Genomic DNA, 112,120 nt, shown 5'->3' with positions numbered 1-112,120 from the left:
TACGAGGTGACCGGGCTGCAGTTCCTCCGGTTCAACACGGTCAACCAGCTCGCCTGCGACCGGCTGGACCGGGCCGAGACGATGCTGCTGATCCCCGACCTCCTGGGGTACTGGCTGACCGGCGAGCGCTGGGCCGAGCGCACCAATGCCTCGACGACCGGGCTGTACGACGTCACCAAGCGGGACTGGGCCTGGGACCTGATCGGCCGCCTCGGGCTGCCAAGCCGGATTTTTCCCGAAATTTCGGATGGTGGCGTCGCGACGCTGCGGTCCGACGTGGCCGCCGAGATTGGCTACACCACCTCCCTGGCCCAGGTGGGCTCGCACGACACCGCCTCGGCCGTGGTCGGCGTGCCCGCCACCGGCGACCGCTTCGCCTACATCTCCTGCGGCACCTGGTCCCTGGTCGGAGTCGAGCTGCCCGCCCCCGTGCTCACGGAGGAGAGCCGCCTGGCCAACTTCACCAACGAGGCCGGCATCGACGGCACCACCCGCTACCTGCGCAACGTCATGGGCCTGTGGATCCTGCAGGAGTGCCTGCGCGTGTGGGACAACCCCGCGCTGGAGCCGTTGCTCGCCGCCGCCGCCGAGGCCAGGACCGACGCCGTCATCGATCCCGACGATCCATCGTTCCTGCCGCCGGGTGACATGCCCGCCCGGATCGCGGACTACTGCGCGCGTACCGGGCAGACGGCTCCGGAGGATCGGGCGCAGGCCGTACGATGCATCCTGCAGAGCCTCGCCCTCGCCTACCAGCGGGCCGTCGCCGACGCCGTCCGCCTGAGCGGGCGGCCGGTCGAGGTCGTCCACCTGGTGGGCGGCGGATCGCGTAACGCGTTGCTGTGCCAGCTCACCGCCGACGCGACCGGCCTGCCGGTCGTCGCGGGCCCCGTGGAGGCGGCCGCCCTGGGCAACGCGCTGGTCCAGGCGCGGGCCCGCGGCGTGGTCGGTGACCTGGCCGACATGCGGGATCTGGTACGACGAAGCGAGAGCCTGCGCACCTACGAGCCACGGGGGCAATGATGACGACGGTGAGCATCAAGGACGTCGCGGCCCGGGCCGGGGTGTCGCCCGGCACGGTGTCCAACGTGCTCAACCGTCCGGAGAAAGTGGCCGACTCCACCCGGATCCGCGTCGAATCGACGATCAGGGAGCTCGGCTTCGTCAGGCACGGCTCCGCGTCGACCCTGCGGGCCGGCCACAGCCGCACCGTCGGGCTGTCCGTGATCGACATCGGCAACCCGTTCTTCACCGACGTGGCCGCCGGGGTGGAGGACGTGGCGAGCGACCGCGGCTACGCCGTCATCCTCGGCAACTCCTCGGGCAGCCGGATGAAGGAGGAGCGCAACCTGCTGGTGTTCGCCGAACAGCGGGTGCGCGGGGTGCTCATCACCCCGTCGGACGAGGACCCGGCCCGGCTCGAGCAGCTACGGGGGCGCGGCATCTGCGTGGTGCTCGTCGACCATCCGGCCGAGCGCTCCGACCAGTGCGCGGTCGCCGTGAACGACGTGACCGGCGGCTCGATGGCCGTCGCGCACCTGCTGGAGGGCGGCGCGGGCAGCCTCGGCTACGTCACCGGACCCGCCGTGATCAGACAGTGCCAGGACCGCAGGCGCGGCGCCGAGCAGGCGATGGCCGCGGGCGGCCGCGACCCGCGCGAGCTGCTCGAGGTCGCGATGCCCGCCATGACGGCGAAGGCGGGCCAGCAGGCGGCCGAGAAGCTGCTCGCCGAGGGGACGCTGCCGGACGCGCTGTTCTGCGCCAACGACCTGCTCGCGCTCGGCATGCTGCGCGGCCTGCTCCAGGCGGGCGTACGGGTGCCCGACGACGTGTCGCTGATCGGGTACGACGACATCGACTTCGCCTCGGCCTCCACGGTGTCGCTGACCTCGATCCGGCAGCCCACGTACCAGCTCGGCCGGGTGGCCACCGAGCTGCTGCTCGACGAGTGCGACAACCCGGCGACGCACGCGCACCAGCAGATCATGTTCCAACCGGATCTCGTCGTGCGGGAGTCCACGCGGTAGGTTGTGGCGCAAACCGACAAACGGGGTTGATCATGCCAAATGGTGCCCGTCATGCGCTCGGGGTGGTCGCGGGACTGCTCCTCCCTCCGTTGATCGCCGTCGGGCTGTTCTACGGCGTCGATCAGGTCAGTCGTAACTACCAGCAGTTCATCGTCTCCTGGGTCGGGCTCGGGGTGCTTCTCGGCTCGGGGGTTCTGCTCGCGTTCCTGCTCGGCTCGCGGCTGTCGCCTGTCGCCTCGCTGGTGGGCGGGCTGAAGTTCACCGCGTTCGGCATCTTGCCGTTTCTGGAGATAAGCGGACTTCGTCTGATCCCTGATCGCATGTTCGGCGACGAACTGTGGTCCGGGTTCCTGACGATGGCCTACACCGGGCTGCTGCTGATGTTCGGCGTGCTGCTGCTGGTGAGCTCGGCCTTCCCGTCCCGCTGGCGGTCGGCACCGCGCGCCGTCCCGGCCGGGCCCGCGTACGGGGTGATCCCGCCGTACCAGGGCTCGGAAGACTCGACTCGGCCATTCCACCGCGATTGACCGTCGCGCGGTCGTGGCCTGGCAGAATGCCGCCATGCGCGACTCCAGGATCGTCGATTTCCTCGCTCAGCTCGCCGCCCACGTACCCGCGCCGGGAGGCGGGGCCACCGCGGCGCTGCACGCGGCACAGGCCGCCGCGCTGCTCGGCATGGTCGCCCGCTACACCACCGGGGAGAAGTACACCGAACACGCCGAGGCCATCGTCACGATGATCGCCGAGACCGACACGATGCGCGCCCGGGCGCTGCGGCTGCTGGAGGAGGACGCGGTGGCCTTCACCGCGGTGACGGACGCCTACCGCCTGCCGAAGGGCCCGGAACGCAGCGCGGCGATCGGCGCGGCCCTCGTCGGCGCGGCCGAACCACCCGCCAGGGTCGTCGAAACGGCCACGCGCCTGGTCGAGCTCTGCGAGCTGCTGCTGCCGATCGGCAACCCCAACGTGATCACGGACGTGGCGGCGGCCGCCGACGCGGCACGCGCCGCGCTCACGACCGCACGGGTGAACGTCGAGATCAACCTGAGCGGCATCAAGGACGAGAAGGCCCGCGACGCGCTCCGCGCCCGCCTCGCCGACGTGGACGCCACCGTCGCCCGAGCGGACCGGGTGACGGCCACCGTCCGCGAACGCCTCACCGCGTGACCCCCAACCGCCACCCAGCCGCGCACCACCCACCACGCACCACCCCACCGCGCGCCACCTCGACCCGAACCCCCGAGTGCGCGGCCTTGGACACGCGCCGTCCCCGATGCGCGCCACTGAGCGGGGGGATGGTCACGGGGCCGCTGGGGCGTACGAGAGGATCGACGGGTGAAGACGCTGACGGGTAAGGAACTGGCCGCCGCCATCAGGGCGGAGACGGCGGCGCGGGTGACGGCCGGGCCGCAGCCGAAGCTGGCCGTCGTGGTCGCGACGGCCGACGAGGCGAGCCTCTGGTACGTACGGTCGATCGCCAAGGCCGCCTCAGGCGTGGGCATCGCCTGCGACCTCGCCGACCTGGGCCCCGGCGCCACGGCCACCGGCATCCGTGAGAGGCTCGAACGGCTCAGCGCCGACCCGGGCGTACACGGCGTCATGCTGCAGACCCCGCTCCCGCCGGGCGCGTCGGCGCAGGAGCTGGCCGCCGCCATCGACCCGGCCAAGGACGTGGACGGTGCCAACCCGCTGTCCCTGGGCCGCCTGGCCGCCGGGCTGCCGGCGTTCGCCCCGGCCACCGCGGCCGCCGTGCTGGCGCTGCTCGATCACTACGGAGTCGAACTGGCGGGCCGCCGGGCCGTGGTCGTCGGCCGTTCGACCGTGGTCGGCAAGCCTCTGGCGCACCTCCTGCTCGACCGGAACGCGACAGTGACCGTCTGCCATTCGCGAACCCGCGACCTGGCGGCCGTCACATCCACGGCCGAGGTGCTGGTCGCGGCCGTCGGGCGGGCCGGGCTGATCGGGGCCGAGCACGTGGCGCCCGGCGCGGTCGTCATCGACGTCGGCACCAACCCCACCGAGGACGGCGGCCTGGCCGGCGACGTGGACTTCACCGCGGTCGCGGACCGGGCCGGGGCGCTGACGCCGGTGCCGGGCGGCGTCGGCCCGGTGACGACCGCACTCCTGCTACGCCACACCGCCCAGGCAGCGGACCTGTTGTGAGCGGGTGGACGACCGAAACGCCGACGCCAGAAGGTGACGTGCCCGACGGCCGGAACCGCGCCCTGGAGAACGTCGACGCATGACGTACCAGACGACCCCAAAGGATGTCCGACGCGTGACGTACCAGACGACCGAGATAGCGACGCTGGAGGGTGTCGATGCGTGACGTGCTGATCGTGCAGAACAGCAGGAGCGGCGGCCCCGGCCGCTTGGGCGGCTGGCTGGAGGAGGCCGGGCTGCGGCTGGACGTCGTACCCGCCTACGACGGCGCCCCGCTACCCACCCGATTGTCGCACGATGCCATGATCATGCTGGGCGGCGGCTTCCTGCCGAGCGACGACGACCGGGCGCCGTGGCTGGCCACGGCCAGGAGCCTGGTCGCGCAGGCGCTGGAGGCGGGCGTGCCGCTGTTCGGCATCTGCCTGGGTGGTCAGATGCTCGCCGAGGTCGCGGGCGGCGAGGTGACCCCTGACGCGGGCGCTCCGGAGAACGGCAGCCTCCCCGTGACGCTGCGGCCCGAGGCCACCGACGACGCGCTCTTCAACGGCCTGCCTGAGGTGGTGCCCGCCATCGAGCACCATGTCGACGCGATCACCGCCCTGCCGCCGGGGGCCGTCTGGCTGGCGCAGACCACGGACTGCCCGTATCAGGCGTTCCGCGTCGGGGAGCAGGCTTGGGGGGTGCAGTTCCATCCTGAGGTGCTGCCGGCGCGTATCCGCGAGTGGCGGGTCGACGGTTTCGACCCGGACGAGGTCTATGCCCAGGCGGTGGCCGACGAGCCGGTGTCAACGCCGATCTGGCGCGAGGTGGCCACCCGCTTCGCCAAGCTCGTTTGACCTCCTCCCCTCGTGAACCGCAGGCGGGGGGTTCCACGCTCAAGGAGCTTTGATGACGAGTCGCTACCCCGCCGGGCTCACGGCGCTGGTGGTACCGATCCCGGAAGCCGAGCCGGTCGTGGGCCGTTGGCGGGCCACGCTCGACCCGTCCGCCGCGTATGGGGTGCCGGCGCATGTGACGGTTATGTACCCGTTCCTGCCGCTCGACGCGGTCGACCGGGAGGCGCTGGCCGGCCTCTTCGCCGGGCATGCGCCTTTCGAGGTGGTGTTCGCCAGGTGTGGGCGGCTGCCAGAGTTGCTGTATCTGGAGCCGGTGCCCAGTGAGCCATTCGTCCGGCTCACGCACGCGGTGACCGGGCGCTGGCCCGAGGCCCGGCCGTACGGAGGCAAGTACGAAACGGTAATGCCACACCTTTCGATCGGGTACGAGAGCGACGGCGCCGCCCTCGACGAGGCCGAAACGGCGATCGAACGAGGGCTGCCGGTCAGAGCACGGGTGGCGGCAGTCCAACTGGTGGCGTACGACGGCACGGTCTGGCAGGTGGCCGAGGATTTCCCGTTGACGGCGCCGGGCTCGCCTCGCTAGGCACACATCAGGCCACCGACACCGCACAGGCACGTCAGCTCACGTACGGCCTCGCGCTCCCTGACCGTCAGCTCACCTACGGACTCATAATCCGTGGGTCGTGGGTTCAAGTCCCACCCGCCCTACTCGACGAACTCACCGGGCTGCACCTCTGAGCAGCGCCCCCCAGACCCGCTCCGCCTCGCCCGCCATCGTCCACGCCGTCTCGTGGATCACGCCATCGGTGGAACGCCGGACGAACGCCAGCCCACCCGCGACGCAGAACTCGTACCAGAGCACGCAACGACTACACGTGTACCGGCGCACCCGAACCCACCCGCACCGAGCGGCCGGGCTCATCCATGCGAGCTGCTCGTGATCCCTCCGGAGAGGGGCCACGTGGAGGCCGTGATACTCCTCCAGCGGGTCCTGTGCCCCGCTCATCGCCGACCCTCCGTACGAGGCAGCGCGAACCAGGTCGCCTTGCCCGCCAGTCCAGGGCACGTGGCGAACCCCTGCGGGATGCAGCCGTACAGCCCGGCCGACAGCTCCGCCACGATCAGCAGCCCCCGGCCGTTCTCGGCTTGAGTGTCCGTACTCCGCAGCATCGGGCGGACGGCTCCTGCGTCGACCACCATGCAGACCACTTCGACCGGATCGACCCGTACCACCAGCTCGTACGGTGCGTCACCGTACAGAACCGCGTTGGTGACCAGCTCGCTGACCATCAGAACGGCGTCGTCAACCAGATCCCACCGCAGACCGAGCAGCAGAAGCGCGCGCCGGACGAGGTCACGGGCATCACCCACCGCCCGAGCGTCATCACGAAGCCGCCAGGCCATGCCCCGCCCAAGAGAGCTTGACCGATCCGCCACCACAGCGGCCGGCACCGATCGCGCGACTCCCGGCGCGATCTCGCCGAACAGGGGATCTTTTCCGTACATTTTGATCCTTTCTAGGGAATGTCGATTTTCTCCCGCTCTAGGTATGTCAATAAGCTTCCGCCCCTAGCGTTTCGCTGTCCATTTCCTGTCATGGCCAGAGGCCGAGCAGGAACTTTTGACTTTCAGTCTGCCCAGGTGAAGACTTATCTTGTAGAAGAAATCAGCACACAATCGAGTCCCAAAAAAGTCCTTCGGCTGGGGTCTCGTTGTCATGTTTCGTCAAGCACCCGTCAAGATGCTGAGGGGACAGGTGAGGGATAGTCGTGGGTAACGACCTTGATCCGCGTCTAACACCAGTTCAGCGCTTCGGAAAGGAGCTGGCGCGGACCCGCAGAGAGCACGATTTGACACAGGTTGCGCTCGGCAAGCGCTTGGGGTGCTCGTCATCGCTTGTGGCGCATGTTGAGAAGGGGGACCGGACGCCCAAGCCCGACTTCGCCGCAGGATGCGATCAGATTTTCGCGACAGGCGACCGCTTCGTCCGCCTGCGTCGCAGCATCACATCTCCGTCCGGGCCAGACTGGTACCTCCGGTGGACAGACGAGATCGAGCCCTCGGCACGCGTTCTCAGAAGCTGGGATCCTCTCCTGTTCCCTGGCTTGCTCCAGGCCGAGAGCTACGCCAGAGCCGTTTTTCGAGGCGGGCTCGCGGGGACCTCAGACAAAAGCGTTGAGGATGGTGTCAGCGCTCGCATGCACCGCCAGCTCATCCTCGACACCGAAACACCGCCCACGCTGTGGGTCCTCTTTGATGAGATGGTGCTTCGTCGCCCTGTCGGGGGTCCGCAAGTCATGGCCGCGCAACTGGAGTATCTCCTTGCCGTTGCCGACCGCCCCTACATGACGGTGCAAGTCGTCCCCTTCGACACCCCATGTACCGCTGGCCTGCTGTCCAGCTTCATCATCGCTGAGCTACTGGACGGCCCCACGGCTGTATCGGTGGACTCCGCAGGTAGAGGCGAGGTGTCGGCTGAACACGACTTCGTTACGCTGATCTGGGATAGATATGACAAACTACGAGCAGAGGCGTACCGTCCCGGACAGTCTCTAGAGATGATCGAGGAAGCCCGAGACCAATGGAAGCTCAAGACCTAATCCATGCGGACCTCCTCCGGGCGGCATGGAAGAAGAGTTCCCTCAGCGGCGACAACGGCGGAAACTGTGTCGAGGTCGCCAGCAATATCCCCGGAATCGTCGCCGTGCGTGACAGCAAGAGCCCGAACGGCCCTGCGCTCGTCTTCACCCCGGGCGAGTGGCGAGCCTTCCTCGGCGGTATCAAGCTCGGCGAGTTCGACGCATAGTCTGATTGCCCTCGGGCAACGAGACTCTGCCATCCCCTTTAGGGGTATGAGCCGTTTCCATATTGCATTCGCAGGCGCCTGACCACTTCCGTCGGTCAGGCGCTTTTGCGTCATCGACCAGGCGTCAAAGGCAGGGGTCGACACACGGACGATCAAGCTGGCAGAGCCGTATCCAGGTAAGTGATGTCGCTGGTGGCCACATACAGGCGCCAGCTCAGCACACCATGGCGCGTCACGACGGTGACGCAGACCAGCGGCGATGAGCCAGGCGACGAGGTCGGCGAAGTAGCCGTCTCCCGAGCCGATGACGACCCGTTCGAAGCGCAGGTCAATACGATCGCCGATCGCCGTCTCCGTCAGCACGCTGTCGGCGCCGTCCGGACCCGAGCGGGTGAGGATCTGAGCTCCACGGAACCCGCGGCCGACCTCGATCAGCGAGCGCGGATTGACCCCAACGACGAACTGGTCCACGGGGCCGACCGGCACCCGCTGCTGCTATTCGGTCGGGCGTGCTCGCAGAGAGGGCGATGTCGCTGGTCAGAGAGTCGCGCTATGGCGATGCGGCAGGCGTACTCGCCGAAGTCGCCGTCCCGGCAAGCCGCTTCCCCGAGGACGACGCGCGGCTCTTGGAGGTGCGTCGCCAGATAGGCGAGCTGGAAGTCGGCGTCGGCGATGTGGACAAGGCTCGCGTCACACTCACGGACTTGCGGAATGACCTCACCAGGCTCTACGGCCTAGACCACGGGGCGACGATCCGCGTGTCCGAGTTGCTGGCAAGTCTTTCCTGATGGCGTTCGCCGTTTGCCTGGATCGCGCTCATGCCCACGGCGGATGCCGGCTCGTGGGCACCGACCCGCTACGCCACCAGGAACAGCACGACCCATTCACCGACGAAGCGCCGGCCGAGGCCCGCCTGAGGATCTTCGGGTTCTCGACTCAGAATGGTGGCAGAATGTGACCATGCCACCACCCCGAGCGAGATACTTCAATACAACCGGTCCCTGCGATCCGCAGCTCCACTACATGCTGCCCCCCACACCACGGCTTCCCGAGGCGCGGGCGCTGATCGAGATGGACCGCTACTTCGTGCTGCACGCGCCCCGGCAGACCGGGAAGACGACCACGCTGCGCACCCTGGCCTCCGAACTCACCGCCGAGGATGACATCGCTGCCCTGTCGTTCTCCTGCGAGCGTGCCAAGTCGGCCGGCGACGACTACGCCGCTGCGGAGTCGCTTCTGCTGGATTCCCTCCGTCAAGCCGCCGCGCGATCGGGATGGCCGGAGGAACTGCTGCCACCGGATCCCTGGCCCCAGGTCACGCCGGGCAGCCGGTTCAATGAAGCGCTGAGCGAGTGGTGCCGCCGCTGCCCGCGCCGGGTGGTGCTGTTCCTCGACGAGATCGACGCCCTACAGGGCAACAGCATGGTCAGCATCCTCAGCCAGCTCCGCGACGGCCACAACGCGCGGCCAGAAGGCCAGCCGTTCCCCACCTCCATCGTGCTGTGCGGATTGCGCGACCTGCGCGACTACAAGGTTGCCTCGGGCGGCGACCCCGGCCGGTCCAACCCGGCCAGCCCGTTCAACATCATCCGCAAGTCGCTGCGCCTGGGCGACTTCACCGCCGACCAGATCGCCGAACTCTACGACCAGCACACCCAGGCGACCGGCCAGGGGTTCACCAAGGACGCGGTGGAGCGGGTCTTCGAGCTGACCCAGGGACAGCCCTGGCTGGTCAACGCCCTCGCCAACGAGGTCGTGGTCGAAATGGAGGTGCGCGGCACCATCAACACCGCGCAGGTGGAAGACGCCAAGGAGCGGCTGATCCGGGCACGCGCCACCCACCTGGACGCCCTGGTAGCCCGCCTGCACGAACCCCGGGTCAAGCGAGTGATCGAACCGATCGTGGCCGGCACGTCTCCAGGCCTGGACACCGCCTTCGACGAGGCCGCCTCCTACGTCCACGACCTGGGCCTCATTCGCGAAACCAGGGACCTGGAGATCGCCAACCCCATATATCGGGAAGTCCTGCTTCGAGTGCTGGGCGATCGCACGGAACGGTTCGTACGCGCCGATCCGCACAGCTTCGTACTGCCCGACGGCCGTTTCGACCTGCCGCGACTGCTGCAGGAGTTCGTCATGTTCTGGCGCGAGCACGGCGAGGTGCTCATCCAGCAGGAGGGCTACCACGAGGCCGCCTGCCAGATCATCCTCATGGCCTTCCTGCACCGGCTGGTCAACGGCGGAGGCCAGCTCGACCGCGAGTACGCCGCCGGCACCAAACGCCTGGACGTCCTGGTCCGCTGGCCCTACACCGGCCCCGAAGGCGAACGGCTCACGCAGCGCGAAGCCATGGAGCTGAAGGTCTGGCGAGCAAGCGAGAACGACCCGATGCCCGACGGCCTCGCGCAACTCGACCGGTACCTGGACCGCCTCACCCTCACCACCGGCGCACTGGTGATCTTCGACCGGCGACCCGAAGCACCGCCATGGAAGGAACGAGGCGCTTTCGAGCAGGCGACCACCCCGTCCGGCCGCCAGGTCACCGTCCTGCGTGCGTGAGGGGTGTCCTGGCTCGGTGAATGTGCTGTCATGCAGCCTGTAGGGCGTCAATACCCCGTCAAACCACAGATCAGAGCCATCGTGGCTGCATTTTGCCGCGGAACAAGACGATCCGGACAACGGCCCCCGCACAAGGGAAGGTGGCTTATCCGATTTGTTTGAGTCCCGGAATATGCGCACTCCGGCCTTTCAAAGAAAGAACCGGGAAATAGACCGGCGCGCCGCCAGAGGCAAGGATAGGGTCGGCTCATCGAATAAGGCAAGATCATGGTCAGCGACATTCCGTGATCACAGCCGAACGGAACGTGTTTAATTCTGGGAATGCGCCCTTCCGCTCCACGTCACGGTATTTCCGAATGCAATTCTGATGACGGAAGAAGGGCGCCGGGCCTCGCCATTCGGCTCAGGCCCGGCGCACGTCGGCTCAGGCGGGCACTCTGGTGCAGACGGTGTTGTTGACTTTGAACTCGGCCGGTATGGCGTTCGTCCCGGTGGCGGTCGCCGAGAAGCCGAAGCTCTGGCTGGAGCCGGGGCCGATGTAACGGTTGAAGGTGTCGTCGCGGGCGGTCACCTGGGTGCCGGTCTGGACCACCACGGCGTTCCAGGCGGTCGTGATCTGCTGGTTGCCCGACCAGGCCCAGGTCACGGTCCAGCCGTCGATGGGGGTCGTGCCGGTGTTCCTGATGGTCACGCTGCCGTTGAAGGCGCCGTCCCAGGCGCCGGTGGCATAGGCGACCTCGCAGGACGTGCCCATCTTGAGCCCGCCGCGCAGGAAGGTCGCGAAGTTGGCCCAGGTGGGATTCAGCGTGCCGGTGCCGACGCTCTCGCCGCAGTCGGTGGTGGTGCGGACGGTCTGCAGGCCGTAGTGGGCGGAGTCCATGACCTGGACCATCATGTGGTCCGCGGCGGGCACCGAGACGAACGTGGCGTCACCGCACTGAGCCTTGATCCTGTCGTAGAGCAGGACGCTCTGCCCGTGCGGCACCAGGAAGTCGGCCTGGCCGTGCAGGAACATCAGCGGCGGGTCGTTGGCGTCGACGTACGCCATCGGATTGGCCTGGGCCACCGTGGCCGGGCACGTCTGGATCGGGCAGCCGACCAGGAGGGATTCCGGGGAGGCGGGAGAGTTGTGGTCCAGCCCGCCGGTCGGCAGGTTCTGCGCGTTCATCTGCAGGAAGTCGGTCGGGCTGTAGAAGGCGATCCCCGCCTGCACGGCGCTGGAGACGCCGGTCGTGCCGACGGTGCCCTCCAGCGCCGCCACGCCGCCGGACAGGGTAGCCATCTCCGTCAGCCAGCCGCCCGAGGATTCGCCCATGATCGCAAATCGATTGGGGTCGAGGTTGTAGGTGGCGGCGTTCGCGCGCAGCCAGCGGATGGCCGCCTTGATGTCGTGCACCTGTGCCGGGAAGACGGCTTGGGAGCTGGACCGGACGCTGACGCCGGCCACGGCGAAGCCCAGCGGGTTGAAGATGGCCGCGATCGCGTCCGCGCCGACCTTGCCGTTGTCACCCGTCCACGCCGAGCCCTTGTGCCAGATCAGCAGCGGCCGGGGCGTGATGCCGGTGGACGGCTGGTAGAGGTCCAGGAGATGCCCCCTGCTACCGGCCGGTTGTGCGGGCGCGTAAGCGATGTCGGTGATCGCCGTCATGGCGTGGGCCGGCGGCGCGAAGGATGCCGGCACACCGACGGCGGCCAGCACGGTCATCACCACGCCGACGAGCATGGCCGTGCGGGTTCGAGCTTGCATGGTGCGACTCCGGTCAGTCGGATGATCGCCGCTTCCCCAGTGGCCGTCCGTGGTCTCCTGCGACGCCGGGGCAGCCGCGATCAGCACGCCGACCGTGGCGCCTGCGAGAACGAACGTCCCGCTCGAGTGCCGTGGCTCACATCGATATGGACGGGGAGACGATATGGCACCTAAGTAACGATGGTCAAAGTTTTCGCCGCATCGCGCTAACCGACCAGGAAAAGAAGCATAAAACGTACTTTATAGGCAGATAGAGCGACGACAGGCTCAGATCATCCATGGCATGCACAGGCAGCCAGAAAAAGCGACCCCAAGAAGTGACGGCGGTCTTACTGACGGTAAACGTCGGTGAAACCTGCACAGCTCCGCGATAACGCCGATGGAAGTTTCAGCTCCTTCCGCGACCGATTCGTCCCTGACAATTTTCGTGGCAGGTTTTGAGTGCTAGTGTCCAGCTTCATGATCTCCCCAGCCCCAGGAGGATGAATGCGAAAGGTACGCGCTGTTCTCGTCTCGGCCGTCATGGTCCTCGGAGTGTCGCTGACGAGTGGCGCCGCCCCGGCGCATGCCGACGGCGCCGCCAGACTGTCCGGTGTCTTCACAGACCTTTCGGAGTGCGAGCGGATCGGAACCAAGGGCATCACCCAGAACTGGTGGGACGACTATTCATGCGTATGGGAGCCCCGGTACGGCTACTACTTCCTCTACGCGTGACCCGGTGAAACGCACGCACCCCCGGCCGTCAGGATCGAACCGGGGGCGCGTGCGCTCGCCACCGAGGCTTCGGTTCCTTGACCGCCATGACGGCGGCCAGGGAGATCACGCAGAGCACCATGATGGAGGCGCCGACGGACAGAGCGGATCCCGTGCTCTGCACCAGAGCCTGGGCGATCGTGGGGGCGAAAGCCCCGCCCAGGATGTCGTCGCGGGTCTCCATCAGCAGGAAGAGCGGGATCATCCAGTTCTTGCTGTTGTGGCGCAACAGGTCGCGCAGCGGCGCGGAAGAGGTCCTGGTGCGCTGCTGCGGTTCCGTGAACACCGCTCGTGTTTCGCACTTGTGGGTGATCATGTTTCGGCGGCGGCCCAGGCTGCGATGACGGCATGGGTTTCTTCGGGTGCGGCCTGGTAGGGGGCTTGGGGCCGAAAACGTTCGGCGATGATGACACGGCGGAGCTTGATCGCCATGTCTTCGAAGGACGGTTCGGTCTTGGTGGCGTACCAGCGGGATCGTGCCCGTCGTTCGGCGGTGTCGGCAGGGCCGTGTCCGTGGGTGGTGGTGATCAGATTCTCGCGCTCCCCGGCACGTCAGCTCACGTACGAGTCGTACCCGAGTTTGATCGCGACCGCCACCCCGCACCCCGCGGCCAGATACCGCAGGCTCTGGCCGGGCAACCGGCGGGCGATCTTCGGCCCCAGCCACCCGCCCAGCAGGAACCCGGTCGCCAGCGGCAGCGCCGCCCCCCAGTCCACCGGCCCGAACAGCGCGAACCCCAGCGCGGCCACCGCGTTCGCCAGCCCGGACAGCACGTTCTTCATCGCGTTCAGCTTGGCGGGCGGCTGGTCGAGGAAGCCCGACAGCACCGCGAACATCAGGATCCCGCCCGCCGCCCCGAAATACCCGATATAGATCGACACGACGAACAGCGCCACCCGGAACAACACCCCGTGCTCACCCCCCGGCCTGACGGCCGGCCGCCGGATCAGCAGCAGCGAGGCCCCGGCGATCAACCACGGTGCGATCAGCTCGAACGTCCGCGCCGGAGTCACCAGCAGCAGCAACGCGCCCGCCGCCCCGCCCAGCGCGGTCACCCAGCCGAGCCGCAGCACCCGGCCGCCCTGCCCCTCCAGTTCGGGCCGCGACCCGACCGCCGCGCCCACGCCGGTGAACATCAGCGCGACCGTGTTGGTGACGTTCGCGGTCAACGGCGGCAGGCCGAACGCGAGCAGCGCCGGGTAGGAGACGATCGACGCCAGGCTCACCACCGTACTGACCACCCCGGCGACCACCCCCGCCACGAGCAGGCCGAGTACCTCACCGGTGATCACCTGGCCATGCTAGGCCGTGTCCGTTTTGTCCCCGACGCCGGGTATCCGGGCCGGTCAGGACTCCGTGCCGCCAAGCCCGAGCAGATCGACCGATCGCCTGCGCATCTCCACCTTGCGGATCTTCCCGGTGACGGTCATCGGGAAGGCGTCCGTCACGTGCACGTACCGCGGGATCTTGAAGTGTGACAGCCGCCCCGCGCAGAACTCCCTGACCGCCTCGGCCGTCAGCGGCTCAGTGTCCTCCCGCATGATGACCCAGGCCATCAGCTCCTCGCCGTACTTCTCGTCGGGCACCCCGATCACCTGTACGTCCGCGATGTCCGGGTGGCGGTACAGGAACTCCTCGATCTCGCGCGGGTAGACGTTCTCCCCGCCGCGGATGACCATGTCCTTGATCCGCCCGACCACGTTGACGTAGCCCTCGTCGTCCATGGTGGCCAGGTCGCCGGTGTGCATCCAGCGGGCGACGTCGATGGCCTCGGCGGTCTTGCCCGGCTCGTCCCAGTAGCCGAGCATGACCGAATACCCGCGTGTACACAGCTCACCGGGCTCGCCGCGCGGCACGGTCAGCCCGGTCTCCGGGTGCACGATCTTCACCTCGACGTGCGGCAGCACCCGGCCGACGGTCTCGGTCCTGCGGGCCAGGTCGTCGTCGGACCTGGTCATCGTGGACACCGGGGACGTCTCGGTCATGCCGTAGCAGATGGCGACCTCGCGCATGTTCATCTCGCTGACGACGCGTTTCATCACCTCGACCGGGCAGGGTGACCCGGCCATGATGCCGGTTCTGAGTGTGCTCAGGTCGTATCCCTTCGCCACCCCCAGCTCGGCGATGAACATGGTCGGCACGCCGTACAGCGAGGTGCATCTTTCGTCCTGTACGGCCCGCAGCGTCGCCTCCGGCTCGAAGCTCGGCGCGGGGATCACCACGCAGGCCCCGTGCGAGGTGGCGCCGAGGTTGCCCATGACCATGCCGAAGCAGTGGTAGAAGGGCACCGGCAGGCAGACCCGGTCGGCCTCGGTGTAGTGGATCAGCTCGCCGACGAAGTAGCCGTTGTTGAGGATGTTGTGGTGCGACAGGGTCGCGCCCTTGGGGAAGCCGGTGGTGCCGGAGGTGTACTGGATGTTGATCGGGTCGTCGAAGGCCAGCTCCGACATGCGGGCCCGCAGCCGGTCCTCCTCGACGGTCTCGGTCAGGAGCGCGTCCCAGCCCGGGTCGTCCAGGTAGACGGCGTTCGCGTACCCGATCTCCTCGACCATCGCGCGATAGTCGCTGGTCTTGTGCGTCTGGGCGCTGATCAGCAGCCGCATGCCCGACTGCTTGACCACGTACTCCAGTTCGTGGCTCCGATAGGCCGGGTTGACGTTGACCAGGATCGCGCCGATCTTCGCCGTGGCGTACTGCACGAGCACCCACTCGGCGCGGTTGGGCGCCCAGATGCCCACCCGGTCGCCCTTCGCGATGCCCCTGGTCAGCAGGGCGAGCGCGAGACGGTTCACGTCGGCGTCGAGCTGGGCGTAGGTCCATCGGCGTCCGCTGGGAACGTCGACCAGGGCCTCCCGGTCGCCGAAGGCCGCGACGGTCCGTTCGAGGTTCTCGCCGATGGTCTCGCCCAGGAGGGGGGTCGGCGCGGTGGCACTCGAGTACGACTGCATGTCCACAGTGTCGGCCGCGTCCTGCCGTACGCACCAGACCCGTGTTCGGGCGACGATCCCCGACCCTGCCCGACACGGCATAGGTTGGGCCGCGTGCGTGTAAACCAGCTTCACCCCTGGCCGACGAGTGCCGAGGAGGCAGAGGCCATCCAGGAGCGCCTCCGGCTTCACGTCGAGCTGACCGGCCCGACCGAGTTCACGTTGGTTGCGGGCCTTGACGTGCATTACCACGGCGACGACGACGTAGCCGCCGCCGTGGTGGTGCTCTCCACAACCGCACCCACAGGCAGCGCCACGGACGGTCGCGCAGCGGGCGTCGCGGGTGGTCTCGTGGTGGTCGAGCAGGTGGTGGTGCGCGGCAAAGCGCGATTCCCTTACGTGCCGGGGCTCTTCGCCTTCCGCGAGTTGCCCGCGCTGGTGGAGGCGCTGGAGCGGCTCACCGTCACCCCTGACCTGCTGGTCTGCGACGGATACGGTCTGGCGCACCCGCGCGGGTTCGGCCTGGCGTGCCACCTGGGCGTACTGACCGGACTGCCCGCGATCGGCGTGGGCAAGACCCACTTCGTCGGCACCCACGACGCCCCGGCCCCCGCTCGCGGCGCGTGGACGCCGATCGACCTGAACGGCTCGACCGTGGGCCGGGCGCTGCGTACGCAGCAGGACGTCAAGCCGGTGTACGTGTCGCAGGGGCACCGCATCACCCTCGACACGGCCTGCGCCGAGGTCCTGCGGCTCTCGCCCTACCACCGCCTGCCGGAGCCCATCCGCAAGGCCGACCACCTGGCCAGACACGGCGACCTGTGACCGGCGACCCAGCTCCCCCGCGCCTGCTCAGCGGTGCACTGTTACGGACGTGGCCGAGCCGCGTCCTACTCCGCGTCGGCGGAGGGACATCGTAAGTCCGGCCGTCCCCGCAGTCGCAAGGCGCGGAGTGTCGGCGTGATCATGTAAGTTCCTGGCATGCATGACGACAGCAGTGAAAACGGCGACGACGGCTTGGACGCGTCAGACTCGGAAACCGCATTCTTGCGGGAGCAGATCGAACTTGCGGTTTTAGGTGGTTTTGATGACGAATGGGATATAGAGGACTGGCTGGCGGACGAAACGTCCGACGCAGATCTGTTGGATGAGCTGAAGGCGTACGCGGAAGAGTTGTTCCGGCAGCAGCAGACACGTGAGAACACCTGGCGCACCCCCACCGTGAACGACGCCATCGACCAGGCTTTCGAGCAGTTGAACGAACACGGCATAGTCGCGTTGCAGAACGCGGGCCACACGATGTCCGACGGCTGGAGCGACGCGCACGAGGCCGCCTCGGAGTTGCCGGATAAACCACGCGGCGCGGTCTTCTATCACGGCCAGGACCTCGAGTCCGGGATTCAAGGCGAAGGGCTGATGCTGGCGTTCGGCGCCTTTGAGAACGACGAGAAGAAGAGCGAAGCGGCGAGCACCGCCATAGCACGAGAAGTGTGTGACACTCTCGTCGCTCACGGGGTGCGGGTGAAGTGGGACGGCTCCGTTCACTCGCGTATCGAAATCACGCCGTTCTCGTGGCGAAAGCGCCGCTGGACCTCCGCCCCTTGATTCCAACCCGCCGCCGGAACGGCAGGTTCGTGGTGAAGGTCAGCGGCGCCAAGCCCAGACCAGCAGCCATACGCTGAGCCCGAAGACCAGCATCCCGAGCGGCACGTGCACGGTCAGCACGCCCGACCCGCCCATGGCGGACTGCACGAACCCGAGCAGCAGTACCGCCAGCCCGACCAGCGCGGGCCACCCCGCGCCGCGTCCAGGCCGCCAGACGAGCACGGCCGCGACGAGCTGCGCCAGCCCCAGCACGTGTACGGCCGCCGCCCCCATCCCGTGCGACCCCGCCGCCGCCCCGCTGAGCAACTGGCCGGCCGTCACGGCCTGGAAGAGCATCGACAGCGTGTTCAGTGCGGCGAGGATCTTGAAGGCGGTCAGATATCCGCTCCCCTTGGCGACCTGGGTGACCATTCGACTCTCCTTCGACCTTGTGAGGTCTCAAGGATCTTGCCGCCGCGGCAGCGCGACATCCCCCGCCCGTCGTCATCCTCTCTACGCCAGGAGTCGTACGCCACGGCAGCCCGCCGTCAAACTGTGCTCCTAGATGGATTTCACCCATGAACGGGCCAGCTTCTCAGGCATCGCGAGTTCGTCCTGAACAAGCTGGATCGCGTACGCCTCACGCCCACGCACCTTGAGCTGGCGGACACGGCCGGTGAGTTCCGTGGCCCGCACCGCGTCCGTGTACTTAAGCACGCGGCGCTGCCGGAGGCCCCTGACCGCGACAACGACAAATGAGATCCAAAACGCGACGAAGAGCAATGCGAAGACGAATAACGGCACAACGGAGAGGTCAGGCATGACGTGATCTTAGATGGCGGCTGGTGAACCTGAGCGATTCGGCTCAGGCCGTCCCACCAGCCGCCGGTCCGCTCACTTACCGGTTCAGGTGGAGCAGGTTCAGCACCTGCGCAGGCCGTACCTGCTGGGGTCGGCGTCGAAGGCGCTCGGTGTGTGCACCACGGAGGCCGGCACGTACCCGAAGGCGCCGAACCTGTCGCCGACGGTTCCGTACCAGGTGGTGTTGCCCCCCGGATGGAGCTCACCCTGTGTCCAGCAGGTGAACCAGCTATACGTGGTGTCGAGGAAGTCCACGGCGTCAACGGGCCGGGGCTCGTGGAACAGAGGGGCTCCGCCTTCGTTGGTGCAGTGCAGCCTGCCGTCGTGCGGATCGACTCCGCAGGCTTCGGCGGAGGCGGTGGACGGGGCGAGCCCGAGCAGCGCGAATGCCGCGGTGGCGATGGTCATGGCGATGACCTGACGCTTGTTCATCGGTATATCTCCTTCGGTGAAATCCGGAATTTCGAGAACACGTCACGGGCCGATGAGGTTGTAGTCGGCCAAGGTGCACTCGCGCAGGCCCGGCGCGGGGTCGTGGGCGGTGGCCACATGAACGGCGGGCAGGAAGCCCCAGCCGCGGTAGGGCGATATCGCCTTGTCACCCGCGGCGAGGTACCAGATGCTGTTGCCGCCCGCGTGCGGGCCACCCTCGACCCAGCACTGGAACCAGCTGAAGCCGCTCGTCAGTACGCCGGTCTCCGCGGTCTGGTAGGAGGCGTCGTAGGACAGGGTGATGTTCGGTGTGTTGCCGCACCAGAGCCTGCCGTCGCTCCGGACCCCGCACTCCTCGGCCGCCGCCAGGGCTGGGGCGGCGACGGCCCCGGCCCCCGGGAGGGCACCGAACACGGCCGCGGTCAGGAGGGTGGTGGCCGCGACATTGCGGATCATCATGGTGGTGGTCTGCCTTTCTGCTCCGTCAGGTGCGGCGGGTTCGCCGCGTTGAGAGCCAGCGAACTCGCACGGCCGAGGTGTCCAACAGGACCTCGGACGGACTCGGACGGAATCGAGCCACCCGGCGGCCAGGCTCGGACGGCCGATCACCGCCGCCGCCATCCCTCGGACACGCAGGGTAATCACTCGTACACTTTTCGACAGGAACTGGTGAACGGTCCGGACAGGGGGCGAGGGTTGGCGGCGATGAGCGACCATCCGGAAGGTGGCGAGGCTCCCCAGAGCGTCAGGCAGGCGCCCCGATCCGGGTTGGATTCGGTGACCTGCCACGAGGATCTGGTGAGGTTGCTGGCCGAGCAGTTCGCGCGGGCCGATACGTCACTGCGGGAGCTGCAACTGCGGGCGGACAAGGCGGGCGGCACCCGGCTGCCACGGGCGACCTGTGCGGACATGCTGGCCGGTCGGCGCTTCCCCAAGAAGGCGTTGATGGTGGTCTTCCTGCGGGCGTGCCGGGTGCCCGAACATCAGCTTCCGGCGTGGGAAAGGGCATGGGAGCGGGTACGGGTCGCCCGGATGCCCGCCGGGACGGAGCCGGATCGCAGCCCCGGCGGCGCGGCGCCCGCCACCCGGACAGAAGGGCCGGGCGAGGCAGAGCAGACCCCTGTCCCCCGCCGAAGCTGGCGCCCAGCCGCCGTGTCGGCGGCGTTGGCCGCGCTGGCGGCCGCGGGGGCGCTGAGCGTCATCATCGATCAGCGGGGATCGTCGCAACGCATCGCGTCCGACGGTTCCGGCAGCCCGGTGAGTCCCGGCCGCATCGTCAGCGACGATGGCCGGGCGTTCAGCGCCGGCGGGTCGAGCCGGTTCACCGCGACCGTCGATCCCGCCAACAGCGGAGTGCGGCTGATCCGCCGCCTGGACGCGGGCGTCGCCCGGCAGTACGCCACCATCACCGTGAACGGGGATCCGGCCGGGGCATGGCGGCAATTGCCCGGCGACAGCACCTACAAATGGAGGGAGCAGGCCGTCGAAATCCCGCCAACCCTGACCGCGGGCCGCCGCTCTCTCACCATCGTCAACACGTTCGTGTCCTCCTCCCTGGGCTTCAACGAGTTCCTCTACATCATCGAACAGAAGATCAACGGAGCCTGGTCGATCGCCGACACGGTCGACATCGGCCCTGACCACACCGCCAGCGAGGCCGCGCACGACTACCACATCGTGGGGCAGGGCTGGGCCGATACCCAGACGTTCACCTATCCACCGCGTGAGGAGGACTGGAGGGGCGAGTGAGCTCACACGCGGCGCGTCAGCCCGCGCCGAAGCACACGAACGTGGACAACGACTCCCCCACCGACGCCGACTCCGACGCGGCGGCCAGCGCGGCCGCCGGTGACAGGCCGAGCGCGAGCTGCCGGTGGTAGGCCGCCATGACCGCTATGGCCGTCTCGTCAGGCACCTTGGCCACGCTGGAGACGACGGTGGGCGTGCCCATGTAGAGCAGGGCGGCGGTGAAACCGAGCAGTTCGTCGCCGGGCCGTACCACCAGCCGTCCGATGTCGCAGGCGGACAGGACGACGTGCCGCGGCGCCGTACGCAGGCGTTGAACGTCGTGGGCCATCAGCGGTCCGTCGCTCAGTACGAGGCGGGAGAACAGGACGTTCTCCCGCTCGTGGTGCCCATGGGCGGCCAGATGGGCGATGGACGCGCCGTCGAGCGCCTCCAGGGTGGCCGCGACCGTCGCCGCCGAGCCGGTGAGCTGCCGCGCCTTGGGGTAGAGGGCGGCGATCTGTTCGATCTCGGGTTCCACTGACGTGAGGTTGGGGCCCGCGACCAGGAGCGGCGGTTCGCCGTCGGCGACGCCGGCCAGGCGGGCCCGCTGGGCGGCGGCCCAGACCTGGGCGGAGGGTGCCGCCACCACGGGCTTGCCGACGAGGCCTGGCAGCGTGCCCCAGGGGATCGCCGACAGGGCCATGGTCGGGACGACGACGATCCCGTGTGCCCCGGCGAGCGCCGGCAGTAGCGGCGTGAGCAGCCCGTCGGCGATGGTGGCGAGCTGCCGTCGCAGGGACGCGTCGATCACCGCCGCCAGGTTCGGCCGGAGGTTGCGCCCGGCGCGGGCGTTGAGGTCGCCGGTCAGCCGCTGTACGGCCTCGGCCAGCGGCGCGTACGCCCCGAGCTCCAGGAGACGACACCTCCCGGCGCCCAGGACGAGGGCCAGCAGCCTGCCCCGGACGTTCAGCAGGCTCACCAGCGCGAGACCGGCGGCGGCCAGCTCGGCCTCGACCACGCCGGTCGAGGCGGGGGCCAGGCTCTCGCGTGCCCCGGGAAGCTGCCAGCCGCGTTCCCTGATGAGGCGTTCCAGCTCCAGGCAGCGCCTGCGGATCTCCGGGTCGCGGCGCGCCGCCGCCTCCCCCGCGTGCAGTTGCTGGGCGAGGTGGCGCAGCTCGGCCAGCGCCTCGGCCGTCGGCTCGTCGTGCTGGGGGCGGATCGGCGGGAAGCGGAACGCCTGCGCCCGGCACCGCTCCGACCACTCGAACACCAGCCGCGCCGAGCCGTTCGCCAGCGCCGCCGCCAGGCCCGCGGCCGCGAGGTCGGACCCCAGCGCGGTGACGCCGGTCTGCATGTCCAGGCTGCCCAGCCGGCCGCGATGCGCGTGAATCAGCGCCAGCCCCGAACGGACCCGCCGCAGCGCCTGGCCGCGCAGCCCCCGCGCACTGGCGAGCTCGGCCTCGGCCAGCCGCCGCATCAACCGCACCTCCAGCGGCGCGACGCGAGAGCCGGCGCCGAGCCGCACTTCAATCGGCGCGGCGCTGGAATCGGAGCCCAGCCGCACTTCTAGCGGCGCGCCGTGGGAGCCTGGCGGCGCCACGAGCGGCGCCGCTCGGCCCCAGAGCGCCTCCGCCTCGGCGAGGCTCCCGGCGGCGACCAGCGCCCTGGTCGCCAGCAGCGCCGCCGTCTCGCTCTCGTCCCGCAGGCCGAGCTCGGCACACCTGGCCGCCAGATCCCCAGCCTTGCGCGCGACAGCCCCTGGTCTGGCGCCCTGATCCCGGGCCGGGCCGGCGAACTCCGCGCGCAGTCGCATCAGCTCCGCTCGCAGCGCCCAGGCCGGGCTGCGTCTGCGGCGGAAGCGGTCCTCGGCCCGCCGCGCCCAGGCGCGCGCCTCCGCGAACCGCCCGGCGTGCAGCGCCGCCTGGGCGCGGGCCAGCTCCGCCTCGGCGTAGTCCTGCATCAGCCGCTGTTTGCGGAACCCGTCGAGCGCCCCGTCGAGCGTACGGCCGGCTTCGTCGGCGAGACCGGCGGCCAGCAGCGCCCTGGCCTGGTCCAGCGCGAGTACGGGCAGGAACCCCGGGTTGACCCGGCGGTAGGCGCGTTCCACCTCGCCGAACACCGCCAGAGCCGTCGGGATGTCGCCCAGCAGCAGGTCGCAGTAGCCGTCGTTGTGCCGCGCCTTGGCCTCGATGACCTCGTGGCCGTGGGCCCTGGCGAGCTCGGCGCTGCGGCGCGCGTCCGCGCGGGCCAGGCCGGCCTTGCCCGTCATGAGGTGGATGACCGACCGGTTGAGCAGCACTCTGGCCAGCTCCACGCTGCGGGCGAGCCGCGGCACGGCGAGGTCGAGCAGTTCGAGCGCCTCGGCGGTACGGCCGGTACGCAGGTACATCAGCCCCCGCTGCCCCTGCACGATCGCCAGCTCGGCGGGCGGCGCCCATCGTTGCGCCTCGCCGAGCAGCTCCGTGCCGCGGGCGGAGTGGCCCTGTTCGGCCTCGGCGTGGGCGAGGCTGGTCAGGAGGCGGGTGAGCAGCGCCGCCCGCTCCGGATCCCCGGCCTCAGGGGGCGCGCCTGCCTCCCAGCGCAGCAGCGCCAGGCCCTGCCGCAGCCGCCGCGCGGCGAGCCCCGGGTGGCCGTCGTCGGTCGCGGCGACGGCCAGCCCGTGCAGGCGGGCCGCCCGCTCGTAGATCTCCGAGCCTTCTGCGGTGACCTTGCTCACGGAGGGATTCACCAGCGCTCACGGGTGCTCAAAGGACGATGGAGGGCGTCACCGCCAGTATCGCGGCCTCCCCCGTAACGTCCAGTGCCGGCCGTACGACGAGCTGGGCCAGGCCCCGGATCACCTCGTCCACGACGAACCTGCCCTGCTCGTCCGCCCTGACCACGACCGGCCCCTCGGCGGTGCGCAGCTCGACCAGGTGGTCACCGGGCGGGGCCAGCCAGCCGTCCAGGCGTACCAGGCGCTGGGTCTGGACGCTGACGCTGATCATGATCGTGAGGGCGTCGCCTTCGAAGGTGATCGTCCGGCTCTCCTCACCGCCGCGGACGCCCGCCCGCAGCCCGAGTTCCTCGCTCAGCCGCAGGATCTCCGCGTCGGCCGATTCGAGGTCCAGGGCGAACTGGACCCGCTCCACCAGCGTCTCGGGCACGGGGTCGAGCACCGAGAACATCCTCCTGATCTCGTCGAGGATGAACTCGTCAGTGGGGTCAAGGTCATCCGGAGGGATCATGAAACGCTCCAGCCACGGTCCTCGGCGAGCAGTCGGCGCAGCTTCGCCAGGCAGCGGCCGCGCGTGGGGCCGACGCTGCCCTTCGCCATGCCCAGCGTGAGGGCCACGGCCTCGTAGTTCGGGCGGCGGACGAACGCGACGAGCCGCAGCAGATCGCGGCAGGAGTCCGACAGCCGCGCCATGGCGTTCCAGAGCGCCTGGTGCCGCTCGTTCCGCAGGACGAGCTCCTCCGGCAGGATGTCGGAATCCGGTACGTCGTCGAACGCCGTGGGGCTCACCGGCTGGGCGTCGCGCTGCGTCGCCTGGACCCGCCACGCCTCGCGGGTCGCGGTCGTGACCAGCCATTCGATCAGGGCGCGGGGAGCGGTGATCGACTTCAGGTGGCGCAGGAGCCTCAGCCAGGTCGTCTGGATGACGTCCTCGGCGGCCTCCCGGTCCAGTCCCTGGCGCCTGACCACCTGCCACAGCAGCGGTGTGAGGTCGGCGGCGATGAGGTTCAGCGCTTCGCGCCGGCCGTCCTTGGCCTCCTGGAGCAGGCCCGCCAGCCGTTCCCGCCGATCGGCGGGAACGGGCTCCGGTCTCAGGTCGGCGGCCATCACACCGGCGTGATCGTCGGGAGGTCGCCGTTCTTCAGCCTGGCGACCACGGCGTGCGCGCGTTTGAGCGCCACCTGCCGGTCGGTGTTCGCCAGGTCGACGGCCTGGTGGTCCTGGATCAACAGCTGCATGATCGTGGCTCCGAGTACGGGCGCCGCGAACGACGAACCGCTCCACGTGGCGAACTGGCTCTGGTGGTTGTCGCCGTCGTAGGAGGCCCGGCCGGTCAGTTCGAGCGAGGCGGTCCTGGCGCCCTTGACACCGGGCGGGAAGGTGCTGACGAGCACCGCGCCCGAGACGTGCCACCGGATGGCCTCGTGCTCGTTGCTGAAGATCGCGATGGTCCCGTCGGGGTTCGCGGCGCCCACTCCCAGCATCGGCGCGAGCTCGGGGTCGTCCTGGCCGTCGAGGGCGCCCGCGGCGGGCCAGAACGCACGGCTCGACGCGTAGTTGCCCGCGGAGGCGACCACGATGACGCCGCGCCGCCGGAGCTGGGTGAGCTTGGCCAGCAGCGGCGGCGTGTGGAGCGGGTCGTCGGCCGTCTCGTGCGTGTATCCGAGCGACAGGGACACCACGTCGTAGAAGCCGCCCTGCGCGATCTCGTCCAGCAGGTGGTCCAGGGCGGCGTGCAGCGCCTCCTCCGGCACCACGCCGTCTGCCTGCATGATCCTGATCATGAGCACCCGCGAGTCGGGGGCGACCTGGCACACCAGTCCCGCCTCCATCAGGCCGTGCCCGGTGTGCGTGTTCAGCGTGCCGAGCAGGGGGTTGGGCGGGTCGGCGTTCTCCTTGTAGCCGACGAGTTCGGCGCCCGGGTTCGGCCGGCTCGCCTCGACGGCGAGCTGGATGCGCTGCTGTGCCGCGTCACTGACGGACAGGAACGCGTCGGGGTCCGTCACCGGCCGGAACCAGCCGTGCCGCTGCTTCGGCAGGCCGGTGTCGGGGATGACCATCACGGGGCGCCGGCCGCCGATGTTCGCGGCGGGTCTGCGTGCCGGTGGGCCGCCCACGACGTTCACCGGGGTTCTGGCGTATCCGGCCATGGGGGTGGCGTAGGCGCCGCCGGTCGTTCCGTGGCCGCTCGTGGCGGGCTCGCCGCCGATGTCCAGGGCCGCGCCGACGCCGACGAACGCGGACCCGACGAGCAGGTGGTCCAGCGCGATCCTGGACAGGAGCTTCTTGACGGGCGCCTGTCCGGGGGCGTCGGAGAAGCCCGGCAGCGCGCGGCGCAGCGTCCGCAGCGCCCGCCACGCGTCGATCACCACATCCGTCTCGCCGGCGGCCACCTTGAGCACGGCGGGATGCCAGCTCGGCGCCTCGCCACCGCGACCCTGCTCAAGCTCCTGCTCAGGCTCACCACCGCGACCCTGCTCAGGCTCGCCCGCGGGACGGTGATCGTCCCGCAGGCCGGAGACCTCGATCGTGAGATGGATCTGCGCGAGGGTGCCGGTGATCCAGGCCAACCCCGCGTCGGAGTTCAGCACCTGGACGGGGACCAGCAGCACGTCCGAGCGGTAGACGGTCGGGTCGGGACGGCTTTCCCCGGCGTCGAGCTCGACCGTGGCCGGGTCCAGGACCTTGGCTCCGTAGCGGTCCAGCAGCGGCTGGGGGAAGAGCAGGTCGCGCGACGGCAGCCCGTTCCCGTCACCCGCGGCGTACGGTTCGCTCTGGTAGTCGATGGTCAGCATCCGGTGGCCTCCGTCTCTTTCCCGTATGGAGAAAGAGTCACGCCCTACTGCGGTGATACACGCGAGGCATAACAAGCGGGTCACAAGCGCCAAGCGGGCGCGTGGTCAGGCGTAGAGGCGCTCCAGGACCGCGGCCACCCCGTGGTCGTCGTTCGACAGGGTGCGCCGCTCGACGGCCGCCATCACCATGTGGTGGGCGTTCGCCATGGCGTACCCCGCCCCGGCGAAGACGAGCACCGCGAGGTCGTTGGGCATGTCGCCGAACGCCACCACCTCGGCCGGATCCACGCCCCGCTCCTGGCACAGCCCGGCCAGCGTGCCCGCCTTCGTCACCCCGGGAGCGCTGATCTCCAGCAGCCCGGTGCCGCCCGAGTGCGTCACCTCGGCCTCGCCGTCCACGGCCGCCACCGCGGCGGCGAACATCTCGTCGACCGCGTGCGTCGCCGACCAGGCCAGCAGCTTGACGATCGGCTCGTCCTCGTCGCAGGCGACGAGGACCTCCCGCGTGTACGGCAGGTCCGGCAGGACGCGCCTGGTGTAGCCGGGCTCGACCAGGATCTGCCGGCCCGTCTCCACCGCGAAGGCCACACCGGGCAGAACCTCGCGGAGCGTCTCGGTCAGCTTCCTGGCGGCGGCTGGGTCGAGCGCGTACGTGCTGGTGATCTCGCGGGTGCCCAGGTCGTAGACGATCGCCCCGTTGCTGCAGACCGCGGTGCCGGTGACGTCGGCCATCGCGGCGATCGGGTCCACGCCGCGTGGCGGTCTGGCGGTGACGAACACGATGTCGGCACCGGCCTCGCGGGCGCGGCGCAGGGCGCGGCGGGTACGCGAGGACACGGTGCCGGTGGAGTCGAGGAGGGTGCCGTCCAGGTCTGTTGCCACGATACGAGGTGCGATCACGCCACCATTAAATCGGGCACTCAGATCCGCATCTCGGACGGCATCGATGTGGTCGCGTTGAGCAGTTCCACGCCGAGCAGCTCTCCCGACTCTCCGTAGTCGAGCACGACGTCTTCCAGTACGGTCTGCCGTACCGCCTCTCCTGGCACTATTTCGTGCTTCATGGCGATGTAGGCGACGTCGTGCTCCTTCTCCCACCGGACGTACACCGTGTGCGGGCGCCGGTCGGCGGGCTCCTCGTCCCAGCTCAGCCACCCCTCCTTGGCCTCGTGCGAGCCGCCGAGCGCGGCCCGGACCATGGCCATGGCGAGTTCGAGCGCCTGGAAAGAGTCGACGCCGGTGACCTTGCGATCGTGCTCCCACCCGGCGAGCCCGTCGATCCGGTAAGGGCACGACCACTCCCCCGTCGGCTCCTCGATCGGCAGCCCGATCGTGACGACGACCTCGCGTAGCGGCTCGGTGCGCAGCGTCAGCGTGCGGTGGGCGATCTCGTACATGTCTGCTGATCTACCCCGGAGGCGGACTCTGGAAGACTGGCGGCGGGAAGAGGCGACCCATATCGCCATGGTCGAAAAGCTTCCTGCCTTCGACCGGCGCGAATAGTCTGCGTACGTCGCGAGGGGAGTCCAGTGGTGAATGAGTCGTTCGGGATCCGGTTGCTGTCCAGGCTCGACAAGTACGGCCCGCTCTGTGTCGGCATCGACCCCAGTCCAGCGCTGCTCGCCGCGTGGGGGCTCGACGACTCCCCGGCCGGGCTGGAGCGGTTCAGCCGTACCGTGGTGGACGCGGTGGGCGACGTGGCGGCGGTGGTCAAGCCGCAGTCGGCGTTCTACGAGCGCTGGGGCAGCCGGGGCATCGCCGTGCTGGAGAGCGTCATCGCCGACCTGCGCGAGGCGGGCACGCTGGTGATCCTCGACGTCAAGCGGGGCGACATCGGCAGCACGATGGCCGCCTACGCCGAGGCCTACCTCGACCGGGGCAGCCCGCTCGCGGTCGACGCCGTGACGCTCAGCCCATACCTCGGCTTCGGTTCGCTGGAGGGTGCGATCACGTCGGCGATCGCCAACGACGCCGGCGTCTTCGTCCTGGCGCGCACCTCCAATCCGGAGGCCGTCGCGCTGCAGACGGCGGTCGCGGGCGAGATCTTCGCGGGCGCCGCGGCGGCGAACGCGGGGCGCACCCCGCTGGGCCCGGTCGGCGTCGTCATCGGCGCCAACCTCTCCGCGCTCGACCATCCGCTGGAGCACCTCAACGGCCCCATCCTGGCCCCGGGCCTGGGCGCGCAGGGCGCCGCTCCCGCCGACCTGGCCCGGCTGTTCGCTCCCGTACGGCAGGCGGTCGTCCCCTCGGTGTCGCGGGCCGTGCTCGCCGACCCCGAGCGGATCCGCGAGCTGGTGCTGCGCTATCGCGACGACTGCGCCCACCACCTGTCCTCCTGACGGGGCGAGCATCCTCTACCAGGGGTCCTGAGGCGGCCTCACCTGGAGCGAAACCCGGTTGGCGTGGTCGCCCGCCGCACCGAAGGCCGCCGTCTCCGCACCGACCTCACCGCGCCAGCCGCAGCCGCACGCCGCCCTGTAGTCCGTCCCGGAAGTCTCCACCCAGGCCAGGTGCCCCGCGCCACGATCCGTCCTGAGGGCCGCGGCGATGCCGATGCCGAATGCGACGGCACTGCTCCAGATCAGGAATATGGCAGCCGAGCTCCGCAACTCCACGACGCCCGCAACTTCGTAGGGGTTCTCACTCGGCGCCAGGCATACAAAGGCGGCAATTCCGACGCCAAGGAAAAGGACGGCCCCTCCCCACATGCGGGTCCGGCGCACGCAGAGCAACACCGTCGGCCCGATCGCGAGGACGGTTCCGATCCCCACGCCCGTCCAGAACCTTGCTCCATACCAGGCCAGCTCGGGCAAGTAGTACGCGGGAGGAATTCCGATGAACGTGGCGGCGAGCGGAAAAGCCGCATGTGGGTGGCGATCCAGAAAGTCATGGAGATCCATGGCTCAGTGACCTCCCCCGCCGGAGAACCGCCTCGTACTCGGAGAACGAAAGAAGCCTCGGCAGGGTGCCCGGACTAGGGACATCCCTAGGTACCGTCCTGACGCGGCCCGTGTTCCGGCGTACTGATCATTGAGGGTCTGACGCGGTGACCTCAGCCCTGCCCGCCCCGGGCTGATCAGAACAGCCGGAGTCGAGGAGCCTTCATGCCCGCTTTGCCGTACGCCGACGATCTCGCCGAAGACCTCGCCTCGATGGCCGGGGAGGTGCCGGACAAGGTCAGCGTGCTGGGGCTCGCCGCGCCCGAGCCGAGCATGGTCCAGCGCCGCCTGGAGGACCTCGTCCTGGCCGTCGCCGGCCTGCGCGACGACGGCCAGGAACGCCTGGAGGTGGTGACCCACCAGGACCGGACCACCGTGTGGCTGCCGGGCCGGCTGCGGGCCGTGGGGTTCCACGCGTCTGGCTCGATGACCGTCCATCTCGACCAGCCGGCCTTCGAGGACGTCTTCGAGAACGACCCCGGCGACGCGGAGCTGACCGGCATGCTCCGGGCCGCCGCGGACCGGATCGGGCTGCCGTCGCTCGTCCCGGCCGAGGACGGGCTGCTGTTCGAGCGCCTGTGGCGCATCAAGGCGGGCGGGGACCACTGGCCGGGGACGAGGACCGAGCCCGGCCTGTGCCGGGCGCTCGGCGCGTTCCGCCACTACGTACGTGATCTTCCGGTGTACGGCAGGGCGTCGGCCACGGTGGAGCTGGGCGCGAGCGGCGGGGTGGCGTCGCTGGGCGTGTCGACCCGCCGCTTCGCCGACGACGGGCGCGGCCCGGTGGTCGCGGAGCCGCGGGTGCGGACGCCGATCCAGGCCGCGCGGGACGTCGTGGCCCGGCTGGCGGAGTCCTTCGCCGGGATGGAGGCCTGGCTGACGCCGCAGTGGTTCCGTTTCGGCTACCTGAGCCTCGGGCGCCGGCGACCGCAGGCGCTGCTCACGCCGTTCTACATCGCGAGCATCAGGGTCCGGAGCGACAGGGAGGTCTCCGCGCACGTGACCGCGGTGCCGGGCTGCGATGGGCGGTTCGCCCCCACGCTGACCCTGGTCCCCAAGCCGCGCCGCGTCGCTTAGGGGACCGAATCCGCTCGTACCACCAGGTCGACGGCGGCTCGGTTGGCGGCGGCGAGTAGCGCGCGGACGGACGCGGTCAGGACAGAGGTGTCGCGGCCCGCTCCCCACCGGATCGTCTCGCCCATGCGCGCCTCGACGTAGGCGACGGCCTGGCTGTCCTGGCCCGGCCCGGTGGCGTGCTGCGCGTAGTGCAGGATGTCGATGCCGCCCAGCGCCCCGGCCAGCGCCGACAGCGGGCCGTTGCCGGTCCCCCGCAGCTCGCCACCGCCGTCACGCCGGGTGCCGGCGAACTCGTGGACCCCCGGCCCGCCCTCCGCGGTGCTCCAGTCCGCCAGCGCGTACGGCCCGTCGTCCGCCGGATCCAGGTAGGCGTCCTGGAAGAGCCGCCACAGCTCCTCGGCCGTCATCTCCGCGCCGCTGCCGTCCGTGGCCCGCTGGACCACCGCCGAGAAGTCGATCTGCAGCCGTCGCGGCAGGTCCAGCCCCTGGTGGGTGTTGAGCAGGTAGGCGATGCCGCCCTTGCCCGACTGGCTGTTGACGCGGATCACCGCCTGGTAGTCGCGGCCCACGTCCGCGGGGTCGATCGGCAGGTACGGCACCTCCCAGGGCGCCTGCTCCACGGGCACGCCCAGCTCGGCGGCCCGTTTGGCGTGGTGGGCCAGGCCCTTGCCGATGGCGTCCTGGTGCGTGCCGGAGAAGGCGGTGTAGACCAGGTCACCGGCGTACGGGTGGCGGTCGGGCACGGGCAGCCGGTTGCAGTGCTCGACCGTACGGCGGATCGCGTCGATGTCGGAGAGGTCCAGCATCGGGTCCACGCCCTGCGAGTGCAGGTTGAGCGCGAGCGTGACCAGGTCGACGTTGCCGGTGCGCTCGCCGTTGCCGAACAGGCAGCCCTCGACCCGCTGCGCCCCGGCCAGCAGCGCCAGCTCCGCGCAGGCGACGCCGGTGCCGCGGTCGTTGTGCGGGTGCACCGAGAGGATCACCGAGTCGCGGCGGGCCAGGTGGCGGTGCATGTACTCGATCTGGTCGGCGTAGACGTTCGGGGTGGCGGTCTCGACCGTGGCGGGCAGGTTGTGGATCACCGGGCGGTCCGGGCTGGCGTCCCACAGGGCCGTCAGGTCGTCGCACACCTCCAGCACGTAGTCGGGCTCGGTGAGGTTGAACACCTCGGGCGAGAACTCGTACCTGATCGGCGGCCCGGGACGGGCGTCGGCCAGCCGGGCGACGTGCCCGGCCGCGTCCCTGATGAGGGCGCGCAACGATTCCCGGTCCTGGCCGAGCACCACGTCACGCCAGGTGGGGGCGGTCGCCGTGTACAGGTGGACGACGACCCGCGTCAGCCCCTCGACGGACGCGAAGGTCCGCTCGATCAGGTCGCGCCTGGCGGCCGTGAACACGACGACCGTCACGTCCTCCGGCACCGCGCCAGGCCGGGCCAGGTCGCGAACGAAGTCGAAGTCCGTCTGGCTGGCCGACGGATAGCCGACCTCGATCTCCTTGAAGCCCATGGCCACCAGCAGCTCGAACATCCGCCGCTTGCGCGCCGGGTCCATCGGCTCGGCCAGCGCCTGGTTGCCGTCGCGCAGGTCCACGGGCACCCACAGCGGGGCCCGCTCGATGCGCCGCGCGGGCCAGCCGCGCTCGGTCAGCGGCACCTCGACGCGCCGGTGGGCGGGCTGGTAGCGGTGGTACGGCATGGCGCTGGGGCGTTGCCTGTTCCAGTCGTGCACGGGGTTTCCTTCCCGGTCGTTCTACGGGGTTCGACCGGCGTCGCGGAGCCACCGCGGCGGGGTGCCGGTCGATTCAGGCCCCGCCGCGGCAGCCGAGAAGGAGACCGCGTGATGTCATGCCGGGTACACTAACCACAACACAGGTCCTCAGACAACCTGAGAGGTTGATCCGATGCCGCTCGGCATGCTCCGCCCCACTCCCCTGGTCGAACAGGCCACCGAGCACCTGCGCGAGCAGATCACCGGCGGGCACTGGCCGATCGGCACCCGGATCCCCGGCGAGAACGCCCTGGCCAAGACCCTCGGCGTGGGCCGTTCCACCGTCCGCGAGGCGCTGCGCGCGCTGGCGGGCGCCGGGCTGGTGCAGGCCCGTCAGGGCAGCGGCGTGTTCGTCATCGCCACCGAACCGGCCGAGGACTGGTCCACCCGGCTCCGGCGGGCCGCGATCACGGACGTGTACGAGGTGCGCATGATGGTCGAGACCCAGGCCGCCCGCCTGGCCGCGACCCGCCGTACCGACGAGGACCTCGTCTCACTGGAGGCGGCCCTGCGGGCACGGCGGGCGGCGGCCGGGGGCGACGACGGGGGTTTCGTGGACGCGGACATCGCGCTGCACGCGGCGGTGGTGGCGGCGGCGCGCAATCCGGTGCTCGACGACCTGTTCGCCGAGTTCGCCCCTAGGCTGCGCGGACGACTGGTGGACGTGGTGGAACTGCTGGGCCTGCGGCACGCCGACCCCAACCCGGGCGACGACGCGCACGCGGGGCTGGTGGACGCCATCAGGCGGGGGGACGGGGAGGCGGCGAGCCGCATCCTGCAGACGGAGCTGGAACAGACGCTGGCCCTGCTCCATCGCGACGTGGCCTGAAGGGTCACGTCCTGGCGGCGGGGCCCGGTGTGCCCGGACCCCGCCGCCGTCGTACGACCGCTCAGCCGGTGAAGATCGCGCTGTGCACGTCCACCGGGTTGGCGGCATCTCCGGTGGAGACGCCGTACACGGCCGTGAAGGCGTTGCCGACCGAGACGAGGCCGGTGTAGTCACCGAGCAGGCGTCCCACGCTCGTCAACGGGACCTTCCGCGCGTCGAACGGCCCCTCGATGTGCTGCTCGCGCCACGCGCTCGCCTTCGCGCAGTTGCTCGAGCAGGTCACGGCCCACATGTCGGTGGGCAGGGTGGCCGGGTCGGTCGTGTTGTTGCGGAAGTCGTAGTACGTGACCGCCACGGTGCCCGTCTTGGACGCGGCTACGGCCGGTACGGCGGCCGAACCGGTGGGCGTCTTGTCCAGGCGGATCGGGGTGGACCACGTCTGCCCGCCGTCCGCCGAACGCGAGTAGGCCACGTGGAATGTGCCGTCGGCCTCCTGGCTCTGCCATGTCGCGTTGACCACCTGGGTGCCCGGCTGGGCGGCCAGCAGCGGCAGGGAGGCGTTGCGCACCGGGTCACCCGAGTTGTCCGGGTCCGGGATGCGGGGGCCCACCGCGAGCGGGGCCGGGACGTTCAGCGTCGGCGCCGACCAGGTCGCGCCGCCGTCGGTCGAGCGGATGACCTGGGTCGCACCCTCGGTGTCCGTCTCGTGGTGCATGCCGATCAGCAGCGTCCCGTCCGGGAGCGGCACCAGCTGGGTGCCGATGACGCCGCTGTTGTTGGGCACGTCGTACACCTTGCTCGTGGTCCAGGTGCGCCCGTCGTCGGTCGACTTCGCCAGGTAGATCGGCTGCACCCAGCCCGCGTCCGTGCTGTCGATGCGGTCCCACACGGCGTAGACCACGCCCGGGTGGTACGGGTCCGCGGTCACCGTCGGGCGGTCGTTGAAGAACTGCGGGTTGTCGTCCCGCTGCAGGGTGGACGGCGCGTCCCAGGTCCGGCCGCCGTCGCCGGAGCGGGCCACCAGGATGGCGGTCACGTCACCGGCGCGGGACATCGACAGCGACGCGGCCACCGCGGCACCCGATGGCGTGACAGTGACCCAGTTGTCCGTCGTGACGGCGTAGTCTCCGCCGTTGGCACTCGTGCCGCCGTTGCACTGGGAGAAGGCGGGCAGGTTCGTGGACTGCTGCCAGGTCAGGCCGTAGTCGTCCGACGTGGCGGTGACGGCGCCGTTGCTGCCGTAGCGGTTCCAGCGATCCTGCTGGTACACCGTGACGAGGTGTTGCGGACGGTTCGGGTCCCGCGCCAGCATGGGCAGGACTTCGGTGTTGGAGTTCAGGGTGTAGCCGTCGGCCGGGGGAAGTCCACAGCCTGCGGCCAGCGGGCTGATGCCCGAGACCGGCCGTACGACGGCGGGCCCGGCGGTCGCGGAGTCGTCCGCGGCGGCGGGCAGCGCGACGGTGCCGGTCAGCAGGATGGCCGCTGCTGGTAACAGAGCCCTGAAGCGTCGGATCACGAGCATTCCTCATCTTCGTTGTGTTGATGAAGACGTCACCGGCCTACCGGGGTTTCCCCGGCGTCCGGCGAACGACGAGGGAAGATTACCGGCGCAAGATCAGTTTCGTCTGCCGAATGATCACTGTGAATGATGACAAAGCCGCAAGCCGCGTCTGACAGGCGACCCGCCTGGTCATCCGCCTGGCGTACCGGGTGGTCCGGCAGAAAGCGTTTCCGGAGCGGCGAGCGCCAGACCGGCGGCGCCGAGCGCGTGCTGGGCGTCGCTCCAAGGACGGACGATCACTTGGACGCGGTAGGCCGCGGTGACCTGACTGGTCCGCATCACGGCGGAGAACCCGGGCTCCAGACCCGGCCAGAGAACGTGGTTCTCGCCGATGACCGCGATGGTGGGCGTGCCGAGCAGGTTGACGACGCCGGCGACCGCCCGCCCGAGTATGGCGCCGACCTTGGCGAGCACTCCGGCCAGCGACCGGTCACCCGAGACCCATCGTGAGCGGAGCTCCTCGATCGTGGTGGACGCCTCGGCGAGGCCCTCGCGACGGGCGGCGCGCAGGATCCCGTCGTCGCCGGTGAACGTCTCCAGGCAGCCCCGGGCGCCACAGGCGCAGCGCGGGCCGGTGGCGGCGACCGGCGTGTGGCCGAACTCGCCGGACAGCCCGCTCGGACCGCGGTGCACCCGCCGCCGCAGGACCGCCCCGACCCCCACCCCGTCGCCGAGGCCGAGGACCAGGAAGTCGTCCTGCTCACGTCCCGTCAGGTACAGGAGTTCGGCGGTGGTGCTGGCCGTGAGGTCGTTGTCGACGAGCACCGGGATCGGCAGCTCGGCGCGCAGCCGTTCACCGAGGGGAAGGTTGCTCCACCCAAAGCGTGGACAGAACCGGATATAACCCGCATCGACGGAGGCCGGCACGGCCACGCCCGCGGCCTTGAGCCTGGGGCCCACGGCAGGGTCGGCCAGCCGCTGGCTGATGACCCTGAGTAGCTGAGGGATCGGGTCTGCGTGACAGTCGAAGGGCGATACATCGGATGTGAGCAGCCCTCCATCCAGCCCCGCCACGACGGTGACGAGGTGGTCGGTGGCCACCCGTACGCCGATGGTCGCGGCGGCCTCCGGCACCACCTGAAGGGGGATGCGCGGCCGGCCGACCACCCCGGCCTGCGGGGCGAGAATCCGTAGATAACCGCTGGCCAACAGGCGTCTCGTGTGTTCGTGCACGGTCGCGTCGCCGAGCTTGAGCCGGGCCGCGATCTGGCGGCGGTCCAGGGCGCCGGCAGTGCCGAGAAGGGCCAGGATCTCCACGCGAGTCAGATCGCCGCGACCAGCCGTTCGGCGAGAAGTCATCGGATATTTCCTCTCACGAGCTCATTGACATTACGGATTGCTACGCCCTAGTTTCGAAACAATTAACTCGGCCCCGAGCTTATTGAGTGGAGCTGCGATGGGCAGGCAGATGCATGGCGGTCGGAGATCACTGGCGATCGCAACAGCGGTGGTCATCGCGGGGGGATTAACGGCCGGTTGTGGGGGCGACGGCCAGGACTCGGCAGGAGGCACCAAGGCGAGCAACGGCGCGGTGGCGCTCACCTGGTCGATGTGGGCGTCCGGAACTGAGGACCGAAATGCCTGGCAGAAGGTGGCCGACCAGGTCACCCAGAAGTACCCGAACATCAAGATCACCCTCGAGACGGCGCCGTTCGCCGACTACTTCAGCAAACTCGGCACCCGCCTGGCCGGCGGCAGCGCGGCGTGCATCGTGTCCATGCAGAGCCTGCGCACGGGCGGCTACGTCAGCGGCATGCGTCCTTTGGACGACCTGATCAAGAAGAGCGGCCTGGACATCGCCGACTTCGACTCCTCGATCATGGCCGGGCTGGCCTCGGGCGGCAAGCAGTACGCGCTGCCGTACGACGTCGGCTCGCTGATCCTCACCTACAACAAGGACATGTTCAAGGCGGCCGGCGTGCCGGACCCGAAGGTCGGCTGGAGCGTGGCGGACTTCGAGTCGGCGGCCAAGAAGCTGACCACCGGCGGCAAGTACGGCTTCGTGGCCTACCCCTCGGCCCTGGGGATGTTCTCGATGATCCTGTCCAAGACGGGCGCGGAGCCGATGGACGCGTCCGGCAAGCTCACCCTCACCACCGAGCAGATGAAGACCGGCTTCCAGTGGTACGCGGACCTGGTCGCCAAGCAGGGGGTAGCGCCCAAGGTGCCCGGTGTGGACAACAACTTCACCGAGACCCAGTTCCTCAACGGCAACGTGGCGATGTCGGTGAACGGCCCCTGGTCCGTTCTGGAGCTCAAGGCGAAGGCCAAGTTCGGCGTGGGCCTGGCCACCATCCCCGCCGGTCCGAACGGGACCAAGAGCTACTCGGCCGGGTCCGGCTTCGGTATCTCCCAGTCCTGCCCCTACCCTGACGAGGCGTTCAAGGCGGTCAGCACGATGACCAGCGCCGAGGTGCTCGGGCAGCTCGGCTCGGTCGGGCGCGCCTATCCGGCGCGCAAGTCCGTACAGAACAAGTGGTACGAGAACGCCTTCGAGGGCTCCAAGCCGGTCCTCGACGCCGCCAACGCCTCCGCGAAGCCGTTCCGGACGACCAGCAACTGGGACCCGGTGGAGAAGCTGCTGGCCCAGTACGGCATCCAGGCCTTCAACGGGCAGGCCACGGCGGCGGACGTACTCGGCCAGGTGCAACAGCAGGCACCGGCGTAGGGAGCGACGTGCACCACGACGCCAAACCCCCGCGCCTGCGCCGTGATGGGCGGGCCGCGGCCCTGTTCGCCGGGCCCAGCCTCATCGGGTTGACGGTGTTCACCCTCTTCCCGATCGTGTTGTCCTTGGTGATGGCGTTCTTCCAGTGGCCCGCGGTGGGCGAGCGCACCTTCACCGGGCTGGAGAACTTCGCGACGCTGTTCACCGATCCCGTCTTCCGGCGGGCGCTGTTAAATACGCTGCTGTTCGTGGTGCTCTACCTGCCGCTCAACCTCATCGTCTCGGTGGGGTTGGCGGTGTGGATGGGCCCGCGCATCAAGGGCCGCAAGGCGCTGCGCGTGGTGTTCTTCCTGCCCGTGGTCACGCCGATGGTGGCCAACGCGGTCGTCTGGCGGATGATCTACCAGCCGGACGGGCTCATCGACGGCACGCTGTACGCCGCCACCGGCACGCACGCGCCGAACTTCCTCGGTGAGCAGGGCTGGGCCATGTTCGCCGTCGTCGCGATGAGCGTGTGGCAGGGGTTCGGCTACAACATGCTGGTCTTCTCGGCCGCGCTGGACGCCATCCCCCGGCACCTGCTGGAGGCGGCGCAGATCGACGGGGCGGGACCATGGCGGCAGTTCTTCCGCATCATGCTGCCGATGATCTCCCCGGCGTTGTTCTTCGCCACGACCATGACGCTCATCACGTCGTTCCAGATCTTCACCCAGCCGTTCCTGATGACCGGCGGCGGGCCCGGCAACGACACCGAGACCCTCATGATGTTCGTCTTCGACAAGGGATTCTCGATCTATCAGTTCGGACTCGCGTCCGCCGGGGCCTGGATCGTGTTCGTGCTGATCCTGGGCGTGACCGCGGTGCAGTTCGCCGGCCAGCGCAAGTGGGTGAACTACGATGTCTGATCACGCCGTCCGCCGCGTCAGGCTGGTCATCTCGCACATCGCGCTCTACCTGGTGGCCGCCGCGTTCCTGTCGCCGCTGGTGTACATGCTGGCCACCTCGTTCAAGCTGCCCGACGAGGTGTTCGGGTCGCCGCCGAGCCTGTTCGGGTCGGCGTTCCGGTGGCAGAACTACACCGAGGCGTTCGAGTACCTGCCGTTCGGGCGGTTCGTGCTCAACGGGTTCGCCGTCGCCGTCTGCGGCACCCTCGTGGTGCTGGTGGCCTCGGCCACCTCGGCGTACGCCTTCGCACGGCTGCGCTGGCGCGGTCGCGACGGCGTCTTCCTGGTCTTCCTGGCCACGCTGATGATCCCCCAGGAAGTGCTGGTCGTGCCGATGTTCATGCTGATGAAATGGTTCGGCTGGGTGGACTCCTACCAGGCGCTGATCTTCCCCTGGGCGTTCACCGCCTTCGGGACGTTCATGCTGCGCCAGTTCTTCCTGACCATCCCCGAAGAGATGTCCGAGAGCGCCCGCATCGACGGCGCGGGAGCGGTGCGCGTCTTCACCAGCATCATGCTGCCGCTGATCAGGCCCGCGCTCGCGGTACTGGCGGTCTTCACGTTCATCAACTTCTGGAACAGCTTCATGTGGCCGCTGATCATCATCAACTCGGTGGACGAGAAGGCCACGGTCCCGCTGGGCCTGAAGATGTTCTTCGGCCAGCAGGGCACTCAGTGGAACCTCATCATGGCCGCCTCGGTGATCTCCATGGCGCCCACCGCGGGACTGCTCATCCTCCTGCAGAAACATCTCGTACGCGGGATCGCGACCAGCGGTTTCGGCGGCCGGTGAAAACTCATGAAAGGAATGTCTTGGACCACGCCTGGTTCGCCGAATCCCGGTTCGGCATGTTCGTGCACTGGGGTCTGTACGCTCTGCCCGCCCGCCACGAGTGGGTGAAGAACCGCGAGCGGCTGACCGATGAGGACTACCAGCGCTACTTCGACCACTTCGACCCCGACCTGTACGACCCGGTGCGGTGGGCGCGGCTGGCCAAGGAGGCCGGTATGCGCTACATCGTCCTCACCACCAAGCACCACGAAGGCTTCTGCCTGTGGGACTCGGCGCACACCGACTACAAGGTGACCCGCACCCCCTACGGCAAGGACCTGATCGCACCGTTCGTGGAGGCCGTACGCGCCGAAGGGCTGAAGGTCGGCTTCTACCACTCGCTGATCGACTGGCATCACCCCGAGTTCCCCGTCGACTCCCGCCACCCGCAGCGCGACGACGAGGCGTACAAGGCCGCCACCGCGGGCCGCGACGTCTCCAAGTACGCCGACTACCTGCACGCCCAGGTACGCGAACTCCTCACCGATTACGGCCAGATCGACTACCTGTTCTTCGACTTCTCCTACCGGAACAGGCCGGGCGAGTGGGGCGGCAAGGGCGCCGACGACTGGCGCTCTCCCGAACTGCTGGAGATGGTGCGAGAGCTCCAGCCAGGGATCATCGTCAACGACCGGCTCGACATCCCCGGCGACTTCGTCACCCCCGAGCAGTACCAGCCCGCCGGCCCGATGACCGTCGACGGCCGCGAGGTGCCCTGGGAGGCCTGCCAGACCCTCAACGGCAGCTGGGGATACGACCGGGACAATCTCGACTACAAATCCCCTGACCTGCTCGTCCGCATGCTGATCGACAGCGTCGCCAAGGGCGGCAACCTGCTGCTCAACGTGGGCCCTGACGGACGCGGCCAGATCGACCCCCGCGCCCGCCAGACCCTCGGCGACATCGGCGACTGGATGCGGCTGAACTCCCGCTCCGTCTACGGCGCCGGTCCCAGCGGTTTCACCGCGCCTCCCGACTGCCGCTACACCCAGCGGGGTGATCGGCTCTATCTGCACCTGTTCGCCTGGCCGTTCCGCCACCTGCACCTGCCGGGGCTGGCCGGGCGCGTGAAGTACGCCCAGTTCCTGCACGACGCGTCGGAGATCCGTACGCGCGTCATCGACCCTGCCCAGACGGCCGGGAACACGACGATCGGCGCCCTGACCCCGGACATCCTGACCGTCGACCTGCCGGTTCAACGCCCCGACGTCGCCGTACCGGTCATCGAACTGTTCCTCACCGACTGACGCCCAGGCCCCGGTTCGCGGCACCCGCCGGAACCGGGGCCTGGGCGGACACCCGAGCCCTGGGACAGAGGGACGCCGAAACCGGTCAGCCCTCTCGGCGGAGGGTGACGATGTAGGCGGCCGTCGAGTTCTCGTCATACGTGGTGTCGGTAAGTTCCCAGCCGGTGCCGGAGGCGAGTTCGTCGAGCTCGCGTGGTGCCAGGCACAGGTAGTGGAACCAGGGTGTCGCCACGTCGCGATAGCGGATCCGCATGGTGCGCTGTCCGGCGATGCGGCCTGCCCGCAGGTTCCGTTCGTTGTAGGGCAGGTGCAGCGGATCGTCGGAATCAGTCAGGTTGTTGCCTCGGCCGACGATCACGGCACCCGGTGCGGCCATCGCGGCCAGAGCCCGCAGGAACCGCGGTGCCCGCTCGCGGCTTTCCAGCAGGCCCAGGTTGGCGCCCAGGAGCAGGAAGCTGTCGTAACGCGCCCCGGTCGCGGCGAGTTCGTCGACCGTGGCGAGAACGGTTGACCCTATCCCTTGCTGCCCGCACACCTCGAGCGCGCCACGGGAGATGTCGCTCGCGGTGACGGCGTGGCCTCGGTCGAGCAACACGCGCGCGGCTCGACCTCCGCCGGCGCCGATGTCCAGGACCTTGCCCTTGAGCAGATCCAATGCTCGGCGTTCCGCGTTCGGCCACTGCTCGATCGGCGCGATCCAGGGCGCGACGGGAAGGGACTTCACCAGTCCGTCGTCGCGTTCCACGATCTGGAGGACCGGCGCGGCGTCCGAGGTCAGAGATGCCCGGTAGGCATCGCGCAGCATGTCCCCGATCGCGTCACCGATGCGAGGACCGGAATGATCCTCCTGGCGGTCTTCGGCTCCTCGGCGGTCCCGCGGCTCTTCTTCCGCGAGATCGCCAAGAGTACGGAGGTCGGGAGCGTGCAAAGTGTCTCCTTGGCCGGAACTGGGGCAGATCTTCGGGGTCCTTCATGGCGGCGCATTTTCACCTCACAACAGGCAGTTGTGTGCTCTCCTCGGGGGTCCGCCCGACCGAGATCTCCCCCGCCGCGAGCCGCCGCAGTGCGGTTCGGGCGGCGTGTTCGTCGCCGAGCAGGTCCGCGATGATGCCGATCATTCCGGTCGGCTCCTCGCCGTGGGCGGGCCGGATGGCCTCGAGCGCGCGCTCGCGGGGCAGATCGGAGTCGTCCCCCAGCGTGACCGGCCGCATGGACCACGTCGCGAACAGCAGCGTCATGGCCAGGGCGTGAAGGTCGTCGGTGTCTCGTGGCGGCTCGTCGCGCCACTGCCGCGCCGGTGCGTAGCCATGCGTCCCTCCGGGGAGGTGCAGGCCGTCGTAACAGGCCACGCCGAAGTCGACGACGCTGACCCGGTCACCGTCGATCACCACGTTCTTCGGTGCGAGGTCGCGCATGACGATGCCGCGCGTATGAAGATCGAGGAGGATCTGGGCGAGTCGCCTGCCGAGCGTTTCGAGGCAACGCCGATCTCCGGCGCCATGCTGCGCATCGAGCGGATACACACCATTCTGGGCGATGTCCTCGGCGAGATTGACCGGGCCGGCGTCGGACGTCACCAAGAACTCGTCCTGGCCGTGCCGGAAGTGATCCAGGAATCGCGGGACACCCGGGCAATCCTTGAGAGCCTCCAGGACACGGCGTTCGTTGCGCAGCCGCATGCGGATGTCGCCCGAGGTCGCGGTCTCGTCCACCAGAGCACGGGCCTGCTTGATGACGACGTTCGTCCCGTCGCGCTGATCGACGGCCCGATAGACGTTGCCACGCGCGGATTCGAAGATTCCCGCGACGACCCGGTAGTGGTGGCCGAGAACCGCCGGTTCCTCCAGAGCGCTCTCTTCGTCCGGGCGCGGGCCGGTGAACGGATCGACGACCCAGGCCGGCTGCTCGTAGTGCAGCCCGGCGAGCCCCTCGAACTCTTCCCCGCCGGGCCCTTCGATCCGGGCGACGAAAGATCCCCGCGCGTCGGAATCGTCGAGCTTCTTGAACGGACCATATCGGTAGTACACCGGGGAGTCCTGGTGCACCCGCCGATCGCTGAGCACCCGCGGCCCCAGATGGCCACGCAGGAGTTCGGCCAGCCGCAGGCCCAGTTCACGGACATGCCGCTGGTCCGGGTAGATCGTGAACGCCTTCCCGACGCTCGCCGGGGCGCTGTATCCGTTGTTCAGCCTGTCGAGGACCTGGTGCGAGCGTGCGAGCTTGAACACGCAGCCCTCGGCCAGAAGCAGGGGAACAAGCTTCTCGACCAGCTCCGAGTAGGTCGCCGACCGAGAGGAGACATGCAGTTTCCAGCCATGTTCGAGCAGCGGGACACCGTCGGGATACACCGTCAGCCACGTCGGTCCGAGGTGTATGCGATGGCCGGTCCGGACATGCTCTCCGACGATTTTCTCGATGGCTTCGGAGTCCCTCGCTGACACCTCAGACATTGACGCCATCACGCCAGAAGAGCATGCCGGACCTCTTTCTCCAGGACGTTCAGCACGGCCTCGACAGCGGGCCAGGTGCCGTCAGCCGCCTACGACCAGGTGCTGTCGCCCGCCTGGTCCCAGGTGCTGTCAGGCGCCTGGCCCCAGGAGCTGTCAGCCGCCTGGCCCCAGGAGCTGTCGATCTGCAGCCGCCCATCCTGCGCCTTGACGGTCTCGAGGAAGCCGATGGTCGGCTCCAGCACGTTCGTTCCTGCTTCACGGGGTTCCAGAGCAAGCAGACTGTTCAACGTAACTCCCTCTCCGTGGCGCCGCCACGGCGCTTCCGACGATCTTCCCCTGTATAGCATTTGACGATCTTCGTCGCCATTCTTGACTTTTGTCCGTCTATGTGTGAGTAGCGGGCTTGCGATGGCGTTCAAGCTGATCGAATCGGCTCAGACCCGCCGGCAGACAAGGAGCCGGCAGACAAGGAAGGGACAGGTGCAGCGCATGATCGCGCGGATATGGCGAGGATGGGCCTCGACAACGACAGCCGACGACTACCAGCACCACTACGAATCCGAGGTCGCCGAGCATCTCCAGCAAGTCGCCGGCTTCCGCGGCGCCCGCCTGCTACGTCGCCAGGACGGCGAAGAAGTGATGTTCACCTCGATCACCTTCTTCACCGGCATGGACGACGTACGCGCATTCGCCGGCAAGGACCCCGAGCAAGCCGTCGTCGAAGAAACAGCCCGCCGCGCTCTGACCCGGTGGGACGAACGCGACGCTATACGGGAAGGTCCCAGCGCGGTCCATCGGGATCGCCAGGCCATACCTGTTGGCCATCTCGGGTGACGGTGAGGCCGAATCCGGCTGGTGAGGCCGACCAGCTTCCTGCCAGGTCACGATGGCCTTCTCGACCTCGTCCCACAGCCAGACAGTTGTCCCGGCGCGGTGGTCTTCAGTGGCCTGGGACGCTAGCCGCCAGCCGTGGGCAGTGCTGAGAGGTTGCCGTTCGTGCTGCCGACGTAAACGAGACCGTCGGCCACCATGGGCGTGGTCCAGATGTCGCCGCCGACCCGGAAACTCCATCGCGCCGCTCCGGTAGCGGCGTCGAGCGCGTGCAGCGACCCGTCGCCGCCGCCGACGTAGACGACCCCTGCGGTGACTACGGGGCCGGAGGCAACGCCCTCGCCGACCGGGAAGCTCCATCGTTCCGTCCCGGAGGCCGCGTCCAGGGCGTGCACCCGGGCGTCGGCGGCGCCGACGTACACCAGTCCCTTGGCGGCCGAGAGGCCCCAACTGAAGGCGAAATCGCCACTCGGGGCGAGGAAGCTCCACGACCGTCTGCCGGTGGCGGCGTCCAGCGCGTACGTAGCGCCGCCACTGACCTTGACATAGACGGCCCCGCCGGCCGCCACCGGAGGAAAGACGACGGCCCCGTCAACCCGGGAGGCCCAGCGGCCCCTTCCGGTGGCCGCGTCCAGGGCGTGCACCTGGCCGCTCGCGCCGGCGGCGTACACGACCCCGTCGGCCACCACCAGCTCGATGCGCTCCTCGCCGCCGCCGGCCGGGAAACGCCACCCCTGTTCGCCCGAGGAGGCGTCCAAGGCGTACACGGCGCCGTCGTCGCTGCCGAAGAGAACGACGCCGCCGGTCACCACGAGATCGGTGTTGAGCGCGAAGCCGTCGGGCCGGAACCTCCACAACTCCTTGCCGCTGGTCGTACCCAGGGCGACGACCTCGAAGTCGTCGGTGACCGTGTAGAGCACATCGTCCGCCACCACCGGGCCGGAGTCCGCCTCGATCATGCGGCTCCACCGCCTGCGGCCGGAGGCTGCGTCCACGGCGACGACCTTGCCTCCGCTCTGGGCGTACACGGTCCCCTTCACCACCACCAGCCCTCTGAAGAAGGGGCTGGCCGTCTGGACAATCCATCGCGCCGCTCCGGTGCGGGCGTCGAGCGCCTGCAGCGTCCCGTCGCCGCTGCCGGCGTAGACGACGCCGTCGACCACCACCGGCTCGGTGTAGACGGTCCCGTCGGTGGGGTGGCTCCAGCCGCCCCTGCGCGCGGGGAGGGGTTCGCGGACGCCCGGCTGGTAGCGCGCCAGCAGGTTGTCCCGCAGCAGCGGGCCGACGAGCCGCAGCGCCCGCCGCGAGGCGGAGCTCAGCCGGACGATGACCGGGCCCACGTTGACGACCGTCACGCCGAGGGCCCCGGACGCCGGGAACTCGGCATAGGAGAAATGCCGGCTGCTCTCGTCGAAAGGATCGAGACCGTAGGTGTCCTTGGCATAGGTGGCCGCCCCGGTGAAGAGGTCACGCGCGTCCGTGGTCGAGGAGGACACCCAGTCGACCGAGAGTGTGAGGACGGGGGCGTCGTCCGTGGGCGGCACCCAGTCGCATGCTCCGGGTTTCGGCAACGTGACTCCGGCCAGCGTTTTCGCCGTGGGGACAGCGCGGTAGCCATCCGCCAGGACGCCCAGGTCACGGGCGGTCAGCAGGGAGCAGGCGTCCGGCCAGGCGCTCACGGGGACACCGCCGAACAGGGCGCGTTCGGTGGAGAGCCCATGGACGAGCCGGTAGGCGGTGATCAGGCCCTGGTGATGGACGAAGGCCATGTCGCGGATCGTTCCGACGAGGGACGCGGTGTCCGAGGGCAGGGCGAGCGGCAGTCCGCCGATGCGGCCGGTGCCGGTGTCCAGCGAGAGCAGGTAGGCGGGCATTGGCCACGATTCGTACAGGTTCAGCTCCCCGAACTCGCCGATCGTGGGATACGCGCCGACGAACAGCGGCCGGCTCCCCCGCGTCGGACCGGTGGCCGCGACGGCTTCGCGGACGGTGGACAGCCGCCGACCGTCCGGCGCGAAGAAGAAACCCTCGTCCCCCGAGATGGCATAGACATATCCTTCCGGACCGGCCTGGACGTCCAGCCGCGGCGGGGTTCCGACCTCTGGAACGTCCAGCAGCGAGAAGGTGGACGGCATCGGGCGCGTCCATTCCGGTCGCAGGGTGCGCGGATCCACGGAGGCGAGCTGGACGCGGTTCCCGGCGCAGTAGCTGAGGAACATCAGCGACTGATCGGTCGCGGCGCCCACGAGGTCGCAGTGTCCCGGATGGGCCGCGCGCGTCTGCGTCCTGCCGGACCGGGGATCGAGGGAGAGCAGGTCGAACGGCTCTGCCGTCCGCTCGACGATGACGATGCCGCGGCGGGTCACCATGACCTGCGGCCCATGGTACGTACCGACACCCTCAGATATCTCCTGAGTAGAGACGACGATCGTTCGCTGCCACAGCGCGGCGCCCGTGGCCAGGTCGTAGCCGTACAGGGCCTGACCGGGGTTGTCGGTCACGCCCTTTGACACGACGAGCGTGCCGGACGTCACCCAGACGCCGGTGATGGGAGCGGGGAAGCGGGGGTCGATGGGAACGTTCCGCAGGATCTCGCCGGTACGCGGATCGTGGACCCGCACCGTGCCCTGCCGCGTCGCCACGGCCAGGGCCTGGTCGGACACCGCGGCGAGCGGCCTGTCGGCGTCGTCGCCGGTGGGCGTCGACCAGGCCGGGCGCCACGCGACCGGCACCAGAGGCAGACGCGGCCCGTCGGCGACCAGGCCGGCGCAGGCCAGCAGGAGCGCCAGCAGCACGGAACCCGTGCGGAGCCCTCGCACGTCAGCACCCCCTGGCCGTCGGCTCCATCTCGCAGACCTGCTCACCGGAGAGCGGCTGCCAGCCGCCCAACGAGGTATCGCCGTAGTAGGAGCGGTAGGACTTGGCGGCCCCGGTGAGCCGGAACGGGCTCTTGCCCGGCCCGTTGATCACTATCTGCTCGGTCCGGGCCTCCGCCAGCACGGTGACCAGGAGATCGAACTCGTAATACGCCTTCTTGCCGCTGATCGTCATGCTGAGCGTGACCCGCTCGTCCCGTTTCACGTCGATCTGCTTCTTCCTGAAGTAGGGAATCTTCAGATCCTTGTCCGTGGTGAAGCGGGGAGCCTTCCGATCCAGGTCGGCGGCGAGTTCGATGGTGTCGATCTCCCCGGCGCCGCTGGCGCCCAGCAGTGCGCCGTCCGACACCGGCCCGCGGGTGAGAATGCGCGGCTTCATGTCGACGATGCGCAGGCTGCTGCGGTTACCGACGAGAGTCACGGTGACGTTCATGGTGTCGATCAGGGCCCGGTGGTGGCTGGTCAGGACTGCCTCACGTGCCGCGCCGGCCGCGTTCGCCCTCAGAGCCACCCGTTCGTCGGGGTCGGTCACCGGCTCCCTCAAGGCGGTGAGCTGCCCCTCGTATTCGATGGCCACGTAGCCGACCGTGATCGGGGGTCCGCCGCTGATCCGGTCGAAGGTGTCCGGTCCGCGCGCGTTGAACCACGTGGTGAACACGACCCCGATCGCCGCGATGATCACGGCGCTGAGGATCCCGGCCAGCCACGTCCACGTCGCCTTCCGCCCGGACCCGGCCGGCTGCTCGGCCTGCGGGGCTTTGGTCCGGGCAGGTTGGGCACGCTTTTTCTGACGCACTTTGGCCATGGGACATCCCCCCATGAGCGGTGTACGGCCGCCCGCCGAATCTCTTCCTCGCTATATCGGTACGCGGGCCGTAGCGTTGCGCTATTTCGGGATTTCCTCTGCGCCAGCTCGCCAGAGGCCGGGACAGTAGCGGCGGACACACACGATTTCGAATGAAATGCGGCGCCAACGACGCTGGGTTACCAGCGGCTTGCGGGCATGCAGGATGCGCAAGAGACTTGGCGGGGTGGGGGCGGGGGCCGATGTGGCTGCCGTCCTGGTCGAGTAGTTCGCCGATGCTGCCCAGCGGTTTTTGCCGGCCCCGATCTGCGCACTGAACACCAGATCGGGGCCGATGTCTGCTGGATCGACCCGTGCGACAGTCACCCCTCGCTTGTTGAGTGCGGTGATGACGAGATTGGCGGTGGCGTCTTCCTCGCAGGTAATCACCATGACGGCGCCTCGGGTAGACGGGTCCTTTTCTTGGTCGTTAGGGGAATCGTCTGGTTGTTTGCAGGGGCCTCTTGCAGAGAGGTCAGATGTCGAACTCGCCGAGCTTCGCGCCGCCCACGAAGGCGCGGAAGACGCCTCCTCGCAAGATCAGCGGCTCGACGTCGGGCTGCTCAGAGTCTCTGATCGCGTATCGGTCGCCGCTCAGTTTGGCTGCGTAGAGGCAGTCTCCCCCATTTGATCCGGAGAGTGTGGATTTCTTCCACGCAGCGGCCGCTAGTTCGGCGCGCAGCTCATCACTGATCTTCATACGTTGCCGCCACCTCACGTACTAGTCGCTCGCTCACATGTATGGGATGCGCCCATTTGTGAATCGCGTCGTATCTGAGATTAACCGCTCGTACTATCTCCTCGCGAGCGGATACGGAGCCCTGTGCAGCGGCATCAAGGTAGACGTGGTCCGGCATACCGTCGCCTTGAGCCAGAGCGAAGCCGCCGAGCAGACCCGGCGTTGCCCCCACGCTGATGGGGACGATCTGGATCGAGATGAAGGGGGTGGCCATCATCTTCAGCAGGTGCTCGAACTGCTCCCGCATGACGTCGGCACCCCCGATGGGGCGGATCAGAGCGCACTCGTCGAGCAGCGCCCAGTACATCGGCGGCTTATCGCGGTCGAACACCGCCTGACGGTGGAGTCGGGTCGCGACGGTCTCCTCGATCCAGTCCTGGGTGACTCCTGGCTCGGCGGAGAGGATCGCTCGCGCGTAAGCGGCCGTCTGCAGAAGGCCCGGAACGACAAGAGGTTGCCAGGTTCGGATGGTGTGGGCGTTCTCCTCCACCCTTGGCCACTCCCTGAACCACTTCGGTGCCGACACCACCTTGGCGCTGGGCAGCAGCCGAAGCAATTCCCCGTTCAGATCCAGGGCGGTCTCAGCCGCGTGCGTGAATTGCCGGGTCGGGTGCCGCTTGCCGCGCTCGATCAGGCCGACCAGGCTCTCGCTGCACGGGATCAGCGCCCCCATTGCCGTCTGAGAGAGGCCGGCCGCTGTTCGGGCTTCCTTCAGGACCGCACCGTATGAGTTCTGCTCGTCTGGGGATGGGGCCTGTTCATCCACGGACATGGTCACGCTCCTCGAAATGCTCCGGACCGCTCTCTCCGACATCGCACAGACAAAGGCATACCGAAGCTGTCCGAATACGGACAGTTGCTTGCCGACTACAAAGCCAGCTGGAAAGCGGCACTCTGGCGATGTTTCTCGGAACACAGACAGGCCATCCGGACAGGTCATCATCATCCTGTCTGGTTAAAAAACTGGATAATCCCGGCGCATTCCGGGACAGAACATGGGCGGTGACAGGGAATGGCTCGCGAACTGCTGGGGAAAACGACCGAACCTTCAGAACCTCACCCACGCCATTTGCCGATCAGCAACAGTGCCGCGGCCGAGCATGACAAGGCCCTGGCCAAGCTACGCGTGCTGCTGACCAGGCGCGGGGTACATACCTATGTCGTCGAGTGGCTCAAGCTCACGCTCCGCGCCCTTCCCCGCCGCCCCGCGCAGCAACCTCGACCGGTATCCCCCGGAACTCGTGGTCTTCGCTCCTCAGGGGTGGCGCGTCGCCACGGTCCGCATAGCCTCCGACCGGTCAGCGGCGTACATCGTGGAAGTGGCTCGGGTCGGGGAAGACCACGCCTTGATGCCGGACATTCGTTACATCGTCCCTACGGGAAAACCGGCGAAAGCCGCCACTTTGATCCCCGGCTACCTCCGAGCAGCCAGGAACCTGGCGACCCGGAGATCCGCGACGTAGCGGGGGTGCTCATGGTGCCGGGGCGGTGCTCTCGCGGACGATCAGCCGGGTGGCCAGCTCGATCCGCAGGGTCTCCGGCTGCTCGTCGTTGATGAGCTGGACGAGGAGCCTGGCGGCCATGGCGGCCATGTTCGCCAGCGGCTGGCGCACAGTGGTCAGCGGTGGGGTGATCCACTGGGCGAACGGCAGGTCGTCGAAGCCCACCACGCTGACGTCCTCCGGCACCCGCAGACCACACGCCTTGGCCGCCCGGTACGTGCCCAGCGCCTGAAGGTCGTTGCCCGCGAACACGGCCGTGGGCCGGTCGGGCAGCCTGAGCAGCTCCAGGGACAGGCCGTAGGCGGGCTCGTGAGAGTAGTCGCCGTGCCGGATCAGCTCCGGGTCGGGCTCGATCCCGGCCTGGTCGAGCGCCGCGCGGTAGCCGTCCAGGCGCACCCGCGAGGTCAGGCGGCCCACCGGGCCGGTGATCATCGCGATCCTCCGATGGCCCAGCTCGATCAGGTGCCGGGTGGCCGAGAAGCCGCCCTGCCAGCTCGTCGAGCCGACCGAGGGGGTGTCCTGGCTCTCGTCCTCCGACGGCTGCACCACGACGAACGGGATGCCCATGCGGTTCAGCTCGCGTTCCTGCTCGGTGGAGAGCTCCGAGACGGCCAGGATCGCGCCGAGCGACCCCCGGTTACCGATCGCGTCGAGCCAGTCTCGGGCCAGCTTGCTCCGATGGTGCACGGCGGACACGACCAGGCCCATGCCCTCGGCCTGGGCGGCCTCCTCGGCACCGCGGATCAGCTCCACGGCCCAGGGGTTGTCCAGCTCGTTGATGACGAACTCGATCAGGCCGCCGGGGTGCTCGCCGTGGCCCGGCAGGGTGTAGCCGTGCTGGCCGAGCAGCCGCTGGATCCGGCCGCGGGTTTGGGGGGAGACATCCGACCTGCCGTGAAGCACCTTCGACACCGTGGAGGGAGAGACCCCCGCCCGGGCGGCGATGTCCGCCATGGTGCTGCGGCGGGGGACAGTCATGTCGTCCACGTCAAACCCTTCACTAGAACGTCTTGCCGATCAGAAGTCTGCCTGCCCGCCGGGACCCTTGACGACCTCCGACGTTTAGCCTACGGTGCCGCTAGATCTTGTTTCGCAATCTTTCGCAACCCATCGGGAGCGGGAAATGCGCAGAAGAACCTTCATCGCCGGAACCGGCGCGCTCGGCCTGACCGCCTGGGGATGGCCGTCGGCCGCGTACGCCGCGCCGATCGGGTCCGGGTGGACCGAGATCTCCCCCGGTTACACCGTGCACCAGCCGCCGGACCTGACCCGGCACACCTACGACGCCGCCACCGGCGAGCACCACTTCTGGCTCTACTCCACAGACCCCAGCACGTTCCCGGGACAGGACTCGGGGCCGCGCAGCGAGCTGCGTTTCCGCAACGACTACACCTCCGGCAGCGCGCAGTTCGAGTGCGACATCAAGGTCGCGGCCGGCGCCCACAACGTCTGCGTGATGCAGGTCTTCGGCGGCTCCACGTGGGCCACGGCGTTCATGACGCTGGCCATGAACACCAACAGCCTCCACTACTACGACCAGGCGCAGATATACGGGCCGATCTACGACACCTACCTGCGGCTCAACGTGGTGCACGAGACCGGTCCCGGCCTCGTGCACGTCTTCGTCAACCGGCAGTTCCGCGCCACGTTCCAGGACCACGGCGCGGCCACCCACTACTTCAAGTGCGGGCTGTACGGCCGCGCCGGCATGGCGAGCAGGAACGACGCCTACATCAAGAACGTCCACCTCTACCAGAAGTCCTAGAGGAACAGCTCGATCACCGGGACGGCGACCTTCGGCGGCTCCACGGGCAGTTCCAGCGTCAGCGTGCCCTCGGGGATCGCGATCGAGTGCACGTGGCCGTTGTCGTAGGCCGGGTCGGGGGCCCACGTGCGGATCTCGGACCCGTCGTTCAGCAACTGCGCGTACCGCACCTTGCCCGCCAATCCCGGCAGGTGCAGGTGCCGGTACGGCCACGAGAAGAGGTGCACGTAGAGCCGGTCGCCGCGCTGCGTGTAACGGCAGTCCGCGGGCGCCTGGAACGTGCTGGCGCCCGCCCCGTAGATGGAGCGCCCGTGCGGCCGCATCCACTCGCCGATCTCGCGCAGCGTCTCCAGCGCCCGCGGCTCGAACTCGCCGCGGCCGTTCGGCCCCACGTTGAGCAGCAGGTTGCCGTCCTTGGAGACCGAGTCGACGAGCATCTTGATCAGCAGCTCCGGGGACTTCCAGGTGTGGTTGTCCCGGTAGTAGCCCCAGCTCCCGTTGAGGGTCTGGCACGCCTCCCCGACCGCCCCGATCGGGCCGGTCGGCTGGTACGCCTCGGGCGTGGTGAAGTCGCCCGGCAGCTCCAGCCGGTCGTTGAGCAGGATGTCCGGCTGGAGGGCGCGGATCTTCGCCACGAGCTCCGCCGAGCGCCACTCGGCCTTGCCCTTGCCGCCGTGGACCGCCTTGCCCTGCCGGATCCGCCCGCTGTAGGAAAAGTCGAACCACAGGGTGTCGGGGCTATAGCGGGTCAGCAGCTCCTCGACCTGACCGTGCAGGTAGTCGGCATATTTCGTGACATCGCGTTCGGGGAAGTCGCCGCCCTCGACGTAGGCCGGGTGCAGCCCGTCGATGGGGAAGTCCGGGTGGTGCCAGTCCAGCAGCGAGTAGTAGAACCCGACCCCCAGCCCTCTCTCCCTGAACGCCTCCACGAACGGCCCGACCAGATCCTTGCCGTACGGGGTGCGGCCGGCGTTGTAGCCGGTCAGCCCGGAGTCCCACAGGCAGAACCCGTCATGGTGCTTGGCGGTCAGCACCGTGTACCGCATCCCGGCGCGCTCGGCCGCCTCCGCCCAGGCTTCCGGGTCGTACAGGTCAGGGTCGAAGTGGTCGAAGTAGCGCTGGTAGTCGTCGTCGGAGAGCCGCTCGCGCTGCTTCACCCACTCGTGCCGGGCGGCCAGCGCGTACAGGCCCCAGTGGACGAACAGCCCGAAACGCCGTTCCCGGAAGGCGTCGGTCCTAGACATCGCGGAAACCTCTTTCGTGGAGTTGCGCCGCGTACAGCGACGGGATCTGCAGGGCCGACTCACCGACGCCCTCGACGTACCCGATCGGCTGGGCGAACGGGCCGTTGGCGTTCACCACGGCGTTCCTGGCGCCGACGACGTAGTTCTGCGCGGTGGGCGGCTTCTGCACGACGATCTGGGTGCCGGACATGTCGCACCCCCACGCCACGGAATGGGCCGCCGACCAGCCGTGCGACGTCCCCCACCAGCCACGGTTGTACAGGCCGAGCGTCAGCGTGCGGTGCGGGTTCACCTCGCGGTGGCCGTCGTAGAGCAGGCCGGTGTTCCAGCGCCGATGGCCCTCGCTGGTGTTGTAGGTCTCCTCGGAGGTCCCGCGCAGGAAGACGATCCCCGAGTTCGAGGCGGCGCCGTTACAGATGAAGGAGTGCCTGGCCTTCGTGGCGTGGCAGTCCTTGAAGAGCACGAGCTGCGCGAACGGGTGGGCGCAGAAGTTGTAGCGGTTGCCGCCCGCGGAGGTCGAGCCGGTCGGCTCCAGCGCGCGGCAGTTGTCGACCGTGACCCGGGTGGCCTCCCACGCCTCCATGCCGACCTGCCAGAACCGCAGCGCCGTGCAGTCGCGGATCCAGGCGTCCTCGGCCCGGAAGATCCGGATGGCGTTCTGCACCGCCGACTTCTCCGCGAAGGGGTCGCCGGCGAACTCGACGTCCACCCGCAACTTCTCGACGCCGACCTCGGTGACCACGCCGGCCCGGTCGGTCTTGTAGAGGTACGACTGCGACAGCGACCGGTTCAGGTGGTTGAAGACCGGCGCGTCGACGGTCACCCGGTTGCCGGTGACATCGGTGATGTAGCGGTTGTAGAGGATGGGCTCCTCGTCCACGTTCCACGGCCGCCCGGTGTCGTGCCCGCCGTAGTCGACGGCCTTCAGCCAGCCCTCCGAGCAGGGGTGGAAGACGATGACGTTGTCGCCGGGCCGCAGCCCGCGGGCGTCGGCGACCTCGAACGTGCGCGCGCCCACCTGGACGAAGTCGGACACGATGTCGGTACGCGTGCCCGGCACCTCGCCCCGCCAGGCCGACCAGTTCACCGGCCCCTCGCCGCCCGCCACGATCACCGTGCGGTCCGCCGGACCCGCGGCGGTGGCCATGATGACCGTGTTCTCCGCCGGGTCCTCGCCATCCCCGGAACCGCGCAACACGGTCCTGCTGGAGCGTACGTAGATCGTCCCGGACACCGGATAGCGGCCCGGCAGGAGCAGCAGCGCGCCGCGCCGGTGCTCGGGCAACGCCGCGATCTCGTCCAGCGCGGCCTGGATGTGGGCGGTGTTGTCGCCCTCGACCGGCCTGATCGTCTTGACCACCCGCAGGCGCGGCGGCGGGCACTCGCCGTTGCGGTAGCCGGCGTAACTGAAGTCCGGGACGCGGTTACGCTCGGCGTCCTCGGCGTAGACGAGCCTGCCGTGCTTGCGGTACACGAGCGTCGAGCGCCACGAGTCGGCGTAGGCGGACGGAGTCCCCGCCAGGCCGGTCACCGCGAGCACGCCGCCGGCCGCCAGCAGCGCGCGGCGGCTGAGTTCGTACGTCATGAGTCATCCCTTCACCGCGCCGGCCACCAGGCCGGACAGGAACGTTCGTTGGAAGGCCAGGTAGACGGCCAGGCTGGGCACCATGGCCACGAGCGCACCGGCGAGCAGCGGGCCGGGCCCGATCTCCGGGTTGGTGCGCAGCATCGACAACCCCACCCCGATCGGGTAGTTGTCCGGCGACTCGGCCACGATCAGCGGCAGCAGGTACTGGTCCCACACCATGGTGAAGCCGAAGATCGTGATCACGCCCAGCGCCGGACGGCACAGCGGCAGAATGACCTGGAGGAAGATCCGCAGCTCACCGGCGCCGTCGACGCGCGCGGCCTCCTCCAGCTCGTTCGGGATCTCCTTCATGAACTCGCTGATCACGAAGATCGAGAACCCCCACGCGCCCAGCGGCACGATCATGCCCAGCAGCGTGCCCCTGAGCGAGATGCCCAGCAGCGGCAGATCGTTCAGCACCAGCGACAGCGGGATCGCGATGACCTCGTCGGAGATCATCATCGTGGCCAGGACGGCCACCAGCACGAACGCCTGCCCGCGAAACTTCTTTCGAGCCAGCGCGTACCCGGCGAACACGCTCACCGTCACCTGCAGCAGCAGCCCGCCGCCGGTGATGACCAGCGAGTTCAGGAAGAACCGCCACAGGCCCTGATCGGCCGCCACCTCGAAGTTCACCAGCGTCGGGTTCGACGGGAACAACGACATCCGGCTGGGGTCGTTGCTCCGGTCGAACGCCCCCGTGAAGATCGCCAGCAACGGCCCGCAGAAGACGACCAGCACGAGCGCGTAGATCAGGATCCGGGCCACGGACGCCACCGGGTGCTTGCGGCCCCAGGCCCAGCCGAGCGTGGTCTCAAACATGGAGCTCCTTCCGCCTGCGGTAGAGCGTGACCGCGGCCGTGAGCAGCAGCGTCGCCAGGAACAGCACCACCGAGGCGGCGGTGGCGAAGCCCATGTCGCCGGTCCGGAAGCCGGTGGCGAAGATCCGGGTCATGATCACGTCGGTCGCCCCCGCGGGACCGCCGCCGGTGAGCACGTAGATCTCGGTGAACACGCGCAGGCTGCGGACAGAGGCCAGGATGATGAGGATCGTCACGACCGGCCGGAGCGCGGGAATCGTGACGTACCTGATCCGCTGGAACAGGCTCGCGCCGTCGATGGCGGCCGCCTGGTAGAGCTGCCGGTCGATCCCCGCCAGCCCGGCCAGGATGATCATCATGTCGTACGGCGCGCCCTTCCAGATCCCGACCAGGACCACCCAGCCCAGCGCCCCGTCCGGGTCGTCGAGGAACTTCTGCGTGTCGCCGCCGAACCAGCCGAGCAGGGTGTTGAGCATGCCCTCCGCGCCGGGGAAGTACAGCAGCCGCCACACCTCCGCCACCACCGCGGTCGCCGTGACCACCGGCAGGAAGGCCGCCGTACGGACGAACCACAGCGTCCTGGCCTTGCCCTCCAGCAGCAGCGCGAGCACGAACCCGGCCAGGATCGAGCCCGCCGTCTGACCGGCCGCGTAGACCAGGGTGTGCCCGGTGGCGTCGCGGAAGGCCTCCTCGGCGAAGACCCGGCGGTAGTTCTCCAGCCCCAGCCATTCGTTGCCCAGGAACGGCTGCACCTTGAAGAAGCTCAGCCACATGCCCTCGGCCATCGGGATGTACTTGAAGTAGAGGAAGAGGATCAGCGCCGGCGCCAGGAAGAGCCATGGCACCAGGGCCTTGTTCCGCCTTCGCGGTGTTCCCGTACCGCTCGCCGCGGCGACGGCGGTGCGCTCCGTGGTGAGCGTCATCAGCCGACCTTCTGCGCGGCCAACTCGGTCTTGAAGACCCCGGCCAGTTCGGTCAGCGACGCCTGCACGTCGGTGCCGCAGTCAGCGAAGATCTTGTTGAGCGTCTCGGCCGAGCGCTGGCGGAACGGCAGCCAGTTCGGCACGTTCGGGAAGTACTTGCCGTCCTTCTCGTAGACGTCCTTGATGGTCGCCCACCGGTCGTCCTGGCGTTCGGCGAGCACGTCCACGCTCTTGTTCACCGGCAGCTTGACGATCGCGCCGTCGGAGTTGCCGGCCATGCCGATCTTCTGCGCCTCGGCTGTGATGAGGTACTCGGCCAGCTTCTTCTGCTGCTCCTGCAGCTTGGAGCCGGCCATCAGGTAGACGTTCTCGCCCTCGGCCATCGAGGTCGTCCCGGCGGGGCCGGCGGGCGAGGGGATCACCTCGTACTTGTCCTTGCCCAGGCTCTTGTCGAAGCGGCCGAACATGTACGGACCGGTCAGGTAGATGCCGGCCTTGCCGGTCTCGAAGAACGGGTGGGCGTCCTTGGTGACCAGGGTGAGCGCCCCGGGGATGACCAGCTTGTCCTTGCAGAAGAGGTTCTGCAGCCACTTGACGGCCTCGACGGACTTCGGCTGGTCGATGGCGGGCGTGAACCTGCCGCCCGACGCGGTCAGGAACTCCCCGCCGGCCTGCCAGATGTAGGTGGAGGCCCACCAGGACGCGTACCCGCGCTCGGTGGAGGCCGGGACGACCATCCCGTACGTGTCGGCCTTGCCGTTGCCGTCCGGGTCCTTCTCCTGGAAGGCCTTGGCCAGGGCGACCAGGTTCGCCCACGTCTTCGGCACCTCGGCGCCGACCTTCTCCCGCCAGTCCTTCCTGATGAGCGTGGCGACGGTCTGCACGGTGTACGGCACCGCGTAGTACTTGCCGTCGTACCCCTTGGCCTGCTCCCACGCACGCTCGTGCAACTCGCCCTGGCCCGCGATCTGATCGCGGTCCACCGGGCCGATCAGCCCCTGGCTGAGGTTCGTCCCGAGCATGCCTGAGTCGTTGATGATGATGTCGGGCAGGTTGCGCGCGGCGACGGCCTCCTGCACCTTGCCGTCCCAGTTGTCGAGGACCGGCACGTACTTGGTCTTGATCCCGGTCTTGGCGGTGAACGCGGCCAGCACCTTCTTGGTCACCTCGGCGGACGCGGGCGATGCCCGGTTCCAGACCTCCAGCGACCCGCCGTCGGCGGGCGCGGAGGATCCGCAGGCCGACGTGGCGGCGATGAGCCCGGTGAGGGCGAGGGTGGCGAGCGAACGACGGGGGGAGGGCATACGGCACTCCATACTTCGAGCGAAAGGAGTGAGTTGCGAAATCTTTCGCAACCTCGATATGCCCGGTAAACGTAGAGGAAACATCGGATGTAGGTCAAGAACTGACCCCGCGTTGATGATGGCGAGCTGGACCTATGCGGGCAGGAGATCGGATGTATGCCACCCTTGGACCTCAACCACCCGCCGTTTGGCGTCCCCACCTGCCCACCGGCCGCCTGACCCAGGCCGGGATCACCCTCGACACCCCGGCCCGCCGATGACAGACGCTACGTACCGAGGCTTCCGCTACACGCTCGTCAGAAGCTCCTCTCCAACAGCCCGCCGGGACGGCATCAGACGAGCGAGTCGTCGATCTCCGCGCGGCTGGGCATCGACGTGCTCGCGCCCTCGCGCTGCACCGACAGCGCCGCCGCCGCCGAGGCGAAGCGGAGTGCGGCAGCGGCGGGAAAGGCCTCGGTGCGAGCCACCGCGAGCGCGCCGACGAACGTGTCGCCCGCCGCCGTGGTGTCCACCGCCTTCACCTGTACGGCGGGCACGCGCAGCCGCTCGCCCGACCGCGAGCCGTACAGCGCCCCTTCGGAACCCAGCGTGATGACGGCCTCCGGCACCCGTTCGAGCAAGGCCTCCAGTGCCGCGTCGGCGGAGGCGGCGCGGGTGATGGCGGCGGCCTCGTGCTCGTTCGGCACGATCAGCGTGACGGCGTCGAGCAGCGCGTCCGGCAGGGGCTGCGCGGGCGCGGGGGTGAGGATCACCGGTACGCCCGACGCCTGCCCGGCCTGGGCGGCGGCGATCACCGCGTTCATGGGCAGCTCCAGTTGGAGCAGCAGCGCGCGCGAGTCGGCGATCACCGCGACGTCGTCGGCGGTGGGGCCGGTGACGGTGCCGTTCGCGCCGGGCACCACGATGATCGAGTTGCCGCCGTCGTCGTCGACCACGATGTGCGCGATGCCGCTCGGGCCGGGGACCTGGCGCAGCCGTGCGACTTCCACCCCGGCCTCGGCCATGGTGGTGCGCATCTCGGCGCCGAAACCGTCGTCACCCACCGCGCCCAGGAAGGCCACCACCGAGCCCGCCCGGGCTGCCGCGATCGCCTGGTTGGCGCCCTTGCCGCCGGGAATGGTGCGGAACCCGCGCCCAGTGACCGTCTCGCCCCGCTTGGGGGCCTGGGACACGTAGGCGACGAGGTCCATGTTCGCGCTGCCGAAGACCGAGATCATGCCCTCATCATCTCCTGAGTCTCCTAGGACTGCTGAATCGCCTGGGTGCGGCGCGCCAGCTCAACCAGCCCGATCCCGTCGAACCCGGTCAGACTGGTGGCCAGGCTGTCCCGCATCATCCACCGCTCCGGCACCCCGCCGTTCAGCGCGCCCGCGACGGACCCGGCCGTGGCGCCGGCCGAGTCGGTGTCCCAGCCGCCGGCGACCGCTCCGGCGATGGTGGCGGTGAAGTCGCCCCGGCCGTGGATCAGCGTGGCGGCCAGGAGGGCGGCGTTGTTGATCGTGTGCACCCAGTGCAGGGCGCCGTGCCGCTCGTGCAGCCGGTCGACGACCCGCTCGAAGTCGGCCTCCTTCGAGGCGTCCTCGACCGCCTGCCGTACCGCCTGGTAGAGCCTTGATCGCGGCGGGACGACGGACAGCCCGGCCTCGACCACCTCGGCGGCGGAGGAGGCGACCAGCGAGCTCGCGCACAGGGCGGCGGCGAACATGGCGCCGTAGATGCCGTTCGCGGTGTGGGTGAGGCGGGCGTCCCGCCAGGCGTACTCGGCCGCGGTGGCCGGATCGCCGGGATTGACCCACCCGTACACGTCGGTCCTGATCAGCGCGCCGATCCATTCGCGGAACGGGTTGCGGTACGTCGCCGTCTCCGGCACCTCGGCCCCGGCCAGCAGGTTGCGGTAGGCGACGCGTTCGGCCGTGAACGTCCGGCCGGCGGGCAGCTCGTCGAGCCACAGCTTGGCCACGTCGTCGGTGGTGAAGCCACGGCCGTGGCGTTCCAGGACGGACAGGGCGAGCAGCGGGTAGTTCAGGTCGTCGTCCTCGGGGACGCCGTCGATGTTCTCGGCCAGGGAGTTGACGGCGCTGCGGCGGTTCCACGGCCACTGTTCGGCGATGGCGTCGGGCAGCCCCCGGGCGGTGAACCAGCCGGTGATGGGCCAGTTGCCGGTGGCCTCGGCGATCTCCCTGATCCCGGCACGGGGGATCTTCTCGACCGGCTTGCCGAGCACGCATCCGGCCGCCCGCCCCTGCCAGGCCCCTAGCACCCGGGCCGGATCCACCTGCCGGGGGGCTCCAGGAGCGGCCGGAGCGGGCCAGTCCGGGCAGGCGGCGATGATGGCGGCGAGCTCGGACGGCTCGTCGAGCGGCGACGGGATGGCAGCCAGCTCGTCCAGCAGCCGCTCGGCGAGCGGTCGCAGCCTGAGCGCGCCGGGCTCGGAGGCACCGGCGCGCGGCGGGGCGTCGTGGCCGCCCGCCGCGTGCCACCGCTCGGCGATGCCGCGCACGTCCCTGCCGTCCTCGGCGGCCTGGCGCAGCTCGTGGCCCACCAGGTCTTCGGGCTGCACCCAGGTGAGGCGGATCATCGGCCGGCGCGGTCGGAGCGGTCCGAGCGGTCGGCATGGTTCGAGCGGTCGTCGCGGCCGGCGTGGTCGTCGCGGTCCGAGCGGTCGGCGAAGGCGGCGAGGGTGGCGAAGTCGGCTTCGACGGCGCGGCGGCGAGCCGCGTCGTCAGCGTGCACCTTGCGGGCGACGTCGGCGATCACCCGTCCGGGCGCTTCCAGGTCGGTACGGCTCGCCTCGGCGACCTGCGTCACCCACTCGCGCGGAATCGAGCCGAGCCCGCCCAGGGCGCCCGCGATGGCGCCGCCCATGGAGGCGATCGAGTCGGCGTCACGGCCGTAGTTCACGCCGCCGAGCACGGTGTCGCGGTAGTCGCCCTTGGCCACCACGAGGAAGCCCAGCGCCAGCGGCAGTTCCTCGATGCTGTGCACCCGGCTCGGCCGCCGCGCCCCGAGTCCCTGGTCGCGGTAGGTGTCGGCGACCGTGTCGAACGGCCGCACGGCCGCGCGCAGCGTCTCGAACGAGCCCTCCCAGTGGCCGAACCCGGCGGCCGCCTCGCAGACCGCCTCGATGGCGGCCCTGGTGCCGTCCTTGGCCAGCCTGAGGCAGGTGGCCACCACGGAGTCGAAGGTCGCGCCCGGCCGCATCGCCTCGGCGACGGCCGCCGCCATGACACCGGCGGCCTCCCGGCCGTAGCTCGACTGGTGGGCGCCGGTCAGGTCGATGGCCTCGGCGTAGGCGGCGTCCGGGTCGGCGGCGTTGACGATGCCGACGGGGGCCACGTACATGGCCGCGCCGCAGTTGACGATGTTGCCGACCCCGGCCTCGCGGGGGTCCACGTGGCCGTAGTGCAGCCGGGCGACGATCCACTTCTCGGCCAGGAAGATCCGCTGGAGCGGCAGCGCCTCGGCCTCCAGCTCGGGGATCCACCGGCGCTCGCCCATCAGCTCGGGCACGAAGTACTCGGCCATCGAGTACGCCCCGAGATGACCTCCGGCCTTCTCGTAGACGCGGATGAGCGCGTGTGTCATCAAGGTGTCGTCCGTGATGTGGCCGTCGCCCTTGTGGTAGGGGGCGATGGGCCGGGCGTTGGCCCAGTCCTCGTTGTACGGGGGCACGATGCCCTCGACGTACCCGCCGTACCTGGTGGCGATCTGTTCGGGAGTCCAGCCCTCGGTGGCGCCGCCCAGCGCGTCACCGACAGCCGCCCCCGCCACGCAGCCGGTCGCCCTGTCTTCAAGCGGCGTCATGCGAGTTCCTCCATAAGTTCGATGACATCTTTTCCTGCCAATTCCGGCAGACAGCACCCTGCCAGTGTGCGCGCCGACGTGATCCACCCCGCCGGGATCGTGTCGAGCCCGCCGCACGCCCCGGTGAGCGCCCCCGTGAGAGCGGGCGCGGAGTCGGCCAGCGTGGCCAGGCACGCGGCGGCCGGTACGGCCGCGCTCAGGGAGCCGCCCGCCACCTCGGCCAGCGCCAGCGCCACGGGCACCGTCTGCGCGGCGCCCACCCCGTAGCTGTAGACGTGGTCGAGCAGCGCGGCGTCGAGCGCGGGCACGGCGGCGAACGGGTCGCCCGCCCTGCGCGCCACGTCCAGCGCCAGCCGGGCGTTGTGCCCGATGGCGGTGTCGGGCGGCAGTACGGCCAGCGCCGCCCCGGCCGCCCCGGCCGCCGAGCCCGTCGCCACCGCCTCGGCCACCGCGGCCGCCATGGCCAGGGCCCCGAGCAGCCCGTCATTGGCGTTGGTGACCTGGGCGTCCTCGGTCGGATCCCGGCCGAGCGCGCCGAAGGCGACGGCCCTGACGGCGGCGGCGTCGTCGAAGTGGTGCGGGTTGTCGTGGCCGCTGGCCGGGGGCTCGACGCCCTTGGCCAGGTTGCCGAGCGCGGTGGCCACCGAGATGCGCGCCCGGATGTCCTCGCGGCCCGTGAGGTCGCCGAACGCCTCTGCGCGCGGCCGGTCGATGGTGAGCACCGTCCAGGCGAGCCACTCGGCGTCGTCGGACGGGCCGACGGCCAGCGGGGCCACGGGCTGGTTGAGCGCGAACGGCACCGGCAGTGTGGTCACCCGGTGCTCCTCCGCGAACGCGTCTAGCTCGCGGAGCAGGCGTCTGCTCCATGGCGCGTGCAGGGCCGACCGGTGCCTGGCGGCGGGCCAGCCCGCGGCGTCTCCCACGGCGAGCCCGACGAAGGCTCCCGCGATTCTGTCCCCCGACATGAGTTCCTACAGTCCTTCCGCCAGTTCGTCGGCGACGTCCAGCACGTGCCTGCCCGCCACGACGGGCAGGCATTTACCCGTCACCGGGCCTATCCTGCTCGCCCAGCGTTCCGGGACGCCGTCCCGCCCCTGCCCGGCACCCGCGATGGCACCGGCGATGGCACCGATGGTGTCGGCGTCGCGGCCGAGGCTCACCCCGAACGTGACGGTGGTCTCGACGTCGCCGCCGCCCGCCAGGTACGCGGCGAGAGCGAGCGCCACAGCCTCGGGCGCCACGTCGGTCCAGGGGTAGTGCTCGACGACCACGGCTTGGTGAAGCGCTTCGACGATCTGCGACTCATCGCCACTTGAGGCGTCCGCGTGGCCGCCCGGCACGTCGTCACGGGCCCGAACGATGTCGCCATCTCGCGCCACGTCACGGGCCCGCACCACATCGCAGGCCCGTACGATGTCGCGCGCCGTCCACGAGTCCGCGGGGATCACCGACAGCGCGGCGGCCACCACCTCCTGCGGCGCGGCGCCGGTCATCGCGGCGGCCACCGCCCCGGCGACGGCCCGCCCGCCCAGCACGCCCTCGCCCGACTGGCTGACCCGCCCGTCCTGCTCGACGAGCCGGGCGGCCTCCGCCGGGTCGCCGGGGCAGAACACGCCGTACGGCGCCGCCCGCATGGCCAGCCCGTCGGACCAGCCGTGCTGGTGCACGAGCCCGGTCAGCGGCGGTTCCAGCCCGCGCCTGAGCGCCTCGATGGTGCCGAGCTCGGAGAACCCGGCGCCGCGCATCGGCCCCGCCACCAGGGGGATGATCTCCGTCCGGTAGGCGTGGGCCACATCGGCCGAGGTCAGCGCGTGCCCGTACCGGACCAGCAGCGAGGAGGCGAAGATGGCGTACTCGGTGTCGTCCGTCCCGCCGCCCTCGATCTCGGTGAGCCGGCCCCACCGCCGGCGGATCTCCGCCGGCGTGAGGTTCTCCGCGGGCGCCCCGAGGGCGTCGCCGGCTGCGAGGCCGAGCAGACACCCCCGGGCTTTGTCCCGATAAGTCACCGCTGGTACCGCTCCAGCGTCTTGTTGCCATCCTCCACCAGCTTCGCCGCCGCCTCGTCGATCGAGATCTTGTTGGCGAAGTACTGCTGCAGAACCGGCGTCGCAACCTTGCTCTTCCACTCGTCGAACCCGTTGACCTTGAGGAACGGCGCCACGACGAGGTTCTTGCCGGAGGCGGTGGCCACGTCCCAGCCGTTCTCCTTGGTGGTCATCACCGGGTCGGCGGCGGCCTTGGTGGAGGTGGGCAGCAGCCAGTCGCCCTTGGCGAGCTTGGCCTGGTTGGGGCCGTTCAGGAAGAAGGAGATGAACTTCAGCGCCTCATCCGGGTGCTTGCTGTCGGCGGCGACGGACAGGGTCTGCGAGACCGCGCCCTGGTCGCTGCTGGTGCCCTTCAGCGGCGGGAGGGTGACCCAGTCGAAGCCCTTGGGCGCCTGCTCGACGACCTGCTGGCGCAGGTAGACGCCGACCGGCAGCATCGCGTACTTGCCGGCGAAGAAGCCGGGCAGCGGGTCGGCGGTGCCCATGCCGAGCGCCGAGGTGTCGGCGGACTTGTCCTTGTAGAGCTGGTCGTGGATGCGCTGGAGAACCTGCTTCTCCTCCGGGCCCACCTTGACGGTCGTCTTGCCGCCCTCGGTCTGGAAGAAGGTGCCGCCGAAGTTGAGCGCCAGGTTCAGCGTCTTGTTGACGGGCGACTTCATCGGCCAGGCGACGCCGTACGCGCCGCTCTTGGTCAGCTTCTTGCTGACCTCGGCGAACTCGTCCCACGTCCACGGGTTGTCGGAGGTGGGGATGCGCACGCCGGCCGCGTCGAGCAGCTTCTTGTTGGCGATGATGACCTGCGACTCCTGCAGGAACGGCACGCCGTACACGCCCTGGTTGCCCTTGCCGTCGTCGAAGGTGACGGTGTCCCAGGCGGGCTGCGGGATGTCGCTCTTGAGGTCGGCGGGCACCTTGTCCTTGAGGTCGAGCAGGTAGCCCTTGGAGGCGAAGCCCGACAGGGCCGGGGAGTCGTCGTGGATGACGTCCGGCGGGTCGCCGCCCTCGAAGGAGGTGACGAGCTGGTCGTTGACGTTGTCCCAGCTGCCCTGGACGTAGGTGACCTGGATGGCCGGGTTGGCCTTGTTCCACTCCTCGACGAGCTGCTTGTTGGCCGCGACCGACTCCTTCTGCCAGGCGAGGCTGAGGAAGTTGAGCTTGACCGGCTCTCCGGGCTTGGCGGACTCGCTGGTCCCGCCACCTCCGCCCCCACCGCACCCGGCGGCCAAGGCGACGATCGCCGCCGCCGCCAACGCGGATTTGATACGCATAAGAGCCTCCTAGCCCTTCACAGCGCCGGCCATCAGGCCGGACCTCAGCCGTCGCTGGATGATTGCGAAAAAGATCAGGCTCGGGATCGTCGCCATGAGCGAAGCCGCGGCCAGCGGGCCGAGCCTGGACACTCCCTCAGGGCCGGTGAACCTCACCAGCGTCAGTGGCAGCGTCATCACATCGGGGTCCTTGAGGACCACGAGCGCGAACAGGAACTCGTTCCATGAGGAGATGAACGAGAAGAGCAGCGTCGCCACCACGCCCGGCGCGAGCAGCGGCGCGACGATGCTGATGATCGACCGGACGCGGGTCGCGCCGTCCATGGCCGCGGCCTCCTCCAGCTCGCGCGGCACCGACCGCACGTACCCCTGGAGCATCCACAGCGCGAACGGCAGCGTGAACGTCACGTGCACGACCACCAGGCCGAACAGGGTGTTCACCAGGTCGAGCTGCTTGAGCACCATGAACAGCGGGATGATGATCAGGATGAACGGGAACACCTGGCTGACCAGCACCCACCCGAGCGCCACCCGCTTGAGCACGCCCTGGTAGCGGGCCAGCGCGTAGGAGGCGGGCAGGGAGACGGCGACCGTCAGCACGGAGCTGGACAGGGCCACGATCAGGCTGCGCAGTCCCGCTCCCACCAGGTCCTGCTCACCGAACGCGTCGGTGAAGTTGGCCAGCGTCGGCCGGTCCGGGATCCACGACGGATGCAGGTTGGCCATCTCCTGCGGCGTCTTGAGCGCCGTGGACAGCAGCCACACCAGCGGGAACGCCAGAAAGACCATGTAGGCCAGGAGTGCCGCGTACTGCGGGATCTTCTTCATGACGCCTCCCGCATCTGCCGCCAGAGATAGAAGCCGAGCAGGCCCAGCACGACGATCACGATGGTGACGCCCATGGTCGCCGCGTAGCCGAAGAAGCCGTAGCGGAACGCCTCCTCGTAGGCGAACAGCATCGGCAGCCTCGTCCGCCCTCCGGGACCGCCCTGCGTGAGCACGTAGACGAGGGTGAACTGGTTGACGTTCCACACGAAGTCGAGCGAGGTGATGGTGACGATGACCGGCCGCAACTGCGGCAGCGTGATGCTCCAGAACTTCCGCCAACTGCCCGCGCCGTCGACCTCGCCCGCCTCGTAGAGCTCCTTGGGGATGCCCTGCAGGCCGGCCAGGAGCACCACCGTGGTCTGCGGCATGCCGCTCCAGACGCCCATGACGATGATGGCGGGCAGGGCCCAGTTGAAGTCGGCGAGCCAGTTGATGTCGGTGCCGAACGTGGTGTTCACGATCCCGGCGTCGGGGTGGTAGACCAGCCGCCACATCAGCCCGATGACCACGGGCGGCATCGCCCACGGCACCACGGCCAGCACCCGGGCCAGCCCCCTGAACCACAGGTTCTGGTTGAGCAGCAGCGCCAGTCCTAAAGAGGCCAGGAACTGCAGCCCGGTCACCGACACGGCCCAGATCAGGCCGATCCTGATCGACGCCCAGAACTCCTCGTCGGCGAGCAGGGTGCCGAAGTTCTCCAGGCCGACGAAGCTGGTGACGTGGTTGCGCCCCGACTCGGCGTCGGTGAAGGCCAGGCCGATGCCGTACAGCAGCGGGCCCACGCTGAACAGCAGGACCGGCACCAGCGCGGGCAGCATGAGCACCCACATCTCGCGGTTCTGCCGCGAGGCGCCGCTCTTACGCCGCCTGCTCCGCGGCGCCTGCGCGGGCCTGGTCGCGGTCGCCGTCATGAAGACCTTCCTCCTTCGGACGCCTCGCCTGCGGTGGACGCGCGGACCACCAGGCGGGGTAGGACGGTGACCAGGCGGGGCTCGCGGTCGCCGTGCTGCAGCCGGTCGAGCAGCAGTTCGGCGGCGGCCTTGCCGCGTTCGGCGGAGCCCAGCGAGACGCTGGTGAGCGACGGCCAGGAGGCGGCGGCCAGGTCGGTGTCGTCCATGCCGACCACCGCCACATCCTGCGGCACCCGCTTGCCCGCCGCGCGCAGCACGTCGAGCGCGCCCAGCGCGATCAGGTCGTTGGCGCACATCAGCGCGTCGATGTCGGGCATGCGCCGCAGCAGCGCCGCCACCGCGCGACGGCCCTCCTCGCGGTAGAAGTCGCCGATCTCCACCAGTCGCTCGTCGTACCGCAGGCCGACCGCCTCCAGCGCCTCCCGGTAGGCGGCGCCGCGGGCGGCTCCGGGCACGGTGTCGAGCGGGCCGTTGACCATCCCGATCCGGCGGCGGCCGAGCGCGTACAGGTGATCGATGGCGAGCCGGACACCGGTGCGCGAGTCCGCGCGTACGTTGTCCACCCGCGTCCCCTCGGGCACCGAGCCGATGATCACGACGGGTGCCCTGGCGGTGGCGAGCATCCGCAGGTGCGTCTCGGTGACGCGCAGCGGGCTCATGATCAGCCCGTCGACGTAGCGCTCGCCGAGGCTGTGCAGCACGTCGATCTCGTCGGCGGCGACGGCGTCGGTGGAGTGCAGCACCAGCCGGTAGCCGGCCGCCTTGAGCACGGGCTGAATCTGCCGCAGCATGGCCAGGTAGGCCGGGTTGCCGACGTCGGCCATGGCGAACGCGACCTGGTGGGTGCGGCGCGACTTGAGCGATCTGGCCACGGCGTTGCGTACGTAGCCGAGCTCGTCGGCGGCGGCCATCACCTTGCGCACGGTCTCCTGCCTGGTCGGCAGGCCGTTCAGCACCCGCGAGACCGAGGCGATGGAGACGCCCGCGCGCTCGGCGATCGTGGTGATCGTGGGTCCGTCGGCCACGGCTCTCCTTCCCTGCGCGTCCATGAGTCCGTAAAATCGCTGTAAACGTTTACTGCGTGTGGCACATGAAACATGCACGTTACGTACGGGGTCAAGTCACGATCACATAACACCAGGTCAACCCCCTGCCGGGCTCCGTCTGACGGACGGGCGGGCCGACGGACGGGCGGAGTCATGCCCGTCCGTCGTACCGGATCCGGGTCGGATCAGCGCGAGTCCGCCGGGACGGGGGCGGGGGTGCGGATCAGGGCGCGGATGGCGGGCGTGCCCGCGAGGGCGACGGCGGCGGCCAGCAGGGCCGGGAGGATCAGCGCGACCTCGAGCGACCAGGTCTGCGCGAGGAAGCCGAGCAGCGCGGGCCCCACCAGCAGCCCGCTGTAGCCGAACGCCGTGACCAGGGCCAGCGCGCGGCCGACCCGGCTGCCCGCCGCGCCCACCGCGCTGAAGATCACCGGAACGACGGTGGCCAGCCCGACGCCCGCGAGCGCCCAGCCGGTCCACGCGCACACCACCTGGAGCCCGTCACCGGCGAGCGGCGCGACGAGGACGAGCGCGTACCCGAAGGTGGCGACCAGCCCGGCGAGCTGGATCGTCCGCACGGAGCCGAGACGCGCCCGGATCGGGTCGCCCAGCAGCCGCACGGTCGTCATGGCCACCGAGAAGATCGTGTAGGCGAGCGGCGCGGCGGCCGGGTCGGTGTGCAGCACCCAGCGGGCGTGCAGGGCGGCCCAGTCGATGGCGGCGCCCTCGCTCAGGTGCCCGGCGAACGCGGCGACGCCGAGCAGCGCGACCAGCCCCCAGCGCAGCGGGCTGCCCTCGGGTGCGGCCTCGTCCCCGGTGACGTGCTGGGGCGGGTCCGGCAGCAGCAGCCGGGCCGCCGGCACGTACAGGAACGGCACCACGATCGCCGCCCCCACCAGCAGCGCCTGCGGGTCCAGCCCGGCCTTCAGCGCCCCGGCGGTCAGCGCGCCGCCGGCGGCGCCGCCCAGGCTCCACGTGCCGTGGAAGGCCGAGATGATCGGCCGGCCGTAGACGCGTTCGACCTCGACCGAGTGGGAATTCATGGCCACCTCGGTCACCCCCAGGCCGATCCCGAACACCACGGCCAGCACGGCCAGCGCCAGGTAGGAGGAGGCGAGGGCGGGCCCGAGCAGGACGGCCGCCGACAGCGGGCCGCCGACCCAGCAGACGGCCCGGCTCGACCACTTGTCCACGAGCGGCCCGGCCACCAGCATCGACACCAGCGCGCCGCACGAGATCAGCAGCAGGACGCTGCCGAGCCTGGCCGGGCCGAGTTCCAAGCGGTCGTTGAGCGATGGCAACCCCGCCGCCCACAGGCCCATCACCAACCCGCTGAGAAAGAAAAAGGAGAAGACTGCGATACGGGCGCGCTTGGCGTCTCTTTTGTTCACGGCTAGAGCATAATAACCCGGATGAGGCGCACACAATGGTGATGAACGGTGCGACGACCAGCGCCGGCCTACGGGCGTACAACCGGGTGCGGCTGCTGCGGGCGGTCCACGACTGCGGCGCGACCCGCACCCGATCGAAGCTGACCCAGGACCTGGCGTTGGCCCGGGGTACTGCGTCGGTGCTGGTCAGCGGTCTGGTCGACGACCGGCTGCTGCACGAGGAGCCGTCGGCGGAGCACGGCAGGGGACGGCCCACGCAGGTGCCGGGCCCGCATCCCGAGGGGCCGCTGGCGCTGGCCGTGGACGTCCGGGAGGACTCGTGGGAGGTCGCGGCGTGCGAGCTGGGCGGCCGGGCCACGGTGCTGGACGTACGGCAGCACGACGGCACGCCGGAGGGGGCCCTCGGGCCGCTGGGTGAAGTGCTGCGGAAGCAGATCGGGCGGCTCGGGTCCCGGGTGATCGGGGTGGGCGTGGCCGTGGCGGGGCCGGTGCGCGACGGCGGCCTGGTGGACGTGGCGCATCTGCGCTGGCGCTCGGTGAACGTACCCGCGCTGCTCGACCTCGGCGCCGTGGTCCCGCGGGTGGGGAACGACACGGCCTTCGCGGCTCTGGCCGAGGCGCGGCGGGGGCGCTTGCGTGGGACCGGGGTGGGGCTGCACGTCCATGTCGACTTCGACCTGGGCGGCGTGCTCGTGGTGGACGGCCGCCCGCTGGAGGGGGCCGGCGGGATGGGCGCCGAGTTCGGCCACATGCCGCTCACGGGCGGCGACGCGCCCTGCATGTGCGGCGCGCACGGCTGCTGGGGGCTGGAGGTCGGGGCGAACGCGCTCCTGCGCCACATGGGCCTGGCGTACGGCGGCGGCCAGGGCCGCGCCGACGCCCGCCGCATCCTCGCCGCGGTCTCGGCCGGCCAGCCGGACGATGGGGCGGCGCTGCGTGCGGTCGCGACGAACGCGCGGGCACTCGGCCGAGGGCTGGCGGCGCTGGTGAACGCGCACGATCCGGCGGTGGTGACACTGTCCGGCCTGGGCGTCGACCTGTACGATCGAGCGCTCCCCACCTTGATGGAGTCGTTCGGCCGCGGTCTGATGACGATCCGCGGCGAGCGGCCGCCTGTGATAGCCCCCTCGGCCCTGGGCTGGCACGGTCCGCTGGTCGGTGCCATGGAGTCGGTGTTCGACATGTTCCTCACCGTCTCCGGCGTCGAATCCTGGCACGGCGGCGGGTGAACACCCCGCCCACCGGGCCGCCTAAGGCAGCCGAGAGCGACCCGGCCGACGGGCTCGGCCGCGGGTTCGCGAGGTAAGGGAAGGCTTGGTTAAGCATCCTGACCTCCCGTTTTAAGGACACCCCCATGTCGTCATCGTACGTCGAGGTGCTGGTCGACGTCCTGCAGCCCCACTTCACCGGAGCGTCGCCCACCCGCTTTCACCGCCCACGACACGCCCGAACGGCGAATGTGACGGATACCACGCGCAAGGGCGTAAACCGCCCACGCGATTCATGATCTTGCACAGGTGAACCGGCGGCCCCGGCCAAGCCGGCGGCGACTGGCGGGGAGCCGTACGACCTGGTAAGAGACCATTTCGGGTCCCTCTGAGGTGGCTTCTCCCCCTGGGCGGGCTACGGTGTGGAGAAGCCCGTGGTCGGCGGCACAGGGGCCGGCGGCGGCATGGTCACGCGGCACGTGGCGCGCGCCGAAGCGGCCTCTTCGACGTGGCACACACGCTGAGCGGGCGCTTTCCACAACACGAACCGCTGGTATGGGCCATGATTAGCCACTGCACTACGGGTTACAGAATCCCCGATCCCAAATTCCCCGAGGAGAACCGAGATGGCACTTCCCATTCTCACCCCCGAGCAGCGCAAGGCAGCTCTGGAGAAGGCCGCGGAGGCACGCGCGGCTCGCACCGCTCTGCTGGGCAAGGTCAAGGCCGGTGAGCTGACTTTCGCGCAGCTGCTGGAGCGCGATGACGACATCGCCAAGAAGATCAAGGTGTCGCAGGCCCTGCGCGCGGTCAAGGGCGTCGGCCCGGCCAAGGCCACCGCGCTGATGGAGGAGGCCGGCGTCGACGAGAAGCGTCGCCTCGGCGGCCTGGGCGCCCAGCAGCGCAAGAAGCTGGTCGACGCGCTCGGCTGACCACCGGGCGGCCAGGTCCGCGCGCGAAGCCGCGCGGACCGGCCAGCGCTCCCCCAAAGCCTGTCAGGACCGCAGATAGGCGAGTACGGCCAGCACGCGCCGATGCTGATCGCTGTCGTCGGCGTACAGCCCGAGTTTGCTGAAGATGCTCCTGATGTGCTTCTCCACGGCCCCGTCGCTGATGACCAGCTGCCTGCCGATGGCGGGATTGGACTTCCCCTCGGCCATCAGCCCGAGCACCTCCCGCTCACGCGGCGTGAGCTGCGCCAACGGGTCGTCCCTGCGCCTGCGCACCATCAATTGGGACACCACCTGAGGATCGAACACGGTCCCCCCGGCGGCGACCCGACGGAGGCCCTCCAGGAACTCGTCCACGTCCACGACCCGGTCCTTCAGCAGGTAGCCCACGGCGCCCCGGGCGTCGGCGAGCAGGTCGTCGGCGTAGGAGACCTCGACGTACTGCGAAAGGATCAGCACCGGCGCCCCCGGGACCCGGCGGCGCGCCTCCACGGCGGCCCTGAGCCCCTCGTCGGTGAACGACGGCGGCATCCGCACGTCGACCACCGACACGTCCGGCCGGTGCTCGGCCACCGCCTCGACGAGCCCGTCTCCGTCACCGACGGTCGCGACCACCTCGCAGCCGAACTCTTCGAGCAGCCTGACCAGGCCCTCTCTGATCAATACCGCGTCATCGGCCACGACTACGCGCACGGCACCTCCGCCACGATCACAGTCGGCCCGCCGTCCGGTGACTGCACGGCCAGCTCCCCGTCGACCGCGCGGAGCCGGTCGGCCAGACCGGCGAGACCGTGTCCCTTGGCGACGTGTGCGCCGCCGACCCCATCATCCCCGATGGTAAGCATGAGAATGTCACCGATGCGGACGAGCTGGATCGTGCAGATGGTGGCGCGGCTGTGCTTGGCGACGTTCGTGAGCGTCTCGGCGACGACGAAGTAGATGGCGTTCTCGACCGCGGCCTGGTAGCGCTGGACGGTCTGTACGTCGAGGTCGACCGGGATGGTGCAGCGCCCGGCGAGGGCGGCCAGCGCCGGGGCGAGGCCGCGGTCCGACAGGATGGGCGGCGCGATGCCGCGTGACAGGGCGCGCAGTTCGTCGAGCGTCTCGCGGGTGGCGGTGATCGCCGAGCTGATCGTGGCCTGCGCGGCGTCGGGGTCCTTGCGCATCTGCCGCTGCGCCCTGGACAGCTCCATGGCCAGCGAGACGAGGCGCTGCTGCGGGCCGTCGTGGATGTCGCGCTCCAGCTTGCGCAGCGCGTTGGCCTCGGCGGAGACGGCCGCGGCCCGGCCCTCGGCCAGGTCGTCGATGCGCTCCTGCAGCTCGGCGACGCCGGTCAGCAGCGCCCTGCCGATCCCGGCCCGCAGCAGTGCGGAGGCGCGCGTCATGATCGGCATGATGAGCAGGCCGATCAGGCCGAGGACGACGTAGAAGACCGAGTTCACCCAGTAGCCCCGGCCGATCCCGAGCAGCTCGGGCAGCTCGACGTTGTCGGGGATGCGCGAGGTGATGAGGCCGTACAGGGGGTAGGTCAGCCCGGCGATCGGCAGCGCCCAGAACACCACGGTCAGCACGAACGACACGATGGCCAGCGGGAAGTTGAGTATCCCGTGCAGCAGGTCGAGCCATGACTGCCCGCTGGTCATCGGGTTCACCAGCCGGCGGAACCGGCCGGCCCCGGCGGGCGCGGGCTTGTAGCGGGGGCGTACCGGAGGGCGCTTGAGCACGTCGGAGAGCCAGCCGCGCTCCGCGTCCGCGAAACCCCGGGCGATCATGAGTGTCCCCGCGAGCAGCGGCACGCCGACCCACACGATCGCCGTGCCCACACCGGCGGCCATGCCGGCGATCAGGAGCGCGAAGGCGATGACGGCCGTGGGGAAGCCGACCAGCGTGTAGCGGGTGTCCAGGAGGACACGTCTCATGAGGGAGCGCATGGCGTTCACGGTACGACTGTGGCACGCCCGGATCGACCCGGTGCGCAGGTATATGGCGGTAGGGCCTGCCCTACCTTCCGTGGTGGTGTGATCTTGCCTCGAAGAGGGCGGCCCACGGCACTGTGCCGGAGCGGCCGCGGCGGAAGGCTTGAGGCCTCACCTTCCGGATGAATCGAGGCCCCCCATGACCGCGTTGCTCGACCACCCGGCGCCTCTGCCGGCGGCCGCTGTACCGGTCCGCCCCGCTCCGGCGGGGAGGGCGGGGGTCAGGGACCCGTTCATCGACATCCTGCGGGTGTTCGGGATGGCGCTGGTGGTGCTGCAGCACTGGACGATTCCGGTGCTCGTCTTCGACGGGGCCCGCCTGACGACCGGCAACGCCCTGTCGACGCCGGGGGTGTGGGTGGTGACCTGGGTCAGCCAGGTGATGCCGCTGGTGTTCTTCGCGGGCGGCGCCGCCAACGCCATCAGCTTCGGCCGGGCGGCGCACGGGGGGCCGCGGTGGCTGGCCACCCGGCTGCGCCGGCTGGCCTGGCCCATCCTGCCGCTGGCCGCGGTCTGGATCCCGCTCCCCCAGTTGCTGGTCACCCTGGGCGTGCCCAGGCAGCCGCTGGAGGTGGGCTCGTCGCTCACCGGCCAGCTCCTGTGGTTCCTCGCCGTCTACCTGATCGCGGTCACGGCCACGCCGTACATGATGAGGCTGCACGAGAGGTACGGCCTGCGCGTCCCGGTCGTCCTGGCGGCCGGGGCGGTCCTGACGGACGTGGTGCGGTTCTCGACCGGGCTGGACGCGCTGGGCTACCTCAACATCGTGTTCGTCTGGCTGGCGGTGCACCAGCTCGGTTTCCGGTACGCCGAAGGACGGCTGAGGCGCCCCGGGCTGATGGCGATCGGCGGGTTCGGGGCCGCGGCGCTGCTCGTGGCGTTCGGCCCGTACCCGGGCAGCATGATCGGCCTGCCCGGCGCCGAGGTGTCGAACATGGCCCCGCCCACGCTGGCCATGCTGGCCGTCTCGGTCGGCCAGATCGGGCTGGCCACGCTGCTGCGGCCGTGGATCCTGCGGCTGCGGACCGAGAAGCTGCTCGCCTGGGCGGGGCCGCGCATCATGACCGTCTACCTGTGGCACATGCCGGCGCTGTTCGCGGTCACCGGCGTGGTCGTCGTCGGCCTCGGCATCGATACCCCGGCGCCGGGCGGCCTGGGCTGGTTCGCCGGGTGGCCGATCTGGTTCGGGGCGCTCTGCCTGGTGATGTGGCCGCTGCTGAAGGGCTTCTCGCGGTTCGAGGAGCCGCCGGCGCTGCCGTACGGCGAGGCCACGTGGCGGGGCACGCTCACCTCGGCGGCGCTGGTCGGCGGCGGGCTGCTGGCGCTGACCGTGGCGGGGTTCGCGCCCGGCAACACGCCGTTCCTGGCGATCCTGGCGATCCTGGGCGGGCTGCTGCTTACGGGTCCGCGGGCCCGCGTGTGAGGATTCGGACACACGGTGGCCATCCGAAATCCTTGAAGAATGCGATCACATGACGCACATCCAGCCGACGCAGATCCAGCCCCTGTCCGAAGCCGACCTGCCCGGTGTCGCCGAGATCTACGCGCACTACGTGACGGAGTCGGTGGCGACCTTCGACGAGACGCCCCTCGACACCGAGGCGTGGCGGCTGAAGGCGGCGGCGATCGCCGAGGCGGGCCTGCCGTTCCTGGTGGCCAAGGAGGGCGACCAGGTGCTGGGGTTCGCCTACTGCGGGCGCTACCGCCCCAAGCCCGCCTACCGGCACACCGTCGAGGACACGATCTACCTCTCGCCCGGCGCGACCGGGCGCGGACTGGGCCGGCGACTGCTCGGCGAGCTGATCTCCCGCGCCTCCGAGGCCGGCGCCCGGCAGATGATCGCGGTGATCGCCGACGGCGGCGATCCGGCGTCGCTGAAGCTGCACGCCGCGTTCGGGTTCGCGGAGGCGGGCCGATTGAGGTCGGTCGGGTTCAAGCACGGGCGGTGGATCGACACCATCCTCTACCAGCTCGAACTCGGCTAGCACGGCGATATCGGACGGCCATCGGGCGCTGCCGGACCGGGTTGGGTTCGACCATCCGGCAAACTTCGGCAGGATAGAGGGTGTGAGCCTCCTCGTTGACCGCCTGCCGGAAGAGATCGACGCCGCCCCGGACGCCATTTTCGACGCGTTCGTTACCTGGAACTCCGAACGGGGGCTCACGCTCTATCCCGCTCAGGAGGAGGCGCTCATCGAGGTCGTCTCCGGGAGCAACGTGATCCTGGCCACCCCGACGGGCTCCGGCAAGAGCCTGGTCGCGGCGGGTGCCCACTTCGCCGCGCTGACCAGGGACATCCGCACCTTCTACACCGCGCCGATCAAGGCGCTGGTCTCGGAGAAGTTCTTCGACCTGGTCTCCGTCTTCGGCACCGAGAACGTCGGCATGATGACCGGCGACGCCAGCGTCAACCCGGGCGCCCCGATCATCTGCTGCACGGCCGAGATCCTGGCCAACGTGGCGCTGCGCGACGGCGCGGCGGCCGACATCGGCCAGGTCGTCATGGACGAGTTCCACTTCTACGCCGAGCCCGACCGGGGCTGGGCCTGGCAGGTGCCGCTGCTGGAGCTGCCGAACGTGCAGTTCGTGCTGATGTCGGCGACGCTCGGCGACGTCTCGATGTTCGAGCGCGACCTGACCCGGCGCACCGGGCGGCCCACCGCGGTCGTCAAGCACGCCGAGCGGCCGGTGCCGCTGATCTACTCCTACCGGATGACGCCCCTGCACGAGACGCTGGAGGAGATGCTCCGCACCGGCCAGGCCCCGGTCTACGTGGTGCACTTCACCCAGGCCGCCGCCATGGAGCGGGCGCAGTCCCTGATGTCCATCAACATGGCGACGAAGGCCGAGAAGGAGGCCATCGCCACGCTGATCGGCGGCTTCCGCTTCACCACCCGGTTCGGCCGGGCCCTGTCCCGCCTCGTCCGGCACGGCATCGGCGTCCACCACGCCGGGATGCTGCCCAAATACCGGCGGCTGGTGGAGCGGCTGGCCCAGGCCGGGCTGCTGAAGGTCATCTGCGGCACCGACACCCTCGGCGTCGGCGTCAACGTGCCGATCCGGACCGTGCTGTTCACCGCGCTGTCCAAGTACGACGGCAACAAGGTGCGCCGCCTGCGCGCCCGCGAGTTCCACCAGATCGCCGGGCGGGCCGGGCGGGCCGGCTTCGACACCATCGGCTACGTCGCCTGCCAGGCTCCCGAGCACGACATCGAGAACGCCAAGGCGCTGGCGAAGATCGGCGACGACCCCAAGCGGCGGCGCGGCTACGCCCGCAAGAAGCCGCCGGAGGGGTTCGTCGGCTGGAGCGAGGAGACGTTCGAGAAGCTGCAGACCGCCGAGCCCGAGCCGCTCAACTCCCGGTTCAAGGTCACCAACGCCATGCTGCTCGCGATCATCAACCGGCCCGGCGACTGCTTCCAGGCGATGAAGCACCTGCTCACCGACAACCACGAGGACCGCAAGTGGCAGCGGCGGCACATCAGCCAGGCCATCGCCATCTACCGGTCGCTGCTCGCGGGCGGCATCGTCGAGCAGCTCGCCGAGGCCGACGAGCAGGGCCGGCGGGCCAGGCTGACGATCGACCTGCAGGAGGACTTCGCGCTCAACCAGGCGCTGTCCACGTTCGCGCTGGCCGCCTTCGACCTGCTCGACCACGACTCGCCGAGCTACGCCCTCGACATGGTGTCGATCGTCGAGTCCATCCTCGACGACCCGCGCCAGATCCTGTCGGCCCAGCTGAAGAAGGCCAGGGGCGAGGCCATCGGGCAGATGAAGGCCGACGGCATCGAGTACGAGGAGCGGATGGAGCAGCTCGCCGAGGTCATGTACCCGATGCCGCTCGAAGACCTGCTGCTCGGGGCATATGAGACCTACCGGCACGGGCATCCGTGGGTGGGCGACTACACGGTCAGCCCCAAGAGCGTGGTGCGCGACATGTACGAGCGGGCCATGACGTTCGCCGACTACATCCAGTTCTACGAGCTGGCCAGGTCGGAGGGCACGGTGCTGCGCTACCTGGCCGACGCCTACCGGACGCTGTCGCGCACGGTCCCCGAGCACCTCAAGACCGAGGACCTCATCGACCTGATCGAGTGGCTGGGCGAGCTGGTCAGGCAGGTCGACTCCTCGCTCATCGACGAGTGGGAGAAGCTGGCCAACCCCGAGGACGCGCTGGAGCGCAAGGACCAGCTCGAGGCCAAGGTCCGCCCGGTCACCGCCAACACGCGGGCGTTCCGGGTGCTGGTGCGCAACGCGATGTTCCGCCTGGTCGAGCTCTGCGCCATCGAGAAGGAGAACGAGCTGGCGGAGCTGGCGCCCGACGTCGACTGGGGCGCGGCGCTCGACGCCTACTACGCCGACCACGAGGAGATCTTCACCGACGCCGACGCGCGGGGTCCCGCGCTGCTGCGCATCGAGGAGGAGGACGGCCTGTGGAAGGTGCGCCAGACCATCAAGGACCCGGCCGGTGACGGCGACTGGGGCATCGACGCGCAGATCGACCTGGCCGGCTCCGACGAGGAGGGCCGCGCGGTGGTGCACGTGCAGGGACTCAACAGACTCTGACGGGATAAGCCGTGTGCCGGAGCGGACTGGCAAGGGCGCCCCGGCACACGCCTGTTATTTAAGTGTCCGACAGCCAAGTTCGTCATCGCGTCATGGCAATGTCTCAAGATCGAGACATTCGGCGGGCTGTCCGAGGTCTCGCACCGCCTCGCTCGCGGCTCATGGGACAAAATAGGCGAATGAGCGACACAGAGAACAGGCGGGTGCTCGGGCTGCTCGCCCAGGACGACACGCTGCGGGCCTTCGCCTCCCTGGTCCTCGGCGTCACCGACGGGCTGTCGCCGAAGGTCCTGGCCCGGCTGGCCGCCGGCGGGCTGGCCGTGCAGGGGGAGGACGGCGGGTGGCGGGCGGCGCCGGAGAAGTTCCGTGAGCTGTTACGGGCGCGGGCCGCCGAACCCGAGCCCGAGGTGAGCACCGAGGAGCGGCTGCTGCAGACGTTCCTGGTCGACGGGCGGCTGAAGAGCATGCCGATGAAGCACGAGAAGCGGGTCGTGGTGCTCCGCTACATCTCGCGGGTGTTCGAGCCCGGTGTCCGGTATCCGGAGAAGGACGTGAACGTCGCGCTGCGGGCCTTCCACGATGACTACGCGGCTCTGCGGAGGTATCTGGTGGACGAGTGCCTGCTGTCCAGGGAGGACAACGTCTACTGGCGCAGCGGCGGCCCGGTGGAGCTCTAGCGCTGGAGGTTGCTGGTCCAGGCGTCGATCTTGGCCTGCCACCGCGCGGCGTCCTCCGGCCGGCCGGGGACGCCCGGCCGGGTCTGCCAGGGCAGCGGCCCCGACTCGGGCCGGTACTCCACCCCGATCGCGGCCAGCCGCGGCAGGTGGGCCGCCAGCCGTAGGCGGAAGTCGGCCAGGTCCCGGGCGGGCGGGCTCCACACCGTCTCCGCGAACGCCACCACCCGCGGGAAGGCCATGTACTCCAGGCGCCGGTTGGAGTCGATCAGCTCGGTCCAGAGGCCGCACTGCGACCCGAGGACCCGTGCCCCGGCCGGATCGTCGCGCAGCTCCTTCGGAACCGGGTCGAAGGCGTACACGTCCTCCAGCGTCAGCACGGTCCCGAACGGCACCGGCTCGTCCTCCCCCGGGCCCTGCCGGTAGTCGAAGTAGACGGAGGTGTTGGGGCAGGTGATCACGTCGTGCCCGGAGCGGGCCGCCGACACCGCCCCCAGGTCGCCGCGCCAGGAGGCCACCACGGCGCCCGGCGCGAGCCCGCCTTCCAGGATCTCGTCCCAGCCCACCAGCCTGCGTCCCCGCGCGGCCAGGTAGTCGTCGAAGCGGTGGATGAACCAGCTCTGCAGCTCGTCCTCGTCCCGCAGCCCCAGCTCGCCGATGCGGCGCTGCGCGGCGGGGCTGTCGCGCCACTGGTCCTTGCGGCACTCGTCGCCGCCGACGCACACGTACGGGCTCGGGAACAGCTCCAGCACCTCGTCGAAGACGTTCTGGAAGAAGGTGACCGTGCTGTCCTCGACGTTCAGCACGTTCACGCCGACGCCCCAGGTGGTGCGCACCTCCAGCGGGGTGTCGAGGTTGCCCAGCTCGGGGTAGGCGGCGATGGCGGCCTGGGTGTGGCCGGGCAGGTCGATCTCCGGCACGACCGTGACGAACCGCCGCGCCGCGTAGGCGACGATCTCCCGCAGGTCGTCCTGGGTGTAGTAGCCGCCGTGCGGGCGGCCGTCCAGGGCGCCGTTCCAGCCGGTCTGGCTCTCCTTGCGCCAGGCGCCGACCTCGGTCAGCCGGGGGTAGCGCTTGATCTCGACGCGCCAGCCCTGGTCGTCGGTGAGGTGCAGGTGCAGCACGTTGAGCTTGTGCAGCGCCATCAGGTCGATGAACCGCAGCAAATCATGCTTGGTCATGAAATGTCGGGCGACGTCGAGGATGCAGCCGCGCCACCCGAACCTCGGCTCGTCCTCGATCCGGACGGCGGGCAGCACCAGCGGCTCCCCCGCCGCCGCCTTCCTGAACGCGGCGGCCGGGAGCAGTTGCCGCAGCGTCTGCGCCCCGTAGAACACCCCCGCCGGGCCGCCCCCCTCGATCACGACGCCGTCGTCGGCCACACTCAGCCGGTACGCCTCAGGTGACAGCTCGTCGCGGAGCCGGAGAGTGATCGTTCCCGAGCCCGGCCCCGGCAGCAACTCGCCGCCGGCGACCGGGCTCAGCTCGCCCCGCAACCAGGAGGCGACTCCGCCGAGCGCCGGCTCCGCGGTCAGAGCGGTGTCCCGGTCGAGGACGAACCGACCCTGGCGGACCTCGTAGCGGACGGGCTTGGGAACGATCATGAGCTCTCTTCCTACTGGCAGGTTATGGACGCGTCGGCGAAGTCGGCATGGTCGGAGGTGGCGTTGTCGCCGCCGTTGGTCGCGACCAGCCGGACGTAGGTGGCGCCCTTCACCGACGCGGTGACCTTCCTGGCCGGCTGCGCGCCGGTGACGACGCCCGAGTGGGCGACCCGGCCGCCGTCGGCCCAGACTTCGAGGTCGGCCGACCCCGCCGCGCCCACCTCGTCGTCGATCCCGGCCTGGAACTCGACGGTCGAGCAGCGACCCGCGGTGTAGAACTCGATGTCGGCAGGCGCGTGGGCACCGAGCCCCTTGGCGTACCGGACCCCCTCGATGGTGATCGGCTTGCCGTCTCCGGCGGGCTTCTCGCCGTTGCTGGTGTCCTTCTCGACCGGGCCGAAGTAGTTCGCGACGCGGGTCCAGGGCAGGTCGCTCAGGTACGTACGGCCTGCTCCGGGCGCCCGCGCCACCTTGACGACGGCGGTGGCCGTGGTCTTGGCGGCTGTCGCGGTGATCTCGTAGTCCTTGAGCTCCGCTCCGGCGGGCGGCGTGACCGCCCACTTCACGGTGAACGTCTCGCCGCCGTCCAGCCGCCCGGTCCTGGTGGCCGTCCGAGCTTTGGCCCGCCACCCGTCCGGTACGGCCAGCGCCACCTCGACGTCGCGCAGCCGGTCCGTACCCCCGGTGTTGGTGACCCTGGTGACGACCTCCCGCTCCACGCCCGGTTCCAGCACGGACAGGTGGTCCTCACCCGGGCCTGCGGCCGGGTCCGCCTCCACCAGCACGGCGGGCGGGGCCTGCTCCCGGCTCACGCCCACCCGATACAGCACGGACCCGTGGGCGGGCACCTGGGCCGCCAGGTCGCCCGCCGTGGTGGTGACCGCGCCGGTCCACAGCTCCTCGACGCGGTAGCGGGCGGGCTTGAGCCGGGTGGAGATCGTCGCCGCCCGGTCGCTCTCGTTGAACAGCAGGATCGCCTGATCCCCGTTGGCCAGGGGCTTGGACAGCACGTGGTACCAGCCGTCGGACGTCACGAACCGGCCCTGGACGCCCAGCGCGTCCTGGTCGACGGCGATCACCTTGGGGTTGGCGACGATCGCCGGCGGCGCCTTGGCCGGGTCGGCCTGGAGGATGAGCGGGGAGGCGCCGATGGCCCAGAGGCTGACCTGGGTGCGGTACTCGGCGTCGGTCATGCCGCCCCGGCCCGCCTGGACCAGGTCGGGGTCCGCCCAGCTCCCGGGGCCCGCGTACTCGGCTCTGAGCTGGTTGAACTCCCAGATGTCGACCATGTTCGGATAGCTATCGGAGATGGGCCTGTTGAAGACGTTGGTCCGCCAGGTGGTGGCCTTCGCGTCCTTGCCCCAGAGCCACGGCACGGTGCTGCCGTCCTCGTTGTTCATCGCGAAGACGATCGCGTCGCCGAGCGCCTGGCGCATGCGCGGGTAGAGGGTCTGGGCGATCTGCTGGACGTTCTGGCCGGGGAAGTCGGCGGCCGGGACATTGCACCAGTCGTACTTGACGTAGTCGACGCCCCAGCCCTTGACCTGCTCGGCGTCGGCGGTCTCGTTCTTGTAGGAGCCGGGGCCGCCGCCGGAGCACGCCTTGGTGCCCGCCGACAGGCTCAGGCCGAGCTTGAGCCCCTTGCCGTGCAGGTAGTCGGCCAGCGCCTTGACGCCGGAGGGGAAGCGGGTGGCGTCGGGGGCCAGCGCTCCGCCCGTACGCTGGGCGGCCAGCCAGCAGTCGTCGATGATGACGTGGCGGTAGCCGGCCGGGGCGAGCGGGGCCAGGGCGTCGGCCGCCTGCCGTACGGACGCCTCCGAGACGGAGCAGCCGAGCGAACGGCTGCTCCAGCCCATCGGCGGCCCGCTCACGGCGGCGCCGGAGGCGGGTAACGGCACGAAGGGCAGGGTGAGGAGGGCCGCCGCGAGGGCGGCCGTGGTTGTGCGCATGAGGGTCCCGTCAGGCTGGGTGGAGCGCCGGGTCGCCGGGCTCGATGACGAAGGAGCCGGAGGTGTAGGCGGGGGCGTAGGGCTCGGTGACGCGGGAGAGCGAGCGGAAGTCGACCTTCATCTCGTGCTCGGTGAGCTTGGCCCGTACGTAGCCGCGGCGGCCGTTGAAGAACTTCACGTGCGGGTTCTCGTCGAGCAGCACCTGCGTGTTCGGGTACTCGTCGAGGCCGTTTCCGGCGCTGCTGACCGAGGTGGTGACGAGCTCGACGGCGACCGACTTGGACGACGGGTCCTGGTAGTCGCGCTTGATCTCGCCCGCCCAGTGCGAGTGCACGTCACCGGTGAGCACGACGCCGTTGCGCTTGTAGTCGTCGATGGCGGCGGCCAGCCGGTTGCGGGAGGCGACGTAGCCGTCCCAGCCCTCGTTGGAGTAGCCCTTGCCCTCGCCGTTGGTCCAGTCCATCTCCATGAAGAAGACCTGCTGGCCGAGCAGGTCCCAGGTGGCCTTGGAGCCGCGCAGCTCGCCGTCGAGCCAGGCTTCCTGGTCGGCGCCGAGAATGGTCCGGTTGGGGGCGAACCGCTCCAGGCAGTCGGCGCCGACGGTGCCGCTCCTGCCGGTGCAGGCGTAGATGTCGCGGTACTGCCGGGTGTCCAACAGGTGCAGGTTGGCGATCGCGCCCCACCGGATGCTCCGGTACAGCTTGAGCGAGGCCCCGTTCGGCTTGTGGGCGCGGCGCAGCGGCATGTTCTCGTAGTAGGCCTGGAAGGCGTCCGCCCGGCGCTTGAGGAAGGGCGGGTCGGGCTGCTCGGGCACGTCGCCGGCCCAGGCGTTCTCGATGTCGTGGTCGTCCCACACCACCACCCAGGGGGCGATGGCGTGGGCTAACCGCGACTCCGGGTCGGCCTTGTGCTGGGCGTGCCTGAGCCGGTATCCGGCCAGGTCGAGGCACTCTCCCCCGGCCTGGTCGCGCACCGGGTACTTGTAGTCGCCGTACTCGTAGATGTAGTCGCCGAGGAAGGCGATCAGGTCGGGCTGGTCCTCGGCCATCCGGCGGTAGGGGGTGAACCAGCCGGTCTGGTAGTCGGCGCAGGAGGTGAACGACAGGTTGAGCGCGCGGCCCCGCGTGCCGCGGGCGGGGGTGGTCAGGGTGCGGCCCACCGGGGAGAGCTCGCCCGCCGCCTTGAAGCGGTAGAAGTACTCGGTGCCGGGGTTCAGGCCGTCCAGCTCGACGTGGACGCTGTGGGCCGCCTGCGGTCCGGCGAGCTCGACGCCGCGTCGTACGACATGGCGGAAGCTCTCGTCCTTGGCGAGCTGCCATTCGACGGGGACGGGACGCGGCGGCATGCCGCCGAGCCCGTCGAGGGCCACGGGGTCCATGGCCAGGCGGGTCCAGAGGACCACGCCGTCGGGGGCCGGCTCGCCGGAGGCGACGCCGAGCTGGAAGGGGTCGGAGATCGGGGCACGGCGGGCCGCCGCGCGCACGGGTGAGGCACCCAGTGCGGCGGTCAGTCCCAGTCCGGCGCCCCCAGCGAGGAGTGAGCGCCGGCTGATCATTTGACGGTCGCGTTCCCTTCCGTGACGGCCTGGTCGGCGGCCTGCTTGGGGTCGAGCTTGCCGAGGTACATCTCGTTGAAGAGCTGGTTGAGCTTGGTCTCGAAGCCGGTGAACCCGGTGGTGACGGGCAGCGGGAACGTGGTGCCCTTCGACTCCTCGACGAACGGGGAGACGTCGAGCTGCTTGGTCTTCTGCCAGTAGTCGACGTAGCCCTGGGTGAGCCCGTTGAGCGCGGGGAAGATGTAGCCGTCGGCGGCCATCAGCTTCTGCGGCTCCTCGGTGCCGAGGTAGGCGGCCAGTTTCATCGCCTCCTGGGGGTGCGCGCTCTTGGCGTACACGGCCTCCGACAGGCCGTTGAGGTTGACCGCGCGGCCGGCCGGGCCCTCGGGCATGAGGGCGACGCCCACCTCGAAGTTCGCCTCCGGCGCGACGTAGGGCAGCAGCGCGTTGTTGGCCGGGAACATCGCCACCTCGCCCGCCTTGAACATGTCGGTGACCTTGCCGGTCGGCGGGTTCGTCTGGGTCGCGGGCGGCGAGACGTGGTACTTGTTCACCAGGTCGACGCCGAACCGCAGGGCCTGCACGGAGGCGTCGTCGTTGAAGGTGTACTTGCCGAACGGCTTGTCGAGCAGCTTGCCGCCGTTGGAGTTGACCCAGTTCATCCACTGGGTCTGGTAGTGGTTCCAGGAGGCGAAGCCGTAGGTCTTGACCTTGGCCGGGTCGAAGCCGGGGTCCTCGGGGTGCTTGCCGGCCTCGTCCACGGTCAGCTTGCGCGCGGTCTCCAGGAACGTTCCGGAGCCGTCGGGCTTCCAGGTGAGGCCGGCCGGCATCTCGACGCCGGCCTTCTTGAACAGATCCTTGTTGTAGAGCAGGCCGACGATGCCCCAGTCCTTGGGAACGCCGTACAGCTTGTCCTGGTAGGTAAACGACCCGACCACCGTCGGATGAAATTTCGTGGTGTCGAGCTTGAGGGGTGACATGTCGGCCAGGACGCCCTTGGTGACGTACTCGGGGAACTGCGACGGCGTCATCCAGAACACGTCCGGCGCCGTGCCGGCCACCGCGTCCGCGGTGAGCTTGGTCCAGTACTCGTCGTAGGGCAGCAGCTCGATCTTGACGTCGATGTTCGGGTTGGCCTTCTCGAAGGCCGCCATGACCTTGTCGTAGCCCACCTTCTGCTGGTCGTCCCAGAGCCGGTAGGTCAAGGTGACCTTGCCGTCGCCGCCGGTGTCACCACCGCCGCCCGAGCCGCAGGCGGTCAGGGTGAGCGTGGCGGCGGCCAGCAGTGTCACGGCATGGCGGAGCTCGCGTATGCGGGGGGATCGCATAAGACCTCTCTTACTTGAGGCCGGTGAGGACCACCGACCGGACGATGTACTTCTGGAAGAAGATGAAGATCGCGATCATCGGCACCAGCGCGATCAGGCCGCCGGCCATCATGAGGTTGTAGTCCACGCCGATGCCCCGGTTGAGCGTGGCGAGGGCGACCGTCATCACCTTGGTGTCGTCACCGCTGGTGATGATCAGCGGCCAGATGAAGCTGTTCCACGACGAGATCACCGTGATGATCGTCAGCGTGCCGATCGCCGGGCGGCACAGCGGCAGCAGGATCCGGGTGAGGATCTTCAGCGGGCCCGCTCCGTCGATCCGCGCCGCCTCTTCGAGCCCGGCGGGCAGCCCGCGGAAGAACTGCCGCATCAGGAAGATCCCGTACGGCGTGCCCAGCACGTACGGCGCGAGCAGGCCGTACCACGTGTTGACCACGTGCAGCTCCCGCATGATCAGGAACAGCGGGATCATCGTGACGGCGCTCGGCACCATCATCGTGGCCACGTACAGCCAGAAGAGCACCTCGCGCCCGTGGAAGCGCAGCCGCGCGAACGCGTAGGCGGCGAACGTGGTGAACACCAGCTGGCCCAGCGTGAGCAGCGTGGTCATCAGCACCGTGTTGAGGAGATATCGGGGAAAGTCGCCGCTGAGGAGCTTGGTCAGGTTGGCCGTGGTCGGTGGCAGGCCGGGCACCCACGGATCGGTCGAGTTGAGCTGGCTCTGGGTCTTGAGCGCGGTCAGCACCACGAGCAGGTAGGGGAAGACGGCGACGAAGGCGCCCAGGGTGAGCGTGCCGTAGAGCAGGATGCGCTTGGTCATGTCGTCCTTCAGCTCATGTCATAGGTGGTGCGTTTGCCGAAGAACCTGACCTGCGTCAGCGTCACGCCCAGGATGACCGCGAAGAGCAGCATCGACAGCGTCGAGGCGTAGCCGAAGTCGAACTCCCTGAACGCGGTGCCGAAGATCTTGAAGTTGATGACCTCGGTGCTGTGGCCCGGCCCGCCGTTGGTCATCACGAAGACGGTGTCGAAGACCTGGAAGGCGCCGATCAGGTTCGTCACCATGACGAAGAACATCGTGGGGTTGAGCAGCGGCAGCGTCACCCGCCAGAACCGCTGGCGCGGGGTGGCGCCGTCGGTGGCGGCGGCGTCGTAGAGCTCCTTCGGGATGCCCTGCAGCCCGGCCAGGAAGAACAGCATGTTGTAGCCGCTGTACTGCCAGATGTTGACCAGCGCGACGGCGGGCAGGGCCCAGGTGGCGTCCGACAGCCAGTCGGGGCCGGTGACGCCGATCACGGCCAGCGCGCTGTTGATCGCGCCGTCACGCGGGTCGAAGATCCAGTTCCAGACCAGGCCCATGACGATCGGGGTGGCCATCCACGGCACGACGAACAGCGAGCGGAACACCCTGACGCCCTTGATCCGCTGGTTGAGCAGCAGGGCGAGCACCAGGGCCAGGACCGTCTGCAGGGGGATGCAGAGCAGCACGTACACGACGGTGATCCACAGGGAGTGCCAGGACTGCCCGTCTCCGGCCAGGCGGCGGTAGTTGTCCAGCCCCGCGAAGGTCGGGGGCGACAGGAGCTCCCAGTGGAAGAAGCTCAGCACGAAGACGATGACCATCGGCAGCAACAGGAAGGCGAGCACGCCCAGCAGGCTCGGGCCGATGAACAGGTAGGCGTACCAGTCGCGCCTGCTCCTCACGACGGATCCGTCCTGGTGGGGACCATCAGGTGCCTGGTCGTCTCCAGGCCCCAGTCGTCGAGCGCCGCGATCGGGTCGCTGGAGCCGCGCAGGCCGCCTGTGCCCTCGATGTGGGCGGCCCACTCCTTCCGGGCCTCCACCTCGGGGCGCAGGATGATGCAGTCGGGGTCGTTCACCCACCAGCGGGCGTGCAGGAACTCCCGGGCCGCGCCGGTGAGCCGGGCGCCCAGTTGCGACGGCTGGCTGATGTCGCCCGACCTGGGGTGCAGGGTGGGGGCGATGTCCGGGCTGACCCGCATGATGTCGACCAGGCCGAGGCTGGGCAGCATGGGCGCGCCGCAGCCGTGCAGGGTGGCGTCCGGGCCGGCGCCCTCGCGGATCAGCTCCAGCCCGCGCCGGTAGGCGGCGATCGGGTCCAGGTCCTCGTGCCTGCTGCCCGCCAGCGCCCCGGCGTAGATGTAGTCGAGCTTGAAGTGGCTGATGCCGTACGCGCTGAAGGTTCTGAACACCTCGACCAGGTGGGCGGCGGCGTCCGGGTGGGTGACGTCGAGGACGGCCAGGTCCTGGTCCCACATGTGGCCGGCGTGGGCGCCGCCGACCAGCCAGTCGGGGTGCTCGTGGAAGATCCGGCTGCGGTGGCCGACCAGGAAGGGTGCGGTCCACACGCCGGTCCGCCTGCCCGCCTCTGCCAGGGCCCCGGCCAGCTCGCGCAGGGAGCCGAAGCCGGGGCGCGGGTCGAGCCAGTCGCCGATCTCGGCCTCGTAGCCGTCGTCGATGAGGAACATGTCGGCGCCCAGGGCGTGCCGCTCCGACAGGCGGAGGTTGTCCAGGACGTCCTGCTCGGTGACCTTGCCCCAGTAGCCGTACCAGGTGCACCACATGGGCGGGACCGCCGGGAACGCGGCGGGCGCGTACCCCTCGGCCATGCCGTCGGCCCACTCCTCCAGTGACACGCCGATCCGGTGGCGTACGGGACCGTTCGCGCTCACGACCAGCCGGCCGCCCTCCTCGCGCGCCCGGATGGAGGGCACCTCCAGGGGGTTCGGCGCGGACCACAGCTCCATCGGCGCGCCGCCGCCGGGGTCGATCGCGAGCAAGCCCTCGCCCTGGAACACGCCGGCGGGCACCGGGGTGTCGGGGCGGTAGCAGAGGATCTGGATGTTGCCGTCCGCGGGCCTGGGCGGCGTCTCGCCGAGGCGGTAGGCGCCGGTGGGGCTCCACGACTGCCAGCCGTGCTCGAAGACCCGGGCCTCCCCTGGCTGATGGACGACCTCGCCCACGTCTGCGAACGACATCAGACCCTCTATTCCTGTTGATCTACTTACGAAGGAGCGCTTCATTAGTAGCATCAGGGGTTCACGGGGGTCAATGCCCGATCTCGCGCGGAAGTGCCGGTGCTTAAACAGAAACGAACGCTGGCATAATGGCGAGTTACAGAGGACACCTACATTAGGGACGGCGATGGCGAACCTCCGCGGCGGCGACCTGTCCCGGCTCAGGCAGCTCAACTCGCTGACCGCGATACGGGCGCTGCGCGGGGCCGGTCCGCTCACCCTCTCGGCGCTCGCCGAGCGGACGGGGCTGTCGCGGCCCTCCATGAAGGAGGTCGCCGACGAGCTCGTGGAACTGGGCTGGGTGGAGGAGGTGCCGCCTTCGCCGGGCACGATGGGCCGGCCGGCCCGCCGCTACCGGTTCCGCGCCGACAGCGGCTGCCTGGTCGGCATCGACATAGGCGGGCACAACGTACGGGCCGCGCTGTCCGACCTCGACGGCGAGATCCTGGCCGAGACCCGGCAGCCGGTCCTGCCCGGCGCGCCGCTGGAGGAGCGCCTGGCCGCCATAGACCGCGCGGTCTCCGGCTGCCTGGCGCTCAGCGGCAGGTCGGCCGCCGACCTCTGGACGGTGGCCGTCGGCACCACGGGCGTGCTCACTCCGGAGGGCCGCGTCACATTCTCGGCCGCGATCCCCGCCTGGACGGGTCTCGATCTGGCGGGCAAGCTGCGCGAGATGTTCTCGTGCCAGGTGCTGATCGAGAACGACAGCCGCCTGGCCGCACTCGCCGAAGCCCGGCGCGGCGCCGCGCAGGGGGCTCGGGACGTGGTGTTCCTGCACGTCGGGCGGCGCATGGGCACCGGGATCATCATCGACGGCAAGGTGCACAGGGGCTTCGGCGCCGCCGCCGGCGAGATCGTCATGCTGCCGGAGGCCCGCTGGTACGACGCCCCCGAACACCTGAACGGCTGCGAGGTCGTGCCCGAGGGCACGGCGCCCGAGGACGCGGCGGGCTGCACGCTGGCGGCGGCCCGCGACGGCCACCCCGTCGCCCTGGCCGCCGTCGACCGCTACGTGGACGACCTCGCGGTGGGCACGGCGGCCATGGTGCTGGTGCTGGACCCGCAGATGGTGGTGCTGGGGGGCGGCTTCTCCCGCTCGGCCGACGTCCTGCTGGCGCCGCTGCGCGAACGGCTGGAGCGGACCTGCATGCGGATGCCGGAGGTACGGGCTTCGACGCTGGGGGACGAATGCGTGGTGATGGGCGCCATCGACTACGCCGCCGACCACCTGAGCCGCGAGCTGTTCACCTCCGACGCTCCCCTGGCCCCGATGCGCTGACGGCTCGTCAGGCGTTCGGCACCAGGTCGGCACGCGTCATCACGCGGTCGGCACGCGCTCAGCACTCGATCGGCACGCGTCGTCAGGCGGTCGGCCGGAGGCGGGAGCGGAAGTCGCGGGGCGGCATGCCGTACTCGTGGCTGAACGCCCGGCTGAAGTGGAACGGGCTGACGAAGCCCGACGCCGCCGCGACCTGGCCGATGTCCATGTCCGTCACCTCCAGCAGCCGGGCCGCGTGCTGGATCCGCGCTCTGCGTACGGCTCGCATGGGCGTATGGCCCGTTTCTTCGGTGAACAGGTGCGCGAACCGGGAGGCTGACAAGGCGACGGCCCTGGCCAGGGAGGCGACGGAGTGTTGCGCGCCCGGTTCGGCGGCGATGAGGGCCAGTGCCCGATGGACCCGCGCGTCACCGCGCTCCTCGGCGCGCCGAGCGTCACTGGACGGCCGGGCGGCGGCGGTGGCCAGCAGGATCACCTCCTCGACGGCGTTCAGCACCAAGTCTCGTGCGGGGCCTGAGACGGCGACGGCGGGCGCGTACTCGCGCACGGAACGCGCGGGAGGCGCGGGAGGCGCGGGACGCACGGGAGGCGCGGCGGCGGACTCGGGCTCGCGCGGCGGTGGGGCTGTCGGATCCGCGGCTGCCTCGGCCGATGGCGCCCGCGCTGCTCCCCGGGCGGTCCGCGGCGAGGCGGGCGGGAGCCAGCGGGCGTTTCTGGAGGCGCGGTCGAAGGCTTCGTCGATCTGGTCGCGGGTCGGGTCGGGAACGCCGTGGACCAGGTGGCAGCCCGTGGCCCGAGCGTACTCCGCGAGCCACCCCAGCCAGGCCGGGCGCGGCTGGAAGTGCGCCCACCAGAAGCACCACCGCTCCGCCCCCGGCGCCACCCGGTAGTGCTGCGCGGCGCCGGACCCGAGCACCACCAGATCCCCCGGCCCGGCCGTGAACGACACCCCCGCCTGCTCGACCAGCCCCGCCCCGTCCTGCGTCCACATGAGCAACCAGCTCGGCGAGCCGGTGACGCGCCGCGTGACGTACCCGGGCCGGTTGTCGAAGTGGCCCACGATCGTCAGCTCGGCAGCAGGAACAGACATTTCCTCAGCGGTCATAGGCATACCGTTCACCGATCCGGCTCCTTAGCGTGAAGGTATGAGGCTCACAGACTTCCATGATCGAGGATTCGTCCTGGTACCCGGTCTCCTGGCCGAGGAAGAGGTGGCGGAGCTGCGGGAGGAGTTCATGGCGTTGCATGCCCGCGGGCCGATCCCCGGTCACTTCGCCCCGAAGCCGCAAGAACCCGGCGGGCCGTACGACATCCTGCGGGACTATCCGCGTGTCATGCACCCTCACCAGGTCAACGACGTGGCGCTACGGTACCTGCTCGACGCCAGGATCGCCGCCGTACTCCGCGATCTGCTCGGCGAGGAGCCGATAGCAGCCCAGAGCATGTTCTACTTCAAGCCGCCCGGCGCGCGCGGGCAGGCACTGCATCAGGACAACTTCTACTTGCGGGTCGAACCGGGCACGTGCGTGGCCGCCTGGATGGCACTGGATCGCGTCGACCGCGCCAACGGCGGGCTGGAAGTGGTGCCCGGCACGCACCTGATGGACCTGTTCTGTCCCGAGGAGGCCGACAGTGACGTCTCCTTCACCAAGGAGTACGTCCCGCCGCCGCCGGGCCTCGAACGCGTGCCGGTCGACATGGACCCGGGCGACGTGCTGTTCTTCAACGGCAGCCTGGTGCACGGCTCCGAGCCGAACAGCACGGCCGACCGGTTCAGGCGCAGCTTCATCTGCCATTACACGGGCCGTTCCGCCGAACGCATCTCCGCCTACTACCCGACGCTCACGATGGCGGGCGATCCGGTCCACCTGCAGCCCGCCACCGGCGGCGGCCCCTGCGGCACCGAGGCGGTCGGCCCGCACTGAAGCCGCGTCGGTCAGCCGCCGGAAATATCCGACTCGGCGTCTGAAGGAACGACACAGTCCCAAGGGTCGTCCAGCCAGCCGTCCGGCAACTGCACCTTGCCGCGCTCGCCCGACTTCCCGCGCGGGGTGTCGGTGTTGGACGGCCACGGCTGGTCCTGCTCCAGCTTGGCCAGCCCTTCGCGCAGCCCGTCGAGCGACTCGGCGGTGGCCAGCTCGCGGCGCAGCTCGCCGCCGACCGTGAACCCCTTGAGATACCAGCCGACGTGCTTGCGGAAGTCGGCGATCGCGTAACGCTCGATGTTGAAGCACTCGGTGAGCCCCTCGGCATGCCTGGCCATCATCGCGGCCACCTCGCCAAGGCTGGGCCGTACCCGCTCCGAACCGCCGTTGAACGCGTTCTCCAAATCCCGGAACAGCCACGGCCGGCCCAGGCACCCGCGCCCCACGACCACGCCGTCACACCCCGTTTCCGCCATCATGCGCAGCGCGTCGTCGGCGCACCAGATGTCGCCGTTGCCCAGCACCGGCACCTCCGGCACCGCCTCCTTCAGCCGGGCGATCGCGTCCCAGTCGGCCACGCCGCCGTAATGCTGTTTGGCCGTGCGGGCGTGCAGGGCGATCGCCGCGACCCCCTCCTCGACCGCGATGCGGCCGGCGTCCAGGTAGGTGAGGTGATCGTCGTCGATGCCCTTGCGCATCTTCATCGTGACGGGCAGCGGGCCCGCGTTCGCGACGGCCTCGTGCAGGATCCGCCGCAGCAGGTTCCTCTTGTACGGCAGCGCGGAGCCGCCGCCCCGCCTGGTGACCTTGGGGACGGGGCAGCCGAAGTTCAGGTCGATGTGGTCGGCCAGGTCCTCGTCGGCGATCATCTTGGCCGCGCGCCCCACCGTGACGGGGTCGACGCCGTACAGCTGGATGCTCCTCGGCCGCTCCGACTCCGCGAACCTGATCATCCTGAACGTCTTGGGGTTGCGCTCCACGAGCGCCCGGGTCGTGATCATCTCGCACACGAACAACCCGGCGCCCTGCTCGCGGCAGAGCACCCTGAACGACGCGTTGGTGATGCCCGCCATCGGCGCGAGCACGACCGGTGGCCACACCCCTATCGGTCCAATCTTCACTCAGTCAGTTGTAGCGCAGGTCAGGCCCTGACGGGTATTCGCGGATAGGCTGTGAACTGGCGTCTAGTGGGGAGGGGACGGATGCTTCTGCGAGTACGCATCGCATTGCCCGACCGGCCAGGTTCGCTGGCACAGATCACCAGCGTCCTCGGCGGCGTCGGAGCCGACATCACCCAGTTCACGGTTCTCGACAGGGGCGCGGGCCGGGCCGTCGACGACATCACGGTCTTCTGCCCAGAAGGCACCCCCAAGCAGACGCTTCTCAAGAGCCTGCAGAGCGTCGCCGACGTGACAGTCGAAGGCATCTGGACCACCCGTGAGGCCCCGGGCACCTACCCGGAGCTGGAAATTCTCAAATACATCACCACGGCGGGCGACAGGGCGCTGACCACCCTGGTCGACTCGCTGCCGGTGCTGTTCAGCGCCGACTGGGCGGCCACGGTCGCCGAACGGGGCGTCATCTACGCGAGCTGGCGCGCGCCCCAGCACGTGACACTGCCACAGGCCATACCAGCGCGCCCCATGGCGATCACGCTCGACGGCGACCTGCACGTCATCCACGCCCCGCTACCGCCCCTTGCCCTCACCCTCATCCTGGCCAGGAGCGACGGCCCGGCCTTCCACCGCATCGAGGTACACCGCCTCACCCGCATCCTGGAGATCTTCCTGAGCCTGCCCGCCACAGAGCGGAGCGTGGCTCGCCAGCTCCGCAAGTAAGCAACCAGTCGGAAAACCCGCTAGAGTTATGGGGCAACGCGGAAGTGGCTCAGTGGTAGAGCATCACCTTGCCAAGGTGAGGGTCGCGGGTTCGAATCCCGTCTTCCGCTCGGATCAGCGACTCGGTGGAGTGGCCGAGAGGCGAGGCAGCGGCCTGCAAAGCCGTCCACACGGGTTCAAATCCCGTCTCCACCTCCAAGGACGATTAGCTCAGCGGGAGAGCACTTCCCTGACACGGAAGGGGTCACTGGTTCAATCCCAGTATCGTCCACTCCTAGAAACCCCAGGTCAACGGCCTGGGGTTTCTGCTTTTCCAGATCGTTGACAATGGAATCGGGAGCAGAGAATCTGACCAGATCAAGGCCTGGACAGAATTTTCGGGTAGTTCAGCCCGGAGGGCGACGACTGACGGGCCTAGAATTTGGCTCCTTCTTGATCAGGTTCGCGAGTTGCGCGGGCAGGGGCGCTCTCCCAAGCAGATCGCGCGGGCTCTCGGCTTGACGTCGGCTGCGGTGACGCCACTGATTCGCGCCGTGGCAGCACAGGTGCAGGCCGCCAATGCCAAGTCGCTGCCCGGCTTGGTGGGATGCTGGATCAACAGGGGGTGGAGCGCTGGGCTCTCCTACCCTGCCGATCGGGGATGGCTGGACGAGAATCCACAGGACGGCGGGACCGGCGGGCTTGTTGGCGCGTACGCATAGCTGGGACAAACTCGCTGTCAGCGGCTATCTCGTCGACGCCTACTGTCTCGGGGCCAAGAACGCCACCGGCCCCGATATCCAGACCGAGATGGAGTTGCGGCGCTTCCGCGCGCACTACTTCAGCGCCTATCCGCAGGGCTGGCAGGACGCTCCACTAGATCTGGCCCAGCACCTGGTCTTCGGCGGCGCGGCCTACGCCCACAGTCTGGGATTCGAACCGCACCAGGACTTCGCCGCCTGTTCAGCCCAGCTGGATACCTGGTCCGGCCCTGCGGCGATCACTTTTGGCAAGGACGGCAGACCGCTCTATATCTCCGGCCCTTACGACAGCCCCTCCCTGGTCACGACCACACTCAACCGTTCGGTGGGCAAGGGGAACTACGACTTCGTCCTCGGCGCACCCGAGCTCGACACTTTCGATCGCCGTGGGTAAATCCGCTGGGGATTGTTGGAACTGTGTGATCGGCCAGTAGCCCTCTACGACGCGACACCCGTGGAATCACGCGGCGCAGAAGGCGCTCGGTTGGCGGATCAGCGGGTTGCGGGCGAGGCGCTCGCGCGGGCCGCGAACGGTTGGTTAGAGCCAGTTCTCGGTCAGCCGGGCCAGTTCATGCTCATCGCGTCCACGCGCCTCCCGCTCGTGATCGAAGAGTGCCTGAGTTTTGGTCAACACCAGGGTGTACGGCCTGCCCTGCCGCCTGGTCTGGTGCGTGACGGGCAGTTCGGCGCTGTCGATGCGGGAATGCACATGCCTGCGCCCATCCTTGACCAGCGGCCACTCCAAGGCGCGTCGTCCACCGGCACGCAGGAACGCGCCGAGTGTCGAACACAGCTCGCACGCGCATCCGGCGGGCAACTCGATCGACCAGTCGTCGGGCGCGCGCAGAGGCCTGGTCAGCCGGGCACGCAGCACCGCAGCACAGCTGGTGGCCAGCGGGCCGAACTCGGCCATCCCCGGGCCGGCGGCCTTCAGCGCTGCCAGGGCCAGCACCTGATCGCGGTCGGTACGGCAAGCCGCGACAACCTCCTGCACCAACGCGGATGCTCCGCAGCCGGCGGCGGCTTCGATAACGGCGGCCACCGGTGCGCCGTACTCGGCCAGCCACTCCTGCCGCCTGCTGGGGGAGGGTACGGCGAGCAGAGCGCGGACCTGCTCCGATTGCCACGTCCACGCCACCTTCAGGATGCGCTGGAAGATTTCCGCGGGCAAGGCCCGGCCGAGCGCGGGGAGCCCGGTGAGCCAGTCCAGCCGCTCCTGGTCGGAGCCGTAGGAGTGGGGCCGCCACTCCCGTGACCAGTCGGCCAGCAGGCTGGTCAGCCAGGCTTCTCCGTACCGTGTGACCAGCTCGGCCAGCGCCGGGCCGTGGCCGGGCGTCAACCATTCCAGCTTCAGCGGCCGGAGCAGGAGGGCCGCCACTTGGGGGTTGTCCAGCCCATTCGCGACCTTCAGGACCGTCCCGGCGTTCTGGGTCGAGCCGGTCCAGAACGGTTCCAGCGACTGCGCCGCCTCGCGGGCCTCGTTCACCTGCCCGGCTTCGACCATCGCGGTGAGTTCGTCCAGCGCCCAGCCGGGCGAGGCCTCCGCGCGGCTGGCGAAGTCCAGGCTCCGCGGCCAGATGACCACCGCCGCACGCCGGTACCAGCGGTCCAGGGTGTTGCCGTAGTTACCCATGTAGCCCTCGTAATCCGAGGCATAGGGCTCCAGGTCGGCCGACGGCGTGGACGCGGCCACCTCTTCCTCACCGAGGCCCAGCGTGATCTCCTCCAGCCGGCCTGCGGGCGTGAGCCAGTGGGAGAGCTTGATCGAGGAGTCGATCAGGTCCTGAAGGGTGTACTCACCCTCACCCTCGTCCTCCTCCTCGTCGTGGGAGTACCAGTCGTCGTCGTCCTCGTAGGCGTCCCAGGTCTCCTGAATCTCGGCCAGGGCCAGTGTGATCTCGCAGTCGGCCCGTTCCGCTGCCGCCCGCAGCAGGGCGGCGCGACCGGCGTCACTGCCCTTGAGACGGCCCCAGGACAGGCCGCGGGCGGTGTACTCGTGATCGAGCAGGTAGGCCAGGCGCGCCGGGGGCTTGGCCGGGGCTCTGCCGTATGAGGGGGCGATCGGGGTCGTGAAGTGCTCGGCGAGGCAGGCTGCGAGCGGCCCGGCCAGCGCGTCGTCGGCCGGGGCGCTGCTCTCCCCGGTCAGGAGCAGGTTGTAGGTGAGGGTGATCCGGTGACCCGTTTTCACCGGGAGGACCTGGTGATGGCAGTCGGCGTAGAAGGCGACGAGCGGGAGCGCGACCTTCGACCCCTTGTACTCCACGCGCCGGCCGCCGTGCTCGATGACCAGCTCACCCCCGGTGTAGCCGGACGGCAGGGTCACCACCAAGGTGGCGATCATGGCGTCGTCCTTCTCGGAATCCTGGTGGGTGACGAAGAACTGGCCGATCTCGTACAGCAGCATGGAGTGCAGTTCGGCTGTGAGCTCGCAGTGCGATGGGAGTCCCATCTCGTCGCGCATGACGGTGAGGATGGAGCCGAACCTCTCCGTCCATTCGATGCTGAGCAGCTCTTTGGGGATCTCCCAGGTGTCGCGTACCTCCGGATCGGTCAGGGTCTGCGTGCCACGTCCGAACCGTGCCACCAGGCCGACCTCGCGCAGCTGCGCGACCTGCTCGGTGGAGACCGGGAACCGCAGCGCGCCGACACCCGCCACTTCGATCGACAGATCGGTCATGGCGAGCTTGCGGTAGACGCTGGCGGCGGCCTGCCCGCTCTTGCCACCGAGCAGTTCGGCCAGCCTCTTCCCGGCAGTCGCGGGCATGATGTTCCGCTCCATCTCTGGTGAACGAATCCCGGCACCTCGCCCTGAAATCCGGGTAAGCGGAAGGTAGTGGAGTTTCACGATAGCGAGCGTCGCGCCACCGCCAGACCGGTTCGCCGGGGGCGAGGGCCAGGTCTTCATCGAGGAGAACGTCACTCCTCATCCCAGGGGGAGAACCGGCTGCCGTGGCAGGGGTCACACAAGCGGAACCACGGTGCGCAGGGTTTTCCGCACGAGGCGCATACTCCGAAGGTCGACAGTGGTCCTCCCCTGGCGAGGAGCTCGACGATCCGCCCCGCGGCGGCCTCCTCCCCAGCCGTGGCCTCGTTTTCACTGATCTCCCCAACTCCCTCTTCGGGGAAAGCCCGTACGGCGATCCGGAGATCCCGCATCAACGCCGCGTGCTGTTCGGCGTCGGCCAACGGCATCCGCGCGACCTGCTCCGCCGACTTGAGTAGATGGGTGGCGGGACGTCCCCGCAGGACCGCCAGGACGATATGCCGGAAGGCGGGGGCGTCGGCATCGACAGGCAGGGTGAGCAATCGCCATACCGGCCGACCCTCCCTCGGCCAGGGCGCGTTGACGGCGGTCCCCGCACCGACCACAGCCCGTGTCGCCTCCCACCGGCCGTGGAGATCATCTACCGGCATCGGGGCAAGCCACGAAAGCTCGGCGGTGGCCTGCTTCGCCGCGCGTGACCACCCGGTCAGAGCGTGCGGCAGCTCCGCGGGGAGCGGCTCCCCCAGATCCGCCCACACGGGGCGAAGTGGCGCGCTGTGCACTGCCAGGTCGGAGCCGGTGTCGCCGTTCGCGACGTCCACGGCCGCGGCCATCAGCTTGTTCTGCCGGGTGAACCCCGGGATCCGGCTCTGATATCCGGCCACCAGGCCGTCTCCCGCCTGAAGGCCGCGGCGACCGGCCCGGCCCGCTATCTGGGCCGCTTCCCATACTCGAAGGGGGCGGCGCTGAACGCCGTCGAACTTGGTGGTCTCGGCGAACACCACCGCCCGCAGCGGGAGGTTGATCCCGTGTCCGATGACATCCGTGGTCACGATCACTTCCACCTCCCCGTCGACCAGGCGGCGGATCTGCTCTCGACGCGCGCCTGGCGGCATCGCCCCGTACAGCACGGTGGCGGTCCGGCCCGCGTCTACCAGCTCCCGGTGTAGTGCCAGCACCGCCCTACGGCTGAAGGCGACCACCGCTGAGGTGTCGGGGAGGCTGGTGGCGGTGTGGGTGCTCGTGAGCGTGAGCCTGGCCGCCCGCATGTGGCGGACGACTTCAAGGTGTTCCGCGTCCGCGAAGATCCTCCTAAGCAGCGGTTCGGTCTCCGGTGCTCCGGTCACGTGCACGAACCGGTGATCTCCGGTGAGCAGCAGCCGGGTCCAGGCGTGGCCCCTGTCGCGGTCCGCGAGCCAGTGCGCCTCGTCCACCACGAGAACCCCACGAGACCCACCCGGCGATGATCCTTGCGACGGCACGGCCTCGGCTGTGCAACAGAGCACCTGGGCGTCCGCATTGACCCGCTCCTCGCCGGTACGCAGCCCCACCAGCTCAGGCCCGAGCCGGGCGACCAGCCGTTCATACACCTCACCTGCGAGCATCCGCAGCGGTGCCGCGTAGGTGCCCGAGAACCCTTCGCGCGCCCGCTCGATCAGAAACTCCACGCTGTCATGGGTCTTGCCCGAGTTGGTCGGGCCCAGATGCAATCTCACCTGCTCGGGCGGCCGGGCCCGAACGGTAATCCGCGCCCGCGCCCTGGCCGCAGCCTCCCGCTGGAGCTCTCCGTCACGCCGGCGCCTGTCCTGTTTCGCCCGGGCGGCCTGTTCCCGCGCCGCGGCGGGCCCCTGCCCCGGCAGCCAACCCGTGGACAGGAGCCAATCGGGAGGCGCCTGAAGCACGGACCTGTATGCCGCCTCACCTGGCTGGGGCACCGTGTCGGGCACCGACTCAACCGGGATCTGGAACGCCCTTGCCCACGTGTTCAGCCGCTGCGCGAGCTCTTTGCCCTGCTTTCTGCGCCGCGCCTTCAGCTGGGCGAGCGTGGAGGGAAGCGTAAAGCCGTGTTCGGCGGTCCACCCGGCCTCGGTCAGCCAGGCAGGGGGATTCGCCGCCGCGTCGGCGACGGCCGCGTCCGTAAGCTTGGGGACAGCGTGCGGAACCGCGTGCGCGTGCACGCCGAATGACTCCCCCCAGGCTCGCGCCTGTTCCCTTACGGTTGCGGCATCCGCGAGTTCTCGCTCCTTGCGCGCGGCCACCAGCCAGGCCGGGGGTTTGGTCGTCCATCGCGTCGCGGCGGCCTCGGGATCCAGGCCGCTGCGCACCTGCGGACGGACCGTTGTCGTCGGCACCCCGAGTCGGACGGCAAGCGCGGCGGCCATGGCGTCCAACCTGGCTGAGCGCAGCCACCGCGGCGGGTCTGCCTGCCATCGCTGCGCAACCTCCAGGGTCAGCTTCCGGGGAACGACCTCGGGGCGGCAACCGAGAAGCGCTGCTCCGTCGACCGCGCTCAACAGGGACGGCGCGGGACCTTCCGTGCGGGCCTCACTTAGCGCCCGCCGAAATTCCGCCAGCACTTCCCGCCGGCCCAGCAGCGGATCGACATGCAGTCCCTCGCCCAGTCGCCCCAGATGAACGAACTCATTCGACTCCACCTCCCCCTGCGGGAGCGGAAGGCCGTGCACCGCCAGCCAGAATGCGGCCCGCTCCCATGCGGTGGCGCACCCACCGAGCGCACTCTCGGTGACGCGCATCCACCAGGAGTCATAGCGCAGATCCACTCCCTCCTGGAGAGCCCGCAGCAGATCGGTGGGGAGACGCTTGTTCAGCAACTCGGGCCGGTCGAACCGGCGCAACTCCGCGACAGAGTAAAGCCACACGGGCACCTTGTAGGAGTTCTCATACCACCGAACCGGATGTAGCAGGCCCACTCGGGCCAGGCGGTTGAACCGGTCCTGCGTGACCCCGAGAAGCTCAGCCCCAGAGGCCGAGTACACCAGCTCGATCCGCGCGCGAAAAGCGGTGAGATCGGCCAGGAGTTCTTCGACCTGTTCCGCGGAGACCAGACGCGCTCCCTCGCGTCGGACCACTGTCACGGCCCTCAGCAGGATCGCGGCCTCGAACTCCCGCACCTCCAGCCCCAGCAGTTTTCGCACCTTCGCGATCTCACTCAGCATGAGCGAGACGCTACCGAACGTCACCGACAATCAGGCGCTCAGCATCGGTTGTGGTGCTCTCCTGCAACAGCACGGCTGGTGACCGAGGCGCAGGGAGTCGAGCCGGCGGAGATCAATGCGGCGTTGACCGAGGCAGCACCCGACGACTCCAGGTCCACGCCACCTGACAACTGACGAGCACTACAGTGACCTGCCGGTCGCGTAGCGGTAGGAGGTAGCGACGACGCTCTTGGCGACCTCCAGTTCCTCCTCAGTGCGGGGCCCGTACAACATCACCACGTTGATCGTGGGTGAGTACAGAGGGTGGCGCTCGCCCCAGCCCTTGGCGATGAGTTCCTGCTGGTCCTCCTGAGACAGGGCCAGGTGCAGGCTGCCGTCGGTGTGGACGTGTGCGAACTCGGCGATCAGGCGGGGCGGCAGGAGCACCGCTCCCCCAAGTGGCTTCGCGTCGCCTTCCAGGAAAAAGGCGGTCGCGCCTGGCTCGGAGATCTCGCTGGGCCTGATCTCGGTCGCGGGGAGCGCGGTGCCCATCCACTTCGTCAGCTGTTCGCGGATCTCGTCGGGGCTGAGTTGGCTGAGCTGGATGTGCGGCACGGACGGGCCGGTCTTGGGACGGTCGCCCGCGCGGGTGGGCAGGGTCATCATTGCGGTCTCCCCAGAAAGTGATCACGATCTTGCCGCGACCAGGCGCGACAAGGGCTTTCATGGGAACGAGCCTGCTGGTGAGACGCGAGCTGACGCACTGCCCGTTCGGCTGGTATCCACTGCCCGAACGAGCAGCCCTAGCATGAGGCCATGCGCCCGCTCGACCCCGCCGCCGCACTCGCCGCCGCCGCTTCCGTGCTCCGGGCCCCGATCGGCGGCATTCTGGAGCCCCTGTCCGCAGCGCTGTCGGCGTACCTGCCGCACCGGGCGCTCGCCATGCTGACCGGGGACTGCGCCAGACACCCCATGAAGGCGTACGGCGAAGCCGCGCTGGCCGAGCAGATCACCAGCACCGAGTTGGCCAGGGTGGGCGGGACGGTGGAGCTGGGGAGGCCATGGTTCGGCGAGGCCCACCTGGCGGGCGAACTCATGCCCGCGCTCGCCGTGGCATCCCAGCCACCCGGCGCGGACGGCGCCCTGCTCGTGGTGGTGACCGGCGATGAACCCGCCAATGAGGTGCGCGTGCTGGTGCAGGCACTGTGGGATCTGGCGGCGCTGCACCTGTCGCACCGGGCCGTCAATCTCCGACCGGCCGACCTCAGCGGGAACCGGGTCGCGGCCAGCGAGCGCGCCCGTGCCATCACCGAACTCACCAGCGCTCACGCGGCCACGCTTCAGTCGCTACTCAGCACGTTGCGCAGCCGTACACTCGACGACGCCGCAGTTCGACGCACCGCCACCGATCTGGCGGTCTCAGCGCTCATCGAGCTGCGCGCGGCGGCCGACCTCGACTCCACCCTGAGCGAGGAACGGGCAGGAGCCGCCTTCGACCGGCTCGCCGGGAAGCTGGCGCCGCTCACCCGCTACAGCGAGGTGTCGCTGGAACTCGACGGCCCCCGCGAGCCGGACCACGTCCTGCCTGGTGACATCGCTAACGCCGCTCAGGCCCTGGCCAGAAACACCGTCCTCACCATGCTCGACCACGAGGGACTGAGCAGGATCCGCGTGACCTGGGAGGTGGCCGGGGCCGAGCTCCACCTGGCGATCCGCGACGACGGGCCCGGCGTGCTGACCGTCGACGCCCTACCGGTGCGCCGCCTCACCGAGCTGGCAGCGGCCGTGGGCGGCCGCCTCTCGCTCGACGCGGTCCCGGGCTGGGGTACCACGGTGACTGCGGCGCTGCCGCTCACGCCACCTGCCACGGAGGTTCCTCACGATGCCTTGGCCATACTCAAGCCGCGCGAACTGGAGGTGCTCGAACGGCTGGCGCGCGGCTTGCGTAACCGGCAGATCGCCGAGGACCTGCTGATCAGCGAGCACACGGTGAAGTTCCACGTCGCCAAAATCCTCGACAAACTGGGAGTCGCCACCCGTACCGAGGCCGCGGCTCTCGCCCACGTTCATGGCCTGAGCGCCTGACCGAGGGCAACGATGATCACACGCGTCCTGGCCGCGCGATAGCGCGGACGATGGCGGTCTTCGAACCTGGACGCCTGGCCGACGCCGCCATCCGCCATGAAGCGGCGGAGCATGTCGCAACCCCAGACACGAAGTGATCAGGCCTTGCACCGGCCGAACATGACACCTCGTGACGACGCCATCGGCCCACGCCCCAATGCGCCCGAGGAAGCCCACTATGTCCTACTGAAAGGTCCGCAGAAGCCTGGGGAACAGATTTTTGACAATGCCCTATACGCCCTGGTCGAGGCATTCGTTATGCCTTGGCGGAATCGCCCGTCGACCACCGCTTGATGCGCTATGTCCAATGTTTGCGCTAATTTTAGGAAATGATCTAGGTGATGGAGGCCGTTCATGACGGAGCAGGACGCGAAAGGACCTGGCGGCATCGACGTCACCAGGCCGAGCGTCGCCCGGATGTACGACTACTACTTGGGGGGCAAGGACAACTTCGAGATCGACCGGGAAGCCGTCGGTCGAGTCGAGAAGGCCATGCCGGAGATCCGCCAGCTGGCCCTGGAGAACCGGGCGTTCCTGCGCCGCGCCGTACGCCACATGGCGAGGCAGGGCATTCGGCAGTTCATCGACATCGGTTCCGGCCTGCCCACGGTCGGCAACACGCATGAGATCGCCCAGGAGATCATCCCCGACGCCCGCGTCGTCTACGTCGACAACGACCCCGTCGTGCTGCAACACGGCCGCGCCCTGCTCGCGACCGACCAGAACACCACCGTGGCCGCCGCCGACATGCGGCGCCCCTCCGAGGTCCTCGAACACCCGCAAACCATCAAGATCCTCGACTTCAACCAGCCGGTCGGCGTCCTGATGATCGCCATGGTGCACTTCCTGACCATGGATGAGCGGGGCGCGGTCATGACCGAACTGCGCGACTCCCTGCCGTCCGGCAGCCACCTCACGCTGACCCACGTCACCCGCGACGGCCACCTGGCGGACGCGGTGGCCGCGATCGAGGCTGTTTACGCGGCCACGCCGACGCCGATCTACTTCCGCGAGCACGCCGAGGTCACGCGTTTCTTCGAGGGATTCGAGCTGGTGTCTCCCGGCCTGGTCACCATCGACACCTGGCACCCCGACCCGGACGACCTGGCCCCCGAGGCCACGCGATGGCTCTACGGGGGCGTCGGCCGCAAGCCGTAACCCCGGCCACCCCTCCTGCCGCTGCCAGGGGGCGGGCCCGCTCGAGGAAGCGCACCGAACAGCAACCGGAAATGTTGGTCACACCGGTGGCGCCGTCGCAGCGGGGTCGTACGCGGTCCCATCTGACCAGGATCGAAAGACGCGGGTAAACGTCTCGATAACCTGACGCTCCGTATCGTGTCCATCACTATGAGCGATCGACACCTCGTGCGGCTGCTGCTGCTGAACCAGTTCACCATCAAGCTCGGCTTCAATCTGCTGATGCCCTACCTCGCCGTGCACCTGACCCACGGGCTCGGGCTGGCGGCCTGGGCGGTCGGCCTGGTGATGGGGGTGCGCAACGCCAGCCAGCGCGGGATGGCACTGGTCGGCGGCTATCTGGCGGATCGGCTGGGCTGCCGGATCACGGTGCTGGCCGGATGCGGGTTGCGGGCGGCCGGGTTCGCGCTGCTCGGGTTCGCCGACGGGGTCACGGCGCTGGTGGTGGCGTCGGCGGTGACCGGGTTCGCCGGAGCGCTGTTCGACCCGGGCGTGCGCTCGCTGCTGGCCGTGACGGCGGATGACCGGGTGCGGGCGTTCGGCTGGTTCAACATGGCCGGGCAGGCGGGGCTGCTGCTCGGCCCGCTGGCCGGACTCGCGCTGTCGGGGCTGGACTTCCGCGTCGTGGCGCTGGCCGCGGCCGGGGTGTTCGTCCTGCTGACCGTCCTGCAGGGGATCGGGCTGCCGGCGCTGCCGCCCGAACCGCGCCAGAAGCGCTCAGGGTGGCGGATCGTGCTGGGCAACCGGCCCTTCTGGTGCTTCGCGCTGGCGATGACCGGCTCGTACGTGCTGTCGTTCCAGGTCTATCTGGCGCTGCCGCTGGTGATGGGACGGGCGCTGGGGCCCGAGCAGGATCTCGGTGTCGGGGAGATGTTCGCGCTCTCGGCGCTGCTCGTCATCACGCTGCAGGGCCGCGTGAGCGCGTGGGCGACTCGCCGGATGACGGCACCGCGCTCGATGGCCACCGGTCTGGCCGTGATGGCGCTGGCGTTCACACCGCTCGTGGCCTGGCCCAGTCCGCTGCCGCCGGCCTTCGCGGGCATGGGCGAGGAACTCGCCGAACACCTGGCCACGGCGCCGATGCTGGTCGGCGCCGCCCTGCTCGCCCTCGGCACGATGCTGATCTGTCCATGGGAGATGGACGTGATCGTCGCCCTGTCGGGCGGCCGGCTGGTCGCCACCCACTATGGCGTGTACGCGACCCTGTCCGGCCTCGGCGTCACCGTCGGCACCCTGGCCACCGGTACGATCTGGGACGCCGCCCTGCGCTGGGACCTGGCCTGGCTGCCCTGGGCCGCTCTGGTCGTGATCGGTGGCGGCTGCGCCCTGGCCATGACGCTGCTGGAGCGGCTGCGGCTGCTCGGCCAGCCATCTCCAAAAGGTAAGCATCACGCCGACCCTGCCCTTACCGAGCGCTGACCAGTTGGTTCGTCCCGCCGGGCGACACGGTGTTCCTCGCCCATCGGCCGCTTGGCGGCTGCGTACGAGGCGAACGTGCCCGAAGGCTGGGCGCGTACAGGCGCCCACCACTTGTCCGGCGCGGTCGGTGGCACACTGGGGGCATGGCACGCGGGACGGTGAAGTTCTGGAAGGCTGAGAAGGGCTGGGGGGCGATCTCCTCCCCTGATCTCCCCGAGGGGCGTGGTGACGCTTTCGCGCACTTCAGCGAAGTCGTCGGCGACGGCTTCCGTGAGCTCCACCCTGGCGATGTCGTGGAATTCGACATCGAGGAAGGGCAGCAGGACAGCTTCCAGTTCCGCGCCCTCAACGTCCGCAAGCTGTGAGCCATCGTGGCAGGTGGTCATGGACCTGGACGAGTTCATCACCCGGGTCGCGAACGACGCCGACAGCAGACTCACCTTCCAGACCGCCTACCCGATCAAGCCCTGATCAGCTGGCGAGGCCGCGCTTATCGTACGGACACCGAGACCGCCGCCCAGAACACGGCGCACACGTCGCGGACGAAGCGGTTCCGCGACAGGCCCAGGCAGCGCAGGGCCAGAGCGCGACGACCCGAAGGCACGGCTCCAGGTGAACGGCGCGCCGCTGGACGAGCCGTTCGTGACGCGCGGTCCGGCCTCGGACCTGTGGTTCGACGTCAAGGTGCCGCAGGGCCGCATCTGGATCATGAGCGACAACCGCCGTGTTTCTCTCGATTCCCGGGCCCAGAGGGACAAGGCCGGCGGCGGCACCATCGGGCGCAAGGACGTCCTCGCCGTGGTGGAGGATTGGGAGCTGCCATAGGCTCCACCAGGCTCGCTGTACAACGTGAAGAAGCCCGCTCACTCCCGGAAGGACCGAGCGGGCTTGGCTTCAGTAGTACATCCACTTGGCCTGGCCGCGATGGCGTGTCGGCTCGGACTCGACGCCCTTCAGCAGCGCGAGCCGTACCCGCTGCCGGGCTCGCCGTTCATAGAGGTTGCAGTCCTCGCCGATGCCTGCGTAGGCGCCGCCTCGGGTGAAGTATGTCTTGCCGTCCTCTTCTTGGATGCGAATCGGCATGGTGTTGTCCGTCCGGGACACGCGGGTCCTGTCTGGGCCCGCCAGTCGTTCTGGCGTGGCCTCAATAGTCCGCGCCGGAGAATCTTCCGCTCATGTGGTCACCGTACCGAGCCGGAGTGCTCTGAGCTCGAGGAGCGATTCAGTTGACGATCCTGGCCACCGCAGTGCTGTCGAGGTTTCGTGCATGTTCTCCGGGGCCGTAGCGGTAGACATCGCGGCCGCCGATCAGCACCCTCAGGGCGCGGCTCAGCACGTCGAGGGGGTCGCCCGACCACAGCACCACGTCGCCGTCGAGGCCAGGCTTCAGTGCGCCCACGCGGTCGTCCAGAGCGAGGATCGCGGCCGGGTTGGTGGTGATGGAACGTAACGCGGTGTCGCGGTCGAGGCCTTCCTTGACCGCCAGCGTCGCCTGGAGGGCCAGGAAGTGGATGGGGACGACGTATCCGCCGGTGATGGCGATGTTCATGAGGCGCTGCTCCAAAAGGTGCTGGGCCGGCTACGTCAGGTCCAGGGCGGAGGCCGGGGGCCGGGTGCCCGCGGGCCTGTCGCCTTCGAGCAGGCGTAGGGCGGTCTCGGCGGCGGCGAGGTCCTGGACGCCCAGGCCGACGAGTCTGGCGACGGTGATCTGCGACGGGTCACGCCGGCCGGGGCGGTGGCCGAGCAGCAGTTCGCCGATTTCGACCTCGGCCGCCACTGAAGGGTTCAGGCGGCTGTCGACGGCGAGGACGTCGGCGCGGTGGAAGCAGGTCGGGTCGAGTTCGGCCTTGGTGACGTCGTCGGCGCCGACGCCGGTGACGTGCTGGCCGGGTCGTAGCCAGTGGCCGTACAGGATGGGGGTTCTGCTGGCGGTGGCGGTCACGATCACGTCGGCTCGCTCGACGGCTTGCTCGGCACGCTGGGTCATCGATACCGACAACGTGGGGGCCGCGGCCTCCAGTGCCGCGCACAGGGTCCGCGCCGCCTCCGCGCGCCGGCCCCAGACGATCACGGTGTCGATCGGGCGTACCGCGCGGGCGGCCAGGACCTGCAGGTAGGCCTGGACCCCGGTGCCGAGTACGGCGATGGCGGTGGCGTTCTCGCGGGCCAGCAGCCGGGTCGCCACCGCGCCCGCCGCCGCCGTACGGATGTCGGTCAGGTGGCTCTCGTCCAGCAGCAGAGCGCGCAGGTCGCCGGTCGTCGCATCATGGACGGCGACGAACCCGCTGCCGGGCGGCCGCCCGTCGGCCGCCCGAGCGGCGAACCAGGCGGCCACTTTGACGGTGAAGACGGACCGCCCCGGCAGCCAGGCCGATTTGACATGGACGTCGCCCTGGTCCCCCGCCGGGGTGAACACCATGCCCGGCGCCTCGCCGATTCCCTTGCTGAACTCGGCGAAGACCTGCGCCACCGGCTCGATGAGGTCGGTGAAGCCGATGGCCCGCCGGATGGCTTCCGGGCCGTAGACCTTCATGACGCCTCGGGGAGCGCGCGAAGGGTGCCGGTGGCGACCATCGACACTCCGCCTCCGACGGTGACCCGTTCCACGGCGTCGGGCGTACCGTAGGCGGTGATCGCGATCCTGCTGGGCCGTCCGGTGAAGCGGCCCTGCGCCAGCGACAGTTCCTGGCCGTCGCGGGCCCGGCCGTGGCGCATCAGGTAGGCGGCCACGCAGCCGGCGGCGCTGCCGGTCGCGACGTCTTCGAGCACGCCGTCGTTGTTCCAGTGCCTGCCTTCGAGCGCGCCCGCGTCGAGGACGTAGACGTACTGGGCGCCGAGCCCGCCGAGGAAGCCCTCGAAGTCCGGGTGCGTGATGCGGGCCCGGGCGAGCACGTCACCGTCGCGCACCGGTACGACGAGATAACGCAGGCCCGTGGAGATGATCTCCGGCGGCAACGCGTCGTCGAGGTCGGCGGGGGTGAGGCCCAACGCCGCGGCGACCGGCTCCAGAGGGACGGTTGTCCGCACGAGTTCGGGGCGTCCCGGGTCCAGCGACGCCGAGACCTGGCCGTCGGTGTCGCCGCGCGTGGTGACGTCAACGCTCCTGGCGCCCAGGACGAAACTCCAGTGCCGAACTTCGCCGTACGCGGCCCCGCCGCGTACGTGGAGTACGGCCGCCGCGCCCAGCACCGGATGCCCGGCGAAGTCGAGCTCCCCCACCAGGTCGAAGACCCGCGCGTGGACGACGTCCGGCTCCTCGGTGGTCCGGACGAAGATCGTCTCGAAGTGCCGGAGCTCCTGGGTCAGTCGCGCCATCTGTTTCTCGTCCAGCGGCGGAGGATCGACGAAAACGGCGAGGCTGTTGCCGGTGAAAGGACGGTCGGAGAAGACGTCCACGTGGTGGTAGCCAATAGCCATGTGACCAGCCTAGGAGCGGCATCCTTCATTGAGAATGCCGATATCAGCGTAGGCGGCATAATGAATGCTTATGGAGAAGGATTTCCACATCGCCGATCTGCGCTCGTTCGCGGCGACCGTGCGCGCCGGGAGCATCACGCGGGCCGCGGCGGCGCTGCAGGTGAGTCAGCCCGCCGTGAGCCAGCGGATCCAGCGCCTGGAGCAGGCCGCCGGAGAACGCATCCTCATCAGGGACCCGCAGGGTGCCAGGCTCACGCCCGCGGGTGAGACGCTCCTCGCCTACGCCGAACGCATGCTGGCCCTGCACGACGAGGCCCGCACCTCGATCGCCGGGCGTGACGCCGCTCCGTCGGGCCGGCGCACGATCGGGCTGCTCGAGGATCTGGCGATCACCACCTTTCCCGCGGCCCTCGCCGACTTCGCCGTACTCCATCCGCGAGTCGATCTCGAAGTGATCGTCGGCTCGGCGGCGCCCCTGCGCAGGCTCGCCGACCGGGGGCGTCTTGACCTGGTGTTCGGGGATCCGTCGGTCATGCCCGAGGCGTCCGTACGCTGGCAGCGTCAGGTCCCGCTGACCTGGGCGTGCGCGCCGGCCTTCGACCCGCTCGCCGATCCGCTGCCGCTGGTGCTGTTCTCGCAGCCCTGCCAATGGCGTCAGCCCGTCCTGGACGCGCTCAGCCGCCATGGGCGTCAATGGCGGATCGCCTTCCAGAGCACCAGCGTGCATGCCGTACAGGCGGCCATCGCAGCCGGGATCGGCGTCGGCGCGCTGCTGGTGGGCAACGTGCCGGCGGGCGCCGTGCGCCCGGCGGAGCAGCACGGGTTGCCGCTGGTGCCCATGGTCGACATCGCGATCTCCCGGCGCGCCGGCACCGACACCGACCAGGCCCTCAACAGCCTGGAGCGCCTCCTGCGGCGGGCGGCCGCCCAGGACGCGCCTGAGAGATTCCCTCTGACGGGGTAGTGGAGGGGCCGCGCAGGCGCTGGCGGAGACGGAACGGCGGATCAGGGAGCGGGTGTCGATCGCGTCGGCGGTGTACCTGCAGCCGAACCCGCCGCATCGGGCCTCCTAAGTCATCGACGTCAGCAAGCTCTCCGCGCAGTCGACAACGGTCGTGGCGGCAGGGCGTGGGCGCCAGCCCAGCAGGCGCTGGGCCTTCTCCGAGGTGTGTACGTGTTTCCGGCCCAGGTTCGGCAGCACCGCCCGAACCCCGGGATCGAACAGCGAGATCAACCGGAAGAGAACGTCCGGCAGCACTCGCGTGGGAACCCGGCCGGCCGGCGTACCGAGCTTCGCGCGAAGCTCCTTCGCGACGTCGGCCAGCCACATGAACTCGCTGACCGCGATGAACCGCTGTCCGGCCGCCTCCGCCGAGACCATCGCGCGCAGGTGCAGATCGGCCAGGTCACGGACATCCACGATGCCGAACCCCAGCCGCGGAACGCCGAGCAGTCGCCCCCGCACGAGCCGTCCGATCACCTGCACGGAACCCAGGTTGTCCGCCGACAGCACCGGCCCGAAGACCGCCCCCGGCAGAACCGTGGTCAACGTCGTGAATCCCTCGTGGTTCTCCATGAACCGCCAGGCCGCGCGCTCGGAAATCACCTTGGACTTCCGGTACGCGTTGAGCCGCTCGCCTTCGAGGTCGGTCCAGACGGTCTCGTCGATGACGCCGCCCCCGCTGGTGACCGGCGGGGTGGCGGCGGCGCACGAGGACGTCATCACCACGCGCTTGACCTCGGCCTTGGTGGCGGCCTTCAGGACCCGGAGCGCGCCGTCACGAGCGGGCACGATCAACTCGTCCGGGTCCTTGGAGGTGCCCCCGCCCAGTGGCGAGGCCACGTGCAGCACGTAGTCGCAGCCCGCCACCGCCTCGTCCCAGCCGGCATCGGACGTCAGGTCGGCGACGAACACCGACGACCGGCCGCCAGGGTCAACGGGCCTTTTCGCCAGGCTGCGTACGGTGGTGCGCACGGTATAGCCGCGCCGCAGAAGCTCGGCGACGCACCAGCCGGCGACGAACCCGGTTCCACCTGTCACCAGAACGGTCTCACTCATAGCTCCCCTCCTCCATTTCATTAGCCGATCGGCTAATGAAATGACAACACAGAGCGGCGCGGCCGTCAACGGGTGGGCTAACATCGCCGCATGTCGCCGACCCGAGCCGAGCAGGCCGAGAAGACCAGGCAGGCGGTCCTCGACACCGCTCGGCGGCTGTTCGTCGAGCACGGGTTCGACGCGACGTCGTTGCAGATGATCGCGGACACGATGGGCGTGACGAAGGCCAACGTCTACTACTACTTCCGCACCAAGATCGAGATCCTGGAAGCGCTCCTCGACGTCAGCATCGCCGCCTTCGACGCGATGCTGGACACGGCCGAAACGATCCGCGGCAAGCGGGCACGGATGGACTACCTCGTCGCCGGGTTCGTGGACCAGGTCATCGCCAACCGCTCGATCGCGCCGCTGAGCCAGACCGATCCGGGCACGCGCCGGCACGACCGGATCAAGCGCACGCTCGACCAGCAGGCTCAACGCGGCCTCCACCTGCTGTTCGGCGACCAGCCGACAGTGGACGAGCAGGCGGCGTACTTCATGACCAACGACCTGGGCCCGGCGATCCGGCACCTCACCCACCTGTCCGACGACGAGCTGCGCGCCACCCTCAAGCGGCTCTGCCTGCACCTGCTACGGGTCTGAGACCACCTCCCTAGGCGGCGATCGGTGCCACAATGGGCGGTAATGCTGTCTGACTCCCGGACTCGCGCGACCGCCTCGCTGTACGGCCTGGCCCTGGGCGACGCGCTCGGCTCCCAGTTCTTCGTCCCCGCCAACCGCCAGGCCCTCACCGACCGGACCTTGCCACCCGCGCCCTGGCAGTGGACCGACGACACCGAGATGGCCTGCTCCATCTACCTGGCCCTGGCCGACCGGGGCGCCATCGACCAGGACGACCTCGCCGCCGGGTTCGCCGTACGCCACGACTTCGACCGCGGCTACGGCCCGGCCACCAACCGGATGCTGCGCCTGGTACGCGAGGGCGGCGACTGGCGCACGCTGGCCACGGAGTTGTTCGACGGCAAGGGCTCGTGGGGCAATGGGGCGTCCATGCGCGTGGCCCCGCTGGGCGCGTGGTTCGGCGATGACCTGCCGCAGGTCGTACGGCAGGCACGAGCCTCCGCCGAGGTCACGCACACCCATGCCGAAGCCGTCGCGGGCGCCATCTGCTCGCCGCCCAGGTCCTGGGCAATGGCCGCAACGTCTCGGCCCAGGACACGGTGCCGTTCTCGCTGTGGGCCGCCGCCCGCCACCTCGACGACTACGAGCAGGCCTTCTGGACCACCGCCACGGCCGGCGGCGACATCGACACCACCTGCGCCATCGTGGGCGGGATCGTCGCCGCCCGTACGCCGCTGCCGCGCGGCTGGCTGGATTTCTGCGAGCCGCTGCCGACCTGGGCCGGCGCACCGGCTCGGTGAATAATGTGTTGCCTGACGATGATCTGTCCGGCATTCTTCAGGACATGAAGAACCTCACGAGCGACAAGATGCGACACATGGTCCTCCGCCATGGCCGTATGCCCTGGGGTCACTGACGTCGTAGTCTGCGAGCCGCCCAGGACCACACGGTCTGGGCGGCTTTTTGTTTTCCCCGATGGCGGGTGAGGGTGCTGGTGTGCCCGGCGGTTTCATAGGCCGCTTCAGGTGGGTTCGATCCCCACACCCGCTACCGGGCCTTCGTGGCGCAGTGGAGAGCGCACCTGCTTGCGGAGCAGGAGGACGCCGGTTCGAATCCGGCCGAAGGCACTGTGGCCGATCCCGAAGCGGGCGAGGGACCAAGTTGTGATCTTGGTGAAAGCAGGTTCGAGTCCTGTCGGCCACCCCACGTCAGGCGTTACCGAGAGGACTGTGAGGTCCCCGGGTCGACTATTGGTGAGGGACCTTCCCCCGAGGAGGACGCGAAGAAGGTCACCGAACAGGCTCCGACCACGATCACGATGACGACGAGGACGGCCCCCAGCACCAGTGCGAGCGTGCTCGACGATCTCCGGGGCCGGATCACGGACTGGCGGACAGTGGGCGCGGCATATGTCGTGCCATATGGCGCGCCGTATGGCGAGGCGCCCGGCGAAGCGGCGGAGACCGGTTCGCCCAGGCGGGCCTCCTCGGCGATGGCCGCGGGTTCGCCGAGCCGGTCCAGGATCGTGCGGATCCCGGCTTGGGTCGGCGGGTCCAGGTCGGCGCGGGCCACCGTGATGTGTTCGCGCAGGTCGGCCATGAGGTCCTCGCGTCTCGCGGCGGGCAGGCCGGCGGTCGCGTGCGCGACCTCGGCCAAATAGTCCTCGACGAGCCGGTCTAACGGGTCAGTTGAGTGGGTCATTGGTGCTCCGTTCCGACGATGTGGTCCACGGCGTCGCGGAAGACGACCCATTCTGACCGGAAGTGGGCCAGTGCCGCCTTGCCGTGGGTGGTGAGTCCGTAGTAGCGCCGGGGTGGCCCGGCGGGTGACTCCTGCCATGTGGTGGCCACCAGGCCGGTTCTGCGCAGCCGCGACAGCAGGGGGTAGAGCGTTCCTTCGCTGGTCGTCAGGGCCGTCTCCGCGCCGAGCTGGGTGACCAGCTCCACGCCGTAGCGTTCTTCGTTTTCGAGCAGGGCCAGGACGCAGAACTCCAGGGTTCCGCGACGGAGCGCCGTGGCGAGACCAGTCGGGATTTCCATGCTGTGCATGCTACCTTGCGAAGCAAGGATCCGTGTGACGCGGCCCTCCGCGACGAGGGCTACCGGTTTGTCACGATCTTCGAGTTTCCGCCCTGAGCGGGCCGTCGGTCCTCAGGCTGGACGCCGACCGACCTCTTCAGGAAGGGCCGCTCCATGCCGACCTCCCCCGGCCCCTTCGCCGGCCGTACCATCGCCGATCTCGCGCGGGACCTGCGCGAGGGCCGGACCACCTCGACGGCGCTCGTGCGGCTCGCGCTCGACGCCATCGCCGAGTTCGACCCGCTGCTCAACGCGTTCGTCACCGTGGACGCCGCCGGGGCGCGGGCCGCGGCGCGGCGGGCGGACGAGGAGCTGGGCGGCGGCGTCGACCGTGGCCCGCTGCACGGCGTGCCGGTCGGGGTGAAGGATCTCATCATGGTCGCCGGGCTGCCCGCGACCATGGGCTCGCGGCACTTCGCCGGCCACGTCGCGGTGTCCGACGCCGCCTGCGTGGCGCGCCTGCGTCAGGCCGGCGCCGTCATCGTCGGCAAGACGAACACCCACGAGTTCGCGTACGGTCCCACGGGCGATCGCTCCGCGGCCGGACCGTCGCGCAATCCGTGGGATCCCGCGCGCATGTCGGGCGGCTCCAGCGGCGGCAGCGCGGTCGCCGTGGCGGCGGGCATGGTCCCG

Annotated in this window: 108 protein-coding genes, 6 tRNA genes and 1 pseudogene (2 of these 115 running past the window's edge); 50 read left to right on the top strand and 65 right to left on the bottom strand. The window is 69.6% G+C overall.

What is annotated here, in order from left to right; translation table 11 throughout:
- The 7 genes from AB0F17_RS23340 to AB0F17_RS23310 form a co-directional block, all read left to right on the top strand.
- Positions 1 to 1,023, top strand: the 3' portion of a protein-coding gene (locus AB0F17_RS23340; RefSeq protein WP_358026150.1) for a rhamnulokinase family protein. Its footprint begins 321 nt before the window's first position; only the last 1,023 of its 1,344 coding nucleotides appear in the window; the start codon falls outside the window, past its left edge; it ends in the stop codon at positions 1,021 to 1,023.
- The gene (locus tag AB0F17_RS23335) at positions 1,023 to 2,027 is read left to right on the top strand and encodes a LacI family DNA-binding transcriptional regulator (protein ID WP_358026148.1); all 1,005 of its coding nucleotides are present in this window, start codon (positions 1,023 to 1,025) and stop codon (positions 2,025 to 2,027) included. The genes AB0F17_RS23340 and AB0F17_RS23335 overlap by 1 nt, the downstream gene beginning before the upstream one ends.
- 32 nt (positions 2,028 to 2,059) lie before the next feature.
- Entirely contained in the window at positions 2,060 to 2,554 is a 495-nt protein-coding gene (locus tag AB0F17_RS23330) for a hypothetical protein (RefSeq protein WP_358026146.1), read from the top strand.
- Between the two features lie 34 nt (positions 2,555 to 2,588).
- On the top strand, positions 2,589 to 3,194 hold the full coding sequence (locus AB0F17_RS23325; protein WP_358026144.1) for a cyclodeaminase/cyclohydrolase family protein: 606 nt from the start codon (positions 2,589 to 2,591) through the stop codon (positions 3,192 to 3,194).
- Between the two features lie 168 nt (positions 3,195 to 3,362).
- Positions 3,363 to 4,190, top strand: a complete 828-nt coding sequence (locus AB0F17_RS23320; RefSeq protein ID WP_358026142.1) for a bifunctional 5,10-methylenetetrahydrofolate dehydrogenase/5,10-methenyltetrahydrofolate cyclohydrolase — start codon at positions 3,363 to 3,365, stop codon at positions 4,188 to 4,190.
- Between the two features lie 158 nt (positions 4,191 to 4,348).
- Positions 4,349 to 5,026, top strand: a complete 678-nt coding sequence (locus tag AB0F17_RS23315; protein WP_358026140.1) for a type 1 glutamine amidotransferase — start codon at positions 4,349 to 4,351, stop codon at positions 5,024 to 5,026.
- Positions 5,027 to 5,078: 52 nt separating this feature from the next.
- Complete coding sequence (locus AB0F17_RS23310) at positions 5,079 to 5,612, top strand: 2'-5' RNA ligase family protein (protein WP_358026138.1); 534 nt, start codon at positions 5,079 to 5,081, stop codon at positions 5,610 to 5,612.
- Between the two features lie 135 nt (positions 5,613 to 5,747).
- Here AB0F17_RS23310 and AB0F17_RS23305 read toward each other — a convergent pair whose 3' ends face one another.
- Together AB0F17_RS23305 and AB0F17_RS23300 are read right to left on the bottom strand one after the other, a co-directional pair.
- Positions 5,748 to 5,891, bottom strand: a complete 144-nt coding sequence (locus tag AB0F17_RS23305; RefSeq protein WP_358026136.1) for a hypothetical protein — start codon at positions 5,889 to 5,891, stop codon at positions 5,748 to 5,750.
- Positions 5,892 to 6,031: 140 nt separating this feature from the next.
- The gene (locus AB0F17_RS23300; RefSeq protein WP_358026134.1) at positions 6,032 to 6,400 is read right to left on the bottom strand and encodes an ATP-binding protein; all 369 of its coding nucleotides are present in this window, start codon (positions 6,398 to 6,400) and stop codon (positions 6,032 to 6,034) included.
- A 398-nt stretch (positions 6,401 to 6,798) separates the two neighbouring features.
- On the opposite strand from AB0F17_RS23300, the gene AB0F17_RS23295 reads away from it, so the two are divergent.
- The 4 genes from AB0F17_RS23295 to AB0F17_RS23280 all read left to right on the top strand — a co-directional run bounded on the left by AB0F17_RS23295 (position 6,799) and on the right by AB0F17_RS23280 (position 10,394).
- On the top strand, positions 6,799 to 7,629 hold the full coding sequence (locus AB0F17_RS23295; RefSeq protein WP_358026132.1) for a helix-turn-helix transcriptional regulator: 831 nt from the start codon (positions 6,799 to 6,801) through the stop codon (positions 7,627 to 7,629).
- Entirely contained in the window at positions 7,611 to 7,835 is a 225-nt protein-coding gene (locus AB0F17_RS23290; protein WP_358026130.1) for a DUF397 domain-containing protein, read from the top strand. Before AB0F17_RS23295 ends, AB0F17_RS23290 begins: the two co-directional genes overlap by 19 nt.
- Positions 7,836 to 8,344: 509 nt before the next feature.
- Positions 8,345 to 8,623 (top strand): hypothetical protein, encoded by a 279-nt coding sequence (locus AB0F17_RS23285; RefSeq protein WP_358026128.1) that lies wholly within the window; start codon positions 8,345 to 8,347, stop codon positions 8,621 to 8,623.
- A 172-nt stretch (positions 8,624 to 8,795) separates the two neighbouring features.
- Complete coding sequence (locus AB0F17_RS23280) at positions 8,796 to 10,394, top strand: ATP-binding protein (RefSeq protein WP_358026126.1); 1,599 nt, start codon at positions 8,796 to 8,798, stop codon at positions 10,392 to 10,394.
- Between the two features lie 424 nt (positions 10,395 to 10,818).
- On the opposite strand, the gene AB0F17_RS23275 is transcribed toward AB0F17_RS23280, so the two are convergent.
- Positions 10,819 to 12,141 (bottom strand): cellulose binding domain-containing protein, encoded by a 1,323-nt coding sequence (locus AB0F17_RS23275; RefSeq protein WP_358026124.1) that lies wholly within the window; start codon positions 12,139 to 12,141, stop codon positions 10,819 to 10,821.
- 486 nt (positions 12,142 to 12,627) lie between these two features.
- On the opposite strand from AB0F17_RS23275, the gene AB0F17_RS23270 reads away from it, so the two are divergent.
- Positions 12,628 to 12,855 (top strand): hypothetical protein, encoded by a 228-nt coding sequence (locus tag AB0F17_RS23270; RefSeq protein ID WP_358026122.1) that lies wholly within the window; start codon positions 12,628 to 12,630, stop codon positions 12,853 to 12,855.
- Between the two features lie 28 nt (positions 12,856 to 12,883).
- Here the strand turns inward: AB0F17_RS23270 and AB0F17_RS23265 are convergent, their stop codons facing one another.
- The 3 genes from AB0F17_RS23265 to AB0F17_RS23255 all read right to left on the bottom strand — a co-directional run bounded on the left by AB0F17_RS23265 (position 12,884) and on the right by AB0F17_RS23255 (position 15,843).
- Positions 12,884 to 13,180, bottom strand: coding sequence for a hypothetical protein (locus tag AB0F17_RS23265; RefSeq protein WP_358026120.1), 297 nt, complete (start codon positions 13,178 to 13,180; stop codon positions 12,884 to 12,886).
- Positions 13,181 to 13,446: 266 nt separating this feature from the next.
- Positions 13,447 to 14,187: a sulfite exporter TauE/SafE family protein gene (locus tag AB0F17_RS23260; RefSeq protein WP_358026118.1), complete on the bottom strand. Its 741-nt coding sequence runs from the start codon at positions 14,185 to 14,187 to the stop codon at positions 13,447 to 13,449.
- 54 nt (positions 14,188 to 14,241) lie between these two features.
- Positions 14,242 to 15,843, bottom strand: coding sequence for an AMP-binding protein (locus AB0F17_RS23255; RefSeq protein ID WP_358026116.1), 1,602 nt, complete (start codon positions 15,841 to 15,843; stop codon positions 14,242 to 14,244).
- Between the two features lie 93 nt (positions 15,844 to 15,936).
- On the opposite strand from AB0F17_RS23255, the gene AB0F17_RS23250 reads away from it, so the two are divergent.
- Entirely contained in the window at positions 15,937 to 16,647 is a 711-nt protein-coding gene (locus tag AB0F17_RS23250; RefSeq protein ID WP_358026114.1) for an endonuclease V, read from the top strand.
- A 156-nt stretch (positions 16,648 to 16,803) separates the two neighbouring features.
- Positions 16,804 to 17,427, top strand: a complete 624-nt coding sequence (locus tag AB0F17_RS23245; RefSeq protein WP_358026112.1) for a hypothetical protein — start codon at positions 16,804 to 16,806, stop codon at positions 17,425 to 17,427.
- A gap of 39 nt (positions 17,428 to 17,466) precedes the next feature.
- Here the strand turns inward: AB0F17_RS23245 and AB0F17_RS23240 are convergent, their stop codons facing one another.
- From AB0F17_RS23240 to AB0F17_RS23225, 4 genes are all read right to left on the bottom strand, one after another.
- On the bottom strand, positions 17,467 to 17,838 hold the full coding sequence (locus AB0F17_RS23240; protein WP_358026110.1) for a hypothetical protein: 372 nt from the start codon (positions 17,836 to 17,838) through the stop codon (positions 17,467 to 17,469).
- Between the two features lie 129 nt (positions 17,839 to 17,967).
- Entirely contained in the window at positions 17,968 to 18,228 is a 261-nt protein-coding gene (locus AB0F17_RS23235) for a hypothetical protein (RefSeq protein WP_358026108.1), read from the bottom strand.
- Positions 18,229 to 18,327: 99 nt separating this feature from the next.
- Positions 18,328 to 18,699, bottom strand: a complete 372-nt coding sequence (locus AB0F17_RS23230) for a hypothetical protein (protein WP_358026106.1) — start codon at positions 18,697 to 18,699, stop codon at positions 18,328 to 18,330.
- A gap of 42 nt (positions 18,700 to 18,741) precedes the next feature.
- A complete protein-coding gene (locus tag AB0F17_RS23225) occupies positions 18,742 to 19,158 on the bottom strand; it encodes a hypothetical protein (protein ID WP_358026104.1) in 417 nt (138 codons plus the stop codon).
- Positions 19,159 to 19,404: 246 nt separating this feature from the next.
- Here AB0F17_RS23225 and AB0F17_RS23220 point away from each other — a divergent pair, with 246 nt between their 5' ends.
- Positions 19,405 to 20,448: a hypothetical protein gene (locus AB0F17_RS23220; RefSeq protein ID WP_358026103.1), complete on the top strand. Its 1,044-nt coding sequence runs from the start codon at positions 19,405 to 19,407 to the stop codon at positions 20,446 to 20,448.
- Positions 20,449 to 20,464: 16 nt separating this feature from the next.
- Here the strand turns inward: AB0F17_RS23220 and AB0F17_RS23215 are convergent, their stop codons facing one another.
- The 6 genes from AB0F17_RS23215 to AB0F17_RS23190 form a co-directional block, all read right to left on the bottom strand.
- Positions 20,465 to 23,143, bottom strand: a complete 2,679-nt coding sequence (locus AB0F17_RS23215) for a CHAT domain-containing protein (RefSeq protein ID WP_358026101.1) — start codon at positions 23,141 to 23,143, stop codon at positions 20,465 to 20,467.
- A 28-nt stretch (positions 23,144 to 23,171) separates the two neighbouring features.
- Complete coding sequence (locus tag AB0F17_RS23210) at positions 23,172 to 23,654, bottom strand: hypothetical protein (RefSeq protein ID WP_358026099.1); 483 nt, start codon at positions 23,652 to 23,654, stop codon at positions 23,172 to 23,174.
- A complete protein-coding gene (locus tag AB0F17_RS23205) occupies positions 23,651 to 24,250 on the bottom strand; it encodes a sigma-70 family RNA polymerase sigma factor (RefSeq protein WP_358026097.1) in 600 nt (199 codons plus the stop codon). The genes AB0F17_RS23210 and AB0F17_RS23205 overlap by 4 nt, the downstream gene beginning before the upstream one ends.
- Entirely contained in the window at positions 24,250 to 25,938 is a 1,689-nt protein-coding gene (locus AB0F17_RS23200; RefSeq protein ID WP_358026095.1) for a S8/S53 family peptidase, read from the bottom strand. Before AB0F17_RS23200 ends, AB0F17_RS23205 begins: the two co-directional genes overlap by 1 nt.
- A gap of 105 nt (positions 25,939 to 26,043) precedes the next feature.
- The gene (locus AB0F17_RS23195; RefSeq protein WP_358026093.1) at positions 26,044 to 26,838 is read right to left on the bottom strand and encodes an HAD family hydrolase; all 795 of its coding nucleotides are present in this window, start codon (positions 26,836 to 26,838) and stop codon (positions 26,044 to 26,046) included.
- A gap of 20 nt (positions 26,839 to 26,858) precedes the next feature.
- Positions 26,859 to 27,335, bottom strand: a complete 477-nt coding sequence (locus AB0F17_RS23190; RefSeq protein WP_358026091.1) for a DUF2283 domain-containing protein — start codon at positions 27,333 to 27,335, stop codon at positions 26,859 to 26,861.
- A gap of 135 nt (positions 27,336 to 27,470) precedes the next feature.
- On the opposite strand from AB0F17_RS23190, the gene pyrF reads away from it, so the two are divergent.
- Positions 27,471 to 28,277 (top strand): orotidine-5'-phosphate decarboxylase, encoded by an 807-nt coding sequence (pyrF, locus tag AB0F17_RS23185; protein WP_358026089.1) that lies wholly within the window; start codon positions 27,471 to 27,473, stop codon positions 28,275 to 28,277.
- Between the two features lie 15 nt (positions 28,278 to 28,292).
- Here the strand turns inward: pyrF and AB0F17_RS23180 are convergent, their stop codons facing one another.
- A complete protein-coding gene (locus tag AB0F17_RS23180; RefSeq protein WP_358026087.1) occupies positions 28,293 to 28,838 on the bottom strand; it encodes a hypothetical protein in 546 nt (181 codons plus the stop codon).
- Between the two features lie 204 nt (positions 28,839 to 29,042).
- Between AB0F17_RS23180 and AB0F17_RS23175 the strand changes: the two genes are divergently transcribed.
- Positions 29,043 to 29,954 (top strand): hypothetical protein, encoded by a 912-nt coding sequence (locus tag AB0F17_RS23175; protein WP_358026085.1) that lies wholly within the window; start codon positions 29,043 to 29,045, stop codon positions 29,952 to 29,954.
- Here the strand turns inward: AB0F17_RS23175 and leuA are convergent.
- Positions 29,951 to 31,651, bottom strand: a complete 1,701-nt coding sequence (gene leuA, locus AB0F17_RS23170; protein ID WP_358026215.1) for a 2-isopropylmalate synthase — start codon at positions 31,649 to 31,651, stop codon at positions 29,951 to 29,953. The two genes, AB0F17_RS23175 and leuA, sit on opposite strands and share 4 nt — an antisense overlap.
- A gap of 205 nt (positions 31,652 to 31,856) precedes the next feature.
- On the opposite strand from leuA, the gene AB0F17_RS23165 reads away from it, so the two are divergent.
- Complete coding sequence (locus AB0F17_RS23165) at positions 31,857 to 32,552, top strand: FCD domain-containing protein (RefSeq protein WP_358026083.1); 696 nt, start codon at positions 31,857 to 31,859, stop codon at positions 32,550 to 32,552.
- A gap of 61 nt (positions 32,553 to 32,613) precedes the next feature.
- Here AB0F17_RS23165 and AB0F17_RS23160 read toward each other — a convergent pair whose 3' ends face one another.
- Positions 32,614 to 34,068 carry a sialidase family protein gene (locus tag AB0F17_RS23160; RefSeq protein WP_358026081.1) on the bottom strand — a complete coding sequence of 485 codons (1,455 nt, stop codon included), beginning with the start codon at positions 34,066 to 34,068 and terminating at the stop codon, positions 32,614 to 32,616.
- 174 nt (positions 34,069 to 34,242) lie between these two features.
- Positions 34,243 to 35,412, bottom strand: coding sequence for an ROK family transcriptional regulator (locus AB0F17_RS23155; protein WP_358026079.1), 1,170 nt, complete (start codon positions 35,410 to 35,412; stop codon positions 34,243 to 34,245).
- Positions 35,413 to 35,509: 97 nt separating this feature from the next.
- Here AB0F17_RS23155 and AB0F17_RS23150 point away from each other — a divergent pair, with 97 nt between their 5' ends.
- The 4 genes from AB0F17_RS23150 to AB0F17_RS23135 are packed head-to-tail and all read left to right on the top strand — an operon-like array spanning position 35,510 to position 39,804.
- Positions 35,510 to 36,781 (top strand): sugar ABC transporter substrate-binding protein, encoded by a 1,272-nt coding sequence (locus tag AB0F17_RS23150; RefSeq protein ID WP_358026077.1) that lies wholly within the window; start codon positions 35,510 to 35,512, stop codon positions 36,779 to 36,781.
- 8 nt (positions 36,782 to 36,789) lie between these two features.
- A complete protein-coding gene (locus AB0F17_RS23145; RefSeq protein WP_358026075.1) occupies positions 36,790 to 37,686 on the top strand; it encodes a sugar ABC transporter permease in 897 nt (298 codons plus the stop codon).
- Positions 37,679 to 38,518: a carbohydrate ABC transporter permease gene (locus AB0F17_RS23140; protein WP_358026073.1), complete on the top strand. Its 840-nt coding sequence runs from the start codon at positions 37,679 to 37,681 to the stop codon at positions 38,516 to 38,518. Before AB0F17_RS23145 ends, AB0F17_RS23140 begins: the two co-directional genes overlap by 8 nt.
- Positions 38,519 to 38,538: 20 nt before the next feature.
- Positions 38,539 to 39,804 carry an alpha-L-fucosidase gene (locus tag AB0F17_RS23135; RefSeq protein ID WP_358026071.1) on the top strand — a complete coding sequence of 422 codons (1,266 nt, stop codon included), beginning with the start codon at positions 38,539 to 38,541 and terminating at the stop codon, positions 39,802 to 39,804.
- Positions 39,805 to 39,889: 85 nt separating this feature from the next.
- On the opposite strand, the gene AB0F17_RS23130 is transcribed toward AB0F17_RS23135, so the two are convergent.
- The 3 genes from AB0F17_RS23130 to AB0F17_RS23120 all read right to left on the bottom strand — a co-directional run bounded on the left by AB0F17_RS23130 (position 39,890) and on the right by AB0F17_RS23120 (position 42,541).
- A complete protein-coding gene (locus tag AB0F17_RS23130; protein ID WP_358026069.1) occupies positions 39,890 to 40,732 on the bottom strand; it encodes a methyltransferase domain-containing protein in 843 nt (280 codons plus the stop codon).
- Between the two features lie 58 nt (positions 40,733 to 40,790).
- Positions 40,791 to 42,152 carry a hypothetical protein gene (locus AB0F17_RS23125; protein ID WP_358026067.1) on the bottom strand — a complete coding sequence of 454 codons (1,362 nt, stop codon included), beginning with the start codon at positions 42,150 to 42,152 and terminating at the stop codon, positions 40,791 to 40,793.
- A 191-nt stretch (positions 42,153 to 42,343) separates the two neighbouring features.
- A complete protein-coding gene (locus tag AB0F17_RS23120; protein WP_358026065.1) occupies positions 42,344 to 42,541 on the bottom strand; it encodes a hypothetical protein in 198 nt (65 codons plus the stop codon).
- A 121-nt stretch (positions 42,542 to 42,662) separates the two neighbouring features.
- Between AB0F17_RS23120 and AB0F17_RS23115 the strand changes: the two genes are divergently transcribed.
- On the top strand, positions 42,663 to 43,088 hold the full coding sequence (locus AB0F17_RS23115) for a hypothetical protein (RefSeq protein WP_358026063.1): 426 nt from the start codon (positions 42,663 to 42,665) through the stop codon (positions 43,086 to 43,088).
- Between the two features lie 122 nt (positions 43,089 to 43,210).
- Here AB0F17_RS23115 and AB0F17_RS23110 read toward each other — a convergent pair whose 3' ends face one another.
- The 6 genes from AB0F17_RS23110 to AB0F17_RS23085 all read right to left on the bottom strand — a co-directional run bounded on the left by AB0F17_RS23110 (position 43,211) and on the right by AB0F17_RS23085 (position 50,024).
- The gene (locus AB0F17_RS23110; protein ID WP_358026061.1) at positions 43,211 to 45,904 is read right to left on the bottom strand and encodes a PQQ-binding-like beta-propeller repeat protein; all 2,694 of its coding nucleotides are present in this window, start codon (positions 45,902 to 45,904) and stop codon (positions 43,211 to 43,213) included.
- Between the two features lies 1 nt (position 45,905).
- Entirely contained in the window at positions 45,906 to 46,766 is an 861-nt protein-coding gene (locus AB0F17_RS23105) for a hypothetical protein (RefSeq protein ID WP_358026059.1), read from the bottom strand.
- Positions 46,767 to 46,847: 81 nt separating this feature from the next.
- The gene (locus AB0F17_RS23100; protein WP_358026057.1) at positions 46,848 to 47,198 is read right to left on the bottom strand and encodes a hypothetical protein; all 351 of its coding nucleotides are present in this window, start codon (positions 47,196 to 47,198) and stop codon (positions 46,848 to 46,850) included.
- 82 nt (positions 47,199 to 47,280) lie between these two features.
- Positions 47,281 to 47,505 (bottom strand): DUF397 domain-containing protein, encoded by a 225-nt coding sequence (locus AB0F17_RS23095; protein ID WP_358026055.1) that lies wholly within the window; start codon positions 47,503 to 47,505, stop codon positions 47,281 to 47,283.
- The gene (locus AB0F17_RS23090; RefSeq protein ID WP_358026053.1) at positions 47,492 to 48,316 is read right to left on the bottom strand and encodes a helix-turn-helix transcriptional regulator; all 825 of its coding nucleotides are present in this window, start codon (positions 48,314 to 48,316) and stop codon (positions 47,492 to 47,494) included. Before AB0F17_RS23090 ends, AB0F17_RS23095 begins: the two co-directional genes overlap by 14 nt.
- A 700-nt stretch (positions 48,317 to 49,016) precedes the next feature.
- Entirely contained in the window at positions 49,017 to 50,024 is a 1,008-nt protein-coding gene (locus tag AB0F17_RS23085) for a LacI family DNA-binding transcriptional regulator (protein ID WP_358026212.1), read from the bottom strand.
- 145 nt (positions 50,025 to 50,169) lie between these two features.
- Between AB0F17_RS23085 and AB0F17_RS23080 the strand changes: the two genes are divergently transcribed.
- Positions 50,170 to 50,811, top strand: a complete 642-nt coding sequence (locus AB0F17_RS23080; protein WP_358026051.1) for a polysaccharide lyase family 7 protein — start codon at positions 50,170 to 50,172, stop codon at positions 50,809 to 50,811.
- Here the strand turns inward: AB0F17_RS23080 and AB0F17_RS23075 are convergent.
- From AB0F17_RS23075 to AB0F17_RS23005, 15 genes are all read right to left on the bottom strand, one after another.
- Positions 50,808 to 52,055, bottom strand: coding sequence for an alpha-L-fucosidase (locus AB0F17_RS23075; protein WP_358026049.1), 1,248 nt, complete (start codon positions 52,053 to 52,055; stop codon positions 50,808 to 50,810). The genes AB0F17_RS23080 and AB0F17_RS23075 overlap by 4 nt on opposite strands.
- A complete protein-coding gene (locus tag AB0F17_RS23070) occupies positions 52,048 to 53,640 on the bottom strand; it encodes a hypothetical protein (RefSeq protein ID WP_358026047.1) in 1,593 nt (530 codons plus the stop codon). The genes AB0F17_RS23075 and AB0F17_RS23070 overlap by 8 nt, the downstream gene beginning before the upstream one ends.
- Before the next feature lie 3 nt (positions 53,641 to 53,643).
- Positions 53,644 to 54,504 carry a carbohydrate ABC transporter permease gene (locus AB0F17_RS23065; RefSeq protein ID WP_358026045.1) on the bottom strand — a complete coding sequence of 287 codons (861 nt, stop codon included), beginning with the start codon at positions 54,502 to 54,504 and terminating at the stop codon, positions 53,644 to 53,646.
- The gene (locus AB0F17_RS23060) at positions 54,497 to 55,426 is read right to left on the bottom strand and encodes a sugar ABC transporter permease (protein ID WP_358026043.1); all 930 of its coding nucleotides are present in this window, start codon (positions 55,424 to 55,426) and stop codon (positions 54,497 to 54,499) included. Before AB0F17_RS23060 ends, AB0F17_RS23065 begins: the two co-directional genes overlap by 8 nt.
- Entirely contained in the window at positions 55,426 to 56,730 is a 1,305-nt protein-coding gene (locus AB0F17_RS23055; protein ID WP_358026041.1) for a sugar ABC transporter substrate-binding protein, read from the bottom strand. The genes AB0F17_RS23060 and AB0F17_RS23055 overlap by 1 nt, the downstream gene beginning before the upstream one ends.
- A 332-nt stretch (positions 56,731 to 57,062) precedes the next feature.
- Positions 57,063 to 57,947, bottom strand: coding sequence for a ribokinase (gene rbsK / locus AB0F17_RS23050; protein ID WP_358026039.1), 885 nt, complete (start codon positions 57,945 to 57,947; stop codon positions 57,063 to 57,065).
- Between the two features lie 23 nt (positions 57,948 to 57,970).
- Complete coding sequence (locus tag AB0F17_RS23045) at positions 57,971 to 59,308, bottom strand: ADP-ribosylglycohydrolase family protein (protein ID WP_358026037.1); 1,338 nt, start codon at positions 59,306 to 59,308, stop codon at positions 57,971 to 57,973.
- On the bottom strand, positions 59,305 to 60,534 hold the full coding sequence (locus tag AB0F17_RS23040; protein WP_358026035.1) for an ADP-ribosylglycohydrolase family protein: 1,230 nt from the start codon (positions 60,532 to 60,534) through the stop codon (positions 59,305 to 59,307). Before AB0F17_RS23040 ends, AB0F17_RS23045 begins: the two co-directional genes overlap by 4 nt.
- Positions 60,531 to 61,499, bottom strand: a complete 969-nt coding sequence (locus tag AB0F17_RS23035) for an ADP-ribosylglycohydrolase family protein (protein WP_358026033.1) — start codon at positions 61,497 to 61,499, stop codon at positions 60,531 to 60,533. The genes AB0F17_RS23040 and AB0F17_RS23035 overlap by 4 nt, the downstream gene beginning before the upstream one ends.
- 6 nt (positions 61,500 to 61,505) lie before the next feature.
- Positions 61,506 to 62,540: an ADP-ribosylglycohydrolase family protein gene (locus AB0F17_RS23030; protein WP_358026031.1), complete on the bottom strand. Its 1,035-nt coding sequence runs from the start codon at positions 62,538 to 62,540 to the stop codon at positions 61,506 to 61,508.
- On the bottom strand, positions 62,537 to 63,847 hold the full coding sequence (locus AB0F17_RS23025) for a sugar ABC transporter substrate-binding protein (protein WP_358026029.1): 1,311 nt from the start codon (positions 63,845 to 63,847) through the stop codon (positions 62,537 to 62,539). Before AB0F17_RS23025 ends, AB0F17_RS23030 begins: the two co-directional genes overlap by 4 nt.
- A 9-nt stretch (positions 63,848 to 63,856) precedes the next feature.
- Positions 63,857 to 64,675 (bottom strand): carbohydrate ABC transporter permease, encoded by an 819-nt coding sequence (locus tag AB0F17_RS23020; RefSeq protein WP_358026027.1) that lies wholly within the window; start codon positions 64,673 to 64,675, stop codon positions 63,857 to 63,859.
- Positions 64,672 to 65,586, bottom strand: a complete 915-nt coding sequence (locus AB0F17_RS23015; protein WP_358026025.1) for a sugar ABC transporter permease — start codon at positions 65,584 to 65,586, stop codon at positions 64,672 to 64,674. The genes AB0F17_RS23020 and AB0F17_RS23015 overlap by 4 nt, the downstream gene beginning before the upstream one ends.
- The gene (locus AB0F17_RS23010) at positions 65,583 to 66,611 is read right to left on the bottom strand and encodes a LacI family DNA-binding transcriptional regulator (RefSeq protein ID WP_358026023.1); all 1,029 of its coding nucleotides are present in this window, start codon (positions 66,609 to 66,611) and stop codon (positions 65,583 to 65,585) included. The genes AB0F17_RS23015 and AB0F17_RS23010 overlap by 4 nt, the downstream gene beginning before the upstream one ends.
- 206 nt (positions 66,612 to 66,817) lie before the next feature.
- Positions 66,818 to 68,023, bottom strand: coding sequence for an MFS transporter (locus AB0F17_RS23005; protein WP_358026021.1), 1,206 nt, complete (start codon positions 68,021 to 68,023; stop codon positions 66,818 to 66,820).
- 41 nt (positions 68,024 to 68,064) lie between these two features.
- Here AB0F17_RS23005 and AB0F17_RS23000 point away from each other — a divergent pair, with 41 nt between their 5' ends.
- Together AB0F17_RS23000 and mihF are read left to right on the top strand one after the other, a co-directional pair.
- Entirely contained in the window at positions 68,065 to 69,252 is a 1,188-nt protein-coding gene (locus tag AB0F17_RS23000; protein WP_358026019.1) for an ROK family protein, read from the top strand.
- Positions 69,253 to 69,857: 605 nt separating this feature from the next.
- On the top strand, positions 69,858 to 70,163 hold the full coding sequence (gene mihF / locus AB0F17_RS22995) for an integration host factor, actinobacterial type (protein ID WP_358026017.1): 306 nt from the start codon (positions 69,858 to 69,860) through the stop codon (positions 70,161 to 70,163).
- 63 nt (positions 70,164 to 70,226) lie between these two features.
- Here the strand turns inward: mihF and AB0F17_RS22990 are convergent, their stop codons facing one another.
- Entirely contained in the window at positions 70,227 to 70,874 is a 648-nt protein-coding gene (locus tag AB0F17_RS22990) for a response regulator transcription factor (protein ID WP_336214277.1), read from the bottom strand.
- Positions 70,865 to 72,100 carry a sensor domain-containing protein gene (locus tag AB0F17_RS22985; protein ID WP_358026015.1) on the bottom strand — a complete coding sequence of 412 codons (1,236 nt, stop codon included), beginning with the start codon at positions 72,098 to 72,100 and terminating at the stop codon, positions 70,865 to 70,867. The genes AB0F17_RS22990 and AB0F17_RS22985 overlap by 10 nt, the downstream gene beginning before the upstream one ends.
- A gap of 196 nt (positions 72,101 to 72,296) precedes the next feature.
- Here AB0F17_RS22985 and AB0F17_RS22980 point away from each other — a divergent pair, with 196 nt between their 5' ends.
- From AB0F17_RS22980 to AB0F17_RS22965, 4 genes are all read left to right on the top strand, one after another.
- On the top strand, positions 72,297 to 73,580 hold the full coding sequence (locus AB0F17_RS22980) for an acyltransferase (protein WP_358026013.1): 1,284 nt from the start codon (positions 72,297 to 72,299) through the stop codon (positions 73,578 to 73,580).
- A gap of 49 nt (positions 73,581 to 73,629) precedes the next feature.
- Entirely contained in the window at positions 73,630 to 74,142 is a 513-nt protein-coding gene (locus tag AB0F17_RS22975) for an N-acetyltransferase family protein (RefSeq protein WP_358026011.1), read from the top strand.
- Between the two features lie 73 nt (positions 74,143 to 74,215).
- Complete coding sequence (locus AB0F17_RS22970) at positions 74,216 to 76,723, top strand: DUF3516 domain-containing protein (RefSeq protein ID WP_358026210.1); 2,508 nt, start codon at positions 74,216 to 74,218, stop codon at positions 76,721 to 76,723.
- Positions 76,724 to 76,902: 179 nt separating this feature from the next.
- Positions 76,903 to 77,400, top strand: a complete 498-nt coding sequence (locus AB0F17_RS22965) for a DUF2087 domain-containing protein (RefSeq protein WP_358026009.1) — start codon at positions 76,903 to 76,905, stop codon at positions 77,398 to 77,400.
- Here the strand turns inward: AB0F17_RS22965 and AB0F17_RS22960 are convergent.
- From AB0F17_RS22960 to AB0F17_RS22930, 7 genes are read right to left on the bottom strand one after another with little or no spacing between them, the layout of a single operon-like run.
- A complete protein-coding gene (locus AB0F17_RS22960) occupies positions 77,397 to 79,001 on the bottom strand; it encodes a beta-N-acetylhexosaminidase (RefSeq protein WP_358026007.1) in 1,605 nt (534 codons plus the stop codon). The two genes, AB0F17_RS22965 and AB0F17_RS22960, sit on opposite strands and share 4 nt — an antisense overlap.
- A gap of 11 nt (positions 79,002 to 79,012) precedes the next feature.
- Complete coding sequence (locus AB0F17_RS22955) at positions 79,013 to 80,950, bottom strand: NPCBM/NEW2 domain-containing protein (protein ID WP_358026005.1); 1,938 nt, start codon at positions 80,948 to 80,950, stop codon at positions 79,013 to 79,015.
- 10 nt (positions 80,951 to 80,960) lie between these two features.
- The gene (locus tag AB0F17_RS22950) at positions 80,961 to 82,505 is read right to left on the bottom strand and encodes an alkaline phosphatase D family protein (protein WP_358026003.1); all 1,545 of its coding nucleotides are present in this window, start codon (positions 82,503 to 82,505) and stop codon (positions 80,961 to 80,963) included.
- Positions 82,502 to 83,833: a sugar ABC transporter substrate-binding protein gene (locus AB0F17_RS22945; RefSeq protein WP_358026001.1), complete on the bottom strand. Its 1,332-nt coding sequence runs from the start codon at positions 83,831 to 83,833 to the stop codon at positions 82,502 to 82,504. The genes AB0F17_RS22950 and AB0F17_RS22945 overlap by 4 nt, the downstream gene beginning before the upstream one ends.
- A gap of 10 nt (positions 83,834 to 83,843) precedes the next feature.
- Entirely contained in the window at positions 83,844 to 84,653 is an 810-nt protein-coding gene (locus AB0F17_RS22940; RefSeq protein ID WP_358025999.1) for a carbohydrate ABC transporter permease, read from the bottom strand.
- 8 nt (positions 84,654 to 84,661) lie between these two features.
- Entirely contained in the window at positions 84,662 to 85,537 is an 876-nt protein-coding gene (locus tag AB0F17_RS22935) for a sugar ABC transporter permease (protein WP_358025997.1), read from the bottom strand.
- The gene (locus AB0F17_RS22930; protein WP_358025995.1) at positions 85,534 to 86,832 is read right to left on the bottom strand and encodes a glycoside hydrolase family 36 protein; all 1,299 of its coding nucleotides are present in this window, start codon (positions 86,830 to 86,832) and stop codon (positions 85,534 to 85,536) included. Before AB0F17_RS22930 ends, AB0F17_RS22935 begins: the two co-directional genes overlap by 4 nt.
- A gap of 166 nt (positions 86,833 to 86,998) precedes the next feature.
- On the opposite strand from AB0F17_RS22930, the gene AB0F17_RS22925 reads away from it, so the two are divergent.
- Positions 86,999 to 88,150, top strand: coding sequence for an ROK family protein (locus tag AB0F17_RS22925; RefSeq protein WP_358025993.1), 1,152 nt, complete (start codon positions 86,999 to 87,001; stop codon positions 88,148 to 88,150).
- Between the two features lie 82 nt (positions 88,151 to 88,232).
- Here AB0F17_RS22925 and AB0F17_RS22920 read toward each other — a convergent pair whose 3' ends face one another.
- Positions 88,233 to 89,255, bottom strand: coding sequence for an AraC family transcriptional regulator (locus AB0F17_RS22920; RefSeq protein WP_358025991.1), 1,023 nt, complete (start codon positions 89,253 to 89,255; stop codon positions 88,233 to 88,235).
- A gap of 40 nt (positions 89,256 to 89,295) precedes the next feature.
- Here AB0F17_RS22920 and AB0F17_RS22915 point away from each other — a divergent pair, with 40 nt between their 5' ends.
- Complete coding sequence (locus AB0F17_RS22915) at positions 89,296 to 90,075, top strand: phytanoyl-CoA dioxygenase family protein (RefSeq protein WP_358025989.1); 780 nt, start codon at positions 89,296 to 89,298, stop codon at positions 90,073 to 90,075.
- An 11-nt stretch (positions 90,076 to 90,086) separates the two neighbouring features.
- Here AB0F17_RS22915 and dusB read toward each other — a convergent pair whose 3' ends face one another.
- The gene (gene dusB / locus AB0F17_RS22910; protein ID WP_358025987.1) at positions 90,087 to 91,196 is read right to left on the bottom strand and encodes a tRNA dihydrouridine synthase DusB; all 1,110 of its coding nucleotides are present in this window, start codon (positions 91,194 to 91,196) and stop codon (positions 90,087 to 90,089) included.
- 81 nt (positions 91,197 to 91,277) lie between these two features.
- Between dusB and AB0F17_RS22905 the strand changes: the two genes are divergently transcribed.
- From AB0F17_RS22905 to AB0F17_RS22885, 5 genes are all read left to right on the top strand, one after another.
- Positions 91,278 to 91,913 carry an amino acid-binding protein gene (locus tag AB0F17_RS22905; protein WP_219529889.1) on the top strand — a complete coding sequence of 212 codons (636 nt, stop codon included), beginning with the start codon at positions 91,278 to 91,280 and terminating at the stop codon, positions 91,911 to 91,913.
- Positions 91,914 to 91,951: 38 nt separating this feature from the next.
- Positions 91,952 to 92,023: transfer RNA gene (locus tag AB0F17_RS22900), tRNA-Gly, on the top strand.
- A gap of 14 nt (positions 92,024 to 92,037) precedes the next feature.
- Positions 92,038 to 92,111, top strand: a tRNA-Cys gene (locus AB0F17_RS22895).
- Between the two features lies 1 nt (position 92,112).
- Positions 92,113 to 92,184: transfer RNA gene (locus tag AB0F17_RS22890), tRNA-Val, on the top strand.
- Between the two features lie 410 nt (positions 92,185 to 92,594).
- Positions 92,595 to 93,047 (top strand): hypothetical protein, encoded by a 453-nt coding sequence (locus AB0F17_RS22885; RefSeq protein WP_358025985.1) that lies wholly within the window; start codon positions 92,595 to 92,597, stop codon positions 93,045 to 93,047.
- A 144-nt stretch (positions 93,048 to 93,191) separates the two neighbouring features.
- Here the strand turns inward: AB0F17_RS22885 and AB0F17_RS22880 are convergent, their stop codons facing one another.
- The 3 genes from AB0F17_RS22880 to AB0F17_RS22870 form a co-directional block, all read right to left on the bottom strand.
- The gene (locus tag AB0F17_RS22880) at positions 93,192 to 95,417 is read right to left on the bottom strand and encodes a 2OG-Fe(II) oxygenase (protein WP_358025983.1); all 2,226 of its coding nucleotides are present in this window, start codon (positions 95,415 to 95,417) and stop codon (positions 93,192 to 93,194) included.
- A 152-nt stretch (positions 95,418 to 95,569) separates the two neighbouring features.
- The gene (locus tag AB0F17_RS22875; protein ID WP_358025981.1) at positions 95,570 to 98,593 is read right to left on the bottom strand and encodes a DUF6397 family protein; all 3,024 of its coding nucleotides are present in this window, start codon (positions 98,591 to 98,593) and stop codon (positions 95,570 to 95,572) included.
- 180 nt (positions 98,594 to 98,773) lie between these two features.
- Positions 98,774 to 99,238: a luciferase family protein gene (locus tag AB0F17_RS22870; RefSeq protein WP_358025979.1), complete on the bottom strand. Its 465-nt coding sequence runs from the start codon at positions 99,236 to 99,238 to the stop codon at positions 98,774 to 98,776.
- Between the two features lie 150 nt (positions 99,239 to 99,388).
- Here AB0F17_RS22870 and AB0F17_RS22865 point away from each other — a divergent pair, with 150 nt between their 5' ends.
- From AB0F17_RS22865 to AB0F17_RS22845, 5 genes are all read left to right on the top strand, one after another.
- The gene (locus AB0F17_RS22865) at positions 99,389 to 100,657 is read left to right on the top strand and encodes a LuxR C-terminal-related transcriptional regulator (RefSeq protein WP_358025977.1); all 1,269 of its coding nucleotides are present in this window, start codon (positions 99,389 to 99,391) and stop codon (positions 100,655 to 100,657) included.
- Positions 100,658 to 101,050: 393 nt separating this feature from the next.
- A complete protein-coding gene (locus tag AB0F17_RS22860; protein WP_358025975.1) occupies positions 101,051 to 101,854 on the top strand; it encodes an SAM-dependent methyltransferase in 804 nt (267 codons plus the stop codon).
- A gap of 189 nt (positions 101,855 to 102,043) precedes the next feature.
- On the top strand, positions 102,044 to 103,312 hold the full coding sequence (locus AB0F17_RS22855) for an MFS transporter (RefSeq protein ID WP_358025973.1): 1,269 nt from the start codon (positions 102,044 to 102,046) through the stop codon (positions 103,310 to 103,312).
- A gap of 143 nt (positions 103,313 to 103,455) precedes the next feature.
- Positions 103,456 to 103,677 carry a cold shock domain-containing protein gene (locus AB0F17_RS22850; protein WP_358025971.1) on the top strand — a complete coding sequence of 74 codons (222 nt, stop codon included), beginning with the start codon at positions 103,456 to 103,458 and terminating at the stop codon, positions 103,675 to 103,677.
- Between the two features lie 247 nt (positions 103,678 to 103,924).
- Complete coding sequence (locus AB0F17_RS22845; RefSeq protein WP_358025969.1) at positions 103,925 to 104,137, top strand: S26 family signal peptidase; 213 nt, start codon at positions 103,925 to 103,927, stop codon at positions 104,135 to 104,137.
- Positions 104,138 to 104,206: 69 nt separating this feature from the next.
- Here the strand turns inward: AB0F17_RS22845 and AB0F17_RS22840 are convergent, their stop codons facing one another.
- The 4 genes from AB0F17_RS22840 to AB0F17_RS22825 form a co-directional block, all read right to left on the bottom strand.
- Positions 104,207 to 104,395, bottom strand: a complete 189-nt coding sequence (locus tag AB0F17_RS22840) for a hypothetical protein (RefSeq protein ID WP_358025967.1) — start codon at positions 104,393 to 104,395, stop codon at positions 104,207 to 104,209.
- Between the two features lie 139 nt (positions 104,396 to 104,534).
- Positions 104,535 to 104,861, bottom strand: coding sequence for an amidohydrolase family protein (locus AB0F17_RS22835; RefSeq protein WP_358025965.1), 327 nt, complete (start codon positions 104,859 to 104,861; stop codon positions 104,535 to 104,537).
- Between the two features lie 30 nt (positions 104,862 to 104,891).
- Positions 104,892 to 105,845, bottom strand: coding sequence for an ornithine cyclodeaminase family protein (locus AB0F17_RS22830; protein WP_358025964.1), 954 nt, complete (start codon positions 105,843 to 105,845; stop codon positions 104,892 to 104,894).
- Entirely contained in the window at positions 105,842 to 106,729 is an 888-nt protein-coding gene (locus AB0F17_RS22825; protein ID WP_358025962.1) for a PhzF family phenazine biosynthesis protein, read from the bottom strand. The genes AB0F17_RS22830 and AB0F17_RS22825 overlap by 4 nt, the downstream gene beginning before the upstream one ends.
- Positions 106,730 to 106,799: 70 nt before the next feature.
- Between AB0F17_RS22825 and AB0F17_RS22820 the strand changes: the two genes are divergently transcribed.
- Positions 106,800 to 107,693 (top strand): LysR family transcriptional regulator, encoded by an 894-nt coding sequence (locus tag AB0F17_RS22820; protein ID WP_358025960.1) that lies wholly within the window; start codon positions 106,800 to 106,802, stop codon positions 107,691 to 107,693.
- 105 nt (positions 107,694 to 107,798) lie between these two features.
- On the opposite strand, the gene AB0F17_RS22815 is transcribed toward AB0F17_RS22820, so the two are convergent.
- A complete protein-coding gene (locus AB0F17_RS22815) occupies positions 107,799 to 108,788 on the bottom strand; it encodes an aldehyde reductase (RefSeq protein ID WP_358025958.1) in 990 nt (329 codons plus the stop codon).
- Positions 108,789 to 108,878: 90 nt separating this feature from the next.
- On the opposite strand from AB0F17_RS22815, the gene AB0F17_RS22810 reads away from it, so the two are divergent.
- The 6 genes and pseudogenes from AB0F17_RS22810 (at position 108,879) to AB0F17_RS22785 (ending at position 110,615) form a co-directional block, all read left to right on the top strand.
- A complete protein-coding gene (locus AB0F17_RS22810; RefSeq protein WP_358025956.1) occupies positions 108,879 to 109,430 on the top strand; it encodes a helix-turn-helix domain-containing protein in 552 nt (183 codons plus the stop codon).
- Between the two features lie 42 nt (positions 109,431 to 109,472).
- Positions 109,473 to 109,898, top strand: a pseudogene (locus tag AB0F17_RS22805) (ADP-ribosylglycohydrolase family protein); the annotation flags it as partial.
- A gap of 110 nt (positions 109,899 to 110,008) precedes the next feature.
- Complete coding sequence (locus tag AB0F17_RS22800; RefSeq protein ID WP_358026208.1) at positions 110,009 to 110,209, top strand: ADP-ribosylglycohydrolase family protein; 201 nt, start codon at positions 110,009 to 110,011, stop codon at positions 110,207 to 110,209.
- A gap of 177 nt (positions 110,210 to 110,386) precedes the next feature.
- A tRNA-Met gene (locus AB0F17_RS22795) sits at positions 110,387 to 110,459 on the top strand.
- 4 nt (positions 110,460 to 110,463) lie between these two features.
- A tRNA-Arg gene (locus AB0F17_RS22790) sits at positions 110,464 to 110,536 on the top strand.
- Between the two features lie 2 nt (positions 110,537 to 110,538).
- Positions 110,539 to 110,615: transfer RNA gene (locus AB0F17_RS22785), tRNA-His, on the top strand.
- Positions 110,616 to 110,624: 9 nt separating this feature from the next.
- Here AB0F17_RS22785 and AB0F17_RS22780 read toward each other — a convergent pair.
- Complete coding sequence (locus tag AB0F17_RS22780) at positions 110,625 to 111,110, bottom strand: hypothetical protein (protein WP_358025954.1); 486 nt, start codon at positions 111,108 to 111,110, stop codon at positions 110,625 to 110,627.
- A complete protein-coding gene (locus AB0F17_RS22775) occupies positions 111,107 to 111,448 on the bottom strand; it encodes a PadR family transcriptional regulator (RefSeq protein WP_358025952.1) in 342 nt (113 codons plus the stop codon). The genes AB0F17_RS22780 and AB0F17_RS22775 overlap by 4 nt, the downstream gene beginning before the upstream one ends.
- Before the next feature lie 153 nt (positions 111,449 to 111,601).
- Between AB0F17_RS22775 and AB0F17_RS22770 the strand changes: the two genes are divergently transcribed.
- Positions 111,602 to 112,120 carry the beginning of an amidase gene (locus tag AB0F17_RS22770; protein WP_358025950.1) on the top strand. 825 nt of this gene lie beyond the right edge of the window, so only the first 519 of its 1,344 coding nucleotides appear in the window; the start codon lies at positions 111,602 to 111,604; its stop codon lies off the right edge, out of view.

The organism is Nonomuraea sp. NPDC026600, from assembly GCF_040638335.1.
Lineage (GTDB): Bacteria > Actinomycetota > Actinomycetes > Streptosporangiales > Streptosporangiaceae > Nonomuraea.
The sequence above is the reverse complement of the archived record's forward strand: the minus strand, read 5'-3'. Positions and strand labels throughout refer to the sequence as shown.

Coding starts and splice junctions, on each gene's coding strand:
- AB0F17_RS23060 (WP_358026043.1), bottom strand. CDS start 55,426: ATGACGCTCACCACGGAGCGCACCGCCGTCGCCGCGGCGAGCGGTACG.
- AB0F17_RS22975 (WP_358026011.1), top strand. CDS start 73,630: ATGACGCACATCCAGCCGACGCAGATCCAGCCCCTGTCCGAAGCCGAC.
- AB0F17_RS22860 (WP_358025975.1), top strand. CDS start 101,051: ATGACGGAGCAGGACGCGAAAGGACCTGGCGGCATCGACGTCACCAGG.
- AB0F17_RS22870 (WP_358025979.1), bottom strand. CDS start 99,238: ATGATGACCCTGCCCACCCGCGCGGGCGACCGTCCCAAGACCGGCCCG.
- AB0F17_RS23330 (WP_358026146.1), top strand. CDS start 2,060: ATGCCAAATGGTGCCCGTCATGCGCTCGGGGTGGTCGCGGGACTGCTC.
- AB0F17_RS23075 (WP_358026049.1), bottom strand. CDS start 52,055: ATGTCTAGGACCGACGCCTTCCGGGAACGGCGTTTCGGGCTGTTCGTC.
- AB0F17_RS23290 (WP_358026130.1), top strand. CDS start 7,611: ATGGAAGCTCAAGACCTAATCCATGCGGACCTCCTCCGGGCGGCATGG.
- AB0F17_RS23230 (WP_358026106.1), bottom strand. CDS start 18,699: ATGAACAAGCGTCAGGTCATCGCCATGACCATCGCCACCGCGGCATTC.
- AB0F17_RS23325 (WP_358026144.1), top strand. CDS start 2,589: ATGCGCGACTCCAGGATCGTCGATTTCCTCGCTCAGCTCGCCGCCCAC.
- AB0F17_RS23015 (WP_358026025.1), bottom strand. CDS start 65,586: ATGACGGCGACCGCGACCAGGCCCGCGCAGGCGCCGCGGAGCAGGCGG.
- AB0F17_RS23065 (WP_358026045.1), bottom strand. CDS start 54,504: ATGTTTGAGACCACGCTCGGCTGGGCCTGGGGCCGCAAGCACCCGGTG.
- AB0F17_RS23080 (WP_358026051.1), top strand. CDS start 50,170: ATGCGCAGAAGAACCTTCATCGCCGGAACCGGCGCGCTCGGCCTGACC.
- AB0F17_RS23000 (WP_358026019.1), top strand. CDS start 68,065: ATGAACGGTGCGACGACCAGCGCCGGCCTACGGGCGTACAACCGGGTG.
- AB0F17_RS23045 (WP_358026037.1), bottom strand. CDS start 59,308: ATGATCCGCCTCACCTGGGTGCAGCCCGAAGACCTGGTGGGCCACGAG.
- AB0F17_RS23100 (WP_358026057.1), bottom strand. CDS start 47,198: ATGGTGATTACCTGCGAGGAAGACGCCACCGCCAATCTCGTCATCACC.
- AB0F17_RS23205 (WP_358026097.1), bottom strand. CDS start 24,250: ATGGCCGCCGACCTGAGACCGGAGCCCGTTCCCGCCGATCGGCGGGAA.
- AB0F17_RS23270 (WP_358026122.1), top strand. CDS start 12,628: ATGCGAAAGGTACGCGCTGTTCTCGTCTCGGCCGTCATGGTCCTCGGA.
- AB0F17_RS23240 (WP_358026110.1), bottom strand. CDS start 17,838: ATGGTCACCCAGGTCGCCAAGGGGAGCGGATATCTGACCGCCTTCAAG.
- AB0F17_RS23165 (WP_358026083.1), top strand. CDS start 31,857: ATGCCGCTCGGCATGCTCCGCCCCACTCCCCTGGTCGAACAGGCCACC.
- AB0F17_RS23025 (WP_358026029.1), bottom strand. CDS start 63,847: ATGCGTATCAAATCCGCGTTGGCGGCGGCGGCGATCGTCGCCTTGGCC.
- AB0F17_RS22830 (WP_358025964.1), bottom strand. CDS start 105,845: ATGAAGGTCTACGGCCCGGAAGCCATCCGGCGGGCCATCGGCTTCACC.
- AB0F17_RS23200 (WP_358026095.1), bottom strand. CDS start 25,938: ATGCTGACCATCGACTACCAGAGCGAACCGTACGCCGCGGGTGACGGG.
- AB0F17_RS22815 (WP_358025958.1), bottom strand. CDS start 108,788: ATGAGTGAGACCGTTCTGGTGACAGGTGGAACCGGGTTCGTCGCCGGC.
- AB0F17_RS22820 (WP_358025960.1), top strand. CDS start 106,800: ATGGAGAAGGATTTCCACATCGCCGATCTGCGCTCGTTCGCGGCGACC.
- AB0F17_RS23190 (WP_358026091.1), bottom strand. CDS start 27,335: ATGTACGAGATCGCCCACCGCACGCTGACGCTGCGCACCGAGCCGCTA.
- AB0F17_RS22945 (WP_358026001.1), bottom strand. CDS start 83,833: ATGCGATCCCCCCGCATACGCGAGCTCCGCCATGCCGTGACACTGCTG.
- AB0F17_RS23245 (WP_358026112.1), top strand. CDS start 16,804: ATGCATGACGACAGCAGTGAAAACGGCGACGACGGCTTGGACGCGTCA.
- AB0F17_RS22865 (WP_358025977.1), top strand. CDS start 99,389: ATGCGCCCGCTCGACCCCGCCGCCGCACTCGCCGCCGCCGCTTCCGTG.
- AB0F17_RS22855 (WP_358025973.1), top strand. CDS start 102,044: ATGAGCGATCGACACCTCGTGCGGCTGCTGCTGCTGAACCAGTTCACC.
- AB0F17_RS23175 (WP_358026085.1), top strand. CDS start 29,043: ATGCCCGCTTTGCCGTACGCCGACGATCTCGCCGAAGACCTCGCCTCG.
- rbsK (WP_358026039.1), bottom strand. CDS start 57,947: ATGATCTCGGTCTTCGGCAGCGCGAACATGGACCTCGTCGCCTACGTG.
- AB0F17_RS23140 (WP_358026073.1), top strand. CDS start 37,679: ATGTCTGATCACGCCGTCCGCCGCGTCAGGCTGGTCATCTCGCACATC.
- AB0F17_RS23225 (WP_358026104.1), bottom strand. CDS start 19,158: ATGATGATCCGCAATGTCGCGGCCACCACCCTCCTGACCGCGGCCGTG.
- AB0F17_RS22965 (WP_358026009.1), top strand. CDS start 76,903: ATGAGCGACACAGAGAACAGGCGGGTGCTCGGGCTGCTCGCCCAGGAC.
- AB0F17_RS22960 (WP_358026007.1), bottom strand. CDS start 79,001: ATGATCGTTCCCAAGCCCGTCCGCTACGAGGTCCGCCAGGGTCGGTTC.
- AB0F17_RS23035 (WP_358026033.1), bottom strand. CDS start 61,499: ATGTCGGGGGACAGAATCGCGGGAGCCTTCGTCGGGCTCGCCGTGGGA.
- AB0F17_RS23095 (WP_358026055.1), bottom strand. CDS start 47,505: ATGAAGATCAGTGATGAGCTGCGCGCCGAACTAGCGGCCGCTGCGTGG.
- AB0F17_RS23020 (WP_358026027.1), bottom strand. CDS start 64,675: ATGAAGAAGATCCCGCAGTACGCGGCACTCCTGGCCTACATGGTCTTT.
- AB0F17_RS22825 (WP_358025962.1), bottom strand. CDS start 106,729: ATGGCTATTGGCTACCACCACGTGGACGTCTTCTCCGACCGTCCTTTC.
- leuA (WP_358026215.1), bottom strand. CDS start 31,651: ATGCCGTACCACCGCTACCAGCCCGCCCACCGGCGCGTCGAGGTGCCG.
- AB0F17_RS22775 (WP_358025952.1), bottom strand. CDS start 111,448: ATGGAAATCCCGACTGGTCTCGCCACGGCGCTCCGTCGCGGAACCCTG.
- AB0F17_RS23235 (WP_358026108.1), bottom strand. CDS start 18,228: ATGCCTGACCTCTCCGTTGTGCCGTTATTCGTCTTCGCATTGCTCTTC.
- AB0F17_RS23315 (WP_358026140.1), top strand. CDS start 4,349: ATGCGTGACGTGCTGATCGTGCAGAACAGCAGGAGCGGCGGCCCCGGC.
- AB0F17_RS22905 (WP_219529889.1), top strand. CDS start 91,278: ATGCTTCTGCGAGTACGCATCGCATTGCCCGACCGGCCAGGTTCGCTG.
- AB0F17_RS23070 (WP_358026047.1), bottom strand. CDS start 53,640: ATGACGTACGAACTCAGCCGCCGCGCGCTGCTGGCGGCCGGCGGCGTG.
- AB0F17_RS23105 (WP_358026059.1), bottom strand. CDS start 46,766: ATGGCCAAAGTGCGTCAGAAAAAGCGTGCCCAACCTGCCCGGACCAAA.
- AB0F17_RS22850 (WP_358025971.1), top strand. CDS start 103,456: ATGGCACGCGGGACGGTGAAGTTCTGGAAGGCTGAGAAGGGCTGGGGG.
- AB0F17_RS22955 (WP_358026005.1), bottom strand. CDS start 80,950: ATGCGCACAACCACGGCCGCCCTCGCGGCGGCCCTCCTCACCCTGCCC.
- AB0F17_RS22950 (WP_358026003.1), bottom strand. CDS start 82,505: ATGATCAGCCGGCGCTCACTCCTCGCTGGGGGCGCCGGACTGGGACTG.
- AB0F17_RS23220 (WP_358026103.1), top strand. CDS start 19,405: ATGAGCGACCATCCGGAAGGTGGCGAGGCTCCCCAGAGCGTCAGGCAG.
- AB0F17_RS23310 (WP_358026138.1), top strand. CDS start 5,079: ATGACGAGTCGCTACCCCGCCGGGCTCACGGCGCTGGTGGTACCGATC.
- AB0F17_RS22980 (WP_358026013.1), top strand. CDS start 72,297: ATGACCGCGTTGCTCGACCACCCGGCGCCTCTGCCGGCGGCCGCTGTA.
- AB0F17_RS23180 (WP_358026087.1), bottom strand. CDS start 28,838: ATGGATCTCCATGACTTTCTGGATCGCCACCCACATGCGGCTTTTCCG.
- AB0F17_RS23085 (WP_358026212.1), bottom strand. CDS start 50,024: ATGACTGTCCCCCGCCGCAGCACCATGGCGGACATCGCCGCCCGGGCG.
- AB0F17_RS22810 (WP_358025956.1), top strand. CDS start 108,879: ATGTCGCCGACCCGAGCCGAGCAGGCCGAGAAGACCAGGCAGGCGGTC.
- AB0F17_RS22915 (WP_358025989.1), top strand. CDS start 89,296: ATGAGGCTCACAGACTTCCATGATCGAGGATTCGTCCTGGTACCCGGT.
- AB0F17_RS23210 (WP_358026099.1), bottom strand. CDS start 23,654: ATGATCCCTCCGGATGACCTTGACCCCACTGACGAGTTCATCCTCGAC.
- AB0F17_RS23055 (WP_358026041.1), bottom strand. CDS start 56,730: ATGCCCTCCCCCCGTCGTTCGCTCGCCACCCTCGCCCTCACCGGGCTC.
- AB0F17_RS23150 (WP_358026077.1), top strand. CDS start 35,510: ATGGGCAGGCAGATGCATGGCGGTCGGAGATCACTGGCGATCGCAACA.
- mihF (WP_358026017.1), top strand. CDS start 69,858: ATGGCACTTCCCATTCTCACCCCCGAGCAGCGCAAGGCAGCTCTGGAG.
- AB0F17_RS22835 (WP_358025965.1), bottom strand. CDS start 104,861: ATGAACATCGCCATCACCGGCGGATACGTCGTCCCCATCCACTTCCTG.
- AB0F17_RS23275 (WP_358026124.1), bottom strand. CDS start 12,141: ATGCAAGCTCGAACCCGCACGGCCATGCTCGTCGGCGTGGTGATGACC.
- AB0F17_RS23280 (WP_358026126.1), top strand. CDS start 8,796: ATGCCACCACCCCGAGCGAGATACTTCAATACAACCGGTCCCTGCGAT.
- AB0F17_RS23090 (WP_358026053.1), bottom strand. CDS start 48,316: ATGTCCGTGGATGAACAGGCCCCATCCCCAGACGAGCAGAACTCATAC.
- AB0F17_RS23335 (WP_358026148.1), top strand. CDS start 1,023: ATGACGACGGTGAGCATCAAGGACGTCGCGGCCCGGGCCGGGGTGTCG.
- AB0F17_RS22985 (WP_358026015.1), bottom strand. CDS start 72,100: ATGAGACGTGTCCTCCTGGACACCCGCTACACGCTGGTCGGCTTCCCC.
- AB0F17_RS22925 (WP_358025993.1), top strand. CDS start 86,999: ATGGCGAACCTCCGCGGCGGCGACCTGTCCCGGCTCAGGCAGCTCAAC.
- AB0F17_RS23115 (WP_358026063.1), top strand. CDS start 42,663: ATGGCGTTCAAGCTGATCGAATCGGCTCAGACCCGCCGGCAGACAAGG.
- AB0F17_RS23255 (WP_358026116.1), bottom strand. CDS start 15,843: ATGCAGTCGTACTCGAGTGCCACCGCGCCGACCCCCCTCCTGGGCGAG.
- AB0F17_RS22840 (WP_358025967.1), bottom strand. CDS start 104,395: ATGCCGATTCGCATCCAAGAAGAGGACGGCAAGACATACTTCACCCGA.
- AB0F17_RS22940 (WP_358025999.1), bottom strand. CDS start 84,653: ATGACCAAGCGCATCCTGCTCTACGGCACGCTCACCCTGGGCGCCTTC.
- AB0F17_RS23155 (WP_358026079.1), bottom strand. CDS start 35,412: ATGACTTCTCGCCGAACGGCTGGTCGCGGCGATCTGACTCGCGTGGAG.
- AB0F17_RS22920 (WP_358025991.1), bottom strand. CDS start 89,255: ATGACCGCTGAGGAAATGTCTGTTCCTGCTGCCGAGCTGACGATCGTG.
- AB0F17_RS22875 (WP_358025981.1), bottom strand. CDS start 98,593: ATGCTGAGTGAGATCGCGAAGGTGCGAAAACTGCTGGGGCTGGAGGTG.
- AB0F17_RS22880 (WP_358025983.1), bottom strand. CDS start 95,417: ATGCCCGCGACTGCCGGGAAGAGGCTGGCCGAACTGCTCGGTGGCAAG.
- AB0F17_RS23040 (WP_358026035.1), bottom strand. CDS start 60,534: ATGACGCCGCTTGAAGACAGGGCGACCGGCTGCGTGGCGGGGGCGGCT.
- AB0F17_RS22780 (WP_358025954.1), bottom strand. CDS start 111,110: ATGACCCACTCAACTGACCCGTTAGACCGGCTCGTCGAGGACTATTTG.
- AB0F17_RS22930 (WP_358025995.1), bottom strand. CDS start 86,832: ATGTCGTTCGCAGACGTGGGCGAGGTCGTCCATCAGCCAGGGGAGGCC.